The 114,036-nt window shown below is 61.6% G+C and carries 109 protein-coding genes and 1 tRNA gene (2 of these 110 cut by a window edge); 53 read left to right on the forward strand and 57 right to left on the reverse strand.

Annotated elements, in window-relative coordinates:
• The 3 genes from ABK249_RS00300 to ABK249_RS00310 all read left to right on the forward strand — a co-directional run.
• On the forward strand, positions 1-228 hold the final stretch of the coding sequence (locus ABK249_RS00300; protein ID WP_037157970.1) for an ABC transporter ATP-binding protein. It extends 432 nt beyond the left edge of the window; 228 of the gene's 660 nt are visible here — the last part of the coding sequence; its start codon lies beyond the left edge, outside the window; the stop codon is at positions 226-228.
• Positions 225-1,562 (forward strand): KpsE/RkpR family capsule polysaccharide export protein, encoded by a 1,338-nt coding sequence (locus tag ABK249_RS00305; protein WP_407722036.1) that lies wholly within the window; start codon positions 225-227, stop codon positions 1,560-1,562. Before ABK249_RS00300 ends, ABK249_RS00305 begins: the two co-directional genes overlap by 4 nt.
• Positions 1,563-1,667: 105 nt before the next feature.
• Positions 1,668-2,954, forward strand: coding sequence for a capsular polysaccharide export protein, LipB/KpsS family (locus tag ABK249_RS00310; RefSeq protein WP_037157976.1), 1,287 nt, complete (start codon positions 1,668-1,670; stop codon positions 2,952-2,954).
• A 15-nt stretch (positions 2,955-2,969) separates the two neighbouring features.
• Here the strand turns inward: ABK249_RS00310 and ABK249_RS00315 are convergent, their stop codons facing one another.
• On the reverse strand, positions 2,970-4,001 hold the full coding sequence (locus tag ABK249_RS00315) for a hypothetical protein (protein WP_161784811.1): 1,032 nt from the start codon (positions 3,999-4,001) through the stop codon (positions 2,970-2,972).
• Positions 4,002-4,172: 171 nt separating this feature from the next.
• Between ABK249_RS00315 and ABK249_RS00320 the strand changes: the two genes are divergently transcribed.
• On the forward strand, positions 4,173-5,660 hold the full coding sequence (locus ABK249_RS00320) for a ribose-phosphate diphosphokinase (protein ID WP_244446969.1): 1,488 nt from the start codon (positions 4,173-4,175) through the stop codon (positions 5,658-5,660).
• A gap of 70 nt (positions 5,661-5,730) precedes the next feature.
• Here the strand turns inward: ABK249_RS00320 and ABK249_RS00325 are convergent, their stop codons facing one another.
• From ABK249_RS00325 to ABK249_RS00335, 3 genes are all read right to left on the reverse strand, one after another.
• Positions 5,731-8,961 carry an autotransporter outer membrane beta-barrel domain-containing protein gene (locus tag ABK249_RS00325; protein ID WP_348861903.1) on the reverse strand — a complete coding sequence of 1,077 codons (3,231 nt, stop codon included), beginning with the start codon at positions 8,959-8,961 and terminating at the stop codon, positions 5,731-5,733.
• Between the two features lie 366 nt (positions 8,962-9,327).
• Positions 9,328-10,386 carry a helix-turn-helix domain-containing protein gene (locus tag ABK249_RS00330; RefSeq protein ID WP_052183139.1) on the reverse strand — a complete coding sequence of 353 codons (1,059 nt, stop codon included), beginning with the start codon at positions 10,384-10,386 and terminating at the stop codon, positions 9,328-9,330.
• Positions 10,387-10,480: 94 nt separating this feature from the next.
• The gene (locus tag ABK249_RS00335) at positions 10,481-11,728 is read right to left on the reverse strand and encodes a GGDEF domain-containing protein (protein ID WP_081953007.1); all 1,248 of its coding nucleotides are present in this window, start codon (positions 11,726-11,728) and stop codon (positions 10,481-10,483) included.
• A gap of 231 nt (positions 11,729-11,959) precedes the next feature.
• On the opposite strand from ABK249_RS00335, the gene ABK249_RS00340 reads away from it, so the two are divergent.
• A complete protein-coding gene (locus tag ABK249_RS00340; RefSeq protein ID WP_037157979.1) occupies positions 11,960-12,160 on the forward strand; it encodes a DUF2905 domain-containing protein in 201 nt (66 codons plus the stop codon).
• Here the strand turns inward: ABK249_RS00340 and ABK249_RS00345 are convergent.
• The 4 genes from ABK249_RS00345 to ABK249_RS00360 are packed head-to-tail and all read right to left on the reverse strand — an operon-like array spanning position 12,150 to position 15,973.
• Complete coding sequence (locus ABK249_RS00345; protein WP_037157982.1) at positions 12,150-12,980, reverse strand: PfkB family carbohydrate kinase; 831 nt, start codon at positions 12,978-12,980, stop codon at positions 12,150-12,152. The genes ABK249_RS00340 and ABK249_RS00345 overlap by 11 nt on opposite strands.
• Positions 12,981-12,987: 7 nt before the next feature.
• On the reverse strand, positions 12,988-13,833 hold the full coding sequence (locus tag ABK249_RS00350) for a carbohydrate ABC transporter permease (RefSeq protein ID WP_244446970.1): 846 nt from the start codon (positions 13,831-13,833) through the stop codon (positions 12,988-12,990).
• Entirely contained in the window at positions 13,830-14,729 is a 900-nt protein-coding gene (locus ABK249_RS00355; protein ID WP_161784812.1) for a carbohydrate ABC transporter permease, read from the reverse strand. The genes ABK249_RS00350 and ABK249_RS00355 overlap by 4 nt, the downstream gene beginning before the upstream one ends.
• Complete coding sequence (locus ABK249_RS00360; protein ID WP_037157989.1) at positions 14,726-15,973, reverse strand: extracellular solute-binding protein; 1,248 nt, start codon at positions 15,971-15,973, stop codon at positions 14,726-14,728. The genes ABK249_RS00355 and ABK249_RS00360 overlap by 4 nt, the downstream gene beginning before the upstream one ends.
• A 230-nt stretch (positions 15,974-16,203) precedes the next feature.
• Between ABK249_RS00360 and phnF the strand changes: the two genes are divergently transcribed.
• Both phnF and ABK249_RS00370 read left to right on the forward strand, forming a co-directional pair.
• Entirely contained in the window at positions 16,204-16,953 is a 750-nt protein-coding gene (gene phnF / locus ABK249_RS00365) for a phosphonate metabolism transcriptional regulator PhnF (protein WP_037159780.1), read from the forward strand.
• A gap of 132 nt (positions 16,954-17,085) precedes the next feature.
• Complete coding sequence (locus ABK249_RS00370) at positions 17,086-18,192, forward strand: FRG domain-containing protein (protein WP_037157994.1); 1,107 nt, start codon at positions 17,086-17,088, stop codon at positions 18,190-18,192.
• Positions 18,193-18,267: 75 nt separating this feature from the next.
• On the opposite strand, the gene ABK249_RS00375 is transcribed toward ABK249_RS00370, so the two are convergent.
• Positions 18,268-18,342 (reverse strand) — tRNA-Gln (locus ABK249_RS00375).
• A 194-nt stretch (positions 18,343-18,536) separates the two neighbouring features.
• Between ABK249_RS00375 and ABK249_RS00380 the strand changes: the two genes are divergently transcribed.
• Entirely contained in the window at positions 18,537-19,448 is a 912-nt protein-coding gene (locus ABK249_RS00380; protein WP_037157997.1) for an MBL fold metallo-hydrolase, read from the forward strand.
• Here the strand turns inward: ABK249_RS00380 and ABK249_RS00385 are convergent.
• On the reverse strand, positions 19,445-20,338 hold the full coding sequence (locus tag ABK249_RS00385; RefSeq protein WP_037158000.1) for a DUF1499 domain-containing protein: 894 nt from the start codon (positions 20,336-20,338) through the stop codon (positions 19,445-19,447). The genes ABK249_RS00380 and ABK249_RS00385 overlap by 4 nt on opposite strands.
• A gap of 196 nt (positions 20,339-20,534) precedes the next feature.
• Here ABK249_RS00385 and ABK249_RS00390 point away from each other — a divergent pair, with 196 nt between their 5' ends.
• On the forward strand, positions 20,535-20,801 hold the full coding sequence (locus tag ABK249_RS00390) for a hypothetical protein (RefSeq protein WP_037158003.1): 267 nt from the start codon (positions 20,535-20,537) through the stop codon (positions 20,799-20,801).
• Positions 20,802-20,865: 64 nt separating this feature from the next.
• Here the strand turns inward: ABK249_RS00390 and ABK249_RS00395 are convergent, their stop codons facing one another.
• From ABK249_RS00395 to ABK249_RS00415, 5 genes are all read right to left on the reverse strand, one after another.
• A complete protein-coding gene (locus ABK249_RS00395; RefSeq protein WP_037158006.1) occupies positions 20,866-21,297 on the reverse strand; it encodes a GNAT family N-acetyltransferase in 432 nt (143 codons plus the stop codon).
• On the reverse strand, positions 21,294-23,966 hold the full coding sequence (gene ppdK / locus ABK249_RS00400) for a pyruvate, phosphate dikinase (protein ID WP_037158009.1): 2,673 nt from the start codon (positions 23,964-23,966) through the stop codon (positions 21,294-21,296). The genes ABK249_RS00395 and ppdK overlap by 4 nt, the downstream gene beginning before the upstream one ends.
• 371 nt (positions 23,967-24,337) lie before the next feature.
• Complete coding sequence (locus tag ABK249_RS00405) at positions 24,338-27,799, reverse strand: chromosome segregation SMC family protein (RefSeq protein ID WP_037158012.1); 3,462 nt, start codon at positions 27,797-27,799, stop codon at positions 24,338-24,340.
• A gap of 36 nt (positions 27,800-27,835) precedes the next feature.
• Entirely contained in the window at positions 27,836-28,540 is a 705-nt protein-coding gene (locus tag ABK249_RS00410; protein ID WP_037158015.1) for a DsbA family protein, read from the reverse strand.
• A 146-nt stretch (positions 28,541-28,686) separates the two neighbouring features.
• Positions 28,687-29,196 carry a DUF721 domain-containing protein gene (locus ABK249_RS00415; protein WP_037158018.1) on the reverse strand — a complete coding sequence of 170 codons (510 nt, stop codon included), beginning with the start codon at positions 29,194-29,196 and terminating at the stop codon, positions 28,687-28,689.
• A gap of 99 nt (positions 29,197-29,295) precedes the next feature.
• Between ABK249_RS00415 and mutY the strand changes: the two genes are divergently transcribed.
• Both mutY and ABK249_RS00425 read left to right on the forward strand, forming a co-directional pair.
• Positions 29,296-30,381 (forward strand): A/G-specific adenine glycosylase, encoded by a 1,086-nt coding sequence (gene mutY, locus ABK249_RS00420; RefSeq protein WP_348861904.1) that lies wholly within the window; start codon positions 29,296-29,298, stop codon positions 30,379-30,381.
• Between the two features lie 19 nt (positions 30,382-30,400).
• Positions 30,401-31,015, forward strand: a complete 615-nt coding sequence (locus ABK249_RS00425) for an HAD family hydrolase (RefSeq protein ID WP_037158024.1) — start codon at positions 30,401-30,403, stop codon at positions 31,013-31,015.
• Positions 31,016-31,128: 113 nt separating this feature from the next.
• Here the strand turns inward: ABK249_RS00425 and ABK249_RS00430 are convergent, their stop codons facing one another.
• A complete protein-coding gene (locus tag ABK249_RS00430; RefSeq protein ID WP_037158026.1) occupies positions 31,129-32,259 on the reverse strand; it encodes a site-specific DNA-methyltransferase in 1,131 nt (376 codons plus the stop codon).
• 146 nt (positions 32,260-32,405) lie between these two features.
• Here ABK249_RS00430 and ABK249_RS00435 point away from each other — a divergent pair, with 146 nt between their 5' ends.
• Entirely contained in the window at positions 32,406-32,702 is a 297-nt protein-coding gene (locus ABK249_RS00435) for a nucleotidyltransferase family protein (RefSeq protein ID WP_348861905.1), read from the forward strand.
• A 19-nt stretch (positions 32,703-32,721) separates the two neighbouring features.
• Here the strand turns inward: ABK249_RS00435 and ABK249_RS00440 are convergent, their stop codons facing one another.
• Positions 32,722-33,069 carry an antibiotic biosynthesis monooxygenase family protein gene (locus ABK249_RS00440; protein WP_037158031.1) on the reverse strand — a complete coding sequence of 116 codons (348 nt, stop codon included), beginning with the start codon at positions 33,067-33,069 and terminating at the stop codon, positions 32,722-32,724.
• On the reverse strand, positions 33,066-33,395 hold the full coding sequence (locus tag ABK249_RS00445; RefSeq protein ID WP_037158034.1) for an NIPSNAP family protein: 330 nt from the start codon (positions 33,393-33,395) through the stop codon (positions 33,066-33,068). The genes ABK249_RS00440 and ABK249_RS00445 overlap by 4 nt, the downstream gene beginning before the upstream one ends.
• Positions 33,396-33,465: 70 nt before the next feature.
• Between ABK249_RS00445 and ABK249_RS00450 the strand changes: the two genes are divergently transcribed.
• A complete protein-coding gene (locus ABK249_RS00450; protein WP_037158037.1) occupies positions 33,466-34,149 on the forward strand; it encodes an ArsR/SmtB family transcription factor in 684 nt (227 codons plus the stop codon).
• Here ABK249_RS00450 and ABK249_RS00455 read toward each other — a convergent pair.
• From ABK249_RS00455 to ABK249_RS00465, 3 genes are all read right to left on the reverse strand, one after another.
• Positions 34,100-34,573 carry a DUF1284 domain-containing protein gene (locus ABK249_RS00455; RefSeq protein ID WP_037158040.1) on the reverse strand — a complete coding sequence of 158 codons (474 nt, stop codon included), beginning with the start codon at positions 34,571-34,573 and terminating at the stop codon, positions 34,100-34,102. The two genes, ABK249_RS00450 and ABK249_RS00455, sit on opposite strands and share 50 nt — an antisense overlap.
• Positions 34,573-35,160, reverse strand: a complete 588-nt coding sequence (locus ABK249_RS00460) for a biotin transporter BioY (RefSeq protein ID WP_037158042.1) — start codon at positions 35,158-35,160, stop codon at positions 34,573-34,575. The genes ABK249_RS00455 and ABK249_RS00460 overlap by 1 nt, the downstream gene beginning before the upstream one ends.
• Before the next feature lie 189 nt (positions 35,161-35,349).
• Positions 35,350-36,018: a GntR family transcriptional regulator gene (locus tag ABK249_RS00465; protein WP_037158044.1), complete on the reverse strand. Its 669-nt coding sequence runs from the start codon at positions 36,016-36,018 to the stop codon at positions 35,350-35,352.
• A gap of 155 nt (positions 36,019-36,173) precedes the next feature.
• Here ABK249_RS00465 and ABK249_RS00470 point away from each other — a divergent pair, with 155 nt between their 5' ends.
• Positions 36,174-36,863, forward strand: a complete 690-nt coding sequence (locus tag ABK249_RS00470) for an HAD family hydrolase (protein WP_037158046.1) — start codon at positions 36,174-36,176, stop codon at positions 36,861-36,863.
• 27 nt (positions 36,864-36,890) lie between these two features.
• On the opposite strand, the gene ABK249_RS00475 is transcribed toward ABK249_RS00470, so the two are convergent.
• Complete coding sequence (locus ABK249_RS00475; protein WP_081953010.1) at positions 36,891-37,451, reverse strand: PilZ domain-containing protein; 561 nt, start codon at positions 37,449-37,451, stop codon at positions 36,891-36,893.
• A gap of 139 nt (positions 37,452-37,590) precedes the next feature.
• Here ABK249_RS00475 and thrC point away from each other — a divergent pair, with 139 nt between their 5' ends.
• The 4 genes from thrC to ABK249_RS00495 all read left to right on the forward strand — a co-directional run bounded on the left by thrC (position 37,591) and on the right by ABK249_RS00495 (position 43,952).
• The gene (gene thrC, locus ABK249_RS00480; protein WP_200884012.1) at positions 37,591-38,991 is read left to right on the forward strand and encodes a threonine synthase; all 1,401 of its coding nucleotides are present in this window, start codon (positions 37,591-37,593) and stop codon (positions 38,989-38,991) included.
• Positions 38,992-39,021: 30 nt separating this feature from the next.
• Positions 39,022-40,320 (forward strand): M16 family metallopeptidase, encoded by a 1,299-nt coding sequence (locus ABK249_RS00485; RefSeq protein ID WP_037158048.1) that lies wholly within the window; start codon positions 39,022-39,024, stop codon positions 40,318-40,320.
• 18 nt (positions 40,321-40,338) lie between these two features.
• The gene (locus tag ABK249_RS00490; protein ID WP_037158055.1) at positions 40,339-40,950 is read left to right on the forward strand and encodes a GNAT family N-acetyltransferase; all 612 of its coding nucleotides are present in this window, start codon (positions 40,339-40,341) and stop codon (positions 40,948-40,950) included.
• A 143-nt stretch (positions 40,951-41,093) separates the two neighbouring features.
• Positions 41,094-43,952 carry an EAL domain-containing protein gene (locus tag ABK249_RS00495; RefSeq protein ID WP_052183140.1) on the forward strand — a complete coding sequence of 953 codons (2,859 nt, stop codon included), beginning with the start codon at positions 41,094-41,096 and terminating at the stop codon, positions 43,950-43,952.
• A 3-nt stretch (positions 43,953-43,955) separates the two neighbouring features.
• Here the strand turns inward: ABK249_RS00495 and ABK249_RS00500 are convergent, their stop codons facing one another.
• Positions 43,956-44,657, reverse strand: a complete 702-nt coding sequence (locus ABK249_RS00500) for a winged helix-turn-helix transcriptional regulator (protein ID WP_037158057.1) — start codon at positions 44,655-44,657, stop codon at positions 43,956-43,958.
• A gap of 216 nt (positions 44,658-44,873) precedes the next feature.
• On the opposite strand from ABK249_RS00500, the gene ABK249_RS00505 reads away from it, so the two are divergent.
• Positions 44,874-46,028 (forward strand): acyl-CoA dehydrogenase family protein, encoded by a 1,155-nt coding sequence (locus tag ABK249_RS00505; protein ID WP_052183141.1) that lies wholly within the window; start codon positions 44,874-44,876, stop codon positions 46,026-46,028.
• A 235-nt stretch (positions 46,029-46,263) separates the two neighbouring features.
• On the opposite strand, the gene ABK249_RS00510 is transcribed toward ABK249_RS00505, so the two are convergent.
• Positions 46,264-47,331, reverse strand: a complete 1,068-nt coding sequence (locus ABK249_RS00510) for a zinc-binding metallopeptidase family protein (RefSeq protein WP_037158064.1) — start codon at positions 47,329-47,331, stop codon at positions 46,264-46,266.
• An 11-nt stretch (positions 47,332-47,342) separates the two neighbouring features.
• Positions 47,343-47,948 carry a YqgE/AlgH family protein gene (locus ABK249_RS00515; protein ID WP_037158068.1) on the reverse strand — a complete coding sequence of 202 codons (606 nt, stop codon included), beginning with the start codon at positions 47,946-47,948 and terminating at the stop codon, positions 47,343-47,345.
• A gap of 164 nt (positions 47,949-48,112) precedes the next feature.
• Between ABK249_RS00515 and ABK249_RS00520 the strand changes: the two genes are divergently transcribed.
• Both ABK249_RS00520 and ABK249_RS00525 read left to right on the forward strand, forming a co-directional pair.
• Complete coding sequence (locus ABK249_RS00520) at positions 48,113-48,970, forward strand: protein-disulfide reductase DsbD domain-containing protein (RefSeq protein WP_052183142.1); 858 nt, start codon at positions 48,113-48,115, stop codon at positions 48,968-48,970.
• A 117-nt stretch (positions 48,971-49,087) separates the two neighbouring features.
• Positions 49,088-49,573: a peroxiredoxin gene (locus tag ABK249_RS00525; RefSeq protein WP_037158071.1), complete on the forward strand. Its 486-nt coding sequence runs from the start codon at positions 49,088-49,090 to the stop codon at positions 49,571-49,573.
• A 94-nt stretch (positions 49,574-49,667) separates the two neighbouring features.
• Here the strand turns inward: ABK249_RS00525 and ABK249_RS00530 are convergent, their stop codons facing one another.
• The 13 genes from ABK249_RS00530 to coxB form a co-directional block, all read right to left on the reverse strand.
• Positions 49,668-49,976 carry a Dabb family protein gene (locus ABK249_RS00530; RefSeq protein ID WP_037158073.1) on the reverse strand — a complete coding sequence of 103 codons (309 nt, stop codon included), beginning with the start codon at positions 49,974-49,976 and terminating at the stop codon, positions 49,668-49,670.
• A 62-nt stretch (positions 49,977-50,038) separates the two neighbouring features.
• Positions 50,039-50,848 carry an endonuclease/exonuclease/phosphatase family protein gene (locus ABK249_RS00535; protein ID WP_037158080.1) on the reverse strand — a complete coding sequence of 270 codons (810 nt, stop codon included), beginning with the start codon at positions 50,846-50,848 and terminating at the stop codon, positions 50,039-50,041.
• A gap of 3 nt (positions 50,849-50,851) precedes the next feature.
• Positions 50,852-51,580, reverse strand: coding sequence for a class I SAM-dependent methyltransferase (locus tag ABK249_RS00540; protein ID WP_037158083.1), 729 nt, complete (start codon positions 51,578-51,580; stop codon positions 50,852-50,854).
• A gap of 23 nt (positions 51,581-51,603) precedes the next feature.
• A complete protein-coding gene (gene rnhA, locus ABK249_RS00545; RefSeq protein WP_037158086.1) occupies positions 51,604-52,044 on the reverse strand; it encodes a ribonuclease HI in 441 nt (146 codons plus the stop codon).
• The gene (locus tag ABK249_RS00550; protein WP_037158093.1) at positions 52,041-53,021 is read right to left on the reverse strand and encodes a homoserine kinase; all 981 of its coding nucleotides are present in this window, start codon (positions 53,019-53,021) and stop codon (positions 52,041-52,043) included. The genes rnhA and ABK249_RS00550 overlap by 4 nt, the downstream gene beginning before the upstream one ends.
• A 141-nt stretch (positions 53,022-53,162) precedes the next feature.
• Positions 53,163-54,167, reverse strand: coding sequence for a 4-hydroxy-3-methylbut-2-enyl diphosphate reductase (ispH, locus tag ABK249_RS00555; RefSeq protein WP_037158096.1), 1,005 nt, complete (start codon positions 54,165-54,167; stop codon positions 53,163-53,165).
• Positions 54,168-54,237: 70 nt separating this feature from the next.
• A complete protein-coding gene (locus ABK249_RS00560) occupies positions 54,238-55,023 on the reverse strand; it encodes an SURF1 family protein (RefSeq protein ID WP_081953011.1) in 786 nt (261 codons plus the stop codon).
• A gap of 68 nt (positions 55,024-55,091) precedes the next feature.
• Positions 55,092-55,967 carry a cytochrome c oxidase subunit 3 gene (locus ABK249_RS00565; protein ID WP_037158098.1) on the reverse strand — a complete coding sequence of 292 codons (876 nt, stop codon included), beginning with the start codon at positions 55,965-55,967 and terminating at the stop codon, positions 55,092-55,094.
• A gap of 50 nt (positions 55,968-56,017) precedes the next feature.
• On the reverse strand, positions 56,018-56,623 hold the full coding sequence (locus ABK249_RS00570) for a cytochrome c oxidase assembly protein (protein ID WP_348861906.1): 606 nt from the start codon (positions 56,621-56,623) through the stop codon (positions 56,018-56,020).
• A 10-nt stretch (positions 56,624-56,633) separates the two neighbouring features.
• Entirely contained in the window at positions 56,634-56,774 is a 141-nt protein-coding gene (locus ABK249_RS00575) for a hypothetical protein (RefSeq protein ID WP_348862327.1), read from the reverse strand.
• A complete protein-coding gene (locus ABK249_RS00580; RefSeq protein WP_348861907.1) occupies positions 56,771-57,727 on the reverse strand; it encodes a heme o synthase in 957 nt (318 codons plus the stop codon). Before ABK249_RS00580 ends, ABK249_RS00575 begins: the two co-directional genes overlap by 4 nt.
• A 68-nt stretch (positions 57,728-57,795) precedes the next feature.
• Positions 57,796-59,487 carry a cytochrome c oxidase subunit I gene (gene ctaD / locus ABK249_RS00585; protein WP_348861908.1) on the reverse strand — a complete coding sequence of 564 codons (1,692 nt, stop codon included), beginning with the start codon at positions 59,485-59,487 and terminating at the stop codon, positions 57,796-57,798.
• 18 nt (positions 59,488-59,505) lie between these two features.
• Complete coding sequence (gene coxB / locus ABK249_RS00590; RefSeq protein ID WP_227702091.1) at positions 59,506-60,390, reverse strand: cytochrome c oxidase subunit II; 885 nt, start codon at positions 60,388-60,390, stop codon at positions 59,506-59,508.
• Positions 60,391-60,802: 412 nt separating this feature from the next.
• Between coxB and ABK249_RS00595 the strand changes: the two genes are divergently transcribed.
• From ABK249_RS00595 to ABK249_RS00610, 4 genes are all read left to right on the forward strand, one after another.
• Positions 60,803-61,441: an invasion associated locus B family protein gene (locus tag ABK249_RS00595; RefSeq protein ID WP_037159802.1), complete on the forward strand. Its 639-nt coding sequence runs from the start codon at positions 60,803-60,805 to the stop codon at positions 61,439-61,441.
• Between the two features lie 46 nt (positions 61,442-61,487).
• Entirely contained in the window at positions 61,488-61,982 is a 495-nt protein-coding gene (locus ABK249_RS00600; RefSeq protein ID WP_227702090.1) for a YcxB family protein, read from the forward strand.
• Between the two features lie 79 nt (positions 61,983-62,061).
• Positions 62,062-63,477, forward strand: coding sequence for a metalloprotease TldD (gene tldD / locus ABK249_RS00605; RefSeq protein ID WP_348861909.1), 1,416 nt, complete (start codon positions 62,062-62,064; stop codon positions 63,475-63,477).
• Entirely contained in the window at positions 63,474-63,920 is a 447-nt protein-coding gene (locus ABK249_RS00610; protein ID WP_348861910.1) for a bleomycin resistance protein, read from the forward strand. The genes tldD and ABK249_RS00610 overlap by 4 nt, the downstream gene beginning before the upstream one ends.
• Here ABK249_RS00610 and ABK249_RS00615 read toward each other — a convergent pair.
• On the reverse strand, positions 63,901-64,209 hold the full coding sequence (locus ABK249_RS00615; RefSeq protein WP_037158114.1) for a nucleoside triphosphate pyrophosphohydrolase family protein: 309 nt from the start codon (positions 64,207-64,209) through the stop codon (positions 63,901-63,903). The genes ABK249_RS00610 and ABK249_RS00615 overlap by 20 nt on opposite strands.
• Positions 64,210-64,334: 125 nt before the next feature.
• Here ABK249_RS00615 and ABK249_RS00620 point away from each other — a divergent pair, with 125 nt between their 5' ends.
• Both ABK249_RS00620 and ABK249_RS00625 read left to right on the forward strand, forming a co-directional pair.
• Positions 64,335-65,126: a sulfite exporter TauE/SafE family protein gene (locus ABK249_RS00620; protein WP_348861911.1), complete on the forward strand. Its 792-nt coding sequence runs from the start codon at positions 64,335-64,337 to the stop codon at positions 65,124-65,126.
• A 78-nt stretch (positions 65,127-65,204) separates the two neighbouring features.
• Positions 65,205-66,275, forward strand: a complete 1,071-nt coding sequence (locus ABK249_RS00625; RefSeq protein ID WP_415926410.1) for a polysaccharide deacetylase family protein — start codon at positions 65,205-65,207, stop codon at positions 66,273-66,275.
• A gap of 62 nt (positions 66,276-66,337) precedes the next feature.
• On the opposite strand, the gene pdxH is transcribed toward ABK249_RS00625, so the two are convergent.
• Positions 66,338-66,958: a pyridoxamine 5'-phosphate oxidase gene (gene pdxH / locus ABK249_RS00630; RefSeq protein ID WP_037158116.1), complete on the reverse strand. Its 621-nt coding sequence runs from the start codon at positions 66,956-66,958 to the stop codon at positions 66,338-66,340.
• A gap of 57 nt (positions 66,959-67,015) precedes the next feature.
• Between pdxH and ABK249_RS00635 the strand changes: the two genes are divergently transcribed.
• The 4 genes from ABK249_RS00635 (at position 67,016) to ABK249_RS00650 (ending at position 70,465) form a co-directional block, all read left to right on the forward strand.
• A complete protein-coding gene (locus ABK249_RS00635) occupies positions 67,016-67,474 on the forward strand; it encodes an RT0821/Lpp0805 family surface protein (protein WP_037158123.1) in 459 nt (152 codons plus the stop codon).
• Between the two features lie 298 nt (positions 67,475-67,772).
• The gene (locus tag ABK249_RS00640) at positions 67,773-68,885 is read left to right on the forward strand and encodes a DnaJ C-terminal domain-containing protein (protein WP_348861912.1); all 1,113 of its coding nucleotides are present in this window, start codon (positions 67,773-67,775) and stop codon (positions 68,883-68,885) included.
• 152 nt (positions 68,886-69,037) lie between these two features.
• Positions 69,038-69,856, forward strand: a complete 819-nt coding sequence (gene fabI, locus ABK249_RS00645; protein ID WP_348861913.1) for an enoyl-ACP reductase FabI — start codon at positions 69,038-69,040, stop codon at positions 69,854-69,856.
• A gap of 21 nt (positions 69,857-69,877) precedes the next feature.
• Complete coding sequence (locus ABK249_RS00650; protein ID WP_348861914.1) at positions 69,878-70,465, forward strand: histidine phosphatase family protein; 588 nt, start codon at positions 69,878-69,880, stop codon at positions 70,463-70,465.
• Between the two features lie 134 nt (positions 70,466-70,599).
• Here ABK249_RS00650 and ABK249_RS00655 read toward each other — a convergent pair whose 3' ends face one another.
• Positions 70,600-70,860 (reverse strand): DUF1344 domain-containing protein, encoded by a 261-nt coding sequence (locus tag ABK249_RS00655; RefSeq protein WP_210049453.1) that lies wholly within the window; start codon positions 70,858-70,860, stop codon positions 70,600-70,602.
• A gap of 365 nt (positions 70,861-71,225) precedes the next feature.
• On the opposite strand from ABK249_RS00655, the gene ABK249_RS00660 reads away from it, so the two are divergent.
• The 5 genes from ABK249_RS00660 to ABK249_RS00680 all read left to right on the forward strand — a co-directional run bounded on the left by ABK249_RS00660 (position 71,226) and on the right by ABK249_RS00680 (position 77,303).
• On the forward strand, positions 71,226-74,321 hold the full coding sequence (locus tag ABK249_RS00660; RefSeq protein ID WP_348861915.1) for a bifunctional diguanylate cyclase/phosphodiesterase: 3,096 nt from the start codon (positions 71,226-71,228) through the stop codon (positions 74,319-74,321).
• Between the two features lie 128 nt (positions 74,322-74,449).
• Entirely contained in the window at positions 74,450-75,547 is a 1,098-nt protein-coding gene (gene aroC, locus ABK249_RS00665; RefSeq protein WP_348861916.1) for a chorismate synthase, read from the forward strand.
• An 11-nt stretch (positions 75,548-75,558) separates the two neighbouring features.
• Entirely contained in the window at positions 75,559-76,659 is a 1,101-nt protein-coding gene (gene ribB, locus ABK249_RS00670) for a 3,4-dihydroxy-2-butanone-4-phosphate synthase (RefSeq protein WP_037158135.1), read from the forward strand.
• Between the two features lie 81 nt (positions 76,660-76,740).
• Positions 76,741-76,995 carry a BrnT family toxin gene (locus tag ABK249_RS00675; RefSeq protein ID WP_348861917.1) on the forward strand — a complete coding sequence of 85 codons (255 nt, stop codon included), beginning with the start codon at positions 76,741-76,743 and terminating at the stop codon, positions 76,993-76,995.
• On the forward strand, positions 76,986-77,303 hold the full coding sequence (locus tag ABK249_RS00680; RefSeq protein ID WP_348861918.1) for a BrnA antitoxin family protein: 318 nt from the start codon (positions 76,986-76,988) through the stop codon (positions 77,301-77,303). Before ABK249_RS00675 ends, ABK249_RS00680 begins: the two co-directional genes overlap by 10 nt.
• A 7-nt stretch (positions 77,304-77,310) precedes the next feature.
• Here ABK249_RS00680 and ABK249_RS00685 read toward each other — a convergent pair whose 3' ends face one another.
• The 11 genes from ABK249_RS00685 to ABK249_RS00735 form a co-directional block, all read right to left on the reverse strand.
• Positions 77,311-78,312, reverse strand: a complete 1,002-nt coding sequence (locus ABK249_RS00685) for a Gfo/Idh/MocA family protein (protein ID WP_348861919.1) — start codon at positions 78,310-78,312, stop codon at positions 77,311-77,313.
• Between the two features lie 21 nt (positions 78,313-78,333).
• Positions 78,334-79,509, reverse strand: a complete 1,176-nt coding sequence (uxuA, locus tag ABK249_RS00690) for a mannonate dehydratase (RefSeq protein ID WP_348861920.1) — start codon at positions 79,507-79,509, stop codon at positions 78,334-78,336.
• Positions 79,510-79,529: 20 nt separating this feature from the next.
• Positions 79,530-80,597, reverse strand: coding sequence for an ABC transporter ATP-binding protein (locus tag ABK249_RS00695; RefSeq protein ID WP_037158154.1), 1,068 nt, complete (start codon positions 80,595-80,597; stop codon positions 79,530-79,532).
• A 4-nt stretch (positions 80,598-80,601) separates the two neighbouring features.
• Positions 80,602-81,825, reverse strand: coding sequence for an AGE family epimerase/isomerase (locus ABK249_RS00700; RefSeq protein ID WP_348861921.1), 1,224 nt, complete (start codon positions 81,823-81,825; stop codon positions 80,602-80,604).
• 4 nt (positions 81,826-81,829) lie between these two features.
• A complete protein-coding gene (locus tag ABK249_RS00705; RefSeq protein ID WP_200884013.1) occupies positions 81,830-82,726 on the reverse strand; it encodes a carbohydrate ABC transporter permease in 897 nt (298 codons plus the stop codon).
• Positions 82,723-83,610: a carbohydrate ABC transporter permease gene (locus ABK249_RS00710; protein ID WP_227702081.1), complete on the reverse strand. Its 888-nt coding sequence runs from the start codon at positions 83,608-83,610 to the stop codon at positions 82,723-82,725. The genes ABK249_RS00705 and ABK249_RS00710 overlap by 4 nt, the downstream gene beginning before the upstream one ends.
• 73 nt (positions 83,611-83,683) lie before the next feature.
• Entirely contained in the window at positions 83,684-84,985 is a 1,302-nt protein-coding gene (locus tag ABK249_RS00715) for an ABC transporter substrate-binding protein (protein ID WP_037158167.1), read from the reverse strand.
• A 105-nt stretch (positions 84,986-85,090) separates the two neighbouring features.
• Positions 85,091-86,341: a neutral/alkaline non-lysosomal ceramidase N-terminal domain-containing protein gene (locus ABK249_RS00720; protein ID WP_348861922.1), complete on the reverse strand. Its 1,251-nt coding sequence runs from the start codon at positions 86,339-86,341 to the stop codon at positions 85,091-85,093.
• A complete protein-coding gene (locus ABK249_RS00725; protein WP_348861923.1) occupies positions 86,338-87,477 on the reverse strand; it encodes an N-acetylglucosamine-6-phosphate deacetylase in 1,140 nt (379 codons plus the stop codon). The genes ABK249_RS00720 and ABK249_RS00725 overlap by 4 nt, the downstream gene beginning before the upstream one ends.
• A gap of 2 nt (positions 87,478-87,479) precedes the next feature.
• Complete coding sequence (locus tag ABK249_RS00730) at positions 87,480-88,259, reverse strand: SIS domain-containing protein (protein ID WP_348861924.1); 780 nt, start codon at positions 88,257-88,259, stop codon at positions 87,480-87,482.
• On the reverse strand, positions 88,252-89,040 hold the full coding sequence (locus tag ABK249_RS00735) for a 6-phosphogluconolactonase (protein ID WP_320443005.1): 789 nt from the start codon (positions 89,038-89,040) through the stop codon (positions 88,252-88,254). Before ABK249_RS00735 ends, ABK249_RS00730 begins: the two co-directional genes overlap by 8 nt.
• A 197-nt stretch (positions 89,041-89,237) precedes the next feature.
• Here ABK249_RS00735 and ABK249_RS00740 point away from each other — a divergent pair, with 197 nt between their 5' ends.
• From ABK249_RS00740 to glgB, 7 genes are all read left to right on the forward strand, one after another.
• A complete protein-coding gene (locus tag ABK249_RS00740) occupies positions 89,238-90,230 on the forward strand; it encodes a LacI family DNA-binding transcriptional regulator (RefSeq protein WP_037158179.1) in 993 nt (330 codons plus the stop codon).
• Positions 90,231-90,296: 66 nt separating this feature from the next.
• Complete coding sequence (locus ABK249_RS00745) at positions 90,297-90,587, forward strand: DUF3175 domain-containing protein (protein ID WP_037158181.1); 291 nt, start codon at positions 90,297-90,299, stop codon at positions 90,585-90,587.
• A gap of 43 nt (positions 90,588-90,630) precedes the next feature.
• Positions 90,631-91,131: a cupin gene (locus ABK249_RS00750; protein WP_037159821.1), complete on the forward strand. Its 501-nt coding sequence runs from the start codon at positions 90,631-90,633 to the stop codon at positions 91,129-91,131.
• Positions 91,132-91,345: 214 nt separating this feature from the next.
• A complete protein-coding gene (locus ABK249_RS00755) occupies positions 91,346-92,326 on the forward strand; it encodes a Bug family tripartite tricarboxylate transporter substrate binding protein (protein WP_348861925.1) in 981 nt (326 codons plus the stop codon).
• A gap of 250 nt (positions 92,327-92,576) precedes the next feature.
• A complete protein-coding gene (locus ABK249_RS00760; RefSeq protein ID WP_348861926.1) occupies positions 92,577-95,828 on the forward strand; it encodes an alpha-1,4-glucan--maltose-1-phosphate maltosyltransferase in 3,252 nt (1,083 codons plus the stop codon).
• Positions 95,829-95,842: 14 nt separating this feature from the next.
• Positions 95,843-99,145 carry a maltose alpha-D-glucosyltransferase gene (treS, locus tag ABK249_RS00765; protein ID WP_348861927.1) on the forward strand — a complete coding sequence of 1,101 codons (3,303 nt, stop codon included), beginning with the start codon at positions 95,843-95,845 and terminating at the stop codon, positions 99,143-99,145.
• Complete coding sequence (glgB, locus tag ABK249_RS00770; protein ID WP_348861928.1) at positions 99,142-101,349, forward strand: 1,4-alpha-glucan branching protein GlgB; 2,208 nt, start codon at positions 99,142-99,144, stop codon at positions 101,347-101,349. The genes treS and glgB overlap by 4 nt, the downstream gene beginning before the upstream one ends.
• Positions 101,350-101,518: 169 nt before the next feature.
• Here the strand turns inward: glgB and ABK249_RS00775 are convergent, their stop codons facing one another.
• A complete protein-coding gene (locus ABK249_RS00775) occupies positions 101,519-102,712 on the reverse strand; it encodes a winged helix-turn-helix domain-containing protein (protein ID WP_348861929.1) in 1,194 nt (397 codons plus the stop codon).
• 109 nt (positions 102,713-102,821) lie between these two features.
• Between ABK249_RS00775 and ABK249_RS00780 the strand changes: the two genes are divergently transcribed.
• The 3 genes from ABK249_RS00780 to ABK249_RS00790 are packed head-to-tail and all read left to right on the forward strand — an operon-like array spanning position 102,822 to position 104,692.
• Positions 102,822-103,499 carry an energy-coupling factor ABC transporter ATP-binding protein gene (locus ABK249_RS00780; protein ID WP_348861930.1) on the forward strand — a complete coding sequence of 226 codons (678 nt, stop codon included), beginning with the start codon at positions 102,822-102,824 and terminating at the stop codon, positions 103,497-103,499.
• The gene (locus ABK249_RS00785; RefSeq protein ID WP_348861931.1) at positions 103,496-104,101 is read left to right on the forward strand and encodes an energy-coupling factor transporter transmembrane component T family protein; all 606 of its coding nucleotides are present in this window, start codon (positions 103,496-103,498) and stop codon (positions 104,099-104,101) included. The genes ABK249_RS00780 and ABK249_RS00785 overlap by 4 nt, the downstream gene beginning before the upstream one ends.
• Positions 104,102-104,128: 27 nt before the next feature.
• A complete protein-coding gene (locus ABK249_RS00790) occupies positions 104,129-104,692 on the forward strand; it encodes a biotin transporter BioY (protein WP_348861932.1) in 564 nt (187 codons plus the stop codon).
• On the opposite strand, the gene ABK249_RS00795 is transcribed toward ABK249_RS00790, so the two are convergent.
• Positions 104,693-105,091 carry an acyl-CoA thioesterase gene (locus tag ABK249_RS00795; protein WP_037158199.1) on the reverse strand — a complete coding sequence of 133 codons (399 nt, stop codon included), beginning with the start codon at positions 105,089-105,091 and terminating at the stop codon, positions 104,693-104,695.
• 148 nt (positions 105,092-105,239) lie between these two features.
• Here ABK249_RS00795 and ABK249_RS00800 point away from each other — a divergent pair, with 148 nt between their 5' ends.
• The 5 genes from ABK249_RS00800 (at position 105,240) to ABK249_RS00820 (ending at position 110,167) form a co-directional block, all read left to right on the forward strand.
• Positions 105,240-106,172 carry a histone deacetylase family protein gene (locus tag ABK249_RS00800; RefSeq protein ID WP_348861933.1) on the forward strand — a complete coding sequence of 311 codons (933 nt, stop codon included), beginning with the start codon at positions 105,240-105,242 and terminating at the stop codon, positions 106,170-106,172.
• 2 nt (positions 106,173-106,174) lie between these two features.
• Entirely contained in the window at positions 106,175-106,429 is a 255-nt protein-coding gene (locus ABK249_RS00805; RefSeq protein WP_037158205.1) for an exodeoxyribonuclease VII small subunit, read from the forward strand.
• A gap of 158 nt (positions 106,430-106,587) precedes the next feature.
• Positions 106,588-107,523, forward strand: a complete 936-nt coding sequence (locus ABK249_RS00810) for a TAXI family TRAP transporter solute-binding subunit (RefSeq protein WP_348862307.1) — start codon at positions 106,588-106,590, stop codon at positions 107,521-107,523.
• 176 nt (positions 107,524-107,699) lie between these two features.
• Positions 107,700-109,811, forward strand: coding sequence for a TRAP transporter permease (locus ABK249_RS00815; RefSeq protein ID WP_348861934.1), 2,112 nt, complete (start codon positions 107,700-107,702; stop codon positions 109,809-109,811).
• Complete coding sequence (locus tag ABK249_RS00820; protein WP_348861935.1) at positions 109,808-110,167, forward strand: DUF1850 domain-containing protein; 360 nt, start codon at positions 109,808-109,810, stop codon at positions 110,165-110,167. The genes ABK249_RS00815 and ABK249_RS00820 overlap by 4 nt, the downstream gene beginning before the upstream one ends.
• A 3-nt stretch (positions 110,168-110,170) precedes the next feature.
• Here the strand turns inward: ABK249_RS00820 and ABK249_RS00825 are convergent, their stop codons facing one another.
• Entirely contained in the window at positions 110,171-110,521 is a 351-nt protein-coding gene (locus ABK249_RS00825) for an HVO_A0114 family putative DNA-binding protein (RefSeq protein ID WP_348861937.1), read from the reverse strand.
• Entirely contained in the window at positions 110,518-110,808 is a 291-nt protein-coding gene (locus ABK249_RS00830; RefSeq protein WP_348861938.1) for a toxin-antitoxin system TumE family protein, read from the reverse strand. Before ABK249_RS00830 ends, ABK249_RS00825 begins: the two co-directional genes overlap by 4 nt.
• Positions 110,809-110,918: 110 nt before the next feature.
• On the opposite strand from ABK249_RS00830, the gene ABK249_RS00835 reads away from it, so the two are divergent.
• Positions 110,919-111,842, forward strand: a complete 924-nt coding sequence (locus tag ABK249_RS00835; RefSeq protein WP_037158235.1) for a pirin family protein — start codon at positions 110,919-110,921, stop codon at positions 111,840-111,842.
• Between the two features lie 102 nt (positions 111,843-111,944).
• Positions 111,945-113,864, forward strand: a complete 1,920-nt coding sequence (gene dxs / locus ABK249_RS00840; RefSeq protein ID WP_037158237.1) for a 1-deoxy-D-xylulose-5-phosphate synthase — start codon at positions 111,945-111,947, stop codon at positions 113,862-113,864.
• 12 nt (positions 113,865-113,876) lie between these two features.
• Here dxs and ABK249_RS00845 read toward each other — a convergent pair whose 3' ends face one another.
• On the reverse strand, positions 113,877-114,036 hold the end of the coding sequence (locus tag ABK249_RS00845) for a YceI family protein (RefSeq protein WP_037158241.1). 428 nt of this gene lie beyond the right edge of the window; the window shows 160 of its 588 coding nt (coding positions 429-588); its start codon lies beyond the right edge, outside the window; the stop codon is at positions 113,877-113,879.

Here is a 114,036-nt window from a genome sequence, read left to right on the forward strand (position 1 = left end):
CTCGTCGACGAAATCACCGCGGTGGGAGATACAAACTTCAAGCGGAAATCCCAGCAGGTCTTCAAGGAGCGGCTCGCGGATTCCGATGTCATCATGGTCTCCCACAGCGCCACCACATTGCGGGACTATTGCGAATCCGGCATCGTTCTCGAAGACGGAAAATTAACATATTATGATAATTTAGAAGATGCTATCGCCGTTCACGAGCGCAACATGACGAGGCAATAGACGTGACAGACCAAGCCCAAGGCAAGAAGACTGGCGAAGTTGTTACCCACCTTCAGCTGGCGCCCGAAGCGAAACCGCTTCACAAGCCCAAAAATCTGCGTCTGCTTGAGGGGCTTCTGGAAAGCCCCATGCCTGTTGCGGAGCCCTCCCCGCCTGTCATCGAGGCCGAACCGCAGGCAGCCAAAGCGACCCGCGGCTGGATCGGCAAGCTGCGCCTCCGGCATCTGGCGATCGTCTCGGGCTTCGTGGCTTTCGTTGCACTGCCGGCAGTCTTGACGTCTCTCTACATGGCGTTCATCGCTGCCGACCAATATCACAGTTCGGCTTCCTTTTCCGTCCGCAGCATCGAGTCTTCCCAGCCCTCGGACCTTCTGGGGATGTTTTCCCAGGCCTCCGCCGGCAGCACGTTTTCCGATTCCTACGTCCTGCTCGACTTCATCCGCAGCGAGCGGATGGTTCAGGCGGTGGACGAGGCCTTCGGGCTGGATTCCGTCTTCGCTCCGCGAGGGCTGGATTATTTTTATGGTATCGGCCGGGACCTTCCCATTGAGGACAAGCTCGAATACTGGCGAAGCATGGTCAACGTCAATTTCGACCATACGTCCGGTATCATGGAGCTAGAGGTCAAGGCCTTCACGCCGGAGGACTCGCAGAAGATCTCGGCATTTGTCATTACCCAGAGCGAAAAGCTGGTAAACGAGCTCTCGTTGTCGGCACGCAACGAAGTCCTGAAAGTTGCGCAGAGCGAGGTCCGCATGGCGGAAGAGCGTTTATCAAACGCCAGACTGGCGCTCAGAATCTATCGAGATTCCTCGCAGGAAGCAGACCCGGTGGAAGGGGCAAAACTCGCGACCCAACTGGTGGCAGGGCTCGAGGAAAAACTCGTTCAGCTGAAGACCGAGCTTTCCACCGCACTCACCCAGATGGGCGAGGATACGCCGCGCGTCCGGGTCATGCGCTCGCAGATCGCAAGCCTGGAAAAGCAGATCGAGCAGGAAAGACAGAGGTTCGGCAGCGGCACGGCCAGCAAGCAGAGCCGAACGGCTGCGGCGTCCTTCACCGACGTCGCGAGCCGTATCCAGCAGTATGAAACGCTGGAGACAGATCGCGAATTCGCCGAACGCGCCTATACCTCGGCGCTGACGGGGCTGGAAAAGGCAAGAATCGAGGCCAATGCCAAGCAGCGCTATCTCGCCGTGTTCATCCAGCCGACGCTGTCGGAACTGGCGCAATATCCGAGCAGGCTCCTGAATTCCATCCTGGTGTTCCTGGGCGCCCTGCTCGCCTGGGGCGTCGTGGTCATGGGATATTACAATATCCGGGACCGGAACTAGCCGCCGGACGATCGAAAAGAACGGCCTGATATGTGACATTCATTCCGCTGGCGGGTAAATAAACCGCCGTGCGGGATGATTTGCCTCGGGAAAGCTGCCGGCGAGATGACGACGAATGAAAAGCCGGACTTAACAGGCCGGGACGTTTTCGCTTTCCATCTGAGACGGTGGAAACAAGCGATTCTCCGAGCGTATTTTCCCCAGGCCCGCTTCACCTTCCTGCCGCTCTATCTGACCGACAAGGTTTTCACGCGTAAGTGGGCCGCCGCCATCAAGGCTTCCCCCAACCCGGCTCTTCTCGTCTGGGGTCTGAATGTACCTCCCGCGGCCCTTGCCTTTGCCAGGAAGAATTCGATCCCGCTCTACTTCATCGAAGACGGCTTCATCCGCTCGCTGGTTCCCAATGCCAGCCATAGCGCCCCCTTTTCACTGACCATCGATTCCCGCACGCCCTATTTCGACAGCCGCGAGGCATCGGATCTCGAATGCTTGCTCAGTTCCTACGATTTCGCGGGCGATCCGGACCTGATGGGCCGCGCGCGCGACGGCATCAGGGCGCTGCTTGCTTCGAAGCTCAGCAAATACAATGCCGACGACACACGGACAATCGGAACCGTGCCTGTTCAAAAAGACAAGCGCAGAATTCTCATCATCGGCCAGGTGGAGGACGACGCGTCCATCCGGTTCGGATGCGATCGACCGATAACGAACAACGACGTCGTCCGGACCGCGGCGGCCGAGAATCCGGGTTGCGAGATCCTTTACCGACCCCATCCGGACGTGCTCAATGGAATCCGCAAGCGCCTTTCCGATCCGGCGAGGGTCGCGCATCTCTGCAAGATCGTGACCGATCCGCTTCCCCTGCCGGACCTTCTGGAGACGGCCGATCATGTCTATACGATCACGTCGCTTGGAGGATTCGAGGCGCTTCTCCGGGATATTCCCGTCACCGTCATGGGGTGCCCCTTCTATGCCGGATGGGGGCTGACGGACGATCGCCAGAAAAACCCGCGGCGCCGCCGCAAACTGCGCCTCGAAGAACTCTTCGCCGGCGCATATCTTCTGTACCCGCGCTACTTCAACCCCGTGACCGGAGAGGAAATCGGCTTCGAGGATTGTCTTGAACTGGCGACCGGGTGGAGAAAAACCGGCATGCCGGAAAGCCGCATCGTGCCGGTATCTGTTCCCGAAAAACCGGGCTTCCAGTTTTCAGGGCCATACGGGATCATGGGATGGCGCCACGTGCTCACGGAACCCCTGGCGCGCGTCATCGGAATGATCGGCGACGAGGCCGATGCCGAGGATTTCAGGAAAAATCCGATCCTTTTCTTCCGGGAGCTTTCGAATCCGACCTTCAGGAAAATCGGTCGACTGCTCTATCCCCTTGACTAGGGTCGAACTCTGGCATCAGCCGGTGTAATTCGTCTCGGCTATCCCGCAGCGGTAAAGCGCGCCGCGTGCAAGCCCAATGTATTTGCTCGTCTTTTTCTCCCATATGGCCGGGGACAACCTCGCCGATCCGTCGAGCAGGTGCGAATAGGCCATGCGCGCCCGCATCGTCGCCCTGAAGGCCGTGTAGAACTCCTTCTGCTCCCGCGATATGTGGTCCTCAAGCCGTTTACGCAGGAGTTGAAAAAGCGTCTCGCCGACGGTGGGCGAGCCTAGGAATGCGCATTCCATTCCCAGGAAGGCAATCTCGTCGAACGGGTCGATGATCCTCAGCCGGCGATCGAATTCGAGGCAGTCGAAGATCGCAATGGGATCGCAGAAACAGATATGTTCCGGCCGCAGATCCCCGTGTCCCTCCACATAACGTCCGTCGTTGATCCGTTGGATGATCCTCTCCCGAAAGCAATGCAGGGCGCGGTCGACATCGTCCAGCAGATGCCGGACCGCCTCATGATCGATTTCGAATTCCTCGTGCCGCAGCACCTGTCTGTTGATGTCGTTCTGGCATTCGAGCATGCGGAAATGATCGAGGGGATCAATCGCCGGCCGCTCCGCCGAGCGGTAGAACGCAGCGAGGAAATCGGCCAGCCTGTGCAGGTGGTCGTCGCCGACAGCACCTGTCTTCAGCAACTGGCTGAGCATGAGATGTTCGGGCAGGCGGCGCATTTCCAGCAGCCATTCCTCGACCGTGCCCTGCCCTCGGATGACCAGGCTGCCGTCCGGCAGGCTGACCAGAGGCACGACCCGAAGATAGGTATCCGGCGCCAGGCGGCGATTGAGGCGCAGTTCTTCCAGGCAGTTCCATTCCCGGGCGGCAAGCGTCGAAAAATCGAAGAAGGGGCCAACCGTCGGCTTCTTCAGTTTATAAACGCGGTCGCCACACAAAAAGACCCAGGACATGTGGGTCTCCAGGGCCGTCACCTCTGAGCCGCGTCCCTGATATGCTTCCGGCTTGCGCAGAAAGCTGATCTTTTCATTCAAAGAATGCACGCCGGTTCCTTTTCGATAACGAAACAGCGACAGATGTTAATCTGGTGCCCGCCGCGGGCTTTGACATCCCTCAATTCGCCGGAATCGATAACGGCCGGCTGATTTGACCTTGGTCATCGCCGCGGCCTTCGCGCGACCTAAAATAACCGCCATGAGTTGAGGAGCATTCCCATGACGACGATGGCAAAGACCAAGAAAGCCCTGACACGCCTCTTCCAGCGACTGGACAGCGTACCGAGCCCCACAGACGAGCGATTGGCGGCGGTGCTTCAGGAATGGCTGGACAGGCGCCAGCAGCTCATCGCTCCGGCGCCGCAAGCGCTCATGACGGCTGGAACATCAGCCGCCGAAAAGGCCTTCATCTTCCGGAAGGACCCCGATGCGCCGCGGCATTATCTGCTTTCGTCCGGAGCGGATGCCGCCGCAACCCTGATCGGCAGGATTTCGACGGGGGACCAACTGGATGCGGCGGCAGACCGCAGGGGCGCGGTGCGCCTGCGCCGGCTGTTCGATATGGTGGGTGAAACCGGTGAGCCCATTCTCGGCATATTCAGTTCGAAATCGGCCGAGGCCGGGCCAATCCATACCGAACTGCTTGTCGCGCCGCTTTCCAGCAACGGGAAATCCGTCGATGCTTTCCTGGCCTCAGCCAGCGTGCAGCGGACCGAACCTGCTCCCGCAAGGACGCCGGTCCGGTGGCCCCAACCGCATCCCATGCTATTTGCCTTCGAAAGCAGCAGGATTTTCGGTGAGCGCGTCGCGGCCCGCCTCGGCCTCTCGCTGAGCCCGATCGAGGAACGTTTCTTCGAGGACGGTGAGGAAAAGACCCGCCCTCTGGCACATGTCCGCGGGCGGGACATCCATGTGATTTCCAGTCTCGACGGAACCGACCGGGAGAGCGTGCATGACAGGCTCTGCAAGCTCTTATTCTTCATTGCGACCCTGAAGACGAACGGAGCATCCCGCGTGACCGCCGTGACCCCTTACCTCGCCTATATGCGCAAGGACCGGCAGACGAAGGAACAGGACCCGCTGACCGCAGCCTATGTCGCCCGGCTTTTCGAGGCCGTGGGCACCGACCGGCTGATCACCATGGAGAGCCACAATCTGGCGGCCTTCCAGAACGCCTTCCGCTGCCCCACCCTCCACCTGACGGCTTACGAAGCCTTTGCCGCTCATTTCGCCGGCCTGCTCCAATCCGCAGACGTGACGGTCGTCTCCCCGGACCTCGGCGGCGGAAAGCGCGCGGACATGTTCCGGGTCGTCCTGGAGAAGGTCCTTCGGCGGCCGGTCGCGAAAGGCTTCGTCGAAAAGCAGCGCAGCCAGGGCGTCGTCAGCGGCGATCTCTTTGCCGGCGACGTCCAGGGGCGGGTCGTCATCATCATGGACGACCTGATCAGTTCGGGAACGACCATGGCCCGCGCGGCGGAAGCCTGCAAGCAGCGTGGCGCAACCGGAATCCATCTCTGCGCCACCCATGGACTGTTTTCAAAGGAGGCTGCCGGGCATCTGGCGCTGCCCTTCATAGACAGCATCGTGGTGGCCGACACCGTCGAGACAGGCAGACGTTACGGCGGCGACAAGCGGCTTACCGTCATTCCGGTCACAAGCATCTTCGCCGACGCGATCGCGGAATGCTGCGAGACGGTCGCCAGGTGAACGATCGCATGCCGGAGGGCATCAGGGGCGCGGGCTGACCGCGCCGGTCGCTGGCGATGTCGTTGCGCGTTCAGAATTTCACCGCGACATTGGCCTTGGCGCTGTGATCGCTGACTCCGGAGCCGAATTGGCCCTTATACGAGACGCCGAAGGTCGCCTGCGGCGTCAATTTCAGGTCGAGCCCCGCCTCGATGACGGCGGCATCCTCTGCAATTGGGACGCCGGCGACGGTGAAGGCACTGCCTCCGTCAAAGGCCATGGTTGCGGCCGGCACCACGTCGCCGAAAGCATGCCGCCAGCCGATCATGCCGGTGAGCCTGACGGTTCTGGCCTCTCCCACCGCCAGCTCAGCTCCGGCTCGGAGCCCCAGCGTAGTGAAGGTGGTATTCGTCGTCTGGCTGCCCGCGCTTAAAGCCGCATCGCCGCCATCTTCCGTGAAGCCGCCTGTGTCGAGATTGACATGGGCGAGATTGGCGAAGGGTTCGATGCTCGCATTGCCAAGGCCTAACCGATGGCCCACCTCGCCGAACATCTGCGCCGTAGCAGCGTGATAGTCCACGGTGAGACTGTCCGAGAAGCCGGTGAACTCGGCCGAACGGCTCATCTCGAGGTCATGCCAGCTATAGGCCCCGCCGAACCGCAGCCCGAACCCGCCCCACCGGCCACCGCCATAGGCGCCGAGATGGTAGCTGTCGGCCGAACCCGACGAGGACCGGTCGTCCACGTCGAAATTCGAATGGCTGTAGCCGGCCAGGAGCCCGAGCCGAAGGTTTTCCGTCGCCAGCGCGTCGCCGCCGAAAAGAAAACCGCCGATCGACCGGTCCATCGTCGCGGCATTGCCATCGCCATCCCACTGACCCCAGGAGCCGAAGCCCTGGCCCCATACCGCGAAACGGTCGGTGGCGGCGGGAGCCGCTTCCGGCCCGCCGGGACCATAGGCAAAGACCGGAACCGCGCTGGCGGTGGTCTCCTCGAAGGCCGTGCGAATACGGTTCATCACTGCATCCCGGACGAAGCGGCTGTCCTCGATGAGCGCCGTCTTGGCGGAGGCGTGGATTTCGCCCGAAATGGCATCGAATGCTTCCCGCGCCTCCTCGATGCTGCCGAGGACGGCGATTGCGGAAAAGAGGTCGCCGCCCCCCACCGACTGGATGCCGGAGGCGGCCGCCTTCTGGTTGGGGGTCAGCGCCACGTCGGGGAAATCCGTCGTCTGATCGAGCGTCACATAGGCGTTGTTGGCGTCGTAGCTCAGCGTCGGCGTGATGAAGATGGAGTTGATGGCAAACGTGGCCGCATCGAACGTGCCGTTGACGCCGCCGGCCGCAGTCAGGATGGTATAGGCGGTGCCGACCGCAACGTCGGGATACGGGGTGACATTGACGGTGCCACCGTTGACGGTGGCGATGCCTGCCGCATTGACGAGATCGCTGTTGCCGAGGGCGTCGACCTCGACTTCATGGAGCGAGCCGGCATCGAAGGTGATATCGCCGACATTAAGGGTGCCGATGGAATTGCCCGGCGCGATCGTGGCACCGGAGGCGAGCGTCACCGTGCCGAGGGTTCCCGTGCCCGCGAGCGCGCCGCCGGAAAGCACTGAAACCGATCCACCCAATATGGCATTGGCAACCAGTGTCGCACCGTCGTCGACGGTCGTATTGCCGGTGAACCCGGCAGAATCGCTGGCGAAAATCGTGGTGCCTGCAAGCAAGTCGATCGCGCCAAAGCCGTTCATGGCCGTGGCGAAATAGAGGTTCGGATCGGTGTGGTTGAAGACGAGCGTGCCGTCGCCCGCTCCGAACTGGATGCTGGCGGTAAAGAGGTTGCCGGCACTCGTCGCCGCCGCACCTGCCGCCGCACCTATATTGACCACGCCCGTGGAGCCGGCGACGGTCGCAATATTGGTGACGCCGTTGCCCACCAGCACCCAGACATTGGCCTGGTCCGAAATCGTCAGCGTGCCGTCGCCCTCGCCGCCGACGAAGAGGTCGCCGCTGGCGTACCAGGTCGATCCGCTGTCGCGAACGGTCACCTCGCCGGTTGCGCCGGCATGTGCGCCGATGGCGCTGTCGATCGAACCGAGCGTCGCACCGCTCTGCACCGTCACATCGCCCGCGCCCCGATAACCGACAAAAAGATTGCCGGTATTGTACCAGGCCGCGTTAGCGCCCGAGACGCTGACCGAGCCGGTGCCGGTCGTTTCCCGGCCGAGATATGCTTCGGTACTCTCCAGCATGCTGCCGGAGACGATGACGGACCCCTTGCCGAAATCACCGGCCACGAGGGTGCCGGCGGCGGCGGACGAACCGTTCGTGATCTGCAATCCGGCCTCGCCGGTCGCCCCCGTGCCCAGAGAAATAGCATGTCCGGCGCCACCCAGCGCGCCGCCGTTTTCGACTATGAGATAAGCATAACCGTCGACGCCGGCGCGCAGTTTGTCGAAAGTCAGCCTCGCCCCTTCGCCGTTGACGACCACCAATCCATAACCGGTCAGGGTATTGGCAACCACGAGGTCTTGCGCGACGTCGAACGTCGCACCGTCCCGTATGTCCAGCATGCCGTTGCCGGCATTGCCGACGATGGCGTTGCTGGTCGCCTCCCAGTTCGTTCCCTGACCGGACACATTGACATAACCGCTCTTGTGCGTGCCAAGTCCAAGTGTGAGATCGCCGCCATGCACGACCGAGGCGCCGTCTTCGACATAGACGGTGCCGGTGCCCTGCGAACCGACGGTCACCTGCTGAGCCGTCGCCCAGCTTGTGCCCTCGCCCGTCACCGTCAGCGTGCCCTCGCCACCCTCGAAATGGCCGATGACGAGGCCGGCGTCCGTGTTCAGCGAAGCGCCATTGCCGACGGTCAGGAATCCGGTTCCTTCCAGGCCGATCTGCATGATCGAGCCCGTTGAGGTCAGGTTCGAGCCCGTTCCGGAAACCGTCACCGAGCCATTGCTGCCGACGAGGCGGCCGACCTGGACGACGGCGGGAATGACGATGCCGCCATTCTCGATGACCAGCGTGCCGGCGCCCGCGTCCCCGACGACAAGGTCTTCGGCTCCGAGATTCCACGGCGAATTCTGGTCTCCGGGGACAGTGACCGTCTGGCCGCCATCGATGACCTCGTCGGCCGCGGCCGGGCCGGCGGCCACTGCCAGGGCAAGCGACGAGGTGCTGGCGAGGACAGCGCTCAAAGCCGCGCGGCGCGAGCGGTTGCCGAGGGGGTTTGCACCCTGGCGCGGCCGATCGCCGATGCCGTCCTTTGCTTCTCCAGCAGGACCGCCCAAAAGATCGCAATTATTGAATGCCATAAATCCTCTCCGATGACCCCAGACACGCGAGGGCATTTCCGCACGCGGATACGCAACGTCATTTCAGGAGAAGAAGACCCCGCCCCCTGAACCTCTCGGTCGCTTTTCGGGCGGGCAACGGCATGATTTCAAGAACTATATGCCGGCCGCGTTCAAATGTGGCCGCAGGTGCAAGGAATGTGACCGAAGGCGCAAATACATGCGGGTTTGCAGGCGGAGAGACGCTGGAGGCTCTTTCAGGCGCTTCCGGAATCGGCCGCGCCCGCGGCTTGATTCTCTATGATTTTTTCGTGCGAACGCGAGCTTGTCCGGACCGTCGGATCGCAGGCACCCTGGGACCAATCGACGGCGACCGCCCCTGTCCCCTTACCGCAGCTTGCGGATCCAATGCCACATGGTCTGCCCCTCGCCATATCCGGCAGGCAGGCTGCGTCCTTCCGCGGCGAGCGCCCGCATCTCCCGAGGGGTCACGTCGAAAGATCGCCGAAAGGCGCGGATGAAACTCTTTCGATGGCTGAAACCGTAACGTTCGGCAATTTCGGCAATGCTTTCCTGCCGGTGGTCGGGATCAACGAGTTCTGCCCGGCAACGGCGAAGCCTTTCCTCCTGGATATAGGAGGAGAAACCGCCATAGGGCTCGAAAAGATAATAGAGCTTGCGGGTGGAAATGCCGAAAGAACCGGCGACCGTCTCGGCGGTCAGGCCCCGATCGACGATATGAGCATCGACATGGCGACGGATTTCACCAGTCAGCGCCAACCTGATCGAAGCGGCATTCTCTTCCGTGACTGCTGCATTCATCGCCGCGGCAGCCAGTTCCAGGGTCGGCCCGACCACAGCCTCGGCGTCCTGGCGGCTCATGGCGGGCGCACCGTCATAGAGGCCCTGCAGATGATTGCGTAGCAGGGCAACCAGCGGGGTCTTGCCTGAAATGACGCGCATGTTCTGCTCATCCGGCGCTTTTAATAAAGGAGCAAGCAGGCGGCGCGGCATCGTGAGATTGAGGCTGTCGAAATCGGAGGTCCCCGTCGACTGCGGCTGCGCCAGATCGGCGACGATCAGATCACCCGATCCGGCCGCATCGTCCGACCCGCCATCGCGTCGCCCGTGGCTCCCCTGCAGGCAGATCTGCAGCGTAATATGGTCGAGACCATCGCGGCCGATCCGGGCACGCGACCGGTCGAAGCTTTGTGCCGTGCATCTGTACGAGGTCAGGACGACCTCGCCGAAATGGAAAGCCTCCGCATGAAATTGAAACCGGTCGTCGACCTTGTTGCGCAGGCGGACATCATAAAGGACCCCGATGTTCTCCTGCCAGACGGCGATCGCCTCCCTGGCCGCAAGGCCCTCGATATGCAGCACCGAGCGCGGAACTCCGGCGAGCGCCGCATGCTCCCATACTCCAGGATTGAGACTGTCTTCCACCCCGCCATCCCCTCGCCCGGCCACGATCCGAATTCGTCAATCTATCACCGAAACAGGTGCTTACACCAATAGGCAGCATTTGTCAGATGTCAGGTCAGATCATGCCCCTGGTCGCTTCACGCCGAAGACCACCAGCAGCAATGGATAGCGAAGACCGTACATGCGACCCAGCTTGAGCCGTCTTTTCACTGCTCCCAGGGCCGACCACCCTGTTGCGGCCGCCAGCCTTGGCTGCGTAGAGCCTCTGATCCGCTCTTTCCATCGCCGCTTCCACGGTTTCTTTAGCGCTCAGTTGTGCGATGCCGAAGCTTGCCGTCATCACCCGCGTTCCGGACGAAAACTCAAACGGCGCCACCTGGAATTCAGCGCGTATACGCTCGGCGACCTCCGCCGCCTGATCCTCGTCTGCATCCGGAAGGATGATCGTGAATTCCTCGCCACCGGTTCGCACGACCAGGTCCTGCGAACGCACGTTCACCTTGAGCAGTTGCGCGAAGCTTCGCAGGACTTCGTCGCCGGCGCTGTGGCCGAAGCGATCGTTGACGCTCTTGAAATGGTCGATATCGCAGACAATGACGCTGACGGACGTGCCGGATCTCTTGCGAAGCAGATGCTTCAAGCGTTCATCGAGCCCGCGCCTGTTCAATGCGCCAGTCAACGGATCACTATCCCGCTCCCGCCTCAGATCATCCATGACATCGGTCAGCGCCGCCGTTAACAGCAGGAATGCCAGCCCGGCGCCAAAAATGGCCAAGGAGAACTGAAGAACGTTCCAGAAAAGGGAAGTCCTGAACGCTTCGAGACTGCCGGGAGCGGAAAAGCCGATCGTGATGATCGTGCGCGGGAAAAACTGGACTGAAAACCCGAAGAGCGTCCAGAAAAGCAGGCGATCGACAAGCCGCTCATGCCGTAGCGACCTGAGCCGCAGTGCGGCCATCAGCAGGATGGCACCGTAACCGAAATTTTGTACATAGATACGAGCCAGCAGGTTCGGCGCAACATAGCAGAAATACCAGAGCAGACCGGTGACGGCGCAGAGAATGGCTCCGTCGAGGCGCAATCCCAGCCGCTTTCCCGATCGCAGCAACATTCCCTCGGCCGTTGCCAGGACCGCGACAGTATAAAGGAAACCGGAAAAAACGGCGTTCGGCCCCGTTCCGCTCGGCCACCCCAATATCTGGGAGGCCGCGGCCGAAGCAAAGACGGTACAACCCAGGGCGAGGAGAAGAAGGTAGGGCCGTCTTCTCTCAAGAGCCCATGCCCACAGGAACATGAGCCCGAACAGCACGAAAATGCCTGGCCAGATCAGAACCCTTGCCAAACTCGCTATCGAGTTGTCCATTTCGCTACCACTCGCGGGCAGTCATTGCCGGATATCTCAGTTGCGGCGCGAATAGCAAAACTCTGCTGTATGGCAGATGAATATTTCATCTCGGATTTTAATCGTTCCAGGGAATTTCGCCCAAAGATTGCATATCCTCAGACAGGAACCCTTCCGCGGCGATCAAGATGACCTACATATCCGGCGGGCGCTTCCGCCACGCGAGGCGAACGCGTTATCGAAGGAAGGGGCATGAACCGGACCCTGATCATTGTCGGGCTGGCTATCGTCGCAATCGGCCTCCTCTGGCCCTGGCTGTCGCGCCTTGGCCTGGGACGCCTGCCCGGCGATCTCGTGATCAGGCGCGGAAACTTCACCTTCTATGCGCCGGTCGCCACCGCGCTATTGGCCAGCGTCGCGCTTTCGGTGATCGTCTGGCTGATCAGGCGCTAGAGCGGTTCCAGTTAAAAGAAGAACGGTGTTGACGCAGCCAGTCGGCGGTCACCCGACTGGCCTCGGCGAGAGCGGAGACGGGATCACGACCGCCGAGCAGCGCAAAAAGGAAAGCGCCGCTGAAACGGTCGCCGGCGCCGATCGTATTGGCGACCCGCACCGTGGGCGCCGGATCGACATGGATCGTCCGGCTGCCGTCAAAGAGGATCATCGGGCGCGGCCCATCCGTCAGGACCAGGCCCTTCAGGCGCGGCCCCGCAAGGGCCTGAGCACGCTTCCAGACGGATTCGAGATCGTCGGCGGCATCGGTGCGGGAGGTGACGACATAGTCGGCCGGCCTGGGCGTTGCGGGGCGAAGCGGCAGTTGCGAAACCACCAGCGGAATATCGCCAAGCCTCGATACGAGCGCCTCTTCAAGCTGAAGGGCATTGAGATAGGCGGCGTCGCCCGCAAGTTCTCCCCGCACGGACAAGGTCGCGCGCGGCCCGTCCGCCGGCGCCAGGATCGTTCTTTCGCCACCCGGTTCGAGAAGGATTTCCAGCGGCACGGTTTCGCCGGGCATCATCGCCACATGGCGCGTGTCGAACCCCGCCGCACCGAGCGCCTTCAGCGCGGAAAGGCCCTGTTCGTCCTGCATGAGGCGGGTCACCAGCGCGACCGAGGCTCCGAGTTCCAGAAGCTGGCTGCCCGTGTGGAAGCCGCCGCCGCCGAGGTGGACGCTGCGATCGGAAAAGCGCAGCCGTCTGCCCGGCGTCAGATGATCGTCGAGTTGCCAGATGCGGTCGTGATTGACGGATCCGATGACGATGGTTCGGTACATGAGGCGTTTATCTCTCGTCGAGGCCGGGCGCCAGCGCGTCGACGATGAAACGCTGCGCGCTGAGGAATATGACGAGGACGGGCACAATCGACAACAGGCTGGTGGCCATTAGCGGGCCCCAGACGCGTTCCGTGCCTTCGAGATCGGCAAAGGTGGCGATCCCGGTGGTCAGCGTCTTCTTGAACCCGTCTTCGAGAACGAGCTGGCCCCAGAGATAGATGTTCCACGCCCCCATGAAGGAAATGACCGAAAGCGCCGCGATGGCCGGAACGACATTTGGAATGCCGATCTCCATGAACTGCCGCCACAGGCCGGAACCGTCGATCCTGGCCGCCTCGAACATCGACGCAGGCAGGGAGCGGAATGCCTGGCGCATGTAGAAGACATAAAAGCCGATATAGGGGATCGACGGAATGACCATGGCCCCATAGGTGTCGAAAGCCTGCATCTTCACCACGGCGATATAGGTCGGGATGATGGCGAGCACCGTCGGAAACGACATGGTGGCGATCACGAACCAGAAGAGCGGCCGCCGGCCCGGAAATTCCATGCGGCCGAAGGCGAAGCCGGCCGGGACCGCCAGAAGCAGCTTTCCGAGCGTGATCAGCGTGGCGGTGAGGATCGAGTTCCACAGCCACATCCAGATCGGATGACGGCTCGCGGCGATCGTGAAATTCGAAAGCGTCGGGTCCTCCGGCCAGAGGCGGACGGCCCTGGCGGTGATGATCTCGTTCGGCGTGAAGGCCGAGGAGACCATCCACACGAGCGGAAAGACGGTCGCAAGGCTGGTGGCCAGCAGGACCCCGTGGATCACCAGCCGGTGGATCGAGCGGCGAAGCGGAACGGCACTCATCCGTAATGCACCCTTTTTTCCCCGACGCGGAACTGCAGCCAGGTGACGGCCAGCACCATGACGATGATGATGACCGCGACCGCGCTTGCCGGTCCGAACTGGAAGAACTGCAAGCCCTGCTGCCAGAGGAAATAAAGCAGGCTGGAGCTTCTCCCCGCCGGACCGCCATGGGTCAGCACGTCGATGACGCCGACGATATCGTCGAGGACATGGAAGAGCGTCGTGACGCTGATGAAGAAGGCCGTCGGCGTCATCAGGGGAAGGCTGATCGTGAAGAAATGCCGCCGGGGACCGGCGCCGTCGAGCTGCGAGGCCTCGCGCAATTCATGGGGAAGATTGGCGAGTGCCGCAAGCCAGAGAAGCATGTTGAGGCCGAAGGTCTTCCAGAAGGTCACCAGGCAGACGCAGAGCAAAGCGAGGTCCGGGTCCGTGTGCCAGCGGGACTTCGGAAAGCCGAAAAACCCGAAGATCTCGTTGAACAGGCCGTTGACCGGATTGAGCAGCCAGGACCAGGCGACCCCCGCCACGGAATAGGCGAGGATCGTCGGCAGGAACAGGCTGCCGCGATAGAGGCCCTGAACCGGGCTGTGGCGCACCGCATGGATCATCACCGCCAGGACCAGCGGCAGGATGATCTGGGCCGGGATGAGGATCACGCAATAGAGCACGGTATTCCAGGCGGCCGTCCTGAAATCGACATTGTCCAGAATGGCCGAATAGTTGTCGACGCCGACGAAGCGGACTTCGGCGGACAGAAGGTTCCAGTCGAGCACGGAAAGCAGCGCCGAAGCGAAAAGCGGTCCGTAGAGAAAGATCGCGACGGAAAGAACGGCCGGCCCCACGAAGAGATAGGGGGCCAGCCTTCTGAAGCCTGACGGCATGATGCTTACGCTCACGCCGAGACCAGAGCGTCCAGTTCCTGGTGGGCGCTCTTCATGCCGTCCGCGACCGATACTTCCTTGAGCAGCATGCGGGAGACCCATTTGCGCCAGATCGCCTGGCCCTCAAGGCCGCGCTTGCCGGGCCAGATGGTCTCCGCGGTCAATCCGTCCGCAAGCTGCCCGGCCGCCGGCTTCATGAAGTCGTTGATCAGCGGAATGTCATGGACCGAGGTGTTGAGATAGCCGACGGCCGACCAGATCGACTGCCCTTCCTTCGAGGCGCAGAATTCCAGGAAGGCAAGCGAGGCTTCGGCCTGTTCCTTGTTCCGGGCATAGACGGCGAGGAAATTGCCGCCGCTGTTCATCCTGCGCGAATGGCCGGCAAGGCCGGGGAATTTTGCGGTGACCGCCTTTGCCCCGCCGAAGGGGAAGGTCGCCGCGCGCGTCGAACTCGTGGTGCAGATGGCGAGCGCGCCGGATTCGAAGGCGGCGTCCTGATCCTTGGCGCTGACGGGAAGCCAGAGGCCCTCATGCGCCGGCGCGCAATATTCCATCATGCCCGCCACGGCTTCCGGGCTGTTCAAGGCCAGCTTGCCTTCCGGATCGATGATGTAGCCGCCGGCATTCTGGATGAAGGACTGGCTCGTCCATTCGTTGTTGGAAAGCGCCAGCGCCGAACGGTAGGTCGGGTGCTTGTCCTTAAGCTTCGCGTCGAGCTTGCGGGCGTTGTCGTAAAGCCATGCGGTGTCCGGATTTTCCGGCAGGGCAGGATCAAGGCCCGCCTCTTCCCACAGCTTGCCGTTGATGAAGGTGATCGGCGTCGACATGGCCCAGGGCAGGCCGATCAGCGCGCCGTCGATGGTCACCAGCGGCAGGACCGACGGGCGGAAATTGGCGAGGATCGCCGCCGCCCTGCCGGCGTCGATCTCCCGCAGGTCGCGGGCGCCGAGCGTGCGCTTGGCGAAATAGCCGAATTTCCAGCCGGTGATCATCATCGCGGGCGGACGGCCGGCCGCCGTGCTTGCCACCGCCTTGGCGATCGCCGCCTCGTAATCGCCGTCAAAACGATTGGTCACGGTGACGCCGAGCTTCTTCGCATTGAAGGCGTCGACCACTTTCTGGAAAGGCTTGTCGGAACCCCAGGGGCTCGACACTTCGATGGCTGCGTCGGCGGAGCGTGCGGGCGACGCCGCCACCATGCCTGCACCAGCCGATGCCGCAACCGCGGCCATGAATTTCCGGCGACTCATCTCGACCATTTTTTGCTCCATATCATTCGAATGTAATTCGAAACATCCGAATATCTCGGTAGCGTCGATCGGTGACACCTGTGTGAAGTTCCGCCGCTTGCGTGGCCGATATTTTCGATTTTATCGCCCGCTCCTGACGGGCGGATGACAGAAGAGTGACCGGCGGCCGTGGTTGCAACCCGATCATCCCGAAGGTATCGAACATTCGAATGACACGAGCCGAATCGGACAGGCAGGACATGGAGAAGAAATCCCCGCACGGGCAGTGGCAGCAGGTCGAGGAGGACATCGCCGAGGACATATTGGCCGGCCGGCTTTCGCCCCAGACCCAGCTTCCGAAGGAGGCCGAGCTCATGGAGCGTTTCGGCGTCGGGCGCCACACGATCCGGCGCGCCATGTCCAGCCTCCAGAGCCGCGGGCTGGTGCAGGTCGAACAGGGCCGGGGGACCTTCGTGCGGGACGGGCGCCTGGAATACCGCCTTTCCGAGCGAACCCGCTTTTCCCAGAACCTGCTCGACCAGGGGCGCGAACCCTTCGGCCAGGCCGTGCGCGAGGAGGAGATCGCCGCTTCGGCCGCCGTTGCCGAAGCACTCCGGCTGCCGCGCGGCGAGCCGGTCTATCACATCGTCCGGCGCGGCTTTGCCGACGAGGAGCCGATCAACCTTTCCGACGCCTATTATCCCGTCCGCCGCTTTCCGGGCTTCGACAAGGCGAGGCGCAGCGGACGGAGCGTCAGCGTGATCCTCTCGGAATACGGCGTTCCCGACTACATCCGCCTGCGGACCGACATCCTGGTACGGCTGCCGACGCCCGAGGAGGCGCGCCAGCTTTGCCAAGACATATCCCAGCCGATCATCGCGCTGAAAAAAGTGGATGTCGACATGAAGGGAACGCCGATCGCCTATTCGGAAACGGTGTGGCCCGGCGAACGGGTGCAGTTCTCGATCGACAATACCAGCCAGCTCCTCGACGCGCTTGCGGCGAAATGAGCGTCATGCCGCGATTGGAGGCGGGAAGGCGTTGGTGGAAACCGTGGGGTTTTGCGCTCAATGCCCGGTAGTCCAAACTTGAAGCTGCAGCCAGAATCGATCAGCATTGCTCTACCGGATGGAGGGTAGAAAGTGGATGGGCAGTGGCTTGGGGCTTTTAGTGGCACGAACAACGGCATCATGATGATTGATGCAGATGATCTAGGTGATCATGTGGAAGGTCGTGCATACGTCTTCGATAATGCACAGGGAATGCCGGGATTTGTTGCCAGCTTTCGCACATCCAACCGTAACCCGGTTCAGACTCTAAACATAGCACTTGACGTCCTTCATCCTGTTACCTTCGATGTCATCCCTCGACATCAAGTGCCACAAGTATTTCCCGGGCAGGCCATTCCCGCAAGTGCAACGCTTATCTTAACCCTGAAGAAGCGTGTGCTTAGCGTCAAATGGTCAACCCCTGCTGGAACGAGCGGCACAGCAATGCTTCCGCGCAGCAAGGCTGACAAACCATCAGACTATCGAGCTGATCGGGCGATCAAGACGTGGGACTCCTTCAAGCGGTTCGCCATAGGGCTGGAACCGGGTCGCTTCATTTTTCGCGGTCAGTCGCGGCCGTTTCGCCTTAGGACGGCATTCCATCGAACCAAGCGCAAGGACCTCGTTCGCTTTATTAACGAAGATATCCCGACACTGCACCGAATGCTGACGGCGAGGACCAAGCACCTGTTTAATCTCAATGAGCCTCTACAAAATGGGGCTTTCTGGAATTTAGCCCAGCACCACGGTTACCCGACTCCACTCTTGGACTGGACGCATTCGCCATTTGTTGCAGCGTATTTCGCATTCCGACCCGAGCGGCAAACGATTGACATGAGGAGCGATAAAGTCCGAATTGTAATGTTCGACCGGAGACAATGGACAACGGACTTTAGTCAGCTGCAGAGGGTGCATTTCACTCGGCCTCATTTCTCAATTCTAGAAGCCTACGCGATTGAAAACGAAAGGGCTCTCCCTCAACAAGCGCTTTCGAGCGTAACCAACGTTGATGATATAGAATCATACATTAGCAGCAGGGAAGTACAGCAAGGCAAACGTTACCTTCGCACCTTTGACCTTCCATATGAAGAGCGAGACAATGTTCTTCGAGAGCTTCGGCTGATGGGTATTACCGCCGGTTCTCTGTTCCCCGGCTTCGATGGAGCATGTGAGGAGCTTCGAATGCGGCTTTTCGGCTAAGCGACACGAAGTGGGATTTGTCCACGCAAGTGCCAAACACTTACAGACTCAACCTCCTTACCTCAAAACAAAGCGTGGCTGGGGCGCCTGGATTCGAACCAGGGGATGGCGGTACCAAAAACCGCTGCCTTACCGCTTGGCTACGCCCCAACGCGCGGGCGATATATCGGTAAAAAAACCGCCCGGACAAGCGGGCCTGCTGTAGCAAAGCTTTCTCGCCCCCTCAACGCCTAACTTTGCGATTTTTCCGATTTTCCGATGGCTGTTTTTGAATGCGCCGCAGCAGAAGCGGTGGTAGAGCGTTTCGGAACAGATCGGAAAATCAGGCAAGCGCCGGGGCCGGCATGGCAGAGGACCTCACTTTCGACATGGAATTTTCGCCAGCCTACGGCATGGCCGTGCCCGTGGCCGACGGTGTGCAGCGGCTCACCGTCAACAACCCCTCGCCGTTCACCTTCCACGGCACCAATACCTATATCGTCGGTCGTTCCTCGGTCGCGGTCATCGATCCGGGGCCGGAGAACAACGCGCATTTCGATGCCTTGATGGCCGCACTCAGGGGCCGCGAGGTCACCCATATCTTCGTCAGCCACACCCATCGCGACCATTCGCCGCTTGCCCGGCGGCTCAAGGATGCGACCGGCGCGCTCACCGTCGCGGAAGGGCCGCACCGCGCCGCAAGGCCGCTGCATGCGGGCGAGGTGAACCCGTTCGCGGAAAGCTCGGATACCGGCTTCGTGCCGGATATCGCGGTTGCGGACGGCGAGACCATCGAAGGAGACGGCTGGGCGCTTGCCGCCGTCCACACGCCCGGCCACACGGCCAATCACGCGGCCTTCGCGCTCCAGGGCACGGGCGTGCTCTTCTCCGCCGACCACGTGATGGCCTGGGCGACGACGATCGTGGCGCCGCCTGACGGTTCCATGGCGGATTTCATGGCCTCGATCGAAAAGCTCCTGGAGCGGGACGACCGCATATTCCTTCCCGGCCACGGCGGACCTGTGAAGGAACCCGCCTCCTTCCTGCGCGGCCTGCGAACCCATCGCCGCATGCGCGAACGCGCCGTCCTGGAGCGCATCCGGGCGGGCGACCGGCTGATACCCGACATGGTGAAGGTGATCTATGCCAGCACCGATCCGCGGCTGCACGGCGCCGCGGCACTCTCCGTGCTCGCGCATCTGGAAGACCTCATCGAGAAAGGCCGGGTGGCGACCGAGGGCCCGCCGTCGCTTTCAGGCGCATATCGGCCGGCTTAGTTTCCGGCAATGCCCAGAAGTTCCGTATCGAGCCGGTCGAGGAAATCCTCGGCGATGGCCTCGCCCATGCCAAGATCGTGCGGGCCGTAGCGGGACGCGACGCGGATATCGACCGAGGTGGTTTCGGCATCTTCCCGCAGGCGGATGACCAGATCGAAGCGAAGCCCCAGAACCAGCGTGCGGGTCTCGCCCTGCAGCAGGACGTCGCCGGCATTGCCGAAGACCGGAGAAAGCAGCGGCTCCGGCCGCTGCAGCGGAACCGGCGCCACGTCCGGCACGGGTGCCTGCTCGTCTTCCGGCGCCGGGCGTTCGGCGATATCGGGCTCGACCAGTTCGACGCCTTCCTTCCTGGTGATCGAGATGCGGGCGGAAAGCACCGCCTTCTGCACGCCCTCGTAGACGCGGTCGAGCGCTCCCTCGTAGCGCCGGCCGGTCAGGCCGGGATAGGCGACGAACTGGGCGCGGCGGTCGGCCGGCGTGACGGCATCGGGCCGCGGCAGCCATTGCTGCCTCGCATGCGCCTCGACAACCCAGGGCGGCGGATCGGCAAGGTCGGTTGAGATGTCATGGAGGGCCGGCAAGGTGTAATAATAGAAAGCGCCGGTTGCCACGACCCCAAGCGGAATGGCCGCGTAGAAGAGCCCCTTGCCGGCCGCGACGCCGCCTTCCGCGCCCACCTGCCAGAGACGGGCGAGGCCGATCAGCGAGAACGGTACCGACACCGCGGCGATCGCCGCCGAAAGAAAGGTCAGCGACAGGAAATCCGGCGTCGTCAGCGGACCGAGGCGATGCGCCAGCACCGCAATGACGAAGAGCATGAGCGCCGAAAGGCCGAGCCTGCGGGCGGCATAGGCCGAATGGGAAACGGGCCGGACGAAACGGACGGTCATCGGATCGGGCAGGCTCCATGGCAAAAGCACAGCGGATACTCATATACACGTTGTGCGTCTCGGATCTTGTCTCTGCGCATGTCGTTATCCCGGAACCGGTTGCCACTTCCGGGCGTCATGCTTTCATGTGTAAAACAGCTCGGCCGGGAATGGAATCCTCAGATTCGCAGCCGGCCACTGAAAGGGAGTTCCTGCCATGCGTCTTTACCGCCTCGTTGTGCTTGCTGCGCTTGCCGCTCCGCTTGCAGCCTGCCAGACCATGACGCCCGAGGAACGCCGCGCGGCCGACGAGAGCACCTGCGCCGGCTACGGCTTCCGTCGCGGCACCGAGGCGATGGCGCGCTGCATGCTCGACCTGGAACTCGACCGCCGCGCCGAGTCCCGCGCCTTCCAGATCCGCAGCAGTTCGATGATGTGGAGCCCGATGGTGGTCGAACGCCGGGTGATCGTCGAGCGGAAGTAGCCGGGCGCCACGCATCCGGTTTTCGCCGGCATCGCGGGGGAGATCATCGGGAGCGGCGGGAACGTCAGAAATTCCGCATCTGGTAATGCGGGATGCCGACCTCGAAGAACTCGTCGCCATGGATCTGGAAGCCGAAGCGCTCGTACATGGCCGTCTTGTCGCTCTGCGCCGTCAGATAGAAGCGGTTGCCGCGCACATCCTTGTGCGCTTCCATCGCGTGGCGGATCATGGCGCTCGCAACCCCCTTGCCGCGCCAGGGAAGGCTCACCACCACCCGGCCGATCCTGACGTAATCATCCGCATGGATGACGCGCAGCGTGCCGCAGACCTCGCCCGACACAATGGCAACGAAATGGAAGGCGTTCAGATCATCCGCGTCGAATTCCATGTCGGCGGGGACGTTCTGCTCGACGATGAAGACTTCGCGGCGCAGCCGGAACCCTTCGTTGCAGAGCGTGCTGAAGACGGGTACGGACAGGACCGTGATCGGATTCATCGCTTCCTCCTCTCGATTGCGGCCTGCGCCGCGGCAAGCCGCGCGATCGGCACGCGGAAGGGCGAGCACGAGACGTAATCGAGACCGGAATCCTCGCAGAAATGGATCGAGGCCGGATCGCCGCCGTGCTCGCCGCAGATGCCGAGTTTCAGATCGTTGCGGGCCTGGCGGCCACGCTCCGCCGCCAGCCGGATCAGTTCACCGACGCCGTCGAAATCGAGCGAGATGAACGGATCGTGCTCGATGATGCCCTTTCTCTGATAGGTGGGGATGAAGGCCGCCGCATCGTCGCGCGAGATGCCGAACGTGGTCTGGGTCAGGTCGTTGGTGCCGAAGGAGAAGAATTCCGCCGTCTCGGCGATCACATGGGCGCGGATCGCCGCACGCGGCAGCTCGATCATCGTACCGACAAGATAGCGGATCGGCGTGCCGCTTTCCTTCGCCACATCCTCGGCGACGCGGTCGATCACATCCTTCACATAGTCCAGCTCGGTGCGGAGGCTGACTAGCGGCACCATGATTTCCAGTTCCACCGGCTCACCGGTCACCTTGGCCGCCTCCACGGCCGCCTCGAAGATGGCACGGGCCTGCATTTCGGCGATCTCGGGATAGGAAATCGCCAGCCGGCAACCGCGATGGCCGAGCATCGGGTTGAACTCGTGGATCGCATCGATGCGGCGGGCAAGAAATGCCGACGACATGCCCATGGCTTTCGCGACGTCGGCAATCTCGGCCTCCGTCTTCGGCAGGAATTCGTGCAGCGGCGGATCGAGCAGCCGGATCGTCACCGGCAGGCCGTGCATGATCGAGAAGAGCTCGACGAAATCGGAACGCTGCATCGGCAGGAGTTTCGCAAGCGCCGCACGCCGGCCGCCCTCGTCCTCGGCAAGGATCATCTCGCGCATCACCTGAATGCGATCGCCTTCGAAGAACATGTGCTCGGTGCGGCAGAGCCCGATGCCTTCCGCGCCGAAGGAACGGGCGGCGCGGGCGTCCTGCGGCGTGTCGGCATTGGTGCGCACCGTCATGCGGCGGCACCTGTCGGCCCAGGCCATCAGCTTGCCGAAATCGCCGGAAAGCTCCGGCTGTATCATCGGCACGGCACCCTCCAAGACCTGGCCGGAGGAGCCATCGATGGTGATCGTATCGCCCCGCTTCAGCGTCATCCCGGCGACGCCGATCAGCACCTCATTGCGCATGTCGACGCGCATGGAGCCGGCGCCGACCACGCAGGGGATGCCCATGCCGCGGGCGACGACGGCCGCGTGGCTGGTCATGCCGCCGCGCGTGGTCAGGATGCCTTCTGCCGCGTGCATGCCGTGGATATCCTCGGGGCTCGTTTCGATGCGAACCAGGATGACCTTGCGACCTTCGGCTTCCGCCTGCACGGCCTCTTCCGCCGTGAATACGACCTCACCGGTCGCCGCCCCGGGCGAAGCCGGCAGGCCGGACCCGATGACATGGCGCTCGACGCGCGGATCGATAGTCGGATGAAGAAGCTGGTCCAGCGAAGGCGGCTCGATGCGGCAGACAGCTTCTTCCTCGGTGATCAGTCCTTCAGCGACCATATCCACGGCAATCTTCATGGCGGCACGGGTGGTGCGCTTGCCGGATCGCGTCTGCAGCATCCAGAGCTTGCCGCGCTCGACGGTGAATTCGAGATCCTGCATGTCGCGGTAATGCGCTTCCAGCCGTCCGCAGATCTCCTTGAACTCCGCAAATGCCTCCGGCATCAGCTTCTCCATGGACGGCTTTTCCGAACCGGACGCGAGGCGTCCCTCTTCGGTGATCGATTGCGGCGTGCGGATTCCCGCCACGACATCCTCGCCCTGCGCATTCACCAGAAACTCGCCATAAAGCGCCCTTTCGCCGGTGGACGGATTGCGGGTGAAGGCCACGCCGGTCGCCGACGAAGAGCCAAGATTGCCGAAGACCATGGCCTGGACGTTGACGGCCGTGCCCCATTCCTCCGGAATGCGATGCAAGGTGCGATAGGTCTTGGCGCGCGGGTTCATCCAGCTCGAAAAGACGGCGGCGATTGCCCCCCAGAGTTGAACGTGCGGGTCCTGCGGGAAGCTCTCGCCGAGTTCCTCCTCGATCATCTGCTTGTAGATGCCGACGACATGCTGCCATTCGACAGCGGAAAGATCCGTATCGTATTCGTGGCCAAAGCGCGCCTTCTCATCCTCGAGGATTTCCTCGAAAACCTCGTGGTCGAGGCCCATGACCACGTCGGCATACATCTGGATGAAGCGGCGGTAGCTGTCCCAGGCGAAGCGCGCATCGCCCGCGTCATGGCCGAGCGCCTGCACGGTCTCGTCATTGAGGCCGAGATTGAGGACAGTATCCATCATGCCGGGCATGGAGGCGCGCGCGCCCGAACGAATGGAGAGCAGCAGAGGCTTGGGATGCCCGCCGAATGTGCGGCCGGTCAGCTCTTCCATGGCTGCAATGCCTTCAAGGACCTGAGCTTTCAGCTCTTCTGGAAGTGCCTTGTCATTGTCGAAATAAAAGGCGCAGGCTTCGGCAACGATCGTCAGTCCCGGCGGCACAGGCAGGCCGAGACTCGCCATTTCCGCAAGATTGGCGCCTTTGCCGCCAAGCCGCTCGACATCTGCGGAACGGCCTTCCGCCTCGCCTCCGCCGAAGCGATAGACCCACTTCGTCATACTGCTCTCCACCCCTACGCAGTCTCTTTTTGCAATAACTACAAGTTTTATGATGGTTTGGGAACGGATGAAGGCAGGATTATGTTGCATCGCAACATAATCGATGACGAGAGCGTTAAAGGAAGGTGCAGGGCCGCCCAGAAAACAAAGCTTTGCGGGGCCGGATCACAGGCGGCCCCGCAAAGCTTTCCGCCCAGGACAGGAAACCCGGACGGGGGGTAGGAAACTCGATCGCCGTGCCTCGCTTAACGCCAAAGGACGACATTTATTCGAAATCCACGATCACAAGACACTAATAACCGAAAAATTGCATCCCCCATATGGGTGATTCTACGTAATCGCGAGCATTTTTATGAAACTCGGTAAATTGCTCAACTCGCCTCACGCATCAGTTCTGCTGTCTGCAGATCGACGGATACGAGCTGGGAGACCCCCTGTTCGGCCATCGTGACGCCGAAGAGCCTGTTCATGCGGGCCATGGTGATCGGGTTGTGGGTGATGATGACAAAGCGGGTTTCCGTGGAGGCCGCCATTTCATCCATAAGGTTGCAGTAGCGCTCCACGTTGTGGTCGTCCAGCGGCGCATCCACCTCGTCCAAAACGCAGATCGGCGCCGGATTGGTGAGGAAGACGGCGAAGATGAGCGCCATGGCGGTCAGAGCCTGCTCCCCGCCGGAAAGCAACGTCATGGTCTGCGGCTTCTTGCCCGGCGGACGGGCAAGGATCTCAAGACCGGCTTCGAGAGGATCATCCGATTCGATCAGCTGCAGTTCGGCGGTGCCGCCGCCGAACAGGTGCGTAAAGAGCCGCTGGAACTCGGCATTGACCACATCGAAAGCGGCCAGCAGGCGCTCGCGGCCTTCGCGGTTGAGGCTCTGGATCGCGCCGCGCAGCTTGCGGATCGCATCGATGACGTCGGCGCGCTCGCGCATCAGTATATCGAGCTTGTCGGACAGCTCCTTCTGCTCCTCGTCAGCGCGCAGGTTGACGGCGCCGAGCCGCTCGCGCTCCATCCGCAACCGATCGACCTCGCGCTCGATCTCGCGGATATCGGGCATCGGCGCCTCGGGCCTGAGGCCTGCAAGCCGAAGCACCTCATGCGGCGCGACATTCAAAGTCTCGCGGATCCGCTGCTCGCTCTCGTGACGCTTCTCGGCAGCCGACACCAGGCGTTCTTCGGCCCTGCCGCGCTTTTCGCGCGCTTCGGCAAGCTCGGAAAGAGCGATCGCGGCAATCCGATCCGCCTCGCGCTGGCGGGTTTCGGCTTCGGCCAGCCGATCGGCGGCGGCGCGACGGGCCTCCTCCGCCTTCTGCAATTCGCTGAGCAGCGCACGCCGCTTGTCATCGAACTCTTCGGGGGCGGCCTCGAGGTCGACGATCTCCTCGCGGGCCTCTTCTTCGCGCTCACGCAGGTTTGCAATATGATCGGCAGCACTCGCCGCCCGCGCCGTCCAAGAGGCGCGCTCCTGCGCAATCGCGGCAAGCCGGCGCTTGCGAGCCTCGGTCTCGCGACTCAGACCCTCGTAGCGGGCACGCGCCTCGGCAAGCAGGCCGCGATCGGTCGCCACCACCGCCTGCTGTTCGCGGAGCCGGTTGTCGATGTCGGAAATATCCGGCGCATCTTCAAGCTCGGCCCGGGCGTTCTCCTCCTGCAGTCCGATATCCTCGATCTGCGTGTTGAGCTGGTTCACCGCTTCGGTGGCGACATCGCGGCGGCGCATCAGGTCGCCGGCGGCGCGCTCGGCGGCGGCCAGCGCATCGCGGGCCTCGGTGAGCCGTCGAGCGGCAAGCCGGCTGCGGTCGCGGGCGTCGTTGAGCTGCCGTTCCCTCGCGACGATCTCGGCGGCGGCCGAAGTGAGCGCCACTTCGGCTTCCGAGAGCAGAATGCGGGCCTCGTCGATCTCCGCTTCCAGTTCCGATAACCGGTTCTTCTGGGAAAGCCTGAGCGCTGCAGCGCCCGGCGCTTCGGAACCGGTCACATGCCCGTCCCAGCGATAAACGCCGCCTTCCCTGGTCACCAGCCGCTGGCCGGGCGCGAGCTCGCGCATCAGGCGATGCGCGTCCACCTCGGCAACGACCCCGATCTGCGCGAGGCGACGGGAGAGTTCCGGCGGCGCGGTCACTCGGGCGATCAGCGGTTCGGCGCCGTGCGGCAGAACCGGATCGCTGGAGCCATCGCCGTTCTGTGACCAGTAGGTCGGCGCGGAACTGTCGATCGGGCTTTCAAGATCGTCGCCGAGTACGGCGCCAAGTGCAGCTTCGTATCCACGATCGACGCGGATCATTTCCGCAACCGCGATGAAATCGCCGGAAGCGGCGCCGGCGGCCAGCATTTTCGAAATGGTGCGCGCTTCGGTTTCCAGCGCGTTGAGCGCCGAACGGGCGGTATCCACCGGGCCCCGGGCCATCTGTTCATTGGATCTAGCGGAAGCAAGTGCGGCTTCCACCTCCTCAACGATCACCGCAGCATCCTCGACGGCGATTTCCGCCGCCTCCACCGCTTCACGCTTCTCGGCGGGATCGTCGAGGCCGGAAAGACGCTCGTTGATCGCGTCAAGCTCAGCGGTCGCATCGGCAAGCTGCCGGTCGAGACGCTGGCGGCGTTCGGCGAGATCGCGGATCAGCCGTTCGAGCTGATTGCGGCCAGCGGCAGCTTCTGCGCGCTCCGCGGTGATGGCGGAAAACAGCTTCTCACTTTCGGCGAGTGCCGCGGCGGCCGTTTCGAAGGCCTCGCGCAATTCGTCCGCTTCCAGGCCGGAATCGGCCAGCATATCGCTGAGTTCGGCTTCCTCCTGGTCCAGCTTTTCAAGGAAGACGGCATTGTCGGCGGCGAGCTGCTCCTCGCGACGGATGTCCTCTCCGAGCTGAGCGAGCCTCCGGGTAAGCTCGTCGCGACGCTTCAGGAGCCGGTTTGCCTCCTCCTCCAGTTGCCCGCGAGCGATCTGGATGCGCTGCAGGGCCGCGCCGGCTTTCGCCTCCTCCTCGCGCAGCTCCGGCAGCTTGAGACTTGCGACGGCTTGGCTCTTGGCCGCCTCCATCTGCGCCTGCGCCTTCTCTGCGACGATGGCCGTCACCTGGTTGAGCGCGCTTTCCGCTTCACCTTCCGCCTCCTTTGCCTGCACCCAGCGAATATGCAGCAGCATAGCCTCGCGGGCGCGGATATCGGCCGACAGCGTCTTGAAGCGGTTCGCCTGACGAGCCTGACGCTTCAGGCTCTCGATCTGTGTTTCGAGCTGGGTCAGAACGTCGTCCAGGCGTTCGAGATTGCCCTCTGCCGCGCGCAACCTGAGTTCCGCCTCGTGACGGCGGGAATGCAGGCCGGAAATGCCGGCCGCCTCTTCCAGGAGCTGGCGGCGAGCCTGGGGTTTTGCCTGGATGAGTTCGCCGATCCGCCCCTGACCGACCATGGAAGGCGACCGCGCGCCGGTCGAGGCATCGGCAAAGAGAAGCTGCACGTCCTTGGCGCGCGCCTCCTTGCCGTTGATGCGATAGATGGAGCCGGATTCGCGCTCGATGCGCCGGCTTACCTGGATTTCGTCGGCATCGTTGAAGGCGGCGGGCGCGGTGCGGTCGGAATTGTCGAGATGGAGGCCGACCTCGGCGGTGTTGCGGGCCGGGCGGTTGCCGGAGCCGGAAAAGATCACGTCATCCATGCCGGACGCGCGCATGTTCTTGTAGGAATTCTCGCCCATCACCCAGCGCAGCGCTTCGACAAGGTTGGACTTGCCGCAACCGTTCGGGCCGACCACACCGGTCAGCCCGCGCTCGATGATGAATTCCGTCGGCTCGACGAAGGACTTGAATCCGACAAGGCGCAGCTTGGTGAACTTCATGCCGCGCCCCTCACCTTCCCTTCAGGGAAGGAGTGCTCACAACAGGCTGTCGATGAGCTTGGACATGGAATCAACCGACATGTCTCCCGAATACTTCTTGCCGTTGATCAGGAAGGTCGGCGTGGAATTCACACCAAATTTGTCCGCGCCCCGCTTCACGACCTCGTTTACTTCATCGAGAAGCTTCTGGTTCGTCAAGCAAGCCTCGAAACTCTGCTGTGAGTAACCTGCCAGTTTGACGCTCTGAAGCAGGGCATTGCGGACATTGCCGTCGGCCGGAGCGGCCCAGGCGCGCTGCTGCTTGAAGAGCATCGAGACCATCGGGAAATATTGGGCAGGCGTGGAAAGCTCCTGCGGGTTCTGCGGGTTGCAGCGGGCCAGCATGAAGGCGGCCGTCGCAACCGGATCGAACGGGAACTCGCGGATGATGAAGCGGACCTTGCCGCTATCGATATACTTGGTCTTGATGGCCTCGAAGGTATTGTTGTGGAAATTGGCGCAATGCGGGCAGGTCATCGACATGTATTCGATGATTTTCACCGGGGCATTCTCTTCACCGAGCGCCATTTCCGCCAGCGGACCAGGCTTCAGCGCCTCGGCCATATCCACATCGCCTTGCGATTCCGGCATTTCCTGAGCGAAGGCTCGTGAAGCACCGAGCGGCAGCGCCAGGCAAAGAGCGGCCGCGGCCCCTCCGCCGAGAAGTGCGCGCCTGGTGGTGGTGATATCGTTCATCTGCATGGAACACCCGTGTGCGAGAGATCTCGAATTGTTTGACATTCCGTATCGCGGCACCCGAACGCGAACAAGCTGTCGATAGGCAAAACTCTTCAAAGAATTGTGACAAATCGAAAGTGTATCAGAGATGAACGCAAGGTTCCCCGCGTTCATGCCTTGCGCTTCTTCTGCAGGACGGCGGTGCCCAGCCGGGCCACCGCCTTTTTCAGCGCCTCGCTTTCGATGCCTTCCATCATCGTTTCGAGGCGTCTCGCCGCCTCGCCCTTCAGCGGCGGCGGCCGCTTCGGATGCCTGGAAGTCGGCGCGACGGGCTTCTGGACGATGCGGATCTGCCGAACAGCGGGAAAACCGAAAAAGCCGTTGATGCGGGCGATCAATTCGCCTTGGGCATGGGTGAGAAACAGCGCGCGAGCGCCTTCGCAGGCAATCGTCAAAACGCCGGGCTGATAACTCGTTTCGCCATATCCATCATTGCGCGGCCAGACGATCTTCTCCGGCCGCGTGCAATCGGCAAAACCCTCGCCGGCGATCTCGTCCCAGGAGCCGAGCAGCGCCGTCGATATGCCGGCACGGCGGGCCAGCACCGGATCGATGATGCCGTTCGCGACCTCGGAAATCTGGACGACGCCTCGCCGGGCGCCTTTCTTTGGATAACTCATCGCTCTTGTCGGATTCCTGGCCGCATTCGTCAGCGCCGTCCTTGATGGCGGCGCATTCCTGTTTCAAGTATAGGGCATCTCCTCCCGCAACGGCAAACGATGCTCCAGACGCTCCCCGCACCCCATGCCCCGAAGCTTCTTTCCTGGTACGACCGGCACCATCGGGAATTGCCCTGGCGCGTGAGCCCGGCTGCCGCGAAGGCCGGAAAACGGGCCGATCCCTATCACGTCTGGCTCTCGGAAGTGATGCTGCAGCAGACGACCGTGCAGGCCGTGAAATCCTATTTCGCCAAATTCCTGACGCTCTGGCCTAAGGTGACCGATCTGGCGGCAGCCCCGGTGGAGGACGTGATGGCCGCCTGGGCCGGGCTCGGTTATTACGCCCGCGCGCGCAATCTCAAGAAATGCGCCGAGGCAGTGGCGGCCAAGCATGGCGGCGTCTTTCCCGATACGGAGGAAGGGCTGAGGGCGCTTCCCGGCATCGGCGGCTATACGTCAGCGGCCATTGCGGCGATCGCCTTCAACCGGCAGTCCGCCGTGATGGACGGCAATGTGGAGCGGGTGATCTCGCGGCTCCACGCCATCGATGCGCCGCTGCCGGGCTCCAAGCCCTTGATGAAGGCCAAGGTCGCCGAACTGACGCCTTCGGATCGGCCGGGCGACTTCGCCCAGGCGATGATGGATCTCGGTGCCACCATCTGCACCCCCAAAAGGCCGACCTGTGCACTCTGTCCCTTCCGTGACGACTGTCTTGCCTTTGCCGAACACGACCCGGAGAGCTTTCCGGTCAAGGCGGCGAAGAAGGAAAAGCCGGTGCGGTTCGGCGCGGCCTTCGTCGCCGTGACGCCTGAGGGCGAAGCGCTTTTAAAGCGCCGCATCGAAAGCGGCTTGCTCGGCGGCATGACGGAAGTGCCAACCACTGCCTGGACTTCGCGGGTCGACGGCGGCACGACGGCAGACCATGCTCCCTTTCCTGCAGGCTGGGAAGCCTGCGGCACGGTCACCCACGTCTTCACCCATTTCGAACTCAGGCTTTCCGTCTTCCGGGCGCTGACCGAGAAGGTCGCCGTCGATGACGGATGGTGGGAACCGGTCACAAATCTTGAGACGCAGGCGTTGCCGACTGTCATGAAAAAAGCAATCGCGCAGGCTATTCCGCGAGCCTTCGAAAAACATCCGAACTGATTCTTTCAAGGAATACTCAATGGCGGCCAAGATCGACCATATCGTCTTCGACATCGGCAAGGTGCTGATCCACTACGATCCGAACATTCCCTTCAGCCGCATCATCCCCGATGAAGAAGAACGCAAATGGTTCTTCCTCAACGTCTGCACCCATGAATGGAATCTGGAACAGGACCGCGGCCGCGCCTGGGAAGATGCCGAAGCGCTGCTGATCGAGGAGCACCCTGAGCGCGAGGAACAGATCCGCGCCTTCCGCAAATACTGGCACGAGATGGTTCCGCATGCCTATGACGGCTCGGTGGCGATCATGGAGGGCCTGATTGACGGCGGTCGCGACGTGACGATGCTGACCAACTTCGCCGCCGATACCTTCGTCGATGCCCGAAAACTGTTTCCCTTCCTCGACAAGCCGCGCGGCGTGACGGTCTCCGGCGAGATCGGCCTCATCAAGCCGGACGTGGCGATCTACGAAAGGCATGCCCGCGACTTCGGACTCGTCCCGGAAGCGACGATCTTCATCGACGATTCCTACCCGAATGTGGAAGGCGCCCGAGCCGCCGGCTGGCAGGCGGTGCATTTCAAGGATCCCGAAACGCTTAGAAAGGACCTCGCCGGCTACGCCGTGGAGGTCTGACCGAAAGAAATATGGCGCCCGGGGTCAGCCTCCCCGAGCGCCAATTCTCCTCACCCGGGACTAGAGGTACATGACCGGGCAAGGAATTTGTGCGATCTGGCGGGACCGGTGGATCAGTCCAATTTTGCCAGGTCGTTGCGGATGACGGTCCTGAGTTCATCGATGGGCTTGAGCGATTGCCCGTCGTCGAAGTGCCAGAACGTCCATCCGTTGCATGCATCAAAGCCCTGCACTTTCGCGCCCAGGCGATGAATGGAGCCGGCCTCGCCGTTCGCCGAAAGCGTGCCGTCGGCACGGATGATGGCGCTGAAACGACGCCTTGCGTCGGTCAGTACCTGGCCCGGCCGGACGAGACCCGCCTCGATCAGCGCGTTGAAGGCCACGCGAGGTTCGGCCTTCTTGCCGGTCATGACCGTCAGTTCCGCCTTGCCGAGCGGTTCGACGGCCGCGATGCGGGCGGCGGCGGCATCGATGTAATCCTGTTCTCGCTCGATCCCTACGAAATTGCGGCCAAGACGCTTCGCCACCGCACCGGTCGTGCCGGAGCCGAAGAAGGGGTCGAGGATGACGTCGCCGGGCCTGGTGGACGCCATGATGACGCGGGCAAGCAGCGCTTCCGGCTTCTGGGTCGGATGGACCTTCTTGCCATCGTCATCCTTCAGGCGCTCGGAACCGGAGCAGATCGGAAAGAGCCAGTCGGAGCGCATCTGGACGTCTTCGTTCGACGCCTTCAGCGCATCATAGTTGAAGGTATAGCTTTTCGCCTTGGCGTCACGGCTTGCCCAGATCATTGTTTCATGGGCGTTCTGGAACCGGCGGCCCTTGAAATTCGGCATCGGGTTCACCTTGCGCCAGACGATATCGTTGAGCAGCCAGAAATTCAGGTCCTGCATGATCGCGCCGACGCGGAAGATGTTGTGATAGGAGCCGATGACCCAGATGGTGCCGTTCGGCTTCAGCACACGGCGGCAGGCGAGCAGCCAGGCGCGGGTGAAGGCATCGTAGACCTCGAAGGAGGAAAACTGGTCCCAGTCATCGTCGACAGCATCGACCAGCGACTGATCCGGGCGGTGCAGCGTGCCGCCAAGCTGAAGGTTATACGGAGGATCGGCAAAGATCGCATCGACGGAGTGATCCGGCAGCGCTTCCAGAGCGGCGACGCAATCGCCCTTGATGATGGAGTTGAGCCAGGAAACCCGACGGACCTGCCCCTGCAGATCGGCCAGCGGAAGAACTGCTGCCATAAGATACTCGCTACGCTGTACTCGAACGAATTTACTGGCCGTTATGGTTACCCAGCTTGGTTACCAAAAGCTGAAAGCATTGAACGATTTCGAAAAAAAATTCGAGGGCGTGGAATAACCTCCAGCGATAGGCTAAAATCCGCGTCATGAAAAAGAACGAGGCCATCGAGAAGCTGAAACGGCAGGCCGACGCCATCCGGGCGCTTGGTGCGACATCGCTTTATCTTTTCGGCTCGGTCGCCCGGGACGAGGCAGGTCCAATAAGCGATCTCGATCTGTTCATCGACTATGATCCAGAGAGCCGCCTCAACGCGTTCGATCTCGTCGGCATCAAACTCTTTTTGGAAGACGAGCTTCACCTGCCGGTCGACATAACAACGCGTGACAGCCTTCACCCAATGTTGCAGTGCGGAATTGAGAATTCCGCCTTACAAATCTATTGATACCGCAAGATTACGGCGATCACGCCGCATGCACCTTGCGGCTGTCCTCCGGCGCCTCGTCGCGCTCGAACATGCCGTAGTCGCGCAGCACATGGCCGATGCGGAGGCGGTAATCGGCGAATATGCCGTTACGTCCCGCCTGTTGCGCGGCGCGGTGGGCTTCCAGATTGCGCCACTGGCGCACCGCCTCCTCGTCCCGCCAGAAGGAGAGCGAGAGGAGTTTGCCGCGCAGGGTGAGGCTCTCGAACCGCTCGATCGAGATGAATCCATCGATCTTTTCGAGTTCCGAGCGCAGTTCTCCCGCAAGGTCGAGATATTTGTGGCGTTCGCCCATATAGGGCACGACTTCGAAGATGACGGCGATCATGGCTTTACGAAAGCTCCGTGGGGAGTGGACACATTCTTCAGGAAGATCCGGTCTTCCTTCAGAATAAAACGCTCGCGTTTTGCGAAGGCGTAGTTCTGTTGACCAAGCGGATCGGCCGCCAGCCGGGCGCGGTAGCTTTCGTAGGCCGCCAGGCTCTCGATATTATAGACGCCGTAGGCGGTCGTGGCCGAGCCTTCATGGGGGCCGAAATAACCGATGAGGTCGGCGCCGCAACGCGGGATCGCCTGGCCCCAGTTGCGGGCATATTCGGCGAACTCCGTTTTCCTGAACGGGTCGATCTCATAGCGAATGAAACACGTGATCATGGCTTTCTCCTGTCTTGCAAGGGTGTTTTGCCATATTGCCGAACGAAGATGCTTCGGTTAGGATCGAAGTATGAAAGAAGGTCCGGACATTGCCCGCATCGGAACATTGATCGGCGATCCCGCGCGCGCCAACATGCTGACGGCGTTGATGGGCGGCCAGGCGCTGACGGCGACCGAGCTTGCGCAAGCAGCCGGCGTGACGCTGCAGACGGCGAGTTCGCATCTTTCGAAACTGGAGGATGGCGGTCTCATCGCCCAGCGCAAGCAGGGACGGCATCGCTATTTCACGCTGGCCGATGCGGCGGCCGGCGCACTGCTCGAAAGTCTCATGGGGTTTGCCGCAAGCCGCGGGCACCTGCGCCACCAGCCCGGACCGAAGGATCCGGCGTTGCGCAAGGCGCGAGTCTGCTACGATCACCTGGCCGGCGATTACGGCGTCAGAATGCTCGATAGTTTCGTCAAGCGCGGTGCGATTGCGACCGACGGCGAGAACCTGGCGATGACCGAGGAAGGCCGGACGGAACTCGGCAGGATCGGCATCGATGTGGGAACACTTTCCTCCAGCCGCCGGCCGATCTGCAAATCCTGCCTCGACTGGAGCGAGCGGCGCTCGCATCTTGCCGGCACGCTCGGCAAGGCGCTGCTGTCGCATTTCCTCGAAAAAGGCTGGGCAAGGCGCAGCGGCGAAAGCCGCGCCGTGCTGTTCACGCCCGAGGGCGAGCGGAAATTCCTGGCGCTGTTTCCGGCGGATTGAGCCTTCGTCCCCGCACCAGCGCCCCTTGATATCCCTCTCCCGCGAGGCGGTCGCAAAGCCCGCCCCATTCGCAACCGGCGCAGGCGCGGCGCGTCGAACCGGCGGAAAAAGCTTCACGCAGCCTATCGAGCAGCGCCGGATCGGAAGCGATCACCGATCCTGCCTCAAGCTCACAACCAAGCAGCTTGCCAAGATCGGCAAGCGCCGCCGCATCACGACCGACAACCGATGCTGCGAGGCAATGTGCATTCTCATCCCGCAGAAGCGGCGCGCAGATATCGTCCGGGCCGGAGACGATCTCGATCGGCTCGCCAGCGGAAAGCCGGGCTGCGATCCGGCGATAGTTGGCGACGAAGGCCGGATTATAGCCTTCGCCGACAAAGGTCAGCATGCAGAGAAGATGATGCGGCCGCAGCCTGACCATTACTCTGCCGCAGTACGATTGCGGGAGGCGAGCACGGCCAGGGCGGCCGCCGCGAGACCTGATTTCAGCGCCGCACCGAGGATGAAGGGCGCGACACCCGCCCAGAACGCCTTTTCAGCGCCGATCAACGCCGCGAGCCAGACCCAGCCGAGCGCTAGGCACAAGAGGTTTGCGGCCAGATGCGCCGAAAAGCTGGCGACAAGGCGGCGTCCGGTCCAGCCGCGCTCGGCAAGCCAGCCGGCTGCGGCGGCGACCAGCGGGAAGGAAAAGAGATAACCGGCCGTAGCCCCCATGAAAGGAGCAATTCCGCCCGCGCCGCCCGCCAGAACCGGAGCGCCGAGCATGGCTTCACCGAGCCATGCTAGAACCGTCACCGCGCCGAGCCGCCAGCCATAGAGCACGCCGATCATGGTCACCGCGAAGGTCTGCATGGTGATCGGCACCGGCACCATCGGCACGGCGATCTGCGAGGCGATCGCCAGCGCGAGCGTGCCGGCCAGCACGAACACGGCCTTCGTCAGGACGGACCTGCCGGCCAGCCGCAGCGGATCGAATGCAAGGGCTTCATGGGAATTGGTCAGGGACATCAAGCGCTCCTTTTCAAATTATAGATAATTTCGATTCCCATCTATTTCATGAAGCACATTCACACCCTTCGCAAGTGGCTTTGTCGCGATCAATCGCCATCTGCGACACGATAAAGATCGAACAAGCAGAGATATCCGGCGATTTTGACAGATTTTGCAGGGAAATAAATTATCTATAATTTTTGATCATCAACCGACGATGGCGAAAGTCTCGCGCGACATACCCGCCCGAGAAGGCTGCGGGCCGCGGCCGATCCATTGGACATGCTTCTGGAGGATGGCCGCAGCCTCCTCCGCCCTTCCCTGACGTAGCGCGGCAAGAATGGCGCGATGATCGTGGTCGGTCCGCTTCTCCCAGCCGGATTGCCAGGCGGAGAACAGGAAACGGGCGCTCGCTGCGTGCAGGTCGTCGATCGAGGCAAGCAGCCGCTTCATGCCGCAGGGTGCGAGGATGAGGTTGTGGAACCGGCGGTTCGCCTCCTCCCAGGCCTGAACGTCGGCTGCCGCATCGCCCTCGCGGGTCGCCTCTTCGGCCGCATCAAGGATGGCCGGCGTCAGATGGCGCGCGGCATGGCGAAGTGCCAGCACTTCCAGCGCGGCACGCATTTCCGCCACTTCGCGGACTTCGGCGAGATCGAAGGATGCCACGCGAACGCCGCGGCGCGGCTCGCTGATCGCCAGCCCCTGCGCCTCCAACCGCCGGAAGGCTTCGCGCACCGGCACGTGGCTCGTCTGGAATTCCTCGGCGATATGATCCTGGCGAAGACGTGCGCCCGCGGCGAGCTCGCCGCGCACGATGCGATCGGCAAGTACCCGGCTGATGCGGCTGGCGATGGTGTCTTCCGGCTCCTTGCCCATGTTCGTTCCTTAGATGGCCATCCCTGCCTTGTCGAGAGCCGCCCGCTTCGCTTGCACCTGCCATGCAGGCGGATTGGTTGAGCTTTTCGCCCCGGTCGTATAAAAGGCCCGCCTCACTTCCGCATAAGGCATTCCATCCACACAAGGCTTCCATCATGAGCGGCTTCGACCTCATCATTTTCGACTGTGACGGCGTGCTCGTCGATTCCGAAATCATCGCGGCGCAGGTCGAATCGCGGCTTCTCACCGAAGCGGGTTATCCGATCAGCATCGAGGAAATGGGCGAGCGTTTCGCCGGCATGACCTGGAAGAACATCCTGCTGGCCGTGGAGAAGGAAGCGAACATACCCCTTTCCGCCTCGCTGCTCGACAAGTCGGAGAAACTGCTCGACGCCCGCCTCGCCCGCGACGTGAAGATCATCGACGGGGTGAGATTCGCGCTTGCCCGCCTCACGACGCAGCGCTGCATCTGCTCCAATTCGAGCAGCCACCGGCTCGACATGATGCTGGAGAAGGTCGGCCTCAAGCCCTATTTCGCACCGCATATCTATTCGGCCAAGGATCTCGGGGGCGACCGGGTGAAGCCGAAGCCGGACATCTTCCTGCACGCTGCCGAACAGTTCAAGGTTTCGCCGGACAAGGTGCTTGTCATCGAGGATTCCGTCCACGGCATCCATGGCGCGAAAGCCGCCGGCATGCGCGTCGTCGGCTTCACGGGCGCGTCGCACACCTATCCCAGCCATGCGGACCGGCTGACGGATGCCGGCGCGGAGACCGTAATCTCGCGCATGATGGACCTGCCGGCCGTGGTCGCAGCACTCGGGGAATGGAGCGGCGCGCTCTGAACCGGCCCGTTCGGTCAGGAGATGGTATCAGCTCCGGCGGGCCGACTTCTTTGCCGGGCCCGTCTCGAAGCCGAGACGCACGCGGGTGAAGCGCGAGGCGCCGCCCGGCGCATTCGGAATCTGCACGTCCGGCTTGTTGAAGATGAACTGCGTGCCGCCAGCCGGCATGTCGACCGGGAATGCCATCTTCTGTGAGTAGATGACATTGTCGCCGTCGATCACTTCGACGAGCACCGGCAGCGTGACCTTGCCGGGCGTACCCGCGGGACCCTGCACGATGCGACCCTGGGCGACCACATTGATGGTCAGCGTCGTTTCGTTGGCGGTGCATTGGCGCGTCGCGTCGGCGAGCGAGGCCTGGTAGAGCAGCTTTTCCGGATTATCCTGGCCGCCGCGCGCATAGGCACGGTATACGGCGGTCTGGTCCAGCATGACCACCTGGGGGCAGTAAGCCTGCACGACGGGGGTCACCGGCTGCTGGGCCTGCGCGGCGGACGTCAACCCTTCGGTGGATGATGAGGAATTGCAGCCTGCGAGAGCCGCCACGAACGATGCCGCCAGAAGACCACGTGAAATCTTGCCAAACACTCTACTCAACCCTCTTCCATCCCACGTTCCAGCCCATTTCCGGGCATTGCCTTTCGGAGAACCGGAGCGCCGTTTTCCGCTCTTTCACCGCACATTTTCATGGTCTATATCAGCGGCGCGAATAAAAATCGATTGGGGATTGAAGGTCGTGGACTACATTTCTACCCGGGGCGAAGCCGCGTCCCTCCGTTTCAGGGATGCCATGCTGGCCGGGCTCGCACGCGACGGCGGCCTTTACGTGCCACGCGAATGGCCGGTGCTGACGAAGAAGGAGATCCGCGCGCTGCGCGGCAAGAGCTACCAGGAAATCGCCTTCGAGGTCCTCAAACATTTCGTCGACGGCGAGATCCCGGATGACGTGTTCAAGGCGATGATCGACGAGGCCTATGCCACGTTCCGGCATCCGGCCGTGGTGCCGCTTGTCCAGACCGGCCCCAACGATTTCGTGCTCGAACTCTTCCACGGCACGACGCTCGCCTTCAAGGACGTGGCGATGCAATTGCTGGCGCGGCTGATGGATTACGTTCTCGCCGAACGCGGCGAGCGCGCCACCATCGTCGGCGCCACCTCTGGCGATACGGGGGGAGCGGCCATCGACGCCTTCGCCGGACGCGAGCGCACCGACATCTTCATCCTCTTCCCGCATGGCAAGGTCTCGCCCGTGCAGCAGCGGCAGATGACCACGTCGAAAGCGGCCAACGTGCATGCGCTGGCGATCAAGGGCAATTTCGACGACTGCCAGAACCTCGTCAAAGAGATGTTCAACGACGCAGCCTTCCGCGACCGCCTGAAGCTTTCGGGCGTCAATTCGATCAACTGGGCCCGCATCATGGCCCAGGTGGTCTATTACTTCACCGCCGCTGTTTCGCTCGGCGGGCCGGACCGAAAGATCTCCTTCACGGTGCCGACCGGCAATTTCGGCGACATTTTCGCCGGCTACGTCGCAAAGAAGATGGGCCTGCCGATCGACCGGCTGGTGATCGCCACCAACGACAACGACATCCTCGCCCGCGCGCTGAAGAGCGGCCGCTACGAGATGAAGGGTGTCAAGGCGACCACCTCGCCTTCGATGGACATCCAGATTTCCTCGAATTTCGAGCGGCTGCTGTTTGAATCCTGTGGCCGCGACGCTGCCGCGGTGCGGTCGTCCATGGCAGGCCTGAAACAGTCCGGGGCCTTCGAAATCAAGCCTGAGGCGCTCAAGGCCATCAAGCGCGAATTCCGCGCCGGACGGGCGACGGAACGCCAGGTGGCCGCGACAATCCGAGAGACGCTTGCCGAAACAGGCTACCTCATCGACCCCCATACGGCGACCGGTGTTTTCGTTGCGAAGAAGAACGCCCGAGGCTCGAGTCCGATGGTGACGCTTGCCACCGCGCATCCGGCCAAATTCCCGGCTGCGGTAAAATCCGCTTGCGGAATTGATCCGGCGCTTCCATCATGGCTTGCTGATCTCATGGAAAGGGAGGAGCGCTTCGATATCTTGGAGCCTGAGCTTAAGGCCGTCGAAACCTTCATCGGCCAGCATGCCCGCGCTTGAAGTCGTCGGTAGCGCCGGAAAGACATAAAGATGAATGTAGAAATCACCCGGCTTTCCTCCGGGCTGACAGTCGTCACCGAGACCATGCCCCATCTGGAGAGCGTTGCGCTGGGTGTCTGGATCAAGTCCGGTTCGCGTAACGAGACCGAGGACGAGCACGGGATCGCCCACCTCCTCGAGCACATGGCCTTCAAAGGCACCGCGCGCCGCAGCGCCCGCGATATCGCCGAGGAAATCGAAAATGTCGGTGGCGAACTCAACGCCGCCACGTCCACCGAGACCACCTCCTATTACGCCCGCGTGCTGAAGGATCATGTGCCTCTCGCAGTCGATATCCTCGCCGACATCCTGACGGAATCGGAATTCGACGAGGAAGAACTGCGCCGCGAAAAACATGTCATTCTGCAGGAGATCGGCGCGGCCAACGATACGCCGGACGACATCATTTTCGACCGCTTCTCCGAGGCCGCCTATCGCGGCCAGACGATCGGCAGGCCGATCCTCGGCACGCCAGAAACGGTGAAAGGCTTCACACCCGCGCAGATCCGCAACTATCTCTCGCGCAACTACACGACCGACCGGATGTTCGTGGTGGCCGCCGGCGCCGTCGATCACGGAGCCTTCTGCAAGCAGGTGGAAGAACGCTTCGCAAAGCTGCCCCGGACGCCGAGCACCACGCCCGTGCTGGAAACCGCCCGGTACATCGGTGGCGACGTGCGCGAAGACCGCGACCTCATGGACGCGCAACTCCTGATCGGCTTCGAAGGCAAGGCCTATCACATGCGCGACTTCTACTGTTCGCAAATTCTCGCGAACATCCTGGGCGGCGGCATGTCGTCGCGCCTCTTCCAGGAAGTGCGAGAGCATCGCGGCCTCTGCTATTCGGTCTATGCCTTCCACTGGGGCTTTTCCGATACCGGCATCTTCGGCATCCATGCCGCCACCGGCGGCGACGACCTGCCGAACCTTGTACCGGTCGTGATCGATGAGTTGCGCAAGGCATCCGAAACGATCGACCAGCAGGAAATCGACCGCGCCCGCGCCCAGATCCGCGCCCAGCTCCTGATGGGCCAGGAAAGCCCGGCGGCGCGCGCCGGCCAGATCGCCCGGCAGATGATGCTTTACGGGCGGCCAATCCCCAACCCCGAAATGATGGAAAGACTTGCCGGCATCACCACCGAACGGCTCACCGATCTTGCCGGACGGCTGTTTTTCGATACAGTTCCGACATTATCCGCCGTCGGCCCGATCGAGCAACTCGCGCCATTGGCCGACATCACCACGGCGCTTTCCTCGCCAGGGTTCCAGACGAAGAAGGCTGCCGGCTGATTCCGGCTGGAGCATGGCATGGCAAAGTCGGTGTTTCGGTTCTTGTCGCGGCAGCCGGACACACCAGAGCTTTATGGCGAAAACCACCTGCTCCGGCTTCCGCGCCACTCCGACTACAGGCAATGGTACAAGCTGCGTTCGGAAAGCCGAGCCTTCCTGCAGCCCTGGGAGCCGGTCTGGCGGCCGGACGAACTGACCGAGGCTTCGTTCCGCGCCCGCGTCATCAGAAGCGGGCAGGAATATGCGTCGGGCCTCGCCGTACCGCTCCTCCTCTTCCGCCGGGAGGATGACGTGCTGCTCGGCGGCCTCACCATCGGTTATATCCGCAGAGGTGCTGCGCAAAGCTGCATGATCGGATACTGGATGGGTGAAAAACATGCGGGGCAAGGCCATATGTTGGCCGCATTGAAGTTGGCTATCCCCTATATCTACGGCGGGCTTCAGTTGCACCGAATTGAGGCAGCCTGTATTCCGGAGAATTGGAAAAGTGTCCGGCTTCTCGAAAAAGCCGGCTTCGAGCGGGAAGGTCTTTTGCGAAAATACCTCAAAATCAACGGCGAATGGCGCGACCACCTGATGTTTTCCCGGTTGCCGGAAGATGGTGAATTCGGGAAGATGCTGAAACCATGAGCGCGGCGTCGTCTTGTATTGCGTATTTGCGTGGGCTGACCGCCAGAGTGTTTTCATCCGCGTTCGGGTGTGCCCCTCAACACCCCCCTCTGTCCGGCAGGACAAAGGGGGGTATCACATCCCGTCTGTTTAATCGGGCTTATGTGATCGCCACCTTCTTCGCCCTTATGTTCCTCACCGTTGCCGGTGCCCAGGCGGCGGAGCCGGTCAAAATCTCGCGTGACGACACGGCGCTCGACCTCACCAAGACGACCGATATCTACACCAATCAGGGCGAGGCCTTTCAGGTCTCCACCGCTGCCGGCGCCGATGGCATCCGCCGCCGTATCGAGGTGCGCGCCAGCTCCCCCCGTCACCAGGGCGACTGGGCGGTCTTCGCACTTTCCAACGTGTCGGAAGAACAGCTCGAACGGGTGATCGTCGCGCCGCACTTCCGCCTGGTGAACTCCAAGATGTTCTGGCCGGATCTCGGTTCGCAGCGCATCATCTCCATCACGCCGTCGGAAGGGTTTGCGCTGGACCGGGTGCCTAGCCCGGATGCGGACGTCTTCCGCATCACGCTCAATCCCGGTTCAACCATCACCTTCGTCGCGGAACTTGCCACACCTTCGCTGCCTCAGATCTACCTATGGCAACCAGATGCATACAAAGACACGGTCAACTCGTTCACGCTCTATCGCGGCATCGTGCTTGGCATTGCCGGCCTGCTCGCCGTCTTTCTGACCATCCTCTTCGTGGTGAAGGGCACGTCCATGCTGCCGGCAGCGGCGGCGCTTGCCTGGGCGGTCCTCGCCTACATCTGCGTCGACTTCGGTTTCCTCGACAAGCTGATCACCATCACCGCGAGTGACCAGCGCATCTGGCGCGCGGGTGCCGAAGTGGCGCTCGCCTCCTCGCTTGTCATCTTCCTGTTCACCTATCTGAACCTCAACCGCTGGCACGTGCATCTGGGCTATGCGACGCTCGCCTGGATCGTCGGGCTCGTGCTGCTCGGCGGCGTGGCAATCTATGACCCGTCCGTCGCAGCCGGCATCGCCCGTCTTTCCTTCGCACTGACCGGCACGGTCGGCATCCTGCTCATCATCTATCTCGGCTTCAACCGCTACGATCGGGCGATCCTGCTCGTGCCCACCTGGGCGCTGATCCTCGTCTGGCTGTTCGGCAGCTGGATGACGGTGACCGGGAGGCTCGACAACGATATCGTCCAGCCGGCGCTCGGCGGAGGCCTCGTCCTGATCGTTCTCCTGATCGGCTTCACGGTGATGCAGCACGCCTTTGCCGGCGGCGCCTATCAGCAAGGCCTGTTCTCCGATCTCGAACGGCAGTCGCTGGCGCTGACGGGCAGCGGTGATACCGTCTGGGACTGGGACGTGGCACGCGACCGCGTCGTCACGACGCCGGATATTTCCGCCCGCCTCGGACTGGACCCCGGCGCCATGCACGGACCGGTGCGCAACTGGGTGCCGCGGCTCCACCCGGACGATCGCGACCGTTTCCGCGCCACGCTCGACGTGCTTCTCGAACATCGCCGCGGCCGGCTGAACCACGAATTCCGCATTCGTGCCGAGGACGGTCATTTCCACTGGCTGCATATCCGTGCCCGGCCGGTGCTCGGCTTGAACGGCGAGATCATCCGCTGCGTCGGCACGATCGTCGACACGACCGAACAGAGGAATTCCGTCGAACGCCTGCTGCAGGATGCCCTGCACGACAATCTCACCGGCCTGCCGAACCGTCAGGTTTTCCTCGATCGCCTTCAATCCGTGCTGACGCTTGCGCCCAACGGCGATACCGTGCGGCCGACCGTCATGGCAATCGATATCGATCGCTACAAGCAGGTCAACGATTCGCTTGGAATCGCAGCAGGCGACAACATCCTGATCGCGCTGACGAGGCGGCTCCGACGCCTTCTCAAACCGCAGGATACGCTGGCGCGGCTTGCCGGCGACCAGTTCGGCCTCATTCTCGTATCCGAACGGGACCCGGCCAAGGTGGCGGACTTCGCCGATGCCGTTTCCAAGGCGATCATGGTGCCGATCAACTTCGCCAATCGCGAAATCATCCTGACCGCCTCGATCGGGCTTGCCTCCTGGGTCGACCAGCAGGAAAGCGCTGCCGGCATGCTCGCCGATGCCGAGCTTGCCATGTATCGGGCGAAACGGGGCGGCGGCAACCGCGTCGAGCCCTTCCGCCCCGCCTTCCGCACCTCCGGCACCGATAAACTGCAGATCGAGACGGATCTCCGCCGCGCCATCGAACGCAAGGAACTGTCGCTCGCCTACCAGCCGATCATCCGGTTGACGGACGGTGAAGTCGCCGGTTTCGAGGCGCTAATGCGGTGGGATCACCCGAAGCGCGGCAGCATACCGCCCTCGGAATTCATCCCGATCGCGGAGATGTCGGATCTGATCGAACCGCTCGGCCTGTTCGCCATGGACCGCGCCGCCTCCGACCTGATGAACTGGCAGCAGCAGACGGGCGAGCTGCCGATCTTCGTCTCGGTCAACCTGTCGAGCGCACAGCTTCTGAACGCCGAACTCTACAACGACGTGAGGACCCTGTTCCAGAAGACGCAGATCAATCCGGGCCAGATCAAGCTGGAACTCACCGAATCGCTGATGATGGAAAATCCGGAGCAGGCGCGCCTCGTGCTTGCCAAGCTCAAGGAGACGGGCCTCAGCCTGGCGCTCGACGATTTCGGCACCGGCTATTCCTCGCTTGCCTATCTCACGCAATTCCCCTTCGACACGATCAAGCTCGACAAGGCTCTGGTCAGGGATGCCACGGAAAAGCGGGCAGTCCTGCTACGATCGGTGATCGCCATGGCCCGGGCGCTCGAAATGACAGTGGTGGCGGAAGGTATAGAGACCGACGAGGATGCAGCGGAACTCGCCAAGATGGGCTGCCATTTCGGCCAGAGCTATCTTTTCGGCCCACCTGCCCCGGCGGACGCCGTGCTCAAGCTGCTGAAGGAACGATTCCCACTGACGAAAAGGGCGTAATCTTCACGCCGCCCTTCCCGCGCTCGGCCGTTCGCGGGCAAAGGGGCTCAATCCCAGCCACCGCTGCATGGAGGCCCCCATTTCGGGATCGCCGTCGAGTTCCAGCCGACCGGCATCCATTTCGGAGCGCACAGTCGCCACCCCCATCCAGATTGCCGTCATCGTGCGGAGCTGGCAGGTCACATAAAGATCGACGTCAAAGCCTGGATCAGTCGAACAGATATCGACATCACCCTCCTCGACGACGAGCCAATAGCGTTGTCGTGCCGGCGGCTGCTCGGGATAGTGGAAGAGAACGGTAGATCGCCGCGCAGGCAGCGGCATCGGATCGAGATTGCGGCGCATGTCCCACATCAGGAGCGCGGGATCGAGCTTTTGAAGGGCGTGCTGGGTTTCAACCCACTGGTGCCCCCAGAAGCCAAGGGTCATGACGACGTCGCGGAGGTCTTCTCCGGCCGGCGTCAGGTGGTATTCGATGGCGCCATCCGATGCTTTGCGGGTCTCGATGATCCCGGCCTGTGTCAGCTCCTTCAGGCGCTTCGAGAGCAGGGTCGGCGACATGCGCGGCACACCGCGCCTCAGATCGTTGAACCGGCGGCTGCCGCACAGGAGTTCCCGGAGAACCAACGGTGTCCAGCGCGTACAAACGACCTCGGCAGCCATCGCAACCGGGCAGAACTGACCGTAACTTGCGGTCATTTCCATTATGGAAGACCTCCGCGCCAATATCCGAAGTAGAATATTCCTCTTCTTCATAAGCACCAAGTCCATTTTCTGTACCATTGATTGTGCTGGGTGATTCCCCACTCGAGCCTCATGCCGAAAAGGCCACCGGCCGAACGGCAGTACACTTCCTGTACTTGCGGCCATCCGATCGGACGCGAACAATCCGCCTATTCTCAACAGGAGGAGGATAGGAACATGGTTACAACAACCGGACTTTCACCCTTGCACACCGTTCATGCGGAACTGGCGGGCATTGCCCGGTCGCTCGGGCCGACCTTTGCCGAGCGAGCCGAAACAGCCGACGCTAACGACGCTTTCGTTGCCGAAAACTATCGCGACCTGCGTGAAGCCGGCCTGGTCGAGGCCGGAGTTCCAACGGATCTCGGCGGCGGTGGCGCCGAGATCGCCGAACTTTGCGCCATGATCAAGGAACTTGCCCATCATTGCGGCTCGACCGCGCTGGCATTTTCCATGCACACGCATCAGGTGGCAATCCCCGCCTGGCGCTGGACCCGCCAGAAGGCCGCGCCCGTGGTGCCGCTCCTGAAACGCGTCGCAGCGGAACGGATCATTCTTCTGTCCAGCGGAGGCTCCGACTGGATCGAGGGATCGGGCAAAGCCGAGAAGGTCGATGGCGGTTACCGGATCACCGCGCGCAAGATCTTCACGTCCGGCTCGCCCGTGGGCGATATCCTGATGACGGGCGCTGTTCTTGATGAACCCGATGGGCCGAAAGTCATCCATTTCGGCGTGCCGATGAAATCGCCGCATGTCAAAATCCTCGACACCTGGAAAGCGATGGGCATGCGCGGCACGGGTTCGAACGACGTGATGATCGAAGGCCATGTGGTTCCGGATGATGCCGTCGCGCTGAAGCGCAACCAGGGTGAATGGCATATGCTCTTCCACATCATTTCGATGATCGCGTTCCCGCTGATCTATTCCGCCTATATGGGCGTGGCGGAAAGCGCCCGCGATATCGCCCTCCAGATGGCGAAGAAACGAGAGCCGGATGCCCATATTATCGCGCTGGCGGGAAGGATGGACACCGAACTCAGGGCAGCGCAATACGCCCATGCCGGCATGATTGCAGCGGCGGAGCGGGGCGAGCCTTCTCCGGCAACCACAAACGAGATGATGATCGGCAGGTCGCTCGTGGCGCGCCATGCAATTGCGGCGACCGAACTTGCCATGGAAACGGCAGGGGGTGCCGCATTCTACCGGGACAAAGGTCTCGAACGCCGCTTCCGCGATGTCCAGGGAGCACGCTATCATCCGATGCGAATCGGCGCGCAGCAGGAGTTTGCCGGCCGCACGGCGCTTGGCCTGGATACGCTCAAGACCTATTGAAGAGCGTCGCGACCTTTCGGATTTGCTTGCTACGCTTCAGGTTCCTGTTCTGACATATGTCGTCATCGCAAAACCGCTGCACACTTTTGCGCGACATGCGTTGGAGCGGGGGGCCTCTTGACAGGGATGTCAATTTACCCCCTAATTTTAAGGGGTTCTGAATACTTCCCTGACCTGCCCCGCCTTTCGATCCACCGGAGGGCGGGTTTATTTTTGGGACAGGCCGAGAGTTCATTCATCCCTGATGCTCATGAATGAGTCGATGCACGAATTCCAGCTTGCCGACGACCGCCGATGTCAGGATGAACGGGTAGAGATCCGGAACTCCCATCGAGCGGTGCACGCTGTTCAGTGCCATGCTGAAAGGAACCCAGGCCGAGACAAGCTGTTCTGCGCTCTGCGCGTTATAGGGATCGAAAGCGATTTCGGCCGCCAAGGCCTCATGCTGCCTCGTCGCGATCGACATGCCATAGGCGCGTGCCGTTTCCAGCGCATCGGCGATGTGGAGGTAATGCGCGAAGGTTTCGGCGAAGTCTTCCCAGGGATGGGTGCTCGCATACGTGCTGATGAAGAATTGCTGCCAGTCCGGCGGAGGACCCCACTCGTAATTCTGTTTCAGCGCCTCGGCATAGTCCCGCCTCTCGTCGCCGAACACGGCACGAAACGCCTCCAGCCTGCCGCCGTCGCGCACCAGCTTGTCCCACATGTAATGCCCGATCTCGTGGCGGAAGTGGCCGAGCATGGTGCGATAGGGCTCGTTCATCAGGACCCGCATCCGCTCGCGGGTAACATCGTCGGCTTCCGCGGCGCGGATGGCGATCAATCCATCCTCATGGCCGGTTATCGCCGGTACGACCGTGCCGTCCTGCTGCACCTCGTCCACCAGGAAATCGAAGACAAGGCCGCCTTCCGGATCCTCCTCGCGATTGGTGCGCGGCAAGTTCCAGCGCAGAAGCGAATAGAAGAGATGCCGCTGCGCCTGGCTGATGCGGCGCCACTGGCCGAGGCCAGCCTCCGTCGAGGCATCCGGCACAAGGCGGTTATGCCGGCAAGCGGGGCAGAAAGGGTGCGGATGATCCGCAAGCACGGTCCAGTTGCAGATGTCCATAGCGGCATTGGCGCAGAGCCGCACCTTGCGGGCGGGTTCGGCGACGAGATGCCATGTACCCTCCCCCGCATCTTCCACGAGCGCATGCATGGCGAGCATTTCCGGCACGAAGGCCAGCCGGTGGCCGCAATTCACACAGGAGCGGTTGTCGAAATGAATGGGCTGTCCGCAATGATCGCATTCGTAGAGGCGCATAGACGATCAACTCAGGCGTGACCTGCCTCGCTGGATAGCATCTCCGGGCTGACGCCAAGCAGCGCCAGCGCCCGTTCATATTTGCCCTCCAGCGCGCGGTCGAAGATCAGTTCGTCGTTCGCGGGGCAATTCAGCCACCCGTTGCTGGAAATCTCCAATTCAAGCTGGCCCGGACCCCAGCCGGCATAACCGAGCAGCATGGTTGCCCGCGCCGGCCCGCGCCCATTGCAAATGGCCCGGATGATATCGAGCGTAGCGGTCAGCGAAATGTCGTCACTGACCGGTATCGAGGACTCACTGACGAAATCATCCGAATGCAGCACGAAGCCGCGGCCGGTTTCCACCGGTCCGCCTGCGAGGATGGGAAAATCTCGTGTATCGCCGGGCAGCATGATCGCTTCCTGCTGATCCATAAGCTTCAGGTGCAGGAGAACGTCCGTGAAGGAGATGGGTTGTGCGCGATTGATGATAAAGCCCATGGCGCCCGCGGTGGAATGGGCGCAGATATAAACGACCGCACGCGCGAAATTGCTATCCTTCATGCCGGGCATGGCAATCAGGAACTGGCCATCGAGGAAACCCCGTTCGCACTTGTCCCTCAAGGTCGAGAAAGCCATCATGTCTCCAGCCTGCCTTCCGGCCCGAACTCCGGGCTTGAAGGGTTTTGAATCCACCATCTGATCAAGATGGGGCAGTCGGCCCCATCAATCAACCGAAAATGATCGGCTTTTCCCGGCTCATGACTAGTCCGGGTGAACCAGATCGATTAAACCTTTGGCCGATGACAGCAAAATCGGCCCGTAGCTCTTCGATCCGCACCTTCGTTGCACTTGCCGCATGCCTTGTGGCGGGCATCACGGTCAGCTTTGCCAACACAAGCCGTGCCGAGATCACGCCCTGGGCTACAAACGAAGGCGGCCGGATGCGGATCGTCGCGTTGCCTCCGGAGCCTGACGGTACGGTGCGAGGCGCGTTGCAGATCGAACCGAAGCCCGGCTGGATCACCTACTGGAAGGAACCCGGCGACGCCGGCATTCCGCCGCAGGTCGTTTTTTCCAAGGCAAGCGGTGTGACGCTAAGCCATGTTTCCTATCCCGTTCCGAAGCGGATCGACAACGGCAAACTGCGCGATATCGGTTACGACCGACCGGTGACCCTGCCTTTCGAGTTGAAAGTGGAAGGTCCCCACAAGTCGCTGAACCTCGGCGCGTCTGCCTTCGTGGGCCTCTGCCGCAATATCTGCATTCCCTTCCAGGCGGAGTTTTCCCTGGCGCTCGGTTCTACGAAGGGGACCCCGGCCGAGGAAGCGATGATCCTCAACATAGCCGCTTCCAGGCTGCCCGAAGGGCCTTCGGATGATTTCGCCGTCACGCATTATGCGATGACCCAAGGCCGCAACATCTTGAGTCTGAAGTTGAAGCTGCCGGAACAGACATCCGAGCCCCCGCAGGTGATCGTCACAGGGCCAGAGGGCCATGTGCTCTTCGACGGCATCAACGGCCGCCAGGATGGCGACGCCTATGCACTCGACATGCCGGTCGGCAAACTGCCCAAGAACTACGATATCAACGGCAAACGCTGGGGTATCCTGGTGATCGCCGGCAACCGCGCCATGGAAACCTCGCTGGCCTTCGAGTAAGTGGCTTCACAGCAGGCTTTCTGCTTCGCCTCTCCTTGTCATATGTCAAGTCCGGACTATAGTGCGCCGCAACTGGCCGGCCGGAGGTACGAGCCTGCCCAACCGAGGAGAGTTCCCATGACCATTGCCGTTGGCAGCAGACTGCCCTCCGCCACATTCAAGGAAAAGACCGCGGACGGTCCCGTGGAAATCACCACGGAACAGCTTTTTGCCGGCAGGAGGGTCGTCCTCTTTGCCGTTCCCGGCGCGTTCACGCCCACCTGCACGCTGAACCACCTGCCGGGCTATCTCGAAAACCGGGATGCGATCCTGGCGAAGGGTGTCGACGACATTGCCGTCCTTTCCGTCAACGACTGGCACGTCATGGGGGCCTGGGCCCAACAGACGGGCGGACTCGGCAAGATCCACTTCCTCGCCGATTGGGACGGCGCGTTCACCAAGGCGCTCGGGCTTGACCTCGACCTTTCCGCCGGAGGCCTGGGGGTTCGCTCGAAGCGCTATTCGATGCTCATCGAGGATGGCGTGGTGAAGTCGCTCAATATCGAGGAAAGCCCCGGACAGGCGACCGTTTCCGGCGCTGCAGCGATGCTGGAACAGCTTTAGGCGATACCTGCAATCTGCTTCAGGGGCGCTTCGGCGCCCTTTTTTCTCCCGCGCCAGACCGGCAGACGATGGCCGCGGGCAAGCGTCCGCAGCCTCACAAAGCCATATCGAAGACCATCAGCCCCGAAAGCCCGCCATCGGCGGAGGCGATAATACGATCGCCGACAGCGACATGGTCTGGATGGACCAGATAGGCGTCGCGCGCCTCCGGGCTCTCGAAGGTCACGATGAAACCATCGAGAAAGCCGCCGTTCAGGCCTTCCGGCGAAACGTTCGGGCCGTATTTGAAATCGAGAATGCCGGGGGTGACGTTTTTCAACGCGGCGACCGCGTCATAGATCGCCTGCTTGTCGGCATGCTGGAGAGCCGCCTTGAACCGAACGAAGACGCAATGCAGGATCATGAGGCTCTCCCGGTTTTGGTTTGCGGCAGAATAGTGGCTGGCACGGCAAGCGCAACCACGTGTCAGGCGATTTCCAGAAGAAGCGCACGGTGGTCCGAGACTTCCGGTTCGGCGACAACCTCGAATTTCTCGATCCTCACCTGGGGCGTCACCAGGAGATAGTCCGCATAGCGGCCCTCCTTCGGATACCAGGAGGTGCGCGTATCGGTGAAACCACGCGTGGTGACGAGATCGGTGAGGCCGAGTCTTTCGAGAATCGCGAAGGTCTCACTGTCCGGCAGGAGATTGAAATCACCGCAGACGACCAGTCCATCCCCCGGCTGCCGGACCTTTTCGATAAGACCTGCCAAAGCGTGAGCCTGCGCCAGCCGCGCCGGCGTGTCACCCTTGCCGGCGAGATCGCGCAGGCCGTGCATCTGCACGATCGTCACCGCCGAGCCCGTATTACCGCGAAAGATGCGGATACCATGGGCATTGCGGGGACGCGGATGTTCGCCGAAACCGGAGACAGGAAAGTCTCCGTGGATGAAGCCCTGGACCTGGCCGATCACCGGCAGCCCCCAACGGACGAAGGTTGCAAGTCCCCATTCGGATGCTACTTCGCGATCGCCATCATAGAGCGGGCCGCGTGCGGCGGGAGCGAAAAAGGCATGATGGCCACGTAGAATCGCAGTCACATCCTCCAGCAAGCTGGCGCGCTGCGGCAACTTGAAGTCACCCTCGCGGAAGGTCAGCCAGCCGCAGCCAGAACCCGCGACATGGGTGACTTCCTGAAGGCAGAGCACATCCGGATCGGCCGCCTCGAGGTATTGCATCAGCGGCTCGTGGACGCGACCACCCCAGGCATTCAGGCAGATGAGACGAAGGGCCATGGGTCAGCGCTCCGCCGAAACGATCAGGAACATCGGCCGGTCCATCTCTTCGGCGAGATCGGGATTGGCGGCGATCTGATCCGGCGAGGGATGCCATTCGATGACGCGGCGGATCGCAAAGCCGTTGTCGATCAGCGTGTTCAGCGTCGTGCCGAGGGTACGGTGATATTTGACGACACCCTTGGCGAGCCAGTCGGTCGTGCGTTTACCCTCGACCGAATAGTCATCCACCGGCCAAAATCTCTTGCCAGTTCCATCCGTCTGCCAGTCCGGATTGGCCGAGGCCATGTAAATCGGGTGCTCGATCATGAAAATGAATTTTCCACCCGGCAAAAGGGCATCATGCACCTGCCGCACCAGGCGATCGAAACCTTCCAGATAGTGAAAGGCAAGCGCGCTATAGGCGAGATCGAAGGCTGCACTGGGCAGCTCCACCTGTTCCAGATCGGCGATCTCGTAGGTGACGGCCGGATGAGCATTCTCCGTCTGCCCCCGGGCGATCATGTTTTCGGAAAGGTCGAGACCAAGCACCGCTGCGGCGCCCTCTTCCGCCGCAAACCGTGCAAACCAGCCGAACCCGCAGCCGAGATCGATGACGCGCAGCCCCTTCATCGGCGGCAGCAAGGTGCGGATCACCGGCCATTCGGCAGCACCGGCAAGGCCATATACCGACCTGCCGAGCTGGCTGTAACCGGCGAAAAATTCCGGTCTGTCATAGATGTTCTGGGCCATCGTTCCCTCCGCGGCCGGTCGATCTACTTCTTCTTGAACGGCGCCATGCCGAGCCTGGCGAGTTCGTCGGCGCGCTCGTTTTCCGGATGGCCGGCATGGCCCTTGATCCAGTGCAGCGTCACCTTGTGCTTGCTGCGCGCTTCCTCGAGCTGCTGCCAGAGTTCGGCATTCTTGACGGGCTTCTTGTCTGCGGTCTTCCAGCCGTTCCTTTTCCAGCCGAAAATCCACTTGGAAATGCCATCCTTCACATAGGCGCTGTCGGTATAAAGGTCGACCTCGCAGGGCTGCTTGAGCGCGCTGAGCGCCTGGATCGCAGCCATCAGCTCCATGCGGTTATTGGTCGTTTCCGCCTCGCCGCCGAACATTTCCTTTTCGCTTTCGCCATAACGCAGGATGGCGCCCCAGCCGCCCGGGCCGGGATTGCCGGAACAGGCCCCGTCGGTAAAAATATCGACATGCTTCATGACGAGATCGCTTCCGATGCCAGGCCATATTCGGCGGCAGAGGCGATCTGCCGGTGGAAGCGCAACTTGCGCAGGTATTCGAGCGGGTCCTTCTTGACCACCAGCGCGCCGGGCGGCGTCGTCAGCCAGTCGTAAAGCCTTGTCAGGAAGAAACGCAGCGCCGAACCGCGCGACAGGACCGGGAGGGCAGCAATCTCCTCCGGCGAAAGCGGACGCACGCTCTGATAGCCTTCCAGCATCGCCATGCCCTTGGTGAGGTTGTAGGCGCCGTCCTTTTCGAAGCACCAGGCATTCAGGCAGATCGAGACGTCATAGGCGAGCAGGTCGTTGCAGGCGAAATAGAAGTCGATCAAGCCGGAAAGCCCGTCGCCTAAAAAGAAGACGTTGTCCTGGAAGAGGTCGGCATGGATGACACCTGCCGGCAGATCCTTCGGCCAATTGCCGGCCAGAAAATCGAGCTCGGAGGCGATCTCGTCCTGTAGTCCCTTTTCCACCTCGTCGGCACGGTCGGCGGATTTCGCCCAGAGCGCCTTCCATCCTTCGAGCGACAGCGCATTCGGCCGCGTCAGCGGAAAGCCCTCGCCCGCAAGATGCATCTGAGCAAGCGCCTTGCCCACTTCCCGGCAGTGCTTCGCCTCCGGCTTCCTCAACCACATGCCTTCCAGGAAGGAAATGAGCGCAGCCGGGCGGCCGGAAAGCTCGCCGAGCAACTGACCGTCGTGACGCGGCAGCGGCAACGGGCAGGACAGGCCACGCGCATAAAGATGCTGCATCAGGCCAAGGAAGAACGGCAGGTCGGCCTTCTCCACCCGCTTTTCATAGAGCGTCAGGATCAGCGGCCCGCGGGTTGTGTGCAGCAGGAAATTCGAGTTCTCGACACCTTCGGCGATGCCCTTGTAGGAGGTCAGTTCGCCGACATCGTATTCGGTCAGGAAATGTTTGAGGTCGTCCTCAGTAATATCGGTGTAAACGGCCAAGGTGTCATTCCGCTGTGATTCTGCCGGCAGAGGTATTACGGCTCTTCCTAACCGCTCCCCCCGCCCTTCGCTAGGGCTCAGGGCGTTCGAAGCTGAAATCGATTCACTGGATCGATTTCTCCGGCTCCGCCGGAACGCTTCTCACCCATTCACCCATTCCATGTCCTCATGGGTCAAGGGCACGCCGCGCAGTTCGCGATTGACGAGGAAATTCTCGTTCTCCTCCGCCGTGATCGCCAGTTCGATCTCGGCAGCGAACCGTTCCTTGAAGGCCGCGATGATCTCGTCGACGATGACCTCGGGAGCCGAAGCGCCGGCGGAAAGACCGAGGGTGCGGATGTCGCCGATCTCGTCCCAGTTCAGTTCCGAGGCCCTCTGCACCAGCAGCGAACGCTTGGCACCGGCGCGCAGAGCCACCTCCACCAGCCGTTTGGAATTTGACGAATTCGGTGCACCAACGACGATGAAGAGGTCGCAGCCCGGTGCTGCTTCCTTGACCGCCTCCTGGCGGTTGGTGGTCGCGTAGCAAATGGAATCAGCCGCCGGGGCGGTAAGGTTCGGAAAGCGCTCCTGCAGCCTGGCGATCACGCCCGCCGTATCGTCCACCGACAGAGTGGTCTGGGTGACGTAGCCAAGATTATCGGGATCGGCGGGCTGGTACCTGTCGGCATCCTCAACCGTCTCGATCAGCGAGACAGTACCGGGAGGGAGCTGGCCCATCGTGCCGATCACTTCCGGATGACCGGCATGACCGATGAGGACGACATGGCGGCCGAGCCGCTGGTGGCGCATGGCCTGCTTATGAACCTTGGAGACCAGCGGGCAGGTCGCGTCGAGATAGAAGAGATTGCGCGCCTCGGCATCCTGCGGCACGGATTTCGGCACGCCATGGGCGGAGAAGACGACCGGCTGCTCGCGATGCTCGGCCGGGATCTCGTCAAGCTCCTCCACGAAAATCGCGCCCTTCGCCTCCAGTCCCTCGACCACGTAGCGGTTGTGGACAATCTCGTGGCGAACATAGACCGGGGCGCCATAGGCTTTCAGCGCCAGAACGACGATCTGGATCGCCCGGTCGACGCCGGCGCAGAACCCGCGCGGGCCGCAAAGGCGGATCGTCAGGGGGGGCTTTTTCACCTGGATATTCATTCCGGTCCCATGGTCATTGCTTGCGCTCCATATAGGCGAGCGAATCCGGCTGCGCCAAGGAAAATGTTGCCTATTGCCCGGACGCGCCCGGACGTTTACGCCGCATCCAGACGCCCGCAACCACCGCAACCAGCGCCGCCGCCAGCCCGTACCAGGTGATGGCATACTGGAGGTGGTTGTTCGGCAGTTCGAACTGGGTCACGCCTCCCCTCGGCCAGCCGCCCGGATTTTCGACGGAAGCATCGGCATCCACGAAGAAGGGAACCATCTTCGATGCATCAAGCCCGACGCTCGAAACCATGGCGTCCAGATCCTTCCAGTAGAAGATGTTCTTGGCGAGATCGTTGTCCGGCACGATATAGGAAGGCTTTCCCGCGAGCCGCGAACGGGCATAACCGGTGACGGTCTGCTCGCCCGAGATCTCGCCGGCAGCACGGGTCGCCGGGTCCTTCATTTCATAGGGGACGAAGCCACGGTTGACGAGAAGGATGCGGCCGTCGGCAAGCGTCATCGGCGTGTAAACGTAGAAACCGGTCTGCCCCTCGAAGGTCGCGAAGAAATGCCGCTCCTTTGTGTGATCGAACGTGCCGGTCACCGAGACACGGCGGTACTCGATTTCGCCGCTGCTCTTTTCGATCGCTTCGACATCCGCAAGCGCGACCGGCGCCGCCGCACGGCGCTCGGCGATGTCAGCAAGCAGGCCTTCTTTCCAGTGCAGGCGTTCCACCTGCCAGGTGCCGAGCGACAGCAGGATCGCCAGCGCCGCAAGGATTACCGCAGCCGTGGCAATTGCCCTGCTGCGACTGCGGGTCGGCCCGCCGCCTGATGCGGTTTCCGGAGAGGCTTTCATCACCATCGAATTCCTGTCCTCGAAAAAGCAGAAGGGCGGCTTTCGCCGCCCCCGCCAATCTCTAGCGCCTGGCCTCAGTGGGCGAGCGGCGCGCCCCAACCGCCCCAGATGTAGACGGCGAAGAAGAGGAACAGCCAGACGACATCGACGAAGTGCCAGTACCACGCAGCGGCTTCGAAGCCGAAGTGATGGGTGGGGGTGAAGCCGCCGTTCAGCGCACGCAGCAGGCAGACGGCCAGGAAGATCGTGCCGACCAGCACGTGGAAACCATGGAAGCCCGTCGCCATGAAGAAGGTCGCGCCGTAGATCGAGTTGGCGAACTCGAAGGGGGCATGCGCATATTCATAGGCCTGGACGCAGGAAAACAGGATGCCGAGCGCAACCGTCAACGACAGGCCGGCGATCAGTCCCTTGCGGTCATCGTGAAGCAGCGCGTGGTGCGCCCAGGTCACGCAAGTACCGGAAAGTAGCAGGATGACCGTATTGTAGAGCGGCAGGTGCCACGGATCGAGCACTTCGATGCCCTTCGGCGGCCACTGGCCTCCCAGCACCTCGGTGCGCGTCGCCTGGATCGCCTCGTTGGAGAACAGGCTGGCATCGAAGAAGGCCCAGAACCAGGCGACGAAGAACATCACTTCCGAAGCGATGAACATGATCATGCCATAGCGAAGGTGCAGCGATACGACGCGGGTATGCGCGCCGGCACGGCCTTCCTTGATCGTATCCGACCACCAGCCGATCATCGTATAGATGATGATCGCGAGACCGATGAAGAACAGCCACGGCGTGGCAAAATTCACGCCGAAAATCTGGAATGCGCTGCCATGCAGGTAGCGCATGTAACCAACGCCGCCGAAGGTGATGACAAAAGCGCCGAGCGAGGCCAGGATCGGCCACGGGCTCGGATCGATGATGTGGTAGTCGTGCTGTTTCTGATGCGCATCGGCCATGTCAGAATTCCCCGGATGAATGCCTGTTTCGCCGGACCCCGGCGACCCTCTCAAAGTTTTTTGTCCACCGCCTTATTGCCCTCCGGCAGAGCGGCGACCGGCTTGCCCGGCTCGCTCGGATAGAAGGTGTAGGACAGCGTGATCGTCTTGATATTCCTGGTCTCGTCCGCCTTGGCGATCTCCGGGTCAACGTAGAACACCACCGGCATCTTGACTGTCTCGCCCGGCTGCAGCGTCTGCTCGGTGAAGCAGAAGCACTCGACCTTGTTGAAATAGGCGCCCGCTTCCATCGGCGTCACGTTGAAGACGGCCGAACCCGTCGTCGGACGCGACGAACGGTTGGTCGCCGTATATTCGATCTGTATCGTCTCGCCAATCTTGGGATTGACCATCTTGGCCGGCTTGAACTCCCAGTTCAGGCCCGGTGAGATATTCGCGTCAAATGTGACCTGGATAGTCCTGTCCAGGATCTTTTCGGAATACTGCTCTACCCGCTGGGTCGTGCCGTTATAGCCCGTCACCTGGCAGAACAACCGGTAAAGCGGCACGGAAGCATAGGCAGCACCGACCATGCCGGCGACAAAAACGACGCAGCCGGCGAAGATCGCGCTGTTGCTGACCCGCTTTGCCTGACCGTTCTGAACGACATCCGTCATCGCTTCGCTCCTAGCCCCCAATATTGCCGATTTTCACCAGCGTCATGACGTAGAAGAGGATCACCAGTCCGACGAGGACCAGCCCGAGCGCGATATTCCGGTTGCGGCGCGATTTCTTCTGCGCGTCGTTGAGCTTGATGGTTTCGATCACAGCATACCTCCGAGGAGGTTAGGCAATCCCTCGAAAAGCCGATCCGCCAGCAAAGCCGAGAAGATCGCGAACAGATAGAGAATCGAATAGGCGAACATCTTCTTCGCCGGGACCATTCTTTCATCGCCGTCGGGCATGCGCCGGACGGCGATGGAACAGTAGATGAAGACCGCGCCGAGCAGGGTAGCGAAAATGCCGTAACCCAGTCCGGCAAGACCCGTGAAGGCCGGCGCGACGGCTGCCAGCGCCGTCAGCACGGCATAGGCGACGATCTGGTTCTTCGTGGACGCTTCGCCAACGACATTCGGCATCATCGGAACGCCGACGGCGCCGTAATCCCGCATCTTGAAGAGTGCCAGCGCCCAGAAATGCGCCGGCGTCCAGAGAAAGATGACGAGAAAGAGCAGGATGCTGTCCAGCGAGATGCCGCCCGTGACACAGGCCCAGCCGATCATCGGCGGGAAAGCGCCGGATGCGCCGCCGATGACAATGTTCTGCGGCGTCGAGCGTTTCAGCCACATCGTGTAGACGACGACATAGAAGAAGATGGTGAAGGCGAGCAGGCCGGCCGCGAACCAGTTGACCGCAAGCCCCAGGATGACGACCGAGAAGACCGAAAGCGTCAGGCCGAAAGCGAGCGCTTCCTGCGGTAGGATGCGCCCGGCCGGAATAGGACGCTTGGCCGTGCGGGTCATGACGGCGTCGATATCGGCGTCATACCACATGTTGAGCGCGCCGGAAGCACCGGCACCGACTGCAATACAGAGGATGGAGATCACGCCGAGCACCGGGTTGAGATGACCGGGCGCCAGCATCAGGCCGGTAAATGCGGTGAAGACCACGAGCGACATGACCCGCGGCTTCAGAAGCTCGAAGAAATCGCGCGCACTCGCTTCCGAGAGGCGCACGCCTCCATCGGTGCCGAGAGCGTCGTGATTGCCGATAACCGTCATTGAACCGTCCTGTCTGGTAGTCCGGGGCATCGCGGGTTCCGCGATGCCCTCTCTCAAGTTCGAGCCGCTCAGCGGATGCGCGGCAGCTGCTCCCACTGGTGGTAGGGCGGCGGCGAGGAAAGCTGCCATTCGAGCGTGGTGGCACCCTCACCCCAGGGATTATCGCCGGCGACTCGCTTCCTGGCGAAGGCTTCCCAGACGCCGAAGAGGAAGATCAGCACGCCGACGAAGGAGATGTAGGAACCGATCGAGGAAACGTAGTTCCAACCCTCAAAGGCATCAGGATAGTCGATGTAGCGGCGCGGCATGCCGGCGAGACCGAGGAAATGCTGCGGGAAGAACACGAGGTTCACGCCCACGAACATGATCCAGAAATGCAGCTTGCCGATGAATTCGTTGTACATGTAGCCGAACATCTTCGGGAACCAGTAGTACCAGGCCGCGAAGATGGCGAAGACCGCGCCGAGCGACAGGACGTAGTGGAAGTGTGCCACGACGTAATAGGTGTCATGCAGCGAACGGTCGAGGCCGGCATTGGCGAGCTGGACGCCCGTGACACCGCCGACGGTGAACAGGAAGATGAAGCCGATCGCCCAGACCATCGGCGTGCGGAAGGTCAGCGAGCCGCCCCACATCGTCGCAATCCAAGAGAAGATCTTGATGCCGGTCGGAACCGCGATGACCATCGTCGCGAAGACGAAGTAGCGCTGCGCATCGAGCGACAGGCCGACCGTGTACATGTGGTGGGCCCAGACGATGAAGCCGACGGCGCCGATCGCGACCATGGCATAGGCCATGCCGAGATAACCGAAGACCGGCTTTCTGGAGAAGGTCGAGATGATGTGACTGATGATGCCGAAGCCGGGCAGGATCAGGATGTAGACTTCCGGATGACCGAAGAACCAGAACAGGTGCTGGTAAAGGATCGGATCGCCGCCGCCTTCCGGCGCGAAGAAGGTCGTGCCGAAGTTGCGGTCGGTCAGAAGCATGGTGATGCCACCTGCCAGAACCGGCAGCGAGAGAAGGAGCAGGAAGGCGGTAATCAGAACAGCCCAGGCGAAAAGCGGCATCTTGTGCAGCGTCATGCCCGGAGCGCGCATGTTCAGGATCGTGGTAATGAAGTTGATCGCACCGAGAATCGAGGACGCACCCGCAATGTGGAGCGAGAAGATCGCGAGGTCGATCGCCGGGCCGGGATGACCCGCGGTCGCGAGCGGCGGGTAGAGCGTCCAGCCCCCGCCTGCACCATAGGCGCCGGCCGGTCCCTCAACGAACATCGAAAGAAGCAGCAGGAGGAAGGCAGGCGGAAGCAGCCAGAAGGAGATGTTGTTCAGACGCGGGAAGGCCATGTCCGGCGCACCGATCATGATCGGAACCATCCAGTTGGCGAAACCGCCGATCATTGCCGGCATGACCATGAAGAAGATCATGACCAGCGCGTGAGCAGTCGTAAACACATTGAACATGTGCTTGCCGCCGTCGATCGCGGCGTCACCTTCGAAGCCATAGACCATCGAAGCCAGGCCATGGAAAATCTGGATGCCCGGCTCCTGCAGTTCCATACGCATGGCGACAGAGAGAAGGCCGCCGATGATACCCGCCATGATCGCGAAGATCAGATAGAGCGTGCCGATGTCCTTGTGGTTCGTCGAGAAGAACCAGCGGGCAGCGAAGCCCGGCTTATGGGAATGATGATCGTCGTGAGCATGCGCATCGTGAGAGGTGCGAGCATGAGCGTGATCGTCGTGAGCGGATGCCATTGTTCTCACTCCTCCTGATTACTTGGATTCGTTTGCCGCAACCGCGAGATTGCCGGCAGGCCTGTCGACCGCAGCCATCAGGGCCTTGTTCGCACCTGGAAGATCGCTCCCTGCCTGCGCAAGCCAGGCATTATACCTGTCTTCAGAGACAACACGGATGGCGATCGGCATGAAGGCATGATCCTTGCCGCAAAGCTCGGAGCATTGACCATAATAAAGACCTTCGTTCTCGGCCTTGAACCAGGTCTCGTTCAAACGACCCGGAACGGCGTCGATCTTGAGGCCGAAGGCCGGCATCGCGAAGGCATGAATGACGTCCGACGGCGCGGCGGTCACCAGCAAGCGGATCGTCTTGCCGACCGGAACGACCATTTCGTTATCCACGGCAAGCAGGCGCGGATAAGCGGCGACATCCGTCTTGCCGGCAGCGGTGCGATCTTCTTCCTTCAACATGAAACTGTCGAAGGCGACCGGGTTCTCGCTACCTTCATATTCATAGTTCCACTGCCATTGGGTGGCAGTGGCTTTTACCGTCATGTCCGCATCCGGAAGCTCAAGCTGGGCGTTCAGAAGGTTGAAGGAGGGGATGGCGAGGAAGAAGAGGACGAGGACCGGGCCGAGCGTCCAGACGATCTCGATCATCGTATTGTGACTGGTGCGTGACGGCACGGGATTGGCACTCGACCGGAACTTCACCACCACAACGAGGATGAGCGCCAGGACCAGGAGCGTGATCGGCACGATGAACCAGAGCGTATAATGCTCGAACCACCTGATCTGGTGCATGATCGGCGTCGCGGGCGCCTGAAGGTCTATCTGCCACGGATGCGGCTGGGCCGCATACCCGGCAGAAGCAAAGAGCAGACAGATGAGCGCCGTCATCACTGCATAAGCTCTGTTCATCACTACATTTCTCCCCATGCGTTTGATCTAGGACAAACCGAACGCAGAATCCAAGCTATATACGGTCTGCTTCAATCACAGTTTGCCTGCCGCCGCAATATCTGGCGGGAAAAGCCCGTGCGGCATTTTTGCGCCTCCCGGAAACCCTTGAATCGTGGCAAAAGACTAGGTTCGGCCGAGCCGGATTTCCGGCGCCCGTCTTGTATTTGCGGAAATCTCAACATTTCCCGGCATGCCACCGGATCGTTTTATCACCAGAATCCGGTGATTTCTTTGTGCGTGAATCAGCAAGACATCACATCGCACTATGGGTCCCATTTTCGCCGTACTCGGCTGGAAAGACGGCGGGGCTTTTCAATTCGTCTGGTGGACGTCAAGAATAGCCGCACTGATTCGTCTTTCAGAGGTTTCCATGGGTCGTCCCTCCCTGATCCGCGCTGGTCTTGCCGTGATGCTTGCAGCGGCTACATCGCTTCCGGCATTTGCGCAGCAGCCCGGTCCGCGGCCAATGCCACAGCCGTCGCAGGACTCCACCCGGCAACCGGCGCCGCAAGCAGCTCCCTCTGCCCCAAACGGCACGGGGACCCAGCAGCCGCCGGCCCAGAAGCCTCAACCACCAGCAGGCAATGTCCGGGAGAATCACGGCGCCTGGTCGATCATCTGTGACCGACCGGCGGGCGCCTCCGCCGAGCAGTGTGCACTGATGCAGAACGTGATCGCCGAGGACCGGCCGGAGGTCGGCCTCTCGGTCGTCGTGCTGAAGACAGCCGACCGGAAGGCGAAGATCCTTCGCATCCTGGCACCGCTCGGCGTGCTCTTGAAGGATGGCATGGAACTTTATGTGGACAACAACAATATCGGCCGCGCCTATTTCACCCGCTGCTTCTCGGAAGGCTGCTATGTGGAGGTGGAAATCGACGACGAGCTGATGCGCATCCTGCGCGCCGGCAAAAACGCCGTCTTCGCGCTGCGCGAATCGGCGGACCAGGATCGCGTCGGGATTCCAATCGAGCTTACCGGCTTCGGCGAAGGCTACGACGCGCTCCCCTGAGCGGCGTATAATAATAAAGTGAATACGCGCACTGGGACGACGGCTCATGGAACTGCAGGGCAGCCATCACTTCCCCGTCCGTTTCGATGACGAGGTCGTGCGCGATGCGGTGCGCGCCTTCGTCATCCAACGTACCGTGCGCGAGCAGAAGATGAAGTGGGGCGCGGCTGCGCTGATGCTGGTGGCCTGTCTTGTCTTGCTCCTGCAGGGCAATTTCACGCTCGCCATCCTGGCAGTCGTCGTAGCCTGCTTTCCGGCACTTTTCAGCGCCATCGTCTGGCGCGCCCATTCCGCCAATGCATTCGGCCGCTACGGACGGATGAAAGACCGTCGCGCGGATGTGAGTATCGACGCGGAAGGTTTCGGCATCGCCTCCGATCTCGGCACCGGAAACCTCACCTGGCGCAATGTCACCGAAATCTGGGAGCGTCCGCGTTCCTTCATGCTCTTCAGCGGCTCAAACGCCTTCAACATCCTGCCGCGCGAAACCATGCCGAAAGAGGCCCAGGCCTATCTGAGCGCGCGTTCAGTTCGAAGATAGACTTGCTTCGCCCCCGCCCCGGACCTACATCGGACGGGAGAGCGCGCGCGTCTTTCGCAGCGACGCCCAAGGAGCATCTATGAACACCGATCTTCTCAACCTTTTCGACTGCGACGAGACGAAGCTGCGTTCGATCCTTTCCGAAACGCTGTCCGGCGCCGACGACGGCGAGCTTTTCGTGGAGCACGCCCAGGCAGAATCACTCACGTTCGACAACGGCCGGCTGAAGGGCGGTTCATTCAATACAGACCAGGGATTTGGTCTACGGGCGGTCGCCGGTGAGGCTGTGGGTTACGCGCATGCGGGCGAATTGTCCGCAGCTGCCCTTTCACGCGCCTCGGATGCAGTCCGCGCCGTCACCGCCGGTTATGCCGGCTCCTATGCCGCCGCCCCTCAGCGCACCAACAAGAAATACTACGGCGACGAGAACCCGATCGGATCCCCAAGCTTCGAAGAGAAGGTCAAGCTTCTGACGGATATCGATGCCTATCTGCGCAACAAGGACGACAAGGTGCGGCAAGTGACCGCCACCGTTTCCGCAAGCTGGCAGGTGGTCGACATCCTGCGTGCCGACGGCCATCGGGTGCAGGATATCCGCCCGATGACCCGCATCAATATCTCTGTCGTCGTCGGCGAAGGCGACCGGCAGGAGAGCGGCTCCTTCGGCACCGGTGGACGCATCGGCTTCGGCGATTTCGTGACGGAAGGCAACTGGCAGACAGGCGCCGACGAGGCGCTGCGTCAGGCGCTTGTGAACTTGACCGCAATCGATGCGCCGGCCGGCACGATGGACGTCGTGCTCGGCTCCGGCTGGCCGGGCGTCATGTTGCACGAAGCGGTCGGACACGGGCTGGAAGGCGATTTCAACCGCAAGAAGACCTCGGCTTTCGCCGGTCTTCTGGGTGAGATGGCCGCCGCACCCGGCGTCACGGTCGTCGACGACGGCACGATCGATAATCGCCGCGGCTCGCTCACCATCGACGACGAGGGTACGCCCTCCGGCTATAACGTGCTGATCGAAAACGGCAAGCTCGTCGGCTACATGCAGGACCGCCAGAATGCCCGGCTGATGGGCATGAAGCCGACCGGCAACGGCCGCCGGCAGGGTTATGCCCATGTGCCGATGCCGCGCATGACCAACACCTACATGCTCGGCGGCGACAAAACGCCGGAAGAAATCATCGCGTCGGTGAAGAAGGGCATCTACGCCGTATCCTTCGGCGGCGGCCAGGTGGACATCACCTCCGGCAAGTTCGTGTTCGGCTGCACCGAGGCCTACATGATCGAAGACGGCAGGATCGGCCCTGCTATCAAGGGCGCCATGCTGATCGGCAACGGTCCGGATGCGATGAAGCGCGTCTCCATGGTCGGCAACGACATGAAGCTCGACACCGGCATCGGCAATTGCGGCAAGGGTGGCCAATGGGTTCCGGTCGGCGTCGGCCAACCGCACCTGAGGATGGACCAGGTGACGGTCGGCGGCACGAAGGCGTGACGCCGCATCGTTCCAATGCGCTGATCCCCGAGCTTTCCGTCAGCGATTGGAGGAAAAGCCGAGATTTCTATTGTGATTTGATTGGTTTTTCAGTCGTCTACGATCGGCCGGAAGAAGGTTTTGCTTTCCTGGCGCTCGACGAGGCGCAATTGATGATCGATCAGATCGGCATCGGCCGGGATTTCGATATAGCCGGAGCACCACGCGAATATCCGTATGGACGCGGGCTCAACCTGCAGATCGAGGTTCCGGCGCTCGACCCGATCCTCGCCCGGCTCGAAACCGCCGGAGTCTCACTCTACCTCGATCCCGAAGAGAAATGGTATCGCCGCGAGAAGAACGAGGCCGGCAACCGCCAGTTCATCATCGCCGATCCGGACGGCTATCTCCTTCGGCTCTTCGAGGATCTTGGTGAGCGCCCGCTCACTCGGCATCCAGCCTGAACAGCCATTTCCGTTCAATCGCCGCGGCAAGATCGATCCGGTTGTTGCGGGCAAAAAGCAGGATATGCCCGAGGAGATCGGCGGTCTCGTCGGCAAGATCGCGATTGAGGTCGTCCTCGCTCCGCCCCTTCTTGCGGCCGCGGCCGGTCGCGCGATTCCAGGCCTGGGTGAGTTCACCCACTTCTTCCTGCAGTTTCAGGACAAACCAATCGGGGTCGCGCTCGATGCCGTGGGTTTCGACATAAGCGGCAGATGCGGCCTCGAACTGGCCGGCAAGTCTCTCCAGCATAACGTTCTCCTTTTGTGCCAGAAGGAGGCGGTGATTCGTGATCCTTGTCCAGAGTGTTGCTTGACACCCCGGTGCAAATCCCGACAGGTGCAGGCCATCGCACGAATCCGCATGACGGCCTTCCCATGAACTCGCCCTCCCCGGTCGCCGCCTTTCTGGAATCATGGCTTCCGGGCCATGGACCCGCCGAACTCGCCTTCGTCTTCCTGGCGGCGCTGATCGCGGGTCTGGCGCGCGGATTCTCCGGCTTCGGCGGTGCGCTGATCTTCGTCCCGCTCGCCAGCGCCGCCACGAGCCCGAAAATCGCCTCCGCGTTGCTCCTCGTCATCGACGGGACGATGACGCTCGGCATGCTGCCGGACGGCTGGAGACGGGCCAACCGGCGCGAAGTCTATACGATGCTGATCGGCGCGCTGGTGGGCGTTCCGGCGGGCACGGCGTTGTTGGCTCTTCTGCCTTCCGTGACGCTGCGCTGGATCATCTCGGTCGTCGTGCTCTGCCTGCTCGTTTTCCTGATCTCCGGCTGGCGTTATCACGGCAAGCCAAAGACGCCGCTGACAATCGGCGTGGGGGCACTCGCCGGACTTTTCGGCGGGGCCGCGCAGATGTCCGGCCCACCGGTCGTCGCCTATTGGCTGGGTGGCGCCATTCCACCGCTGACGGTACGCGCCAACCTCGTGGTCTATTTCGCGCTGGCGACGGTGATTTCAGCGACCTCCTACATCGTCGGAAGCCTGCTCACCGTGGAGGTCCTGGCCATGGCACTGATTGCCGGGCCGGGCTATGGCCTTGGCCTCGCTGCCGGCTCGCAGCTCTTCGGTTTCGCATCCGAAGCGACATTCCGGCGCATCTGTTTTCTGCTGATCGCGATCGCTGCCATCGTCGGCCTGCCTCTCTTCGACGCGTTCCGTCCCTGACAGGATTCTGCATTTCATTCTTCAGCAAGGCTTAACAGGTCCGCGCGTAGGGTCGCGCCATTCGCAAAGAATACGGGCGTGATCTCAGTGGGGCATAAGAAGCGGAGGCTGCAGGCGCTCTGGCGCCGGGACGTCAAACGCCGGCTGGTCGCCGGCGGCCTCGATATGGCTGCGGCTCTCGCGCGGGCCGGAATGATGCCGAACGCGCGCGGGCGCGGCGCGATCTTCACCCTCCATCACGTCCGGCCGAAAAGGACGCGTCCACTGCAGCCGAGCGAGCATCTCGAAGTCACGCCGGATTTCTTAAATGACGCCATCGAGCGGCTCTTTGCGGAGGGCTACGAATTCATCCCTCTTGCGGATATCCCGTCGCGCCTCGCCGGTCCGACGAAACAGCCCTTTGCCGCCTTCACGCTCGACGACGGCTACAGGAACAATGCCGAATACGCGCTGCCCGTCTTCGCGCGCCATGGCGTGCCCTTCACGGTCTTCGTCACACGCGGATTTGCCGAGCGCACCCATTCGCTTTGGTGGGAAACGCTTGCCGAACTGCTCGGCCGGGAGCGGGAAATCTCCTTCGATTTCGGACATGGCGCCAAGATCACGGGCCTGACCTCGGAAGCCCTGAAATTCGATGCCTTCGACCGCTTCTCCAGATATGTCGAGGAGACCGAAGAGGCGATTGCCGTCTCCAACATCGACGCGCTGGCGCGCAGGCACGGCATCGATCCGCTGAAAATCACCGCCGATCTCACCATGGACGCTCAGGAACTCAGGGCGCTCGCCGCGCATCCGCTCGCCTCGCTCGGCGCGCATACGCTGAGCCACCGGGCGGTCGCCCGTCTTTCCCTGGAGGAAGCCAGCGATGAAATGCGGCAATCGGCAGATTATGTGGAGGCGCTGACAGGCGAGCGCCCAAAGGCGATCGCCTATCCCTACGGCACGCGTCTGGCCGTATCGGAACGCGACTCCATGATCGCGCGCGAACTCGGCTTCTCGGTCGCGGTGACGACGCAGCCCGGCACGCTCTGCGAAAAATATGCGAACCGGCTGACCGCCCTGCCGCGCATCTCGCTCAACGGTTATTACCAGCAGCCGCGATATGTCTCGGCACTCGCCTCCGGGATACCCTTCGCGCTCGGGCGATAACGCTTCCATCTTCCCACATGTCGTTATCCCGAAACCAGTTCCGTTTTCGGGCAACATGCGTCTCACGGATACATCCGCACCTTCTCCCAGGGACCGCCCGGTACAGGGCGGCGGAACTCGATTCGATCGTGCAGGCGGAACTGGCGGTCGTGCCAGAACTCGATCGAAACGGGCTTGATGCGGAAACCGGACCAGTAAGGCGGGCGGGGAATGTCTCCTATCGCGTACCTGGCCGTATATTCGGCAACCGCCTTTTCCAACGCGAAACGGCCTTCGAGCGGCCGGGACTGTTTCGACGCCCAGGCGCCGATCCGGCTGCCACGGGCGCGCGATGCATAATAGGCATCGGCCTCGGCGTCGCTCACCACCTCCACCTCGCCCCGCAGGCGCACCTGGCGGCGCAACGATTTCCAGTGGAAACACATCGCCGCCTTCCTGTTTGCGAGAATTTCACGGCCCTTCTGGCTTTCGAAATTGGTATAGAAGACAAAACCGTTCTCGTCATAACCCTTCAGAAGGACCATGCGGACATTGGGCATGCCGAATTCATCCACGGTCGCCACGGCGACGGCATTCGGATCATTGAGCTCCGTACGCTCCGCGTCCTTCAGCCAGGTTCCGAACAGTGCGAAAGGTTCGGTCTCCTCGGTGAAGTCACCACTTGTTAACTCGCTTTCAGACATATTGACTAAAATACTCCCGAAAAGTGCCCGAAGCTTCTCCATCGGACAGGATGCAAGGTGGTAGTGATATCAAAGTCGAAGAGTCGTACAAAGAGGTCCCTTGCCCTCAGCAAACGCTTCACCGCAATCCTCCTTATCGGTCTCTCACTTGCCGGCTGCACCAGCAGTCTGGATCTCTTCGGCAGTGCGGAAAAGATCGACCGCACCATCGCGACCGGCACCGTGCCCGGCACGGCCCAGCATACGGGTGCAGCACTCTCCGACGAGGCGACGGTCCGCAACGCTGTAACCTCCGCTGATCTCGCCAAGCTCGGCGAAGCATCGGTTCCGTGGGCGAACACCGCAACCGGCAGCGCTGGCGTCGTCTCGCAGATCCGCGAAGCCCGGAATGAAGGGCATATCTGCCGCGACTTCATGACGACGCGGCATTCCTATGAAGGTGTTGCAATGTTTTCCGGACAGGCCTGCCTTACCGGCAGCGGAGACTGGATGCTCACCGCGTTCGACCGACAATAGCCCGCGCCATCCTCACGGCGCGCGCCGGGATATTCCGCCTTTGCCTGCGCGCACCTACGAACAGAATTCCTTCCATGAAACTCTGAACCACTCTCGAAACGGTTTCTTAACCTTAACAACTACCGAGCCTGGTCGCGTAACTACTGATTCAGGAGTCTTGACCTAGATTTCTACCGAACAAGCAGACCATTTGCCGGAACATGAAGAACCGGCGAGTGGCTGTCGGAATTGTGACGAGTATCGGAGGGTCCAAGAATCAAGCGGGGGCCCGCCGCTTCAGGTAACCGGTGGTCCCACAATGCGTGATCCCTATTCCGTTCTGGGCGTGAAGCACAATGCCGACGCCACTGAAATCAAATCGGCCTGGCGCAGCAAGGCAAAGACGCTTCATCCCGATCACAATCAGGATGATCCGTCGGCGGCGAGCCGTTTTGCCGAAATCGGCCAGGCCTACGAGGTCCTGAAGGACCCCGAGCGGCGCAAGCGCTACGATCGTGCTGCTGAAATGCAGCAGACGATCCTGCAGCAGCGTCAGGCTGCGCAAGAAGCAGCCGAACGCGCCAAAGCCGCCAAAGCCAATGCGGAAAAGATCATGGAGGAGCTGGCGCGCGCCAACGCGCAGCGGGCCCAATCCCAAGCTCAATCATCTCAAGATCAGCCTCAGAATCAGTCAGGTTCGGCGGGAGAGACACCGGAGGAGGTGATCGAACGCATCTTCGGTGCAGCCGCAGCCGATCAGGCGAGGGCCCAGGGTCAGGCGAAAGGATCGGCACAGGCTGCCGGCGATACTGCCGAAACGGCAAAAGTCGACCCGAACGGCGAAAAACCTCCCCTGCCGGTCATGGCGGTAGACCTCATCGCCTCGCTCGTACGCCGCATCCGCGGCACCTCTCCAGCTCCTGAAAAGGCGCCGGATTTCTCCGTGGACGCGATAGTGACCGTCGAAGATCTGCTGAAGCAGAGCTGGGTTACGGTCAAGTTGAGTGACGAGCGCGAGGTCCGATTCGCCCTGGAAAAGGGCATGACCGAAGGTCAAGTGGTACGCCTCAAGGGTCAAGGCATCAAACTTGCCGGCATGAAACCGGGCGATCTTCTCGTCACGCTCAAGGTTGCCCACGACACCGCGTTCCGCATCGAAGGTTTCGATCTCCGTACGGTCCTGCCTATCTCTCTGGAGGACGCCGTGCTGGGTGCAGAAGCAACCGTCGAGACGCCCGAAGGCAACCACAGCATCACCATTCCGGCCTGGTCCGGTTCCGACCAGACGATCAGGCTGAGCGGTTTCGGTCTCTATAATGAGGCCGGAGATCGCGGCGATCTCGTCGTCGAACTGCGCATTATCCTGTGGGAAAAGCCGAACGAAAAGGTCACCGACCTGATGCGGCACATGCGTCACGGGCTCTACGTGTAGCGGATTACGCCCGAATATGACAGTTCCGCGTCGGTTTACACCGCTATGCACCCTTGATTACGTCCTTTAACACGAGATGAATGAAGCCAGCTTGAACGCTGGGGCTGCCTATGTCATAGGCAGCATTCGTCTAAAGTTTCAGGGGACTAGGCATGGTTCAGGCTTCCGGCCTCATGGCAGGCAAACGCGGCATCATCATGGGTGTTGCGAACAACCGTTCCATCGCATGGGGCATTGCCAAGGCCATTCATCAGCATGGCGGCGAAGTCGCATTCACCTACCAGGGTGATGCACTGAAGAAGCGTGTCGAACCATTGGCCGCCGAACTTGGCGCTTATATGGCTGGCCATTGCGATGTCAGCGATGAATCGACCGTCGATGCGGTCTTCGAAAACCTCGAAAAGCACTGGGGAAAGATCGACTTCCTCGTGCACGCGATCGGCTTTTCCGACAAGGACGAGCTGACCGGCCGTTACGTCGACACATCGGCGGAAAATTTCGCCAAGACGATGCAGATCTCGGTCTATTCCTTCACCTCCGTCGCACGGCGGGCGGAAAAGCTGATGACCGATGGCGGCGCGATGCTGACGCTCACCTATTACGGCGCGGAAAAGGTCATGCCGAACTACAATGTCATGGGTGTCGCCAAAGCCGCGCTGGAAGCGAGCGTCAAATATCTGGCGGTCGACCTCGGGCCCAAGAATATCCGCGTCAACGCCATTTCCGCCGGCCCGATCAAGACGCTGGCCGCTTCCGGCATCGGCGACTTCCGCTACATCCTCAAGTGGAACGAATATAATGCGCCGCTGCGCCGCACCGTCACCATCGAGGAAGTGGGCGATGTAGGACTCTACATGCTTTCCGACCTCTCCCGCTCGGTCACCGGCGAAACCCACCATGCCGACAGCGGCTACCATGTCGTCGGCATGAAGGCCGTCGACGCGCCCGACATCTCGGTCATCAAGGACTGACCGGCTTTCAGGACGTTTGCCGTGCTCATCTACATGATCCGCCACGGGCAGACGGACTGGAATGCCGAAGGGCGGCTTCAAGGCCAGAAAGACATCCCGCTCAATGCGCTCGGTCGGTCGCAGGCGGTGCGCAACGGCGAGCGGTTGCGTGAAATGATCGGCGCGGCGGAGGGTTTTGCCTTCGTCGCAAGCCCCCTGTCGCGTACCCGCGAAACCATGGAACTCCTTCGCGCCGCCATGGGCCTCGATCCCGAGGCGTATCAAATCGACGAGCGGCTGAGGGAACTTTCCTTTGGCGATTGGGAAGGGCATACGCTCAAGGAAATCAGCCGTATGTCTCCGGATCGCAAGCGTGCCCGGACGCGAGAGAAGTGGAGCTTCATCCCGCCGGGAACGACCGCCGAAAGCTATGAAATCCTCTGCTGGCGGATCGGCGCATGGCTGCAATCCGTCGATGGCCCGACCGTCTGCATCAGTCACGGCGGCGTCATCCGGTCGCTCTTCCGGCTGGTCGGCAACCTTGCCGAGGATGACGCAGCCGCCGCCCCGACCCCGCAGGACCGGATCCTCAGGATCGATACGGACCATAGCCGTATGGAGTGGTTTTAGCGCATCTGCGCCCGGAAAGGTAGCTCCCACCTACAAAGCTGCACGTTGTGCATTTCTAAAATCGACCCCGATTGCCGGCAGATGCTGCAATCTTCGAAATATATTTCAAATTACTCTTTTCTGATGTTTTCGGCTTACTGGACGACTTCCAGATCGTCGACAACCCGATTGCCATCCACGACGGTGTAGAAAACCAACACCTTCACGCCTGCCTCCAACCCTTCGAAGTTGAATTCTTCCGGCACCTTGTAGGTCTTTCCGTCATCCAACGTCAGGCTGTACGCCTTCGTATCCACCGACTTGATCGTCGCCTCGACATCCGCGCTTTGCGCCCAGCTGTTCAAGGGTGAAAAGATGCTGGCCGTGGTAAGCAGAGCAGCAATCAGGATACGCATCGTCGGTGCCTTTGGCGAAGTCGAGGTTGTTTTGTTTCGATGCACAGATAGCCCCCGGATTGTGGCGAAAATCGCCCGCCACCATGACATTTTCGGTACAAGTAATGACCTGATAGTTAACGCTTTTCAAGATTCTGGCGGCACCTTGCGGCCGGACTGCACAATTTCCGTCAGATCGAGTGAAGTATTTCCGGCGGCAAAAGGCCACGAGGTTTCCAGGTTGCTGTGCAATCGGAAATTAACTCCCTTCCAATAGGCTTTTCTCCATATCACAGAGGTTAACGAAGAGGTCTGCGCGATTGAAATTCCGGCTTCCGTCCGTTTCCAGATCCCTGCGCCCTTTTCGGAGCACCAAGGCCCCTACAATGATCGCATTCGTCATCGCGCTGCTGGTGATTGTGATCGGCGTTATCATTGACCGGCGCCACACTGAAGACCATCGCAGCGAATTGCGGGCGACGACGGAAAAGGTGGCAGGCCTCCTGGCGCAGCGACTCGCATCCCGCATCGAGACCGACGCCATGACGGCCGACCATCTTGTTCACGCATTGAGGAACGATGCACAAGGCTCGCCGCTCGCTTTCAAGAATTATGCCGACAAGGCGTTCCGAAACTGGAGGCATTTTTCCGCGGTCGCGATTGCGCCAGAATTCCGTCTCGGCCAAGTCGTCACCCGCGAGGGCATCATCGATGGCGCGTCGGAGACGATCGGCGACATCGATCTTCCTCGTCTTGCAAACGATCTGAAATCGGTCGCAGGCCGCGACCGGGTCTCTCTGCTGAGCGGCACGCAGGAAAACCATCTCACGTTGGTCGTGCCGGTGGCCACGGAAGATGAAAGTGCGGATCTTTGGGGCGCGATCGCGGTCCTCATTGACAAGAAAGGGCTCATGGAAGCCTCCGGCGTCACTTTCTCTCCGGACTCGGCCCTAAGCCCGAACCTCATCGATCTCGGATGGCTGAACGTGGTTCTGCGCGACGCCGACAAACCCGGATATTTTGCTTTCTACGGGGACGATTCCATCGATGAACAATCCCCGATGGAATGGACCGTTCCGTTGAAGGGCGCCAATTGGACCTTGCTCGCAGTCCCTTATTCCGGCTGGGACATCGCACCGCCGAACCAACTGCATGTCCGGCTGTGGATTGCGCTTGCCGCACTTGCGATCATCATACCGATCTTCGTCGCGACTTCGCTTATCTCAGAACGCAACCGCAATATTGCGGCGCTGAAAGCGCGCGAGCTTAACCTCCTTGAACTTTCGCAACGCTTCACCCTTGCCATGGAGGCTTCGAATATCGGCATCTGGGAGGTGGCTGGCGACAATCACGATCTCTTCTGGGATGAACGCGCCGCCAAGCTGCACGGGAAGGATGCCGCCAGCGGAGGCAATCGCCTCAATGATTGGCTGAACTCAATCTTTCCGGAAGACCGGGCGGCGGCGGAAACGCACTTCTTCAACTGCACCTGCAGCAACACGCCGCGCAGCGAGGTCTATCGCGTGCAATTACCGAATGGCGCCTTGCGATATCTACGATCGGCCGGAGCGAACTATCGCCACGCCAATGGCACCCACCGCACCACAGGCATCGTCTGGGACGTGACTGCCGACATGGTGATGACGCAGACGCTGCGGAACGCCAAGGAAAACACCGACATCAAGAACGCCGAGCTGGAACTCGCCCTCGATGAACTATCGAACCGCGAGCAGGAACTGGAAGAGCTCTCGACCAAGCTCGATCTCGCACTTGCCTCCTCCAATTGCGGCATATGGGAATCCAACCCTGTCACGCATGTCGAGATCTGGGATGAGCGGATGTGCCAATTGCATGGCATTCCATTTGCAAACGGCGGCATCCATGCCGATCAGTGGATCAACCTCCTCCACCCCGAAGATCGGGAAAGGGCCAAGCGGACCTCCTATCATTTTGCGGGCAGCTTCCGCCCCGATCCGCTTGTCGCCCGTGTTCCGCAGCCGGACGGCTCCATCCGCTATATCCGCTCGATCGGCAAGCTGCATGTGACTCGTGACGGAACGAAAAAGGTCGTCGGTATCGCCTTCGACGTCACCCAGGACGCGATCCTCACCCAGCAGCTCAAGGCCGCCAAAGATGAAGCCGACGCCAAGAACGCCGAGCTGGAACTCGCCAAGAGCCGTATCGAGCACAATTCGCTGCACGACCCGCTGACACTGCTTGCCAATCGCCGCAAGCTCGACATGGAACTCGATCGTCTGTCACGTTCCAGCCAGAACGAGCGGCAGAAATTCTCCATCCTGCATCTCGATCTCGACCGCTTCAAGCAGATCAACGATACGCTCGGCCACGCGGCTGGCGACGCCATGCTGGTGCATGCGTCACACATCCTGTCGCGCAACGTCCGCGGCTCGGATGTGGTTGCACGCATCGGCGGCGACGAATTCGTTATCCTTGCCTCCGGCAATTCCAGCGCCGAACAGATGGCACAGCTTGCCCAGCGCATCATCGCGGAATTCCACCAGCCGATCGATTTCGAGGGCTTTTCCTGTCGGTGCGGCGTCTCGATCGGGATTGCCCAGGCGAGCGGCCTGAATGTCGACGCGCGCCGCACCCTGGTCAACGCCGACATCGCGCTCTATCGGGCGAAAGGCATGGGCCGCAACCGCTATGAATTCTTCACGCAGAACCTGCAGGCCGAGATCGTCAATCAGAAGCGGACCGCCGACGAAGTGCTTGCAGGCATCGACAACTACGAGTTCGCAACCTGGTACCAGCCGCAATTCTGCGCCCGGACCAACGAGTTCACCGGGGTGGAGGCTCTCATCCGCTGGAATCACCCGTATCACGGAATCCTCACCCCCGATCGGTTCCTGAAAATCGCCGAGGACCTCAACGTCTCGGCGACGCTTGACCAGATCGTGCTCGAGACCGTCTTGAAGGACAAACTGCGCTGGATTGCGCTCGGCATCAGGATCCCCAAGGTTTCCGTCAATGTTTCCTCCAAAAGGCTGCATGACGAGACGCTGATCGACACGCTGAAGGCCCTGCAGATCGAGCCTGGCGAAATTTCCTTCGAACTGGTTGAATCGATCTTTCTCGACGAAAGCGAAGACTCGGCGACCCGCAATCTCGAACGCATCAAGGAACTTGGCATCGATATCGAGATCGACGATTTCGGCACGGGCCACACGTCGATCGTCAGCCTTCTGAAGCTGAAGCCGAAGCGTCTCAAGATCGACCGCCAGCTTGTCATGCCGATCCTGAGCTCGCCGCAGGAACGCGCGCTCGTCCGTTCCATCATCGACATCGCCCGGTCGCTCGGGGTCGAGACCGTGGCGGAAGGCGTGGAAACGATGCAACATGCGAGCCTGTTGCGCGAACTCGGTTGCGACCTGCTGCAGGGCTACGCGTTCTCCCGGCCGCTTTCCTTCAGCGACTTCACGCAAGCCGCACTCGCCGGCTGGCGGAAAGCCGCCGCATAGACACATCGTTCACCCGTCGGCGGCAGCCGTTCACGCAAGAAAAGCTTGTCGCATGGCCGCCTTTTCCATATGACAGCCGCGTCAGCAGTCGGCGGGAGGCCAACTCCGCCATAGCCGGTTATAACGTCATGTCGCATAACACGTTCGGTCACCTTTTCCGCGTCACCACCTGGGGTGAGAGCCATGGTCCGGCGCTCGGCTGCGTCGTTGACGGCTGCCCGCCCGGCATTCGCTTCACCCAAGCCGAAATCCAGGCATGGATGGACAAGCGAAAGCCCGGCCAGTCGCGCTTCGTGACCCAGCGGCGCGAGGACGATATCGTCAAAGTGCTATCCGGCGTAATGATGGATGAGGACGGTGAGACGATGATCTCAACCGGCACGCCGATTTCCATGCTGATCGAAAATACCGACCAGCGCTCCAAGGATTATGGCGAGATCGCCCGCCGCTACCGCCCGGGACACGCGGACTATACCTATGACGTGAAATACGGCATCCGCGACTATCGCGGCGGCGGACGCTCGTCCGCCCGCGAGACGGCTGCCCGCGTGGCGGCAGGAGCGCTCGCCCGCAAGGTTGTTCCGGGGCTCAATGTCCGCGCCGCGCTGATCCAGATCGGCAAGCACCGGATCAACCGCGCCAACTGGGATTGGGAGCAGGTCGGCCAGAATCCGTTCTTTTCCCCCGATGCCCAGATCGTGCCGGTCTGGGAGGAATATCTGGATTCGATCCGCAAGGCAGGTTCGTCGATCGGCGCGGTGGTGGAAGTGATCGCCGAAGGTGTGCCCGCCGGTCTCGGTGCTCCGATCTACGGCAAGCTCGATCAGGATATCGCCGGTCTTCTGATGTCCATCAACGCGGTCAAGGGTGTGGAGATCGGCGAGGGTTTTGCTGCAGCGGAACTTTCCGGCGAGGAGAATGCCGACGAGATGCGCATGGGCAATGACGGCAAGCCGATCTTTCTCTCCAATCACGCCGGAGGTATTCTCGGTGGCATCTCGACCGGCGAGGCGGTGATCGCCCGTTTCGCGATCAAACCGACCTCCTCCATTCTCACCGAACGGCATTCGATCGATGCGGACGGCAACAATGTCGAAGTGCGTACCAAGGGTCGTCACGATCCCTGCGTCGGTATTCGTGCGGTGCCGATCGGCGAGGCCATGGTTGCGTGCGCCGTTGCCGACCACTATCTCCGCCATCGGGCACAAACCGGGCGCACTCTTTAGGAACGACATCCATGGCCTATGACCAGAAACGCGTCGTCGACGCCATCCGAGCCTTCGAAGCCGGCGAAATCGTCGTGGTTACCGACGATGACGACCGAGAAAACGAGGGCGACCTGATCGTGGCGGCCGTTCACTGTACGCCGGACAAGATGGCCTTCATCGTGCGCCATACCTCCGGCATCGTCTGCGCACCCATGCCGCGCGAGGAGGCCAAGCGCCTCAATCTCAACGCCATGGTGGCCGAAAACGACAGCGCGCATACGACCGCCTTCACCGTCACCGTCGATTTCAAGCACGGCACGACGACCGGGATTTCAGCGGAGGACAGGACCCTCACCGTCCGCAATCTGGCCAATCCCAATGTCGGCCCCGGTGATTTTGTACGGCCCGGCCACATCTTCCCGCTGATCGCCCGCGAAGGCGGCGTTCTGATGCGTTCCGGCCATACGGAAGCGGCTGTCGACCTCTGCAAGCTCGCAGGCCTGCCGCCAGTCGGCGTGATCTGCGAACTCGTCAACGACGACGGCACCGTGACCCGCGGTCAGCAGGTTGCGGACTTCGCCGCAAAGCACGAGTTGAAGCAGGTTTCGGTTGCCGATCTTATCGCATACCGCCAGCGCAAGGAAACTCTCATCGAACTGCAGTCCAGTTTCGACATCGAGACCATGCACGGCAACGCCAAGGCACATGCCTATTCTCTTCCCTGGGATCCGATGCAGCATGTGGCGGTGATCTTCGGCGATATTCGCGACGGCGTCGACATTCCCGTCCGGCTCCATCTCGAAAACGTCACCCGCGACGTTTTCGGTGCCCAGAGGCCGCTCGACCGCTACATGGCGAAGATTGAAGAAGAGGGGCGCGGCGTCGTCATCTACCTGCGCGAAGGCTCCGTCGGCGTCGGCCAGAAGGATCATGGCCGCAAGCTGCGCCACGACCAGGAAGGTCATGCAGAGGCACAGGCGCGCGAAAGCGAATGGCTGGAAATCGGCCTTGGTGCACAGATTTTGAAGGATCTCGGCGTCACGTCGATCAAGCTCCTGACCCGCAGCGAGCGCCACTATGTCGGCCTCGAGGGTTTCGGCATCAAGATTTCCGAGACCGTGATCTGCTGATCGCCTTTTAGTTGCATTCGGTTTTATTCGCGCTAGATTGCTGCTCTGTTGAGGGGCGGCAATTTTTCGTGTACGAATAATATGAAGATCGTCTGGGACGAGCCGAAGCGGATAGCGAATGTCGAGAAGCATGGTCTTGATTTTGAGGACATTGCTTATTTCCACTGGGAAACGGCCGTTATGGAGCGAAGTCATTCCGGCCGCACCAAGGCAATCGGCTATTTCGAGGACGGCACGGCGGTTGTCATTTTTGTGAGGCTGGGTACTGAAGCCATTTCAATCATCAGCTTCCGGCCCGCTAACCCAAAAGAAAAGAGGCTCCTGACATGGCAGTGAAGCGTCAGACTCTCAAGGAATTCCAGCCCGGTCGCGGCTACACCAAAGAAGATTGGGACGCGGTTGACAGCCCGCCGCTCACCGATGAAGAACTCGCACGCATGCGTCCGGCGCGCGAAGTCATGCCGTCCGAGTTCTTCGAGGCGATCGAGGAGATGCGTCGCGCCCGCGGACGGCCCAGGGTCGATGCGCCGAAGGTTGCCGTGACGCTCAGGCTCGATCCGGACGTGCTTGCAAAATTCAAGGCGTCGGGCAAGGACTGGCGTACCAAGATGGCCGAGGAACTGCGCAAGGCCGCAGGCCTCTGACATCGCCCTAACGGCTCGCCGCGAGGATCGCTTCGATGAAACTGTGGGCCTTCAGTGCATCGTCGCCCGTGACGCGGAGAGCTGCGCCGTTTTGAACAGCTTCGATGAAGTTTCCCATCAGCGCCCGGTGCATCTCGTGGCCGAAAGCCATGGGATCGGCGCCTGCCCCGCTGCCAATCTTCTCGCCGCCTTCACTGACGCTCGTGCCGTCCACGAAGGCGGCTTCTAGCTTGTCGCCGGTGAAGACCGCCGCACCCTTTGTGCCGATCAACTCGATGCGCTCGGCCAAGCCGGGATAGGCGCAGGTCGTGGCATTCAGCGTGCCGATCGCGCCGTTCTCGAAGGAGAAGGCGGCCGTCACCAGATCTTCCGTCTCCATCGTATGGATGGGCGTGGCGCGGACGAAGGAAGAGACATCTTTGGGAGTCCCGGCAAAACTGAGAAGCAGGTCGATCGTGTGGATGCCCTGTGTCAGCAATACACCGCCGCCGTCGCGGGCGCGGGTGCCTCGCCCTTCGACATCGTAATAGCTCTGGGGGCGCCAGTTGCGGATCGCCGCCGAAGCTTCGACCAACTGTCCCAGCCGCCCCGACTTGACGATCTCATCGAGCTTCAGGGCCGCCGATCGGAAGCGATTCTGGAGGACCATGCCAAGCAAGACGCTTGCTTCTCTCGCCGTCCGGACGATCGCTTCGGAGCGCGCAAAGGAGATATCGAGCGGCTTTTCGAGCAGAATGTGCTTGCCGGCTTCCGCGGCCCGCCGGACGAGCTCCAGATGGGTGTTCGGAGGCGTCAGGATCAGCACCACCTCGATCGTCCTGTCGGCAAAGATCGCGTCGAGGTCGCCGCTCGTCTGGATCGGATATTGCGTGGCGAATGCTTCGCGCCGGGCATTGCTCCGGCTGTAGGCCGCTACGCATTCGATCCTGTCGGAAAGGTCGAGCAGCGCGCGGGCATGATGTCCCGAAGCCATGCCGAGCCCGATCATCGCCACCTTCAACCTTGCCATCATCCCCTCCCCGGAATGGTTTCAGCCGAGAACTTCAATCGTCCGCATGATGCCGCGTAGCTCCGCAAGCCCCTTCAGCCGGCCGATGCAGGAGTAGCCGGGATTGACCTTCCTGCCTATGTCGTCGACGATCGCATGACCATGGTCCGGCCGCATGGGTATCTGCCAATCCGCCCGCCCGTCCGCCTTGCGGCGCTTCTCCTCCGCCATCAGTACCATCACTACACGAACCATATCCGTATCCCCTTCCAGATGCTCGGCCTCGTGGAAGGAGCCGTCACCTTCCCTGGTGACGTTGCGCAGGTGCGCAAAGTGGATATCCGGGCCGAATTCCTTCGCCATGGCGACCAGATCGTTTTCCGGGTTGGCGCCGTAGGAACCGGTGCAGAGCGTTATGCCGTTCGAAGGAGACTTCACGGCGGCGAGCAGCGCGCGGGCATCGGATGCCTTGCAGACGACGCGCGGCAGGCCGAAAAGCGGGAAAGGCGGATCATCCGGATGGATCGCCATCTTCACGCCCGCCTCTTCGGCCACCGGAATAATCTCCTTGAGGAAGGCGAAGAGGTTTTCGCGGAAACCATCCTCCGACAGTTCCCTGTAGATATCCAGCATGCGGTTGAGGCTCTGCCGGTCGTAGACGAATTCGCGCGCAGGCACCCATTCGATGAGGTTGCGCTCCAGCCTTGCAAGGTCGCTCCCGCTCGCCGTTTTCAGCCACGCCGCCGCCTTTTCGATCCGGTCGGAAGGATGATCCCGTTCGGCGCCGGGGCGTTTCAGGATGAAGACGTCATAGGCGCAGAACTCGACAATATCGAAGCGTAGCGCCGTGCCGCCATGCGGCATGCGATAGTCGAGGTCGGTACGCGTCCAGTCGGTGATCGCCATGAAATTGTAGCAGACCGTCCTGATGCCGGCCCTGGCGACGGCGCGGATGGACGCCTTGTAGTTGTCGATCAGTTCGCGATAACGGCCGGTGCGGGTCTTGATATCTTCATGGACGATGATGCTTTCCACCACCGACCAGGTAAGGCCGGCTTCTTCGATGATCGCCTTGCGCTTCAAAATCTCGTCGTCCGGCCAGATGCGGCCGTCGTTCAGGTGATGCAGCGCGGTGACGATGCCCGTCGCGCCCGCCTGCTTCACATGCGAAAGGGCTACCGTATCGTCCGGTCCGAACCAGCGCCAGGTCTGTTCCATCGTATTTTACCTTATGCTTGTCAGCCGAGCCGCATGCCGGTGGCGGCATCGAAGACATGACTGTTGGTGGGCGCAAGCGCCAGATTGAGCACTTCGCCGGTCCTGATGAAAAGCCGCTCGCGCAGTTGCGCGGAAATTTTCTGCCCGTCGACCGTGCCCTGCACGAAGGTTTCCGAGCCGGTCGGCTCGATATTCGTCACGGTCATCGGAATGCCTTCCCCTGCCGGGGCAATCGTCAGGTGCTCCGGACGGATACCGTAGGTGACCGCAACACCGGAGGCAGCGGAGGCTTCGGAGCCGAGCGGCAGGCGAACACCGTTTTCGGTCACGACCGATTTACGATCCTCGGCGACCTTGGCCGAGAGGAAGTTCATCGACGGCGAGCCGATGAAGCTCGCGACGAAGGTATTGACCGGCTTGTCGTAAAGGTCGAGCGGCGCGCCCACCTGTTCCACGACGCCATCCCTCATCACCACGATCCGGTCTGCCATGGTCATGGCCTCGATCTGATCGTGGGTGACGTAGACGGTGGTCGTCCTGATGCGGGCATGGATGTCCTTGAGTTCGGCGCGCATCTGCACGCGCAGCTTGGCATCCAGGTTCGACAGCGGCTCGTCGAATAGGAAGACTTTCGGGTTGCGCACGATCGCGCGGCCCATGGCGACGCGCTGCCGCTGACCGCCGGAAAGCTGTTTCGGATAACGCTGCAGGTAATCGGTGAGGCCGAGGATGCGCGCGGCATCCGTCACGCGGGAGGCGATCTCCTCCTTCGGTTTCTTCGCCAGCCGCAGCGAGAAGCCCATGTTTTCGGCGATCGTCATATGCGGATAGAGCGCATAGTTCTGGAAGACCATGGCAATATCACGGTTCTTCGGCTCGACATCGTTGATGACGCGGCCGCCGATGCGGATCGTGCCGCCGGTGATTTCCTCCAGGCCTGCGATCATGCGCAGAAGCGTGGACTTGCCGCAGCCGGACGGGCCGACCAGCACGACGAAGGCGCCATCCGGCACGTCGACGGAGACGCCCTTGATGGTTTCGAAATCGCCATAGGCCTTGCGGACATTCTGGATTTCAACGGAAGCCATGAATTTATCCTGAGATTGCGTGTGTCTGGGGGCTGAGCCGGTCGGCGGCGCGGAGGGCTGCGAGCAGGCTGAGGCCGGTGTGATAACCGGGGTCGAGGTCGGGCGTGGCTGGGACGAAATCGGCCGGTCCGTCTTTCGTCATGGTCTGGTAGGCGATCGGCGGCATACCGCGCCAATAACGTTCGAAGAAAGCTGCATGCGCCGCTTTCCATATCTCCAGACTCTCGGCGCTGCGGGTGCGCTCGTGGCAAAGCGCGGCGGCGCGGATCGTCTCCGGCAGCGACCACCAGGGGCAATAGAGGCTCTGCGGCTTGCCGGTCGCAATCGAGACGGTCAGCGCGATGCCCGGCCCGACAAAGCCCTTGCGGAACGAAGAGACAAGAACGCGTTCCAGCGTTTCGATCAGCGCCGGATCGCAATTGTCGTCAAGGTAGTCGAGCGCGAAGCCCACGAATTCGATGCCGTGGCCGACATTGCAGGCATCTTCGCCCGGCACGTTACGAAGTAACCCGGTTCCGGCATCGAAATGAAGGTCGATGACATGAGCGATGAAGCGGTCGGCATATGCGAGATGCGCCGTATGGCCGAAGCGTTTCAGCGGGCCTGCAGCACCGAGCAGGATCATGCGCGGGCCGAAATCGTTCGCCTGCACAGCAAGGCTGTCGAGCGACAGCGGCCGGCGCTCATCCATCTGGAAACGGCCGTGCTCGATCGAGGCGATCACCCCGTCGAAATAGGCGAGATGGTCGGCCAGGCCGGCCAGGCCGTAACGGCTTGCGGCGGCGACCAGACCCTTGGCCACGAAGGCATCCGAATAGGTGTAGATCAGCGCCGGCCTTTCCTGGGGCTGGACGGTGCCGGCGGCATCCGCATAGACCGGCACCATGTCCCGGCCGTAGCAGAAATAGGCATGGCCGTCCGGCTTCTGCAGGGCGGCGAGCAGGTCGTAGAGGTGCCGGCCAGCCGTATCCAGCTTCTCGGCGAGCGGTGGCAGTTCGTGCTCAAAGAACTCGGCGTGGCCGACCAAGGCTTCAAGCCCGCGCCCCTGAATCCAGCCGTAGGTATAATCCGGGCCGCGGATGCCGTCTTCGGGACCATAATCCTTCAGCGTCAGGCTGTTCTGCTTGGTATTCAGGAACCCGCCGAGCATCGGCCGCTGCAACATCCAATAGAGCGTGCCGGCATTGGCCGCAGCATAGACGGTACGCGCTTCTTCGAAGAAATCCATCGCATCACTCCTTCAAACCGGTGCTTGCGACACCCTGCACGAAGTTGCGGCGCAGGATGACGAAAAGCAGGATCGAAGGAATAAGTACCGTCGCCGAAGCGGCGCTCAAGCGGCCGAGATCAACCGTGAAACCGGTCTGGAAGAGCGCCAGCCCCACTTCGATCGTGTAGCTCGTTCGGGTCGTGGCGACGATCATCGGCCAGGCAAAGGCAGTCCAGGCCTGGAAGAAGGCGAGCACTGCAAGCGCGCCCAGCGCGCCGCGAAGGAGCGGCAGGACGATGTGCAGAAAAATCCAGAATTCGCCGGCGCCGTCGATACGCGCCGCCTCCAAAAGCTCGTCCGGGATCGAATGGATGACGTTCTGGCGGATCAGGAAGATGCCGAAGCTCATCACCAGATAACCGAGCAGCAGGCCCCAGACGGAATTCAGGATGCCGAGGCTCTTTGCCTGGAAATAGAGCGGGATCATGTAGACCTCGAACGGTACGATCGCCGTCGCGAGGAACAGTGCGAAAATGACGTTCAAGGTTCCGAAGCGGAATTTTCCGAAGATATAGCCTGCAATCGCCGATGTCGCGACGATGGCAAGCGTCGAAAGGATGGCGAAGGCGAGGCTGTTGCCGATCCAGCGCAGGAGCGGCGTCTCGCCGAGCACGGCCGAGAAATTCTCCAAGGTCGGATCGCGAGGGATGATGGTCGGCGGCCAGGCAAGCATTTCGGCCGGCGTCTTGAAGGCGTTCGCCACCAGGAAGACGAGCGGCAACAGCATCAGCAGCGAGACGACGATGAGGAAAGCATCGATCGCGAGATTGGTGAGACGCTTCCTGCGGCGCAGGCGGCGGCCTTCGGCAAGCTCGTCCGGCGTCGGCTCCACATGAATGGTCGCAATATCGGTCGTCATGCCTTGCCCCTTTCCCGCAGCATCGAGAACTGGATCAGCGTCAGCACAAGCACGATGACCAGAAGCACCACGGCTTCCGATGCAGCATAGCCGACGCGGTAGTTGCGGAAACTGTTTTCCAGCATGTCGAGTACCAGCACGCGAACCTGTCTTCCAGGCGCGCCTTGCGCGTCGGATGCCAGCACGAAAGCCTGGGCATAGACGTTGAAGCCGGATACCAGCGTCACGACCGAGACATAGAGCGTGATCGGTTTCAGCATCGGGATCGAAAGATGCCAGAAGCTCTGTGGGCCGGAGGCGCCGTCGAGCTTTGCCGCTTCGTAGAGAGAAACCGGCAGGTTCTTGAAGCCGACGATATAGATCAGCACCGCATAGCCCAGCGCCTGCCAGGAGCAAAGCACGATGATGCAGATGACTGAAAGAACCGGGTCGAACAGCCAGTTCTGCGCCGGGATGCCGAAAAAGGTCAAAAGGGCGTTGAGCGGACCGAGCCGCGCGTCGAAGATCCACTTCCAAGCCATCGCGGCGGGCACCAGTGAGACGACATGGGGAATGAAGACGGCGGTCTCATAGAACCCCGCCATTCGCGATCGCGTGCGATGGAAGATCAGCGCGGCGATGACGAGCGCCATCGGGATCGTCAGCAACAGCACGCCAAAAGCGATGATCGTCGTGTTGACAAGCGCGTCGAGAAACAGGTGGTCGCCCATCAGTTCGCGAAAATTCGCGAGGCCGATGAACGGCTTCCGCTTCGAGAGGATGTCCCATTTGAAAAGGCTGAGCCTTAGCGTGTCGGCGATCGGATAGAGCCGCACGTAGGCGAAGATCGCCAGCGTCGGCAGGATCGCGAGGATCGCAAAAATGAATCTTTTGCGCTTCAGCATATGGTCATCCCCGAAGAGCGCCCGGGACGATGATGCCCCGGGCGGATGCAATTGGCGAGTGGCAGGTAAGCGATTATTTCGCCAACAGGCCTTCGCGATCGAGGATCGTGTCGACCTCATCGCTTGCCTTCTTCAGGAAGGCGTCGATCTTGGCGTCGTCACCGGCCATAGAGGCATCTCCGAAGGCGACGACAAGCTGCGCCGCTACGCGGGTCAGGATTTCCTCGATCGGGCCGATCGACGGCAGCGTGAAGAACTCATACCCCTGCGGATAATCGACGAAGGCCGCGAAAGCCGGCTGCTTGGTGGTCACGCTCGAATAATCGACGCCCGAGCGGTTGGGCAGCCAGCCCACATTCTCAAGCAGCCAGACGAGGTTTTCCGGCGAATTGGTCGCCTTGGCGAATTCCCAACCTATGTCCGCATCGTCACCGGCCACGTAGAGGTTGGTCGGCAGGGCGATCGAGCCCTTCGGCAGCGGCGCGGTTGCGTATTTCAGATCCGGTGCCTTCTTGGCGATATCGCCGATCACCCAGGATTCGCGGATGAACATGGCCGTCTGGCCGCGCTCGAAGGCATCGGCGTCAGCCGGCATTTCCGGCGTCACGGTCTTCAGCGTAAAGATGTTCTCGAGATACTGCTTCAGCGCCTTGCGGCCGGCCTCGTTGGCGAAATTGGTCTTCCACTTGCCATCACCGGCCGGAACCAGGATCGAGCCACCGAACTGATGCATGTTGATCCAGAATTTTTCCGCAATGCCCTGACCGCCGCCGGAAAGACGCAGGCTCCAGCCGGAAACGGTCGTTCTGCCGGAAGCGTCGCGCTGGGTCAGCTTCTCGGCATATTTGGAATAATCTTCCATCGTCTTCGGCGGTTCGGTGAGGCCTGCAACCTTGAACATGTCGGTATTGTAGAAGAGTGCACCCTGGCCGCGGAAGAGCGGCACGCCATAAACCGTATCGTCGTAGCTTGCCGTGTCGCTGAAGAACTTGTCGAAGTTCTTCGGGTCCTTCACGAAAGTCGCGATATCGTCCGGCGCTTCCGGAAGAAGATCGTTCTCAAGGTAGCGGGTCGCGGTCGAGCCGGAAAGCTCGATGACGGTGACACCTTCCTGCCCGCCCGTAAGGCCGAGCGCCACGCGCTTTTCATGTTCGCGAAGAGCGATCGCCTCGACCTTCACCTCAAGGTCCGGATGGGCAGCCTTCAGACCCTGCGCGACATGCTCGTAGAATGGCGCCATTTCCGGATAACCGCTCCAGACCGTCAGCGTCTCGGCCGAAGCGGAAGAAACGCCGGACAGCAGAGCGGCGCCGAATACCGCGTTCAGGAGCAGCGCGCGGGTGGAAATCCTGTTCTTTACTGATGCGTTTTTCATGTCCCTGTTCCCTCTTGTTGTTGACAAAAAAACTCTCATGCAACCGGTTGCGTGTCAAGCATCGGATGGCTGTTCGTGGCAGTGGAAATCATGTGTTCACTCTCCTCAATTGCCGGCAGCAAGCTCGATGGCGCAGGCGGCCAACGTCTCGGCGGAGCCCGGCGCGAACGTTGCCGCCAAACCGTAATAGCGGTGCGCCTCATCCACCTCATAACCGCCGTGCAGGAATTCACTTGAAGGCGGGATGTAGCCCGGATTGTCGTCGGCAAAACCGACAACGAAGGCCGGTTTTTCGGGACCGATTGCTGCACGGATCGCAAGCGCGGTTTCGGCAAATATCTCGCCGGGCAGCGCCACGACCGGCACACCGCCCCAGTCGAGCACGGTAACGCGGGCGGAAAGCGGTTCGGGCTCACCAGACGCGACAGCGCGAGCCCATTCAGCCCAATATCCAAGCAGGCTTCTACGGGCAGGCTCGGCCGTCAGAGCTTCTTCCCGCCAGCGTTTTTCGAGAACTTCGGGCGCTTCCGTCTCGCGTCGCCGAAAACCGAGGGTGACGGTGCCGTTTCGCGCTGTAGCGGTGCCGGAAATCGTTTGCTCCGAGGCTGCCAGGGCCGCCTCGGCGACCTTGCGGCCAATGCGTTCTGCGGCTTCGAAAGTCCGGTCCGGATTGGCCGAGAGCGTGATCGAGGCATGCGCCGAATGGCCGGTATTGGTATCTCCGACGCAGCCGGTCATGAACAACGCGACCGCACCGGGATAGGCTTCTTCCAGCGCCTGCCGCACGAAATGCGGATAGTCTGCCGTCCAGAGCAGGTTGTCGGCGGCGAGCACGACCGGGTGACAGGCATAGGCCGTTACGACCGCGATCATGGCACCGTTCTTGTCGCGAATACGCAGCAGCGGCAGGGGGGCGTCCACCGGCCCGCCGGGATGGCGGCGATTGCGGGCAATCCCCGGATCACTTCCCCGCCCTATCGTCATCGTCGCATGCTGACGCGCCGCGGCGGCCTTGTCGACGGCCGCGATACAGGCATCTTCCAGCCGCTCCAGGTAAGCGGGGTCGGCGGCAATGCTGAGCCGGCCGGCCATGGAAACCGGACCACCGTGATTATGGAGCGCGGCGACCACGACATTTTCCGCCGGCAACACGCAGCGCTTTCTGATCCGGGCGCTCATGGCCGCGTCGATGCCGATGACATCGGCCACGACCACCGCCGTTTCCCCGATCACCACGGCCCGCGCCGTCAGCGCGTCATGCGCACCTTTCGCCGGCAGGCTTCGGGCGGCAAAGCCGGACATGGCAAGACCTGGCGGCGGCGTGATATCGACGCTGGCGGCACCGGCTCGGATCATCCGCAAAACGCCTTCTCGCCATGAACCCAGGCCTCGCGAACCTTCAACTCACGTTCGCCTTCCGACCAGTCGAAGCGGATGAGATCGGCACGGGCACCGACCTCCAGCCTTCCGCGCCCGCCGACGAAACGTCCGGGATTTTGGGTCGCCAGAACCAAGGCATCCGCCAGCGGAATGCCCGCCATGTCGGCGGCGATCGCCACATTGGCGGAAAGCGGCAGGCTGGCGCCGGCGAGATAGGGCGTGCCGGCGACACTGATGCGGCCCTCCGGCGAAACCTCGACGCGGCCACCGACCGGCTGGTCATAACCGCCGGGCGGCATGCCGGCGAGCGCCACCATGTCGGACACAAGGATCGCCCGATCGATGCCTTTGGCGCGCAGCATGGCCTTGAACGTATCAGCCGGCAGGTGCCAGCCGTCGGCGATGAAGCTCGCCGTCAGCCGATCGTCGGCAAGCTGCGCCCAGATGAAATTCGGATGGCGCGGCAGCATGGCCGCCGCCCCGTTGCCGAGATGGGTGGAGAGCACCGCACCTGCTTCCGCCGCCGCATGGATTTGCTCCGGTGTCGCGGCCGTATGGCCGAGCGCGACATGAACACCGTGCGTCGCAAGAGCGCGGATATAGTCGCTACTGCCATCGTGTTCCGGCGCGATCGTCACCATGGATACGAGATTGCCGCAGGCCTGTTGCCAGCGATCGAATTCCGCAATCGAAGGCGGACGGACATGCTCCAGCGGATGCGCGCCGCGCGGGCCGTCCTTGTCTGAGATCGACGGGCCTTCGACATGGACGCCCGGCACCATTTCAGCGATCAACCGATGGCCGGCACGGATTTTCGCGATGGCTTCCAACGCCTGGAGGATCGCTTCCTCCGAGGCGGTAATGATGGTCGGCAGCCATGTGGTCACGCCGACGCCTAGAAGCTCTTCGCAAAGTGAGAGAACGATTTTCGGCGTCACCTCGCCGTTGTTCAGGTCGAAGCCGCGAAAACCGTTGACCTGCAGGTCGACGAGACCCGCCGAGAGAAAATGCGAGCTGGTGTTTTCTGCCGGGCGGATGGCGGAAATCCTGCCGTCCGCGATCTCGATCGCGATACCTTTGCCGGTGCGGGGATCGATACCGTCGACGATCATGGTCAGAGCGCCCTCACCCGCCCCTGGAATTTGCCGATGAAACGGGCATTCGCCTCGTCGCCGCCCGGCGCGTTGCCGCTACGCCAGACCGGCGGTTCGATGCCGCGCTCGACAAGCTTGGCGACCGTGCGGATCACCAGGCAATTGAGCGTGAAAGCATTGGCGAACGTGGAGATCGCCGCGATGTTCTCGCTCATGCCCGGCACGGCGACCACCGCGTCGCCAATCGGTACCTTGCAGTCAACGGCAATGTCGACGACGTCGTGCAGATTCTGCCTGGTCGGATGCCGCGCCGGATGATCCGGCGACGTGTTCGAGGCATGCTCACGGGAACTGATGCCGATCAGGAATGTGCCGCGCCGACGCGCCTCCAGCGCCGCATCGATCAGCGCCGCATTGATCCCGTAAGCATTCACCAGGATCAGCAGGTCGTTTTCGCCGAGCCGCTGGTTGGCGATCACCACCTTGCCGTAACCGGGCGTGCGTTCGATCGCCATGGAACGCAATGCCCCGTTCGAAAGCAAGGTGCCTTCGTCCAGTATGGCACTGATATGCATCAGTCCGCCGGCTCGGAAGAAAACCTCCTGCGAGGCAAGGTTGGAATGGCCGCCAGGGCCATAGATATGCACCAGACGGTCGGCGGCGATCTGATCCGCGAGCTTCGAAGCCGCCTGATCGAGCGGAGTCTTTTCCTCCTCCAGCACCCGGCGCATCAAGGCTTGGGTCGAGGCGAAATAACCTTCGCAGAGCTGATCCGCATCGATGACGGTCTTGTCAGGCATCGGGGTCGGAGTCCTTGTCGACATAGAGGGTGCATGCGGCGTGGTAGCGCAGGACGCTCGCCGGGCATTCGGTGGTCAGCGGACCGTAAAGCGTCTTCGAAACGGCATCGCGCTTGACGGCGCCCGGCACGACGCAGAACAGCCGGTCGGCTCTGAGCAGGCGCGGCACCGTCAAGGTGATCGCCTCGTGAGGCACGGAGGCGAGATCGGGAAAACACTCGTCATCGACCTGCTGCTGGCGGCAGACATCGTCCAGCTCGACGATCTTGACGTCCAGCGGATCGGCGAAATCCGCAACCGGCGGGTCGTTGAAGGCGATGTGGCCGTTGACGCCGATGCCAAGGCAGACGAAATCGATCGGCGCCTCGTTCAACAGGTCGGCATAGCGGCGGACCTCGGTCGCAGCATCCGGCTCCGGCGTGATGCGATGAACGGCTGCGAAGGGCAGCTTGCCGAAGACGTGCGCGTCCAGCCAGTTGGCAAAACGGGCGGGCGAAGACGGTGAGAGCCCGATATATTCATCCATGTGGAAAGCTGTGACGCGACTCCAATCGATGCCCGGCTTGGCGCAGAGCGCCTCCAGCATATCCGCCTGGCTGGGGGCGGCCGCAAACACCATCCTCACACCAGATTGACGGGCAAGACGCTCGGTCAAAGCAGCCGCAATATCCGCTGCCGCAGCAATCCCCATCTCGGCCCGTGTTGCAAAGCTCTCGACGACAAGCCGATCGAAGGTCTGCCGCGTTCTCGGCGAAGGGCGAAGGACGGTGGCAAGGTTCAATGCGGTCTCCATATCCTCATCTCAAGCGACCGGGAGATGCGCTTCCGCATCCGGTGCAGTCCCTTTTTCTTGTTGATGAAAGATTTTCATGCAACCGGTTGCATGTCAAGTGGATGAATGGCAGTCTTCGGGCTTGAATTGATGGAGCTTCAGGATTCGTGGTAGTCGGGTTCAAAACGGGCGAGTTTCCAGAATCCATGATCAAGCGAGCCAAGGGCGTCACCATCAGCCAAGTCGCGGAGGCGGCCGGCGTGGCGCGTTCCAGCGTCTCGCGCGCCTTCACGCGGCCGGACATGCTCTCGCCCGAAACGGTCGAGCGGATCATGAAGGCGGCGGAAGCGCTCGGCTACGTGCCGAACCATACGGCACGGGCGCTCAGCACCGGCCGCCACGGAAATGTCGGGCTGATCGTGCCGGATATCGCCAACCCTTTCTTCCCGCCGATGATCCGGGCTGCCCAGCTGGAAGCCGACCGCTCCGACTTCTGCATCTTCCTCGGCAATACGGAGGAAAACCCCAAGCAGGAGGACAAGCTGGTCGGCCGGTTCGCGGGCCAGGTGGAGGGGCTCGTGCTCGCCTCCTCGCGTCTTTCCGACGAGCGCATCCGCGCCCATGCCGGGAAATTGCCGCTCGTACTGATAAACCGCGACCTCGATGGCATTCCACGCGTGCTGATCGACAGCGGTTCCGGCGTGCACGAGGCAGTGGAGCATCTGGCCAAGCTCGGGCATCGCAAGATCGTCTATGTCAGCGGTCCCTCGACCTCCTGGTCGAACAAGCAGCGGCGTTCCGCCGTGCGGGCGGCCGCATCCAGCCTGGGTATCGAAGCCGAGACAGTGCCGGCCGTGCTGCCGAGCTACAATTCCGGACGCAACGCCGTCGGTGCGATCCTTGCAACCGGGGCAACGGCGGCGATCGCCTTTGACGACCTGACGGCACAGGGCGTGCTTGCCGGCCTTGCCGAAAAACATGTGAGCGTGCCCGGCGATTTCAGCCTGATCGGCTGCGACGACGTGCTCGGAGCCGTCACCTATCCGGCCCTCACTTCCGTTTCCAACCGTTCGATGGAAGCAGGCCGCGTTGCCGTCTCGCTGCTGCTCGACATGCTGCAATCACGCGCCATCCGTGATGTGCGCTATGTACTGGAAACCCATCTCGTGGTGCGGAACACGACGGCAGCCTTGCGATAAAGCACCGGGAACCTTGGCCCGCGGGACAGGTTTGGGAAGCATTCCAACCTTTCGCGGGAGGCGTTGATGCCCAAGAAGAAAAAGAAATGGTCGCAGGATGTGACTGAACACAGTGATGCCATGGACCTTCAGGAGGGCGTGTTCAAATCGCGCAGCCCCAAGAAGATTGCAGATTCGCTGAAACATTCGGCCAAAACCAGCGAGAGGCGCAAGTCGAATCCCTTCCGTTCGGCCATGTCGATGCTGACTTTCTATATCAATCGCGCCGGTGGCCAGCTTTCCAAATCACGGCGCGCAACGCTGGAAAAAGCCAAGGATGAGTTGCGCAAGGATTTCGGCCATGACCCGAAGCATTAAAACCGTGCCGCCGAGCCTTGATCCTGCCGCACCCGCCGCTGCCATGACCGTCGACACCATCTTCCTTGAACCCAGCGGCCAGGTGCCGAACCATCCGGGCCTGCCGGTGCTCATCTATCGCAACGCGATCCCGGCGGAAGGCGAGATGGCTCCCAAGTTCGAGACGTGTTTCAGCAAGAATGGCTGGCAGGGAACCTGGCGCAATGGCGTTTTCGATTACCAGCATTACCATACCGGCGCCCACGAAGTGCTAGGCATCGCCGCCGGCCGGGCGCGGCTTCTGATCGGCGGGCCGGATGGCGTGGAACTCAGCGTCAACGCCGGCGATTGCCTCGTGCTGCCGGCGGGAACCGGCCACAAGCGGATCGATGCGAGCCGCGATTTCCTGGTGGTCGGCGCCTATCCACCCGGCCAGCATCCGGATATCCAGACCGGCCCGGCAAGCGAGGCCCAGCTGCAAAAAATTGCACATCTTCCGATTCCCGCCACAGATCCGGTGGAAGGCGAAAACGGTGCGCTGAAGCGGTTCTGGGCACGCCGATAGGCCAAAAAACGAGCATCGGAACACGACGTCATAAGCGGACCCGCTCAGGCCATTAGATTTAAGCCGGAGCGCATTTTCCCGCAGGGAGATTGTTTGACGCTCCTCAAAATATATGGCTACCTTATACCGGAGCGCGAACGGGAGGAGACTGTCTCGCGTCATACTTTCCGGCCTCGCCCTTGATGTGCCGGACTGACTCTAGGAGGAGAGTGCAGTGAACCGCTTTCTCGCAAGCGCCCTGGCGCTGATGATTACCGCATGCCTGTCAGCGGGTGGCGCGAGCGCAGCCGAGGACAATTATCCCAGCAGGCAGATCACGCTGATTGCAGGCTTCCCCGCCGGCAGCGGTGCGGACGTCTATGCCCGCTTTTTCGCAAAGAAGCTCGAAGAGGCGCTCAAGCAGACCGTCATCGTCGAGAACAAGCCGGGCGGTCTCGGAAGCCTTTCGGTCGTCGCGCTGAAGAACGCGAAACCGGACGGTTATACGATGCTGATCGGCAGCGCCGACCAGTTCACCGCTGCTCCGCACGTCTTCCAGAATCCGCCCTACGATCCGCTCAAGGATTTCGACTACGTCGCCCCGGTCTTCAGCCAGGCATTCATGATGCTGGTGAACGCCAAGTCCCCCTATATGCATATTTCCGACCTGACCAAGGCGATGAAGGAAAAGGGCGACAAGGCATCCTATGCCACGCCGAACTTTCCGGCGACCATTCTTGCCGAGATGTACAAGGCCAATGCCGGCGGCCTCGATACCCTGCAGGTGCGCTACAAGACCAGCGCAGATACGCTGAACGATTTCTCAAGCGGGGCGATCGACTACATGGTCGGTGATCCGGTCTTCGGGCTGGCCCGCTCGCGTGACGGCACGTTGCGCATCCTTGCCGTCAGCACGGCAAAGCGTATTTCATCGGTCCCGGATATCCCGACTTTCGAGGAAGAAGGCGTGCCGAATGTGGACGTGCGTATCTGGTGGGTCCTGGCCGCACCCAAAGGCACGCCCAAACCAATCCTCGAAAAGATGCACAAGGTCATGACCGAGGTCACCACCAGCGACGATGCCCGCAAGTTCGTCGGCACCAATGGTGGTGAACCGATGACGCTCGACAGTCCGCAGGCCACTCTCGACTATGCGACCATGGACGTGAAGCGCTGGGAAGAGTGGGCGAAGATCGGAAAGATCGAGAAACAATAAGTAAAGCTTCGTGGGGACGGAGGCGGAAAAGGGTCGAAGGTAAATCTTCGGCCCTTTTTCTTTGTTGCTTTTTTAGAGGTTAGCCGCCCCTTCTGTCGGCACTGCCCCAGCTAGTCCCAATTCTGAACAACCTGTGATCGTAGTCCATCCTGCCGTTTTCCGGCGGGAAGTGAAATTCAGTACCGATTTCGCCGGAACAAGCCTCCCTGCCTTGGAGTTACACGCAAAACTCTACGGCAAGGCACAACCGATGAACACGCGCCCCCAATTCGCCTCACGGACCTCGCTCTCGCAACTGCCACCGCAGATTTATTACGTTCATCCGTTGATACTGAAAGGCCTGGACGCCTGGCGTGAAGTCTTTGCGCATGCCAAAGACCTCGGCTTCGACACCGTGCTGACCGCTCCCCTTTTCGCACGCGGCCGCAATGCCAGCGTCTTCGTGACGAGAAACTTCGACCGGCTCGACCCGGAGCTGGAATTGGGTACCTCCGTCGAGGATGGGTTCAAAGCGCTGATCGAAGCGGCCCGGGCGCAGGATCTCAGGCTGATGCTCGATCTCATCATCGATCGAGTGGCTGATGACGAACACACCGGCTCGATCGCCGCAGACCCCCGCGTGGCGCCGCAGGAAAGCCTGAGCCGCCGCATCGATTTCCTGAGTGAAGCCCGGCATGTCGAGGATTGGCGCAACCGCATGGCGTGGCTCGCCGGCCTTGGCATCGCCGGCTTCCGCTGCCTGGGGATCGGCCGCATTGCGCCGGAGGCGTGGTATAACCTCATCGTTTCGACCCGCAGAGCAGCACCGGGAACAAGCTTCCTTGCCTGGACGCCTGGCAGCGCCTTCGAGGATCGGAAGGCCCTCAAGGGTGCCGGCTTCGATGGCAGCTTCTCGTCCTTCGCCTGGTGGAATCTCGAAGAACGCTGGATCATGGATGAATACCAGATTCAGCGGCAGATCGGCTACCAGATCACCTTCCCGGAAGCGCCATTCGGCAAACGCATGGCCCATGGCACGGACAGCTGCGAGGTGCTGCAGCGCAAGGCGATCCGGGCGCTGAAGCTCGCTTCGACCTTTGCAAGCGGACTGATGATCCCGATGGGGTTCGAATATGGTGCGGCCGTTCCGCTCGACCCTTTGCACGGTGACGGGTTAGGCCTGCGCGGACTGCAGGATCAAGGCGCGTTCGATCTTTCGGGCGACATCCGCGCGTTGAACGCCAGCACCAACAAGACCGTCGCCGGTTTTGCCCGCCAGCCGTTGAGGCTCATCTCCGCCAGTCAGACACCAGCCGTCGCGTTGCTGCAGACGGATCAGGAGGACTTGCGGGCCTCGCAGAAAATCCGCGTCGTGGTGCTTAATCGCGACCTGCGCAAGGTTACCAGCGCGCCCTTCAACGTACTTCGCGAAGCCGCCTCCTCTTTTCTGCCGCTGACGGCACTGGACGACGAAAATGAAGTCTTCGCCGCTGAAATCGAGCTGAAGCCCGGCGAACTGCGCATCTTCGAGGGCCGGTCATCCGTCCCGGTCATCGATGCTGTCCCGGTGCCTACCGCCCAGGAAGCTGCCGCTTCGCCGCGCCTTGCGATCGAAAAGATCACGCCTTCGGTCGATGACGGCCGCTTCGTCGTCAAGCGTGTCGTCGGTGAAACGGTGAAGGTCGAGGCCGACATTTTCAGTGACGGGCACGATCCGCTTTCGGCGGCCCTGCTCTGGCGCGCGGCCGATGATGAGAACTGGCATGAAGTCCGCATGCAGCTTATCGAAAACGATCGCTGGCAGGCCGAATTCACGCCGAGACGCATGGGCCGGCATGAATTCGCGGTCGAGGGCTGGCGCAGTACCTTTGCCATCTTCCGCTACGAGTTCATCAAGAAGCACGAGGCGCGGCTCGATCTTCGCCTGGAAATCCAGGAAGGCATCAACCTCGTGCTCGATGCGCTCGACCATGCATCCGGCCAGATCAAAACGCGGCTGCAAGCTCTGTTCGACAAGCTGACGGAGGTGCAGGATACCCAGCGCACGGAAATCCTGCTGGCGGCAGAAACAGCCGAACTCATGGCGGAAGCCGACCGCAAGCCGCATTGCGTACGCTCCCAGGTCATCCCGGTCGACGCGGAACGCACGGCAGCCGCATTCGCAAGCTGGTACCAGATTTTTCCGCGCTCCCAGAGCGGCGATCCGGGCCGGCACGGCACGTTTGACGACGTGGTCCGTCGCCTGCCGGCGATCCGCGAGATGGGCTTCGATGTGCTCTACTTCCCGCCGATCCATCCGATCGGCAAGACGAACCGCAAGGGCAAGAACAACAGCCTGCGGGCAGCACCGGAAGATCCCGGCAGCCCTTATGCGATCGGCTCCGAGGCGGGTGGCCATGACGCGATCCACCCCGAGCTCGGAACATTCGAAGATTTCCGCCGGCTGATCGATGCCGCAAAGGAGCATGGCCTCGAAATCGCTCTCGACCTCGCGATCCAGTGCTCACCCGATCATCCCTGGCTGAAGGAACATCCCGGCTGGTTCGACTGGCGGCCGGACGGCACGATCCGCTACGCAGAAAACCCGCCGAAGAAATACGAGGACATCGTCAACGTCGATTTCTATGCCTGTGACGCGGTCCCGTCGCTCTGGATCGAATTGCGCGACGTTGTTCAGAAATGGGTGGATCAGGGTGTCAAACTCTTCCGCGTCGACAATCCGCACACCAAGCCCTTCCCCTTTTGGGAATGGCTGATCGCCGATATCCGCTCGCGACACCCCGACGTGGTCTTCCTGTCGGAGGCCTTCACCAAGCCGAAGGTCCTGTACCGGCTCGCCAAGATCGGTTTCTCGCAATCCTATACTTATTTCACCTGGCGCAACGCCAAGTGGGAACTCGAAGAATATATGCGCGAGATCACCACCGAAGAGCCGAAGGATTTCTTCCGGCCGCATTTCTTCGTCAACACGCACGATATCAACCCGGATTTTCTGCAGAATGCGCCGCGCCCGGCCTTTCTTATCCGCGCCGCGCTCGCCGCGACGCTTTCGGGCCTCTGGGGCGTCTATAACGGCTTCGAACTCTGCGAAGGCAGGCCAGATGCCAAGCGCAAGGAATATGCGGATTCGGAAAAATACGAGATTCGCGCCTGGGACCATGACCGGCCGGGCAACATCAAGTCCGAGATCACCATGCTCAACCGCATCCGCCGCGAGAACCCGGCGCTGCATTCGCATCTCGGCATCCAGCGTCTCACCGCCTGGAACGACAACATCATGTTCTACGAGAGGGCGAGCGCGGGGCGGGAGAACGTCCTGCTGATCGCAGTGAACCTCGATCCCTACAATGCCCACGAAGCGGATGTCGAAATTCCGCTCTGGTCATGGAACCTCCCCGACCACGCCGCGCTTGATGTCGAAGACCTGATCACCGGGCACAGGTTCACCTTAGCCGGCAAGATGCAGAGGATCAGGCTCGATCCTCATGCAGGACTGCCCTTTGCGATCTGGCGCGTGAGATAAGGGAAGAAAGCAAAATGGACATGACGACCACTCGCGGCCAGAACCAGGCCCAGCCCCACGAGACGGACCCGCTGTGGTACAAGGACGCAATCATCTACCAGCTCCACATCAAGTCCTTCTATGACGCCAACGGCGACGGCATCGGCGACTTCAAGGGCCTGCACGAGAAGCTCGACCACATCGCCTCGCTCGGCGCCAACGCGATCTGGCTTTTGCCTTTTTTTCCTTCCCCCCGCCGCGACGACGGCTACGACATTGCCGACTACGCGAATGTCAGCCCGGATTACGGCACCCTGGACGAGTTCAAGGCCTTCGTCGATGCAGCCCACGAGCGGGGTATCAGGGTCATCATCGAACTCGTCATCAACCACACTTCCGATCAGCATCCCTGGTTCCAGAGGGCCCGGCATGCGCCGCCCGGGTCGCCGGAACGGGATTTCTACGTATGGTCGGACGCGGATCACAAATTTCCGGAGACGCGGATCATCTTCCTCGACACCGAGAAATCCAACTGGACCTGGGATCCGGTCGCGGGGGCCTATTACTGGCACCGTTTCTATTCGCACCAGCCGGACCTCAACTTCGACAATCCGCTGGTGCTCGAAGAACTGCTCGGCATCATGCGCTTCTGGCTGGAGACCGGCATAGATGGCTTCCGGCTCGATGCGATCCCCTACCTCGTCGAGCGCGAAGGAACGATCAACGAGAACCTGCCGGAGACGCACGACGTCCTGAAGAAGATCCGCGCCGCGCTCGATTCCACCCATCCGGGCAGAATGCTGCTCGCCGAAGCGAACCAATGGCCGGAGGATACAAGCGAATATTTCGGCAATGGCGACGAATGCCACATGGCCTTCCACTTCCCGCTGATGCCGCGCATGTACATGGCGATCGCCAAGGAAGACCGCTTCCCGATCACCGACATCATGCGGCAGACGCCGGAAATTCCGAAGAATTGCCAGTGGGCGATCTTCCTCAGAAACCATGACGAGCTGACGCTCGAAATGGTGACCGACGAGGAACGCGACTATCTCTGGAACATCTATGCCGCTGACCGCCGTGCGCGTATCAATCTCGGCATCCGTCGCCGCCTATCACCGCTGATGGAACGCGACCGCAGGCGCGTGGAGCTCATGAACGGGCTGCTTCTTTCCATGCCCGGCACACCAGTCCTCTATTACGGGGACGAGATCGGCATGGGCGACAACATCTATCTCGGCGACCGCGACGGTGTCAGGACCCCGATGCAATGGTCGCCGGACCGCAATGGCGGCTTTTCCAAGGCCGACCCGGCGAAGCTCGTGCTGCCACCGATCATGGACCCGCTCTATGGCTACGAAGCCCTGAACGTCGAGGCCCAGAGTGCCGACGCCCATTCGCTGCTCAACTGGACGCGGCGGATGCTGGCGCTGCGCAACAAGCACCCTGCCTTCGGCCGTGGTTCGCTGAAATTCCTGGCGCCCGGAAACAGGAAAATCCTCGCCTATCTGCGCGAATACGATGACGAGACGATCCTCTGTGTCGCCAATCTCTCACGCCTGCCGCAGGCCGTGGAACTCGACCTCGCGCAATTTGCCGGCCGTGTGCCGATCGAGCTTTCCGGCATGTCGCCCTTTCCCCCTATCGGGCAGCTCACCTATCTCCTGACATTGCCGCCCTATGGTTTCTTCTGGTTCCAGCTCGCGGCGGAAGCGGATGGTCCGGTCTGGCGCACCGAGCCGCCGGAGCAGATGCAGGACATGGTGACGATGGTCGTGCGACGCGACCTGCAGGAATTGATCGACGAGCCGCGCCTTTCGAATACGCTTTCGAATGAGGTGCTGCCACCTTATCTCGGCAAGCGCCGCTGGTTCGGCGCCAAGGGTGAAACGCTACGGGGCGCTTCGCTCGTTGCGGCAACGCCGATTCCCTTCGCCAGCAACCTCCTACTTGGCGAACTCGAGGCGGACTTAAGCGGACGCAAGGATACCTACCTGCTGCCGCTTGCCGTCTCCTGGGACGACAGCCAGCCAACGGCGCTCGCCCATCAACTGGCCCTTGCCCGCCTCCGCCAGGGCCGCCGCGTCGGCTTCCTGACCGACGGCTTCGCGATGGAGAGCCTGGCACGCGGCGTCATCCGCGGGCTCTGTGAACGGGCGGTGATCTCCGGACGTGCCGGAACGCTGGAGTTTTTAGGTGCCGACCAGCTCGACTGCATGAGCGTCGCCGACGACATGCAGGTGCGCTGGCTCTCCGCTGAGCAATCCAACAGTTCCCTGATCCTTGGCGATATGGCGATGATAAAACTCATCCGCCACATCTTCCCGGGCATCCATCCTGAAGTGGAGATGACCCGTTACCTTACCAATGTCGGATACAAGAACACGGCACAGCTGCTCGGCGAGGTGGCCCGCATCGCGCCGGACGGTAAGCGATATACGCTGATCATCGTGCAGAGCGCCATCCGCAATCAGGGGGATGCCTGGAACTGGATGCTCAGCAACCTGCGCCGCTCGATCGATGAGGCGATGGTGACCGGCATCGACGGCGACATGGCGGACGAATATTTCAAGCCGCTCACCGACTTCGTCGCCAAAATCGGCCGGCGGCTGGGTGAACTGCATGTAGCACTGGCGCAACCAACAGACAACGAGGATTTCAAGCCGGTCTGGGCGACCGCCGCTGATGCGGACAAATCGCGCGAGGCGGTGACCACACGGATTTCCGAAAGCTTGTCGATCCTTGCCGATAGTATCGAAGCGCTGGAGTCGGACCTGGCCGCCGAGGCAAAGTCGCTGCTGGAGCGCCGCAATGATCTTCTGCGGCTCGGAGAACATCTTGCAGGAGCCATCGACGGCACGCTGCTGACACGCAATCACGGCGATTTCCATCTCGGGCAGATTCTGGTGGCGGAAGGCGACGCCTATATCATCGACTTCGAAGGCGAACCGACCCGCGATCTCTCCGACCGCCGCGCCAAAGCCAATCCGTTGCGTGACGTCGCCGGGCTTCTGCGGTCGCTCAGTTATCTCGCGGCCTCTGCCGATCTCGATCGGGAGGTTGTGAGCGAAGTGGATGATGTCCGCCACAACGCGCTCGTTGCCCGTTTCACCAAAATGGCCGAGCCCGCCTTTCTGCAGGCCTATTTCGACGCCACGGAAAGTTCGGACGCGTTGAAGATATCCAACGAGGTCCGCGACCGCATCCTCGACCTCTTCCTCCTTGAAAAGGCGGCCTACGAGATCGCCTATGAAGTCCGCAGTCGGCCGCACTGGCTGCCGCTTCCAATTGCCGGCTTCTCGGCGATCGCCTCGAGACTTCTGGAGAACGCCCGATGAGATATGAGCGCTCCGACCTGATGATCGGTACCGTCCGTGAGGGCTTGCAGGCCCTTGTGGAAGGGCAGCACGGCGATCCTTTCTCGATCCTCGGACGCCACCAGTACGGCGACCTTACCATCGTGAGAGCCTTTCTGCCGGGGGCCCTTTCGGTGCAGGTCGTGGAGGCAGATACGAGCAAGGTGCTGGCCGAACTGGAAACCATCCATGAGGGCGGATTGTTCGCTGGCGTGACCGGCAGCACTACGCCCTATCTTTTCCGCATTCGATGGCCGGACGCGGTGCAGGAAACGGAAGACCCTTATTCCTTCGCTCCGCTGCTCGGCGATCTCGACCTGCATCTCATCGCTCAGGGCACCCATTACGAGCTTGGACGAACGCTCGGAGCGATCCCGATGGAGGTCGACGGCGTCGAGGGTGTACGGTTCGCGGTCTGGGCGCCCAATGCCCGGCGCGTCTCGGCCGTCGGCGATTTCAATTCGTGGGACGGCCGCCGCCACCCCATGCGGCTCCGTCCTCAGGCCGGCATCTGGGAGCTTTTCGTTCCCCGGCTCACCCATGGCGAACGCTACAAGTTCGAAATCATCGACGCCCATGGCAATCTGCTGCCGCAGAAGGCAGACCCCGTCGCTCGCGCCAGCGAGGCCGCACCTTCGACCGCTTCGATCGTCGCCTCCTCAAAACCCTTCCGCTGGACCGACGAGGAATGGATGCGCGCCCGCCGCGCCGACCTCATCGGCGACGGTGCCATCTCGGTCTATGAAGTGCATCCCGGTTCGTGGGTGCGGATCACCGACGAGGGTAACCGGGTGCTCGACTGGGTGGAGCTCAGCCAGCGGCTCGTTCCCTATGCCGAAAGCCTCGGCTTCACCCATATCGAGCTCCTGCCGATCATGGAACATCCCTTTGGCGGCTCCTGGGGTTATCAGCCGCTCGGTCTCTTCGCGCCGACCGGCCGCTACGGCACGCCGGAAGATTTTGCCTATTTCGTCGATCGCTGCCATCAGGCGGGCATCGGCGTCATCCTCGACTGGGTGCCGGCACATTTCCCGACCGACGTCTGGGGGCTTGCCCGCTTCGATGGCACCGCTCTTTATGAGCATGAGGACCCGAGGGAGGGATTTCACAGGGACTGGAATACACTGATCTACAATCTCGGCCGCAACGAGGTGAAGGGGTTTCTGATCGCCAGCGCGCTCGAATGGCTGGAGCATTTCCATATCGACGGGCTGCGCGTCGATGCGGTCGCCTCCATGCTCTACCGCGACTACAGCCGCAATGAGGGCGAATGGATCCCGAACCAGTATGGCGGGCGCGAGAACCTCGAGGCGGTCGAGTTCCTAAGGCATCTGAACAGCATCATCCATGATCGCTGCCCGCATGCCTTTATGGTGGCCGAGGAATCGACCGCCTGGCCGGATGTGACGAAGAAGCCGGAAGAAGGCGGCCTCGGCTTCGATTTCAAGTGGAACATGGGCTGGATGCATGACACGCTGCATTACATGCAGGACGATCCCGTCTATCGCAAATACCATCACCACGCGATGACCTTCGGCATGATCTACGCCTATTCCGAGCGCTTCATGCTGCCGCTTTCCCACGACGAGGTGGTGCACGGCAAGGGCTCGCTGCTCGGCAAGATGCCGGGCAACCATTGGCAGAAACTCGCCAACCTGCGCGCCTATTACGGCTTCATGTGGGGTCATCCCGGCAAGAAACTGCTCTTCATGGGCGGCGAGATCGCTCAGGAGACGGAATGGAGCCATGACGCCTCCGTCCACTGGGACCTGCTCGACCGGCCGGATCATGCTGGCCTCCAACGGCTGGTCGGCGACCTGAACAGGCTTTATACGCAGGAGCCTGCCCTGCAGTTCGGTGACCTGCATCATGAAGGCTTCGAATGGGCCGTGGCCGACGACGCGGAAAATTCCGTCTACGCCATGTTGCGAAGCGCGGAGGACCGTTCCGCATACATCCTGATCGCATCCAACTTCACGCCGTTGCCGCGGCATGGCTACCGGATCGGGGTTCCTGTGGAGGGGCGCTGGGACGTGGTTCTGAACACTGACGCTGCAATCTACGGCGGCTCCAATTTCGGCCAGGGGGAAGCCTGGACGGAGCGCCAGCCGGCGCATGGCAAGGCCTTTTCCGTATCGCTCGCCCTGCCGCCGCTTGCGACGGTGTTTTTAAGGCAGAAACAGTAGCCGCTCCGGCGTTGCCCCTCATCCGCCTGCCGGCACCTTCTCCCCGTTCTGGCGGGGAGAAGGGATATGCCGTGCCGCTTTCGCCTCAGCGTGACGTAGGCACGTCCCCTCTCCCGCTTGCGGGGAGAGGGTTAGGGTGAGGGGCCAAATAAACCGCATCGACTGGCCTCTATTCCCCCCGCCAGCCGTCCTGATAGGTCACCTTGTCGACGCCGGCGAAACGCGCGATGCGCAGCAATTCAGCTTCCAGCTTTTCCAGTCGTCCGGAGGACGGACGCACACCCTTTTCCAGCCACAACCGCCTGACGTCCAGCGCACCCGTCTTGCGATCGGCCTTCATATCTATGCGCCCGATCATCCGGTTGCCTTCAAGCAGCGGGAAGACGTAATAGCCGTACTGCCGCTTCGGCTCCGGCACGAAAACCTCAATGCGGTAGAAGAAGTTGAAGAGCCGCTCGGCGCGGTCACGATCGCGCAAGAGCGGATCGAAGGGGCTGAGCACCCGCACGCGCGCCGGCGGCTCCGGAATATCGCCGAGGTTCTCGGGGAATCCGGTGAAAGCGAAGGAGGGTCGCGGTTTTCCGCCGTTGGCTGAGGCGATCAGCACCTCCGTCAGTTCGTCACGATGGCTTTTCACCCAGTCCTTGGCCTCGTCCGGCGTCACCAGATCCCAGAAGGCGGCGATCTCGCCGGATGTGGCAAATCCGAGCCTCTTCAGCGCGCTGCGGCAGGCCCAGTCGATGAATTCCTCATGGCTTACGTCCGGCTCATGGTGGTGCGGCGGGATAACCCGTTCCATCAGATCATAGATCTTCTGGAAGTTGGCGCGGCCGGCAATCGCGAGCTTGCCGGTATGCCAGTAATATTCGAGCGCCGTCTTGTTCGGATGCCAGTTCCACCAGCCGCCGGACTTGTGGTCCTCCACCTTCATGTCGCGCGACATGATCGAACCGTTTGCGACGATATGCTGAAACGTTTCTTCGAAGGCTGCGTCGAAACCTTCGCCATGCCATTTTTTCCAGCGCTCGGCGATGATCGGTTCGCGACGGCGGAAGCGATGTTTCCAGTAACGGAAAAGACGCGCCGGAATGATCGACGCGTCGTGTGTCCAGTGCTCGAAAAGGTCACGATCCTTTTCCAGAAGGGCGGTCAGATGCTCCCGCTTGTAGGTCTGGTTGCGCGAGAACAGGATCATGTGATGGGCGCGCTCGACGGTCGCGATACTGTCCACCTGGACGAAGCCCAGATCGTCGATGAGCTGCAGGAGACCTGGCTTGGTGAGCGCGAGGCCGGGCGGCTCGGAAAGCCGCTGCCGTTCGAGGAAGATGTGTCTAGCCTGATCATTCGGAATGAGAATCGCCATGGAAGGTAGACTAGGATGCCGCCGCCTGATATTCAACGTTCATGTTTGGTTCCGAATTCCCCTTGCCCATCATCCGGTTTATAGACCGCTGAAAAAGCGAGGATGAGGCTTGGATATCCGGTTCGAACAGGCAGAAGCGCGCTTCGAGGAACGTATCGTGCTCCATCCGCTGACGCTTTCGCTGACCGAGCGGCGCATCGGCGTGATCGGACTCAACGGTTCCGGCAAGACGACGTTCGCGCGCATGATCAACGGTCTGGTAGCACCATCCGCCGGACGCGTGGTCGTCAACGGGTTCGATACAGTGAAGGACGGCGAGAAGGTGCGGGCCGACGTCGGCTTCATCTTTCAGAACCCGCAGAACCAGATCATCCTGCCGATCCTGAAGGAGGATATCGCGCTCGGGCTCAAACCGCGGAAACTGCCGAAGCAGGCGATAGAGGCTGCCGTCAACGGCATTCTCGCCCGTTTCGGCATCGGCCATCTCGCCGGACGCCGGGCGCACGAGCTTTCCGGCGGCGAATTGCAGCTCGCAGCCCTCGCCTCCGTGCTCGTCACCGAGCCCGGTATCCTCATCATGGACGAACCGACCAATCAGCTCGATTTGAAGAACCGCGACCTCGTGGAACGCACGATCCGCGGCCTCGACGAGAATATCATCGTCATCAGCCATGATCTTTCGCTGATCGCCGATTTCGACCGGGTTCTGCTGTTCCATGAGGGCCGGCTCGCTGCTGATGGACTCCCTGGGGAAATTGTTGCCCGATACCGGGAAATCGCCGCATGAAGACGCTCTATGTCGAGGGCGACACGTTCCTGCACCGGCTTTCGCCGCGGGCAAAGCTCCTCGGGCTTGCGGCAATCAGTTTCCTGCTGTTCCTGATCGATGCGCCCGCTTTTCTTGCTGTTGCCGCTATCCTCGGCGCAGGTGCCTACGCCTCGCTCAGGCTCGGATGGCGGCAATTCTGGCTTCGTTTGCGGGTGATCATGCTGACGATCGTGGTCGTTGCGGTTTTTACCCTCTTTCTCAACAGCTCCGGGCAAGCGCTTGTTGTCCTCCTGCGGCTGACTGGGCTGGCGCTTTTTGCCGCAGCCGTCACAGCGACGACGAACATCGGAGATTTCATCGATGAGATCACGCTGGCCGCCCGCCCACTGGAACGGATCGGTCTTGTTCGGGCGGCCGATATCGGCCTTTCGATCGGCCTTGTGATCCGTTTCGTGCCGGAAATCCTGAACCGCTACCAAGCCATCCGTGACGCACACCACGCCCGTGGGTTGAGGCCGGGGCCATTGACGCTCGTGGTGCCCTTGATCATCCTGACGCTCAGAAACGCCGACGAGATCGCCGCCGCCATCGACGCCCGCGGCATCCGGGCACGAAAATGACATCGTCACGAAGTTGAGGTGAAAACCATGAGCACTCGCGATCTTGTTCTGGCTGCGCTGTTCGCCGCCATCATCGTCGCCCTTGGACTAATTCCGCCGATCATGCTTGGCTTCATTGCGGTGCCGATCACCGCGCAGTCGCTGGGTGTCATGCTGGCGGGTGTCGTGCTGGGCGCCAAAAGGGGCGGTTTCGCGGTCCTTCTCGTCCTGCTTCTCGTCGCAATCGGCCTGCCGGTGCTTTCCGGCGGGCGTGGCGGCCTTGCCACTTTCGCCTCACCCACCGCCGGTTATCTCGTCGGCTGGTGCTTCGCAGCCATCGTCACCGGCTATCTTTCCGAGCGCTTTGTTGACCGCTCGCAGAGCGGCATCGTGCAGATCGCCGGCTTTTTCCTCGCCGCTCTGCTTGGCGGCGTGGTGGTCGATCATGCGTTGGGCATTCTCTATCTCGCCTACGGCATGGGCACCGGGCTTTCGACCGCCTTCATGGGCGATCTCGCCTTCATTCCGGGCGACGTCCTTAAAGCGCTGATCGCGGCTTTTGCCGGCCGGGCAGTCATGGTCGGCTATCCGCTGCTGCCGCAACGGGTCTGATCAGTCCAGGAACTGATAGAACCAATCCCGCAACTCTTCGGGAAGAGCGACCGGCTCTCTGCTTTGCGGATCATGAGCCGTCAACACGACCTCCGCTTCCGCCACGGCCTGATCTTCCCGCACCATATGCACCAGAAAACCTGCGGACTTTCCGCCGATCTTGCTGACGCCGACATGGGTATGCACAAGATCGCCAAGCTTCAGCGGCGAGTGGAAGGTGCAGGTGATCTTGCTCACCGTGAAGATCGGATCGTCCTTGCGGAGTTTGCGGCGGCGCCAGAACTCCGTGACGGCCTCCTCTGCCCGCACGACATAGGCCGACCGGAACATTTCCCCATGCATGTCCACATCGCGGAAGGGCACGCGGAATTCCTGCGATTTGACCGTATCCTTGACCACTACACCCTCTAAGTTGAGAACTTAGCCATGTAAAACCATTCCTTCAATCTAAACAAGCACCGGAACGAAGGCAGGCGGCTTGAAAAAAAGCGGCATCTGCGCCATGTCCAGATCGTCCGCCCCGGATTGCACCTCAAGAGGCCGCCCCATGACCACGCGCCTTTACGAACACCAGATCTTCCTCGAACATCGCACTCCGGAAGGCCATCCCGAGCGTGCCGACCGGCTGCGATCCCTGGCGATCGCGCTTCAGCATCCGAATTTCGACAGGCTTGACCACAGGGAGGCCCCGCAGGCCAACGAGGACGCGGTTCTGCTCGCCCATCCGGAAGAATACCTTCGCGCCGTCATGCGGGAAATCCCCGAAGAAGACATCATTCGCCAGATCGAGGCGGACACCTATGTCAGTCCGAAAAGCCTGCAGGCCGCGCTGACCGCCATCGGCGGGGCGATGGCCGCCGTCGACGACGTCATGTCGGACAAGGTGGACAATGCCTTCGTCGCGGCGCGTCCGCCCGGCCATCACGCCGAAAAAGACAAGGCGATGGGCTTCTGCCTGTTCAACAATGCCGCCATCGCCGCCCGCCATGCACAGCGGACGCACGGGGTCGAGCGGGTCGCAATCGTCGATTGGGACGTGCATCACGGCAACGGTACGCAGGACATCTTCTGGAACGATCCCTCCGTGCTGTTCTGCTCCACGCATCAGATGCCGCTTTACCCCGGCACCGGCGCCGTGGACGAAACCGGCGAGAAGAACAATGTTGTCAATGCGCCCCTCTCGCCCAACAACGGGAGCGAGCATTTTCGTGACGCCTTCAAGAGCCGGGTGCTTCCGGCGCTTGAAAACTTCCGGCCGGACTTCATCATCATCTCGGCCGGCTTCGATGCCCATCACCGTGACCCGCTGGCGCAGATCAACCTTGTCGGCGACGATTTCGACTGGGCAACCGGACGCGTCATGGAGATTGCGGGCAAATATGCCAACAACCGGGTCGTCAGCCTGCTCGAGGGCGGATATGATCTTGAAGGTCTGGCCGAATCGGCCGGCATGCACATTATGAGACTGATGAGAGGATAGGAATGACCGAGAACAACGAATCCATCGATGTAAGCGGCTATTCCTTCGAGAAGGCCGTCGCCGAACTGGAAAGCATCGTCGCACGGCTGGAACGCGGCGACGTGGCGCTCGACGAATCCATCGCCATCTACGAGCGCGGCGAAGCGCTGAAAAAGCATTGCGAGGCCCTTTTGACCGCCGCCGAGAACCGCATCGAGAAAATCCGCCTCGACCGCGCCGGCAAGCCGCAGAGCGTCGAACCGCTCGACGGCGAGTAGTCTCGATTTACCACGAAAGTCGTACGACCCCCGCCATGATCAGGTCACAAAGCGATTGACGCACCGTGACCGCCTCCCCATGATAGCTGCCATTCGAATGGTTGCCTTGGGAGGAACAAATCGTGATGTTTGGCGTGAAATCCAGCAAAATCAATCTCATGTTCGCCGCGACACTGGCTGTCTCGACGGCCTTTTCGGCGGTCGGCGCGAAAGCTGCAGAATTCATCAACGTGCTGACCGGCGGCACGTCCGGCGTTTACTATCCGCTCGGCGTGGCGCTTTCGGAGATCTATGGCCAGGGTATCAAGGACGCCCGCACCCAGGTGCAGGCCACCAAGGCATCTGTCGAGAACCTCAACCTCTTGCAGGCAGGCCGTGGCGAAATCGCCTTCTCGCTCGGCGATTCCGTCCAGGCGGCATGGGAGGGTAATACCGAGGCCGGTTTCCCCGGCAAGCTGGACAAGCTGCGCGGCATCGCCGCCATCTATCCCAACTATATCCAGGTCGTGGCGAGCGCCGATTCCGGCGTGAAGACGCTGGCCGACCTCAAAGGCAAGAGCCTGTCCGTGGGCGCTCCGAAATCCGGCACCGAGCTCAATGCACGCGCCATTTTCGAGGCCGCCGGCATGTCCTACAAGGACCTCGGCAAGACCGAATATCTGCCGTTCGCCGAATCCGTGGAACTCATCAAGAACCGCCAGTTGGATGCGACGCTTCAATCCGCCGGCCTCGGCGTGGCCTCGATCCGCGACCTCGCCACATCACTGAAAATCAATGTCGTGACCATCCCGAAGGCGGAAGTCGAGAAGATCGGCGCTCCCTATATTCCGGCCGTCATTCCCGCCGGCACCTATGAGGGCCAGACCGCCGAGGTGGAAACTGCGGCCGTCGGCAACTTCCTCATCACCCATTCGGGCGTATCGGACGAAACCGCCTACCAGTTGACGAAGCTGCTCTTTGAAAACCTGCCGAAGCTGACCGCCGCGCATGCCGCCGCCAAGGCGATCGACCCGAAGAAGGCCCTCGACGGCATGCCAGTGCCGCTGCATCCCGGCGCCGAGCGCTATTACAAGGAAATCGGCCTCATGAAGTGATTTCGGCTTGAGGGGCAATCGCCCCTCATCCGGTCGTCACCACCTTCTCCCCGCCTGCGGGGAGAAGGACTTATGCCGCAACGCATCCACCTCTCCTCGATGGCCCTGGGCACGTCCCCCTCCCCGCGAGCAGGGAGAGGGTTGGGGTGAGGGGCAACGGAAATTCCGGAGTAACGATGTCCGAATCCACAATACCGCAGCACCAGAACGGGCCGCATTCGGCTGAAGAAGCGATCGAGGGCTTGCCGGCCGGTTTCGGCGAAGGGATCACTGGACGCCTTGCCTTCTGGATCGCATTTGCCTTCACACTCTTCCAGCTCTGGACCGCGGCTTATGGTACACTTGCAAGCCAGATCGTGCGCGCCATGCATGTGGGCTTCCTGCTTCTCCTGGGTTTCGCGCTGTTCGGCAATCTCGTCGCCAAGACCGCAGCCGGGAAAATCTGGTTCTGGGCGCTCGGTGTTCTCGGCTTCCTTACCGGCGTCTACAATTGGGTATTCTATGAGGATCTGATCCAGAGAAGCGGATTTCTCACCACCCCGGACCTGATCGTCGGCACCGTGCTGATCGTGCTCGTCTTTGAAGGCGCGCGACGCCTTATGGGACTGCCGCTGACGATCATCGCCGCCATTTTCCTGGCCTATTGCTTCTTCGGCCAGTACATGCCCGGCCCCTTCGTGCATCGCGGCTACGATTTCGAGCAGATCATCGAGAATTTCGCCTACGGTACCGAGGGCATATATGGCACGCCGATCTACGTTTCTGCCGCCTATATCTTCATCTTCGTCGTATTTGCCGCCTTCCTGGAAAAGGCAGGGATGCTCAACCTGTTCAATGATTTCGCGCTCGGCCTCGTGGGTACGTGGCGCGGCGGGCCTGCCCAGGTCTGCGTCATGTCGTCGGCGCTGATGGGTACGATCTCCGGCTCCGGTGTCGCCAACGTCGTTGCGTCAGGCCAGTTCACCATCCCGCTGATGAAGCGCTTCGGTTTCCGCTCGGCTTTTGCCGGTGGCGTGGAGGCGACCTCTTCCATGGGCGGACAGATCATGCCGCCTGTCATGGGCGCCGTCGCATTCATCATGGCCGAAACGCTGAACGTCTCCTATGCGGAGATCGTCAAGGCGGCGGTCATCCCGGCGATCCTTTATTTCGGCGCCTGTTTCTGGATGGTTTTCCTCGAAGCCGGCAAAGCCGGCCTCAAAGGCATGAACAGGGCCGAATTGCCGAACCCTTGGGCAGCCGTGAAGGAACACTGGCCGCTCATCCTGCCGCTCGCCGCGCTCGTCTACCTTCTCTTCGCCGGTTATACGCCGATCTTCGCCGGCACGATGGGGTTGGCCCTGGTTGCGGTTCTCGTCCTCGGCATGCCGCTGGCAGCAAGCATCGGGCCGTTCGCCTTCCGCCTCGTCTTCTGGGTCCTGCTCGGTCTCGCCGCGGCGTCATTCCTGCGCTACGGGGTGAATTTCCTGGCAATCGTCATCCTGGCGCTCATCGCGGGCTGCATTTTCGCGAAGGGCGGTCGGGAGACGCTTGCCCTCTGCCGCGACGCCATGGCTGAAGGCGCCAAGAATGCACTTCCGGTCGGGATTGCCTGCGCCATCGTCGGAATCGTCATCGGCACATTGACACTCACCGGCATCGCATCGACCTTCATCGGTGCGATCATCCGCATCGGCGAACAGCATCTCTTCCTGTCGCTGGTGCTGACGATGATCACCTGCCTCATTCTCGGCATGGGCATCCCGACCATTCCGAACTACATCATCACGTCGTCGCTTGCGGGCCCTGCCCTGCTCGAACTCGGCGTGCCGCTGATCGTCAGCCACATGTTCGTCTTCTATTTCGGCATCATGGCGGACCTCACCCCGCCTGTGGCACTCGCCTGTTTCGCGGCCGCGCCGATGGCCAAGACATCCGGCCTGAAGATATCCATCGAGGCTTCGAAACTGGCAACGTCCGGCTTCGTCGTGCCTTTCATGGCCGTCTATACGCCGGCTTTGATGCTGCAGGATCCGGGAGCCATTGCCGCCGCATGGGGCTATCCGGTCGAGGTGGCTTATCTCTTCCTGAAAGCCTGCTTCGGCATCGCACTTTGGGGAACGGCCGTCGTCGGTTTCCTGTTCGCCCGCATGGCGATCTGGGAGAGGCTTCTTGCCTTTGCCGCCGGCGCGAGCCTCGTGATGGCGCTTCCCTGGACCGACGAACTCGGGTGGGCGATCGGCATCGTCCTCGTCGCACAGCACTGGTGGCGGAACCGCAACGCCCCGGCGGCTCCTGAGCTGTTATGAGCCTCTGCATCCTGGCGGGCGGCAAAGTAACGGCGCTCGCCGTGTCGCTCTTTTCGCTCTCCTGGACGCATTCGGTGCAGAAGACCGAATGGCGCGAGACCTGGGCCGTGACGGACAGGGGGCTCGAAATCCGCGAGGCTGCCATCAAGGGTTCGGGCGCCGGCATGGAGCCCGGCCCGGATGCGGTCCTGCGCGGCGGCTGGTGGGTTTGGCATCCGGCGCTGGCGCCGCAGAAGCGCGTCTCGCTCGCTGCGTCGGGCATGACGCCCAGCGCATGGCGGCTCTGCCATGAAGGTGGATGCATGGAACTGGGGGCGAAGGCGGGGGATGAGGTGGTGCTGAGCGGGTGCCCCTGATAATCAAAAGGAAATAACAGTACGGATTTCGTCGTAACCAGCATGCAATCCGGTTTCATCCTGCTCAATCAGACCAGCCCGGCCCAAGATTTCCACATCTTCATGGACGCGCCGGTAATCCCGGCCAAGGGCTCGTGCCAGAGCCGCCACGCTTACCTGCGGATGCTCATGCAAATAACGCAGCAGCTCCAGCCGCTTGCCGGTCATCGCACTGGAGAATGCATCCCAAGTGACAAAGGTCAGGTGATCTTCCGAGACCGCCTCGCCTCTCTCCGCCCGATGCCAGGCATCCGCTACGCGTTTTGCGACATTATCAAAGGAGCCGCCGATATGCAGTTCGATATCCTTGCTCATATCTTCTCTCCTCTCAGCGCCTCGACATCCCGGCGGAAATCCGCCAGCAATTGCTTGATCGAGACAAATTGATAACCTTCCTCCCGACTGCCATGGTGTCGGTGATCACCCTTGCCACGCTCGTTATCGTAACCGACTAGCCGCTCGCCGGGACGACCGTAGAACAGGGAATATTTCAAGAAATGTTCTGACGGAGGCACCTTCTTCGGCACCCGCCAAACCCTGATCTCCAAAATCGCTCCGTCGCCAAAGACGATGCGTTCACGGATGATCCTCTCAGCTTTCATAGAAGGCTTATGACATACAATGCCATATGACGTCAATCGTCATAGGAGATACGGTTGTTTGTAGTCCCGCTTCCGCGCTAGATTCCATTCACATCAGATGGAGACTAGCCATGTCCTTCTTTCCCGGAAAAGACCCGGTCGCGGGTGATGCTTTCGCCTGCGATGCGATCGAAAACCTGATCATCCCGCGCACCAGCGATATCGGCGGCTTTGCCGTACGGCGCGCACTGCCGAGCCGTCAGCGGAGGCTGGTCGGGCCGTTCATCTTCTTCGACCGGATGGGACCGGCTCTGCTTCGCGCTGACGAGGCGCTGAACGTCAAGCCGCATCCGCATATCGGGCTTTCCACCGTCACCTATCTCTTCGACGGCGAAATCAAGCATCGCGACAGTCTCGGCACGGAACTCGTCATCCGCCCTGGCGACATCAACCTGATGACCGCCGGCCGCGGCATCGTGCATTCGGAGCGCACCCCGGAAAACCTGCGCGGCCATCCGCAATCGGTCTCCGGCCTGCAGACTTGGCTGGCGCTGCCGGATAACAGGGAAGAGATCGACCCGACGTTTGATCACACCGGCAAAGAGATGATGCCACTGATCGATGCGGACGGCATAAAGGGCCGCGTGGTGATCGGCGCCTTCGAAGGCCTCACGTCCCCGGTCTCGACCTTTACCGATACGCTCTATGTCGATCTGCGGCTTGATGCCGGTATACGCTTTCCCTTTGCGGCCGCGCATGAGGAACGGGCGGTCTATATCCTCTCGGGCGAGCTCGTCGTCGCAGGCGACCGTTTCGCGGCCGACCAGCTTCTCGTCTTCCGGCCCGGCGACGCGATCACGCTGGACGCGGGACTTCAGGGCTGTCACCTGATGCTGTTCGGCGGAGCGGCGCTCAATTCCAAGCGCTATATCTGGTGGAATTTCGTTTCTTCCTCCAGGGAGCGGATCGAAAAGGCGAAGGAGGAATGGCGCACGGGCCACTTTGACATCGTACCGGGCGACGAGGAAGAGTTTGTCCCCTTGCCCACAGCCTAAAATCGATTAGAAACCTGTGATAGGACAACTTGAAAAAGCCTGTTTTCTTCTCATCTTGTGGAAGGACAGACTTCCGGACAAGAGCAGAAAAGGCCACAATCCGTGACATCAATGCCCTCCACGCCGTTGCTCGACAAGGTCAATCTTCCTTCCGACCTTCGCGCAATCGATGACCGCGACCTGACGCAGCTTGCACGCGAAGTGCGCGACGAGATGATCGATGCCGTGTCGCGCACCGGCGGGCATCTGGGCGCGGGTCTCGGCGTCGTGGAACTGACGATCGCCATCCACAAGGTGTTCAATACGCCGGACGACCGGCTGATCTTCGATGTCGGGCACCAGTGCTACCCGCACAAGATCCTGACCGGCCGGCGCGACCGCATCCGCACCTTGCGGCAGGAAAACGGGCTTTCCGGCTTCACGCGGAGGGCTGAAAGCGAATACGACCCGTTCGGCGCAGCGCATTCCTCCACCTCGATCTCGGCCGGCCTCGGCATGGCGGTGGCCGCCGATCTTTCCGGCTCGAAGCGCAATGTGATCGCCGTCATCGGCGATGGCGCGATGTCCGCCGGCATGGCCTATGAGGCGCTCAACAATGCCGGCGCGCTCGATGCCCGGCTGATCGTCATCCTCAACGACAACGACATGTCGATCGCCCCCCCGACGGGTGCGATGAGCGCCTATCTGGCACGGCTCGCTTCCGGCCGGACCTATATGGGTTTCCGCGAGCTCGGCAAGAAGCTGACCGCCTATCTCGGCCACGGGATCGATAAGGCCATTACCCGGGCCGTCGAGCATGCCCGCGGCTACGTGACCGGCGGCACCATGTTCGAGGAAATGGGCTTCTACCATATCGGCCCGATCGACGGACATTCCTTCGACCATCTCCTGCCGGTGCTGCGCAACGTGCGCGACAATGCCCGCGGTCCGGTGCTGATCCATGTCGTCACGCAAAAGGGCAAGGGTTATGCGCCGGCGGAAGCGGCCGCCGACAAATATCACGGCGTCAACAAGTTCGACGTCATCACCGGCGCCCAGGCGAAATCGAAGCCGAACGCACCAAGCTACACCAGTGTTTTCGCCGAGGCCCTGGTGCAGGAGGCGGGCTTCGACGATAAGATCGTCGGGATTACCGCCGCCATGCCGAACGGCACCGGCATCGACAAGCTGGCGGAGGCCTTTCCCACCCGTACCTTCGACGTCGGCATTGCCGAGCAGCATGCCGTCACTTTCGCGGCCGGCCTTGCGGCGGAAGGCTTCAAGCCGTTCTGCGCTCTCTATTCCACCTTCCTGCAGCGAGGTTACGACCAGGTCGTCCACGACGTGGCGATCCAGGGACTGCCTGTGCGTTTTCCCATCGATCGTGCCGGTTTCGTCGGCGCGGACGGGCCGACCCATGCGGGCTCGTTCGACACGACGTTCCTTGCGACGCTTCCGGGCATGGTGGTGATGGCGGCGGCCGACGAGGCAGAGCTCAAACACATGGTGCGCACCGCCGCCGCCTATGACGAAGGCCCGATTTCTTTCCGCTATCCGCGTGGCGAAGGTGTCGGTGTCGAGCTGCCGGAGCGTGGCCAGATTCTTGAGATCGGCAGGGGCCGGATCATGAAACAGGGGGCGAAGGTAGCGCTGCTCTCCTTCGGCACCCGGCTCAAGGACTGTCTGCTGGCAGCCGAGGACCTCGATGCCGCGGGGCTCTCCACGACGGTCGCGGATGCGCGCTTTGCAAAGCCTCTGGATCGCGACCTGATCCGCCAGCTCGCCCGCCACCACGAAGTGCTGATCACGATCGAGGAAGGTTCGGTCGGCGGCTTCGGCAGCCACACGCTGCAGTTTCTCGCCACCGAGGGCCTACTCGACAGCGGGCTGAAAATCCGCTCCTTGGCTCTGCCGGACATCTGGATGCAGCAGGCAAGCCCGGATGTTATGTATGCGAAGGCAGGCCTCGATCGCGCCGGAATCGTCTCGACCGTGTTCCAGGCGCTCGGCCAGACCCGGATCGGCGTCGGCTTCGCAGGGTGACGTCGCCGGTCCTCAGTTCCGCTCGCCCTTGATCATCATGTCGAACTGCACGACGTTGGAATAGATCGGCGTGCCGACATCCATGGCATAGCGCGAACGAAAGATCCTGCCGCTGACGTTGAAGGCGATCATGCGGCCGTTCCATGCCGTCAACGTCACATCGAAACTCTCC

The sequence above is a fragment of the Neorhizobium phenanthreniclasticum genome, from assembly GCF_040066075.1.
GTDB classification, from domain to species: Bacteria; Pseudomonadota; Alphaproteobacteria; order Rhizobiales; family Rhizobiaceae; genus Neorhizobium; species Neorhizobium petrolearium.

Bases quoted from the DNA above. Each gene is read 5' to 3' on its own strand.
- ABK249_RS00310 (WP_037157976.1), top strand. From the start codon at position 1,668: ATGACGACGAATGAAAAGCCGGACTTAACAGGCCGGGACGTTTTCGCT.
- ABK249_RS00450 (WP_037158037.1), top strand. From the start codon at position 33,466: ATGAAAGAAGGTCCGGACATTGCCCGCATCGGAACATTGATCGGCGAT.
- ABK249_RS00815 (WP_348861934.1), top strand. From the start codon at position 107,700: ATGTCCGAATCCACAATACCGCAGCACCAGAACGGGCCGCATTCGGCT.
- ABK249_RS00385 (WP_037158000.1), bottom strand. From the start codon at position 20,338: ATGACCGTCCGTTTCGTCCGGCCCGTTTCCCATTCGGCCTATGCCGCC.
- ispH (WP_037158096.1), bottom strand. From the start codon at position 54,167: ATGAATATCCAGGTGAAAAAGCCCCCCCTGACGATCCGCCTTTGCGGC.
- coxB (WP_227702091.1), bottom strand. From the start codon at position 60,390: ATGAACAGAGCTTATGCAGTGATGACGGCGCTCATCTGTCTGCTCTTT.
- ABK249_RS00565 (WP_037158098.1), bottom strand. From the start codon at position 55,967: ATGGCCGATGCGCATCAGAAACAGCACGACTACCACATCATCGATCCG.
- ABK249_RS00805 (WP_037158205.1), top strand. From the start codon at position 106,175: ATGACCGAGAACAACGAATCCATCGATGTAAGCGGCTATTCCTTCGAG.
- aroC (WP_348861916.1), top strand. From the start codon at position 74,450: ATGTCGCATAACACGTTCGGTCACCTTTTCCGCGTCACCACCTGGGGT.
- ABK249_RS00405 (WP_037158012.1), bottom strand. From the start codon at position 27,799: ATGAAGTTCACCAAGCTGCGCCTTGTCGGATTCAAGTCCTTCGTCGAG.
- ABK249_RS00350 (WP_244446970.1), bottom strand. From the start codon at position 13,833: ATGAGTGCCGTTCCGCTTCGCCGCTCGATCCACCGGCTGGTGATCCAC.
- ABK249_RS00700 (WP_348861921.1), bottom strand. From the start codon at position 81,825: ATGGATTTCTTCGAAGAAGCGCGTACCGTCTATGCTGCGGCCAATGCC.
- ABK249_RS00740 (WP_037158179.1), top strand. From the start codon at position 89,238: ATGATCAAGCGAGCCAAGGGCGTCACCATCAGCCAAGTCGCGGAGGCG.
- ABK249_RS00485 (WP_037158048.1), top strand. From the start codon at position 39,022: ATGAATGTAGAAATCACCCGGCTTTCCTCCGGGCTGACAGTCGTCACC.
- ABK249_RS00520 (WP_052183142.1), top strand. From the start codon at position 48,113: ATGACAGCAAAATCGGCCCGTAGCTCTTCGATCCGCACCTTCGTTGCA.
- ABK249_RS00775 (WP_348861929.1), bottom strand. From the start codon at position 102,712: ATGGCGATTCTCATTCCGAATGATCAGGCTAGACACATCTTCCTCGAA.
- ABK249_RS00470 (WP_037158046.1), top strand. From the start codon at position 36,174: ATGAGCGGCTTCGACCTCATCATTTTCGACTGTGACGGCGTGCTCGTC.
- glgB (WP_348861928.1), top strand. From the start codon at position 99,142: ATGAGATATGAGCGCTCCGACCTGATGATCGGTACCGTCCGTGAGGGC.
- ABK249_RS00715 (WP_037158167.1), bottom strand. From the start codon at position 84,985: ATGAAAAACGCATCAGTAAAGAACAGGATTTCCACCCGCGCGCTGCTC.
- ABK249_RS00570 (WP_348861906.1), bottom strand. From the start codon at position 56,623: ATGACGGATGTCGTTCAGAACGGTCAGGCAAAGCGGGTCAGCAACAGC.
- uxuA (WP_348861920.1), bottom strand. From the start codon at position 79,509: ATGGAACAGACCTGGCGCTGGTTCGGACCGGACGATACGGTAGCCCTT.
- ABK249_RS00830 (WP_348861938.1), bottom strand. From the start codon at position 110,808: ATGAAAGCTGAGAGGATCATCCGTGAACGCATCGTCTTTGGCGACGGA.
- ribB (WP_037158135.1), top strand. From the start codon at position 75,559: ATGGCCTATGACCAGAAACGCGTCGTCGACGCCATCCGAGCCTTCGAA.
- ABK249_RS00410 (WP_037158015.1), bottom strand. From the start codon at position 28,540: ATGCAGATGAACGATATCACCACCACCAGGCGCGCACTTCTCGGCGGA.
- ABK249_RS00535 (WP_037158080.1), bottom strand. From the start codon at position 50,848: ATGGCCCTTCGTCTCATCTGCCTGAATGCCTGGGGTGGTCGCGTCCAC.
- ABK249_RS00390 (WP_037158003.1), top strand. From the start codon at position 20,535: ATGCGTCTTTACCGCCTCGTTGTGCTTGCTGCGCTTGCCGCTCCGCTT.
- ABK249_RS00525 (WP_037158071.1), top strand. From the start codon at position 49,088: ATGACCATTGCCGTTGGCAGCAGACTGCCCTCCGCCACATTCAAGGAA.
- ABK249_RS00640 (WP_348861912.1), top strand. From the start codon at position 67,773: ATGCGTGATCCCTATTCCGTTCTGGGCGTGAAGCACAATGCCGACGCC.
- ABK249_RS00620 (WP_348861911.1), top strand. From the start codon at position 64,335: ATGAACTCGCCCTCCCCGGTCGCCGCCTTTCTGGAATCATGGCTTCCG.
- ABK249_RS00745 (WP_037158181.1), top strand. From the start codon at position 90,297: ATGCCCAAGAAGAAAAAGAAATGGTCGCAGGATGTGACTGAACACAGT.
- ABK249_RS00395 (WP_037158006.1), bottom strand. From the start codon at position 21,297: ATGAATCCGATCACGGTCCTGTCCGTACCCGTCTTCAGCACGCTCTGC.
- ABK249_RS00695 (WP_037158154.1), bottom strand. From the start codon at position 80,597: ATGGCTTCCGTTGAAATCCAGAATGTCCGCAAGGCCTATGGCGATTTC.
- ABK249_RS00510 (WP_037158064.1), bottom strand. From the start codon at position 47,331: ATGCGCCTCTACGAATGCGATCATTGCGGACAGCCCATTCATTTCGAC.
- ABK249_RS00660 (WP_348861915.1), top strand. From the start codon at position 71,226: ATGATCGCATTCGTCATCGCGCTGCTGGTGATTGTGATCGGCGTTATC.
- ABK249_RS00725 (WP_348861923.1), bottom strand. From the start codon at position 87,477: ATGATCGTCGACGGTATCGATCCCCGCACCGGCAAAGGTATCGCGATC.
- ABK249_RS00820 (WP_348861935.1), top strand. From the start codon at position 109,808: ATGAGCCTCTGCATCCTGGCGGGCGGCAAAGTAACGGCGCTCGCCGTG.
- ABK249_RS00335 (WP_081953007.1), bottom strand. From the start codon at position 11,728: ATGGACAACTCGATAGCGAGTTTGGCAAGGGTTCTGATCTGGCCAGGC.
- ABK249_RS00560 (WP_081953011.1), bottom strand. From the start codon at position 55,023: ATGGTGATGAAAGCCTCTCCGGAAACCGCATCAGGCGGCGGGCCGACC.
- ABK249_RS00460 (WP_037158042.1), bottom strand. From the start codon at position 35,160: ATGTCCCTGACCAATTCCCATGAAGCCCTTGCATTCGATCCGCTGCGG.
- ABK249_RS00465 (WP_037158044.1), bottom strand. From the start codon at position 36,018: ATGGGCAAGGAGCCGGAAGACACCATCGCCAGCCGCATCAGCCGGGTA.
- ABK249_RS00680 (WP_348861918.1), top strand. From the start codon at position 76,986: ATGGCAGTGAAGCGTCAGACTCTCAAGGAATTCCAGCCCGGTCGCGGC.
- rnhA (WP_037158086.1), bottom strand. From the start codon at position 52,044: ATGAAGCATGTCGATATTTTTACCGACGGGGCCTGTTCCGGCAATCCC.
- ABK249_RS00415 (WP_037158018.1), bottom strand. From the start codon at position 29,196: ATGAGTTATCCAAAGAAAGGCGCCCGGCGAGGCGTCGTCCAGATTTCC.
- ABK249_RS00825 (WP_348861937.1), bottom strand. From the start codon at position 110,521: ATGAGCAAGGATATCGAACTGCATATCGGCGGCTCCTTTGATAATGTC.
- ABK249_RS00750 (WP_037159821.1), top strand. From the start codon at position 90,631: ATGACCGTCGACACCATCTTCCTTGAACCCAGCGGCCAGGTGCCGAAC.
- ABK249_RS00785 (WP_348861931.1), top strand. From the start codon at position 103,496: ATGAAGACGCTCTATGTCGAGGGCGACACGTTCCTGCACCGGCTTTCG.
- ABK249_RS00360 (WP_037157989.1), bottom strand. From the start codon at position 15,973: ATGGTCGAGATGAGTCGCCGGAAATTCATGGCCGCGGTTGCGGCATCG.
- ABK249_RS00445 (WP_037158034.1), bottom strand. From the start codon at position 33,395: ATGATCACGTGTTTCATTCGCTATGAGATCGACCCGTTCAGGAAAACG.
- ABK249_RS00320 (WP_244446969.1), top strand. From the start codon at position 4,173: ATGACGACGATGGCAAAGACCAAGAAAGCCCTGACACGCCTCTTCCAG.
- treS (WP_348861927.1), top strand. From the start codon at position 95,843: ATGGACATGACGACCACTCGCGGCCAGAACCAGGCCCAGCCCCACGAG.
- ppdK (WP_037158009.1), bottom strand. From the start codon at position 23,966: ATGACGAAGTGGGTCTATCGCTTCGGCGGAGGCGAGGCGGAAGGCCGT.
- ABK249_RS00835 (WP_037158235.1), top strand. From the start codon at position 110,919: ATGTCCTTCTTTCCCGGAAAAGACCCGGTCGCGGGTGATGCTTTCGCC.
- ABK249_RS00675 (WP_348861917.1), top strand. From the start codon at position 76,741: ATGAAGATCGTCTGGGACGAGCCGAAGCGGATAGCGAATGTCGAGAAG.
- ABK249_RS00595 (WP_037159802.1), top strand. From the start codon at position 60,803: ATGGGTCGTCCCTCCCTGATCCGCGCTGGTCTTGCCGTGATGCTTGCA.
- ABK249_RS00425 (WP_037158024.1), top strand. From the start codon at position 30,401: ATGGCGGCCAAGATCGACCATATCGTCTTCGACATCGGCAAGGTGCTG.
- ABK249_RS00345 (WP_037157982.1), bottom strand. From the start codon at position 12,980: ATGTACCGAACCATCGTCATCGGATCCGTCAATCACGACCGCATCTGG.
- fabI (WP_348861913.1), top strand. From the start codon at position 69,038: ATGGTTCAGGCTTCCGGCCTCATGGCAGGCAAACGCGGCATCATCATG.
- tldD (WP_348861909.1), top strand. From the start codon at position 62,062: ATGAACACCGATCTTCTCAACCTTTTCGACTGCGACGAGACGAAGCTG.
- ABK249_RS00655 (WP_210049453.1), bottom strand. From the start codon at position 70,860: ATGCGTATCCTGATTGCTGCTCTGCTTACCACGGCCAGCATCTTTTCA.
- ABK249_RS00380 (WP_037157997.1), top strand. From the start codon at position 18,537: ATGGCAGAGGACCTCACTTTCGACATGGAATTTTCGCCAGCCTACGGC.
- ABK249_RS00710 (WP_227702081.1), bottom strand. From the start codon at position 83,610: ATGCTGAAGCGCAAAAGATTCATTTTTGCGATCCTCGCGATCCTGCCG.
- ctaD (WP_348861908.1), bottom strand. From the start codon at position 59,487: ATGGCATCCGCTCACGACGATCACGCTCATGCTCGCACCTCTCACGAT.
- ABK249_RS00705 (WP_200884013.1), bottom strand. From the start codon at position 82,726: ATGACGACCGATATTGCGACCATTCATGTGGAGCCGACGCCGGACGAG.
- ABK249_RS00580 (WP_348861907.1), bottom strand. From the start codon at position 57,727: ATGACGGTTATCGGCAATCACGACGCTCTCGGCACCGATGGAGGCGTG.
- ABK249_RS00490 (WP_037158055.1), top strand. From the start codon at position 40,339: ATGGCAAAGTCGGTGTTTCGGTTCTTGTCGCGGCAGCCGGACACACCA.
- pdxH (WP_037158116.1), bottom strand. From the start codon at position 66,958: ATGTCTGAAAGCGAGTTAACAAGTGGTGACTTCACCGAGGAGACCGAA.
- phnF (WP_037159780.1), top strand. From the start codon at position 16,204: ATGGAGAAGAAATCCCCGCACGGGCAGTGGCAGCAGGTCGAGGAGGAC.
- ABK249_RS00800 (WP_348861933.1), top strand. From the start codon at position 105,240: ATGACCACGCGCCTTTACGAACACCAGATCTTCCTCGAACATCGCACT.
- ABK249_RS00505 (WP_052183141.1), top strand. From the start codon at position 44,874: ATGGTTACAACAACCGGACTTTCACCCTTGCACACCGTTCATGCGGAA.
- ABK249_RS00455 (WP_037158040.1), bottom strand. From the start codon at position 34,573: ATGGTCAGGCTGCGGCCGCATCATCTTCTCTGCATGCTGACCTTTGTC.
- ABK249_RS00790 (WP_348861932.1), top strand. From the start codon at position 104,129: ATGAGCACTCGCGATCTTGTTCTGGCTGCGCTGTTCGCCGCCATCATC.
- ABK249_RS00500 (WP_037158057.1), bottom strand. From the start codon at position 44,657: ATGGAAATGACCGCAAGTTACGGTCAGTTCTGCCCGGTTGCGATGGCT.
- ABK249_RS00730 (WP_348861924.1), bottom strand. From the start codon at position 88,259: ATGCCTGACAAGACCGTCATCGATGCGGATCAGCTCTGCGAAGGTTAT.
- ABK249_RS00515 (WP_037158068.1), bottom strand. From the start codon at position 47,948: ATGGCTTTCTCGACCTTGAGGGACAAGTGCGAACGGGGTTTCCTCGAT.
- ABK249_RS00325 (WP_348861903.1), bottom strand. From the start codon at position 8,961: ATGGCATTCAATAATTGCGATCTTTTGGGCGGTCCTGCTGGAGAAGCA.
- ABK249_RS00810 (WP_348862307.1), top strand. From the start codon at position 106,588: ATGTTCGCCGCGACACTGGCTGTCTCGACGGCCTTTTCGGCGGTCGGC.
- ABK249_RS00435 (WP_348861905.1), top strand. From the start codon at position 32,406: ATGAAAAAGAACGAGGCCATCGAGAAGCTGAAACGGCAGGCCGACGCC.
- mutY (WP_348861904.1), top strand. From the start codon at position 29,296: ATGCTCCAGACGCTCCCCGCACCCCATGCCCCGAAGCTTCTTTCCTGG.
- ABK249_RS00685 (WP_348861919.1), bottom strand. From the start codon at position 78,312: ATGGCAAGGTTGAAGGTGGCGATGATCGGGCTCGGCATGGCTTCGGGA.
- ABK249_RS00430 (WP_037158026.1), bottom strand. From the start codon at position 32,259: ATGGCAGCAGTTCTTCCGCTGGCCGATCTGCAGGGGCAGGTCCGTCGG.
- ABK249_RS00440 (WP_037158031.1), bottom strand. From the start codon at position 33,069: ATGATCGCCGTCATCTTCGAAGTCGTGCCCTATATGGGCGAACGCCAC.
- ABK249_RS00540 (WP_037158083.1), bottom strand. From the start codon at position 51,580: ATGGCCCAGAACATCTATGACAGACCGGAATTTTTCGCCGGTTACAGC.
- ABK249_RS00615 (WP_037158114.1), bottom strand. From the start codon at position 64,209: ATGCTGGAGAGACTTGCCGGCCAGTTCGAGGCCGCATCTGCCGCTTAT.
- ABK249_RS00720 (WP_348861922.1), bottom strand. From the start codon at position 86,341: ATGATCCGAGCCGGTGCCGCCAGCGTCGATATCACGCCGCCGCCAGGT.
- ABK249_RS00760 (WP_348861926.1), top strand. From the start codon at position 92,577: ATGAACACGCGCCCCCAATTCGCCTCACGGACCTCGCTCTCGCAACTG.
- ABK249_RS00530 (WP_037158073.1), bottom strand. From the start codon at position 49,976: ATGATCCTGCATTGCGTCTTCGTTCGGTTCAAGGCGGCTCTCCAGCAT.
- ABK249_RS00340 (WP_037157979.1), top strand. From the start codon at position 11,960: ATGAACCGGACCCTGATCATTGTCGGGCTGGCTATCGTCGCAATCGGC.
- ABK249_RS00600 (WP_227702090.1), top strand. From the start codon at position 61,488: ATGGAACTGCAGGGCAGCCATCACTTCCCCGTCCGTTTCGATGACGAG.